Origin of the sequence: Pelomonas sp. Root1237, from assembly GCF_001425055.1 — a bacterium.
In the GTDB taxonomy this organism is placed as follows: Bacteria; Pseudomonadota; Gammaproteobacteria; order Burkholderiales; family Burkholderiaceae_C; genus Pelomonas.
Genome location: NZ_LMDK01000018.1, coordinates 399,409 through 487,759, shown reverse-complemented (window position 1 = coordinate 487,759; position 88,351 = coordinate 399,409). Strand labels below are relative to the sequence as shown.

At 67.4% G+C, this 88,351-nt stretch carries 91 protein-coding genes and 1 riboswitch (1 of these 92 cut by a window edge); of the genes, 57 read left to right on the top strand and 34 right to left on the bottom strand.

Annotation, left to right across the window (positions count from 1 at the left end):
• Both ASC91_RS22915 and ASC91_RS22910 read right to left on the bottom strand, forming a co-directional pair.
• Nucleotides 1–1,325: TIM-barrel domain-containing protein (locus tag ASC91_RS22915; protein ID WP_235532066.1), on the bottom strand; the 1,325-nt coding region annotated here is incomplete at its 3' end.
• Between the two features lie 26 nt (nt 1,326–1,351).
• Nucleotides 1,352–1,603 (bottom strand): hypothetical protein (locus ASC91_RS22910; RefSeq protein WP_235532065.1); only part of this gene is annotated, 252 nt, incomplete at its 3' end.
• 578 nt (nt 1,604–2,181) lie between these two features.
• Between ASC91_RS22910 and dgoD the strand changes: the two genes are divergently transcribed.
• The 12 genes from dgoD (at nt 2,182) to xth (ending at nt 15,900) form a co-directional block, all read left to right on the top strand.
• Complete coding sequence (dgoD, locus tag ASC91_RS22905) at nt 2,182–3,330, top strand: galactonate dehydratase (protein WP_056202424.1); 1,149 nt, start codon at nt 2,182–2,184, stop codon at nt 3,328–3,330.
• On the top strand, nt 3,324–4,223 hold the full coding sequence (locus tag ASC91_RS22900; protein WP_056202421.1) for a 2-dehydro-3-deoxygalactonokinase: 900 nt from the start codon (nt 3,324–3,326) through the stop codon (nt 4,221–4,223). Before dgoD ends, ASC91_RS22900 begins: the two co-directional genes overlap by 7 nt.
• A 1-nt stretch (nt 4,224) precedes the next feature.
• Nucleotides 4,225–4,842, top strand: a complete 618-nt coding sequence (locus ASC91_RS22895) for a 2-dehydro-3-deoxy-6-phosphogalactonate aldolase (protein ID WP_056202418.1) — start codon at nt 4,225–4,227, stop codon at nt 4,840–4,842.
• Between the two features lie 36 nt (nt 4,843–4,878).
• Nucleotides 4,879–7,272, top strand: coding sequence for a beta-galactosidase (locus ASC91_RS22890; RefSeq protein WP_056202416.1), 2,394 nt, complete (start codon nt 4,879–4,881; stop codon nt 7,270–7,272).
• Nucleotides 7,273–7,355: 83 nt separating this feature from the next.
• The gene (locus tag ASC91_RS22885) at nt 7,356–8,261 is read left to right on the top strand and encodes an SMP-30/gluconolactonase/LRE family protein (RefSeq protein WP_082532932.1); all 906 of its coding nucleotides are present in this window, start codon (nt 7,356–7,358) and stop codon (nt 8,259–8,261) included.
• Between the two features lie 26 nt (nt 8,262–8,287).
• Entirely contained in the window at nt 8,288–9,262 is a 975-nt protein-coding gene (locus ASC91_RS22880) for an arabinose ABC transporter substrate-binding protein (protein ID WP_056202562.1), read from the top strand.
• A gap of 1 nt (nt 9,263) precedes the next feature.
• Complete coding sequence (gene araG, locus ASC91_RS22875) at nt 9,264–10,775, top strand: L-arabinose ABC transporter ATP-binding protein AraG (RefSeq protein ID WP_056202410.1); 1,512 nt, start codon at nt 9,264–9,266, stop codon at nt 10,773–10,775.
• Between the two features lie 2 nt (nt 10,776–10,777).
• Complete coding sequence (gene araH / locus ASC91_RS22870; RefSeq protein ID WP_056202407.1) at nt 10,778–11,758, top strand: L-arabinose ABC transporter permease AraH; 981 nt, start codon at nt 10,778–10,780, stop codon at nt 11,756–11,758.
• A 170-nt stretch (nt 11,759–11,928) separates the two neighbouring features.
• Entirely contained in the window at nt 11,929–12,696 is a 768-nt protein-coding gene (locus ASC91_RS22865) for an SDR family oxidoreductase (RefSeq protein ID WP_056202404.1), read from the top strand.
• A complete protein-coding gene (locus ASC91_RS22860) occupies nt 12,693–13,643 on the top strand; it encodes a LysR family transcriptional regulator (RefSeq protein ID WP_056202403.1) in 951 nt (316 codons plus the stop codon). The genes ASC91_RS22865 and ASC91_RS22860 overlap by 4 nt, the downstream gene beginning before the upstream one ends.
• A 49-nt stretch (nt 13,644–13,692) precedes the next feature.
• A complete protein-coding gene (locus tag ASC91_RS22855; protein ID WP_235532064.1) occupies nt 13,693–15,111 on the top strand; it encodes a dihydrolipoyl dehydrogenase in 1,419 nt (472 codons plus the stop codon).
• Nucleotides 15,112–15,129: 18 nt separating this feature from the next.
• On the top strand, nt 15,130–15,900 hold the full coding sequence (gene xth, locus ASC91_RS22850; RefSeq protein WP_056202400.1) for an exodeoxyribonuclease III: 771 nt from the start codon (nt 15,130–15,132) through the stop codon (nt 15,898–15,900).
• A 27-nt stretch (nt 15,901–15,927) separates the two neighbouring features.
• Here xth and ASC91_RS22845 read toward each other — a convergent pair whose 3' ends face one another.
• Nucleotides 15,928–16,140, bottom strand: coding sequence for a DUF4287 domain-containing protein (locus ASC91_RS22845; RefSeq protein ID WP_056202397.1), 213 nt, complete (start codon nt 16,138–16,140; stop codon nt 15,928–15,930).
• Between the two features lie 122 nt (nt 16,141–16,262).
• Between ASC91_RS22845 and ASC91_RS22840 the strand changes: the two genes are divergently transcribed.
• Nucleotides 16,263–17,171: an SDR family oxidoreductase gene (locus tag ASC91_RS22840; protein WP_056202394.1), complete on the top strand. Its 909-nt coding sequence runs from the start codon at nt 16,263–16,265 to the stop codon at nt 17,169–17,171.
• Here ASC91_RS22840 and ASC91_RS22835 read toward each other — a convergent pair.
• From ASC91_RS22835 to ASC91_RS30800, 3 genes are all read right to left on the bottom strand, one after another.
• Nucleotides 17,168–17,815, bottom strand: coding sequence for a CatA-like O-acetyltransferase (locus ASC91_RS22835; RefSeq protein WP_056202393.1), 648 nt, complete (start codon nt 17,813–17,815; stop codon nt 17,168–17,170). The genes ASC91_RS22840 and ASC91_RS22835 overlap by 4 nt on opposite strands.
• A 104-nt stretch (nt 17,816–17,919) precedes the next feature.
• Nucleotides 17,920–18,171 (bottom strand): hypothetical protein, encoded by a 252-nt coding sequence (locus tag ASC91_RS22830; RefSeq protein WP_157281978.1) that lies wholly within the window; start codon nt 18,169–18,171, stop codon nt 17,920–17,922.
• A gap of 300 nt (nt 18,172–18,471) precedes the next feature.
• Entirely contained in the window at nt 18,472–19,200 is a 729-nt protein-coding gene (locus ASC91_RS30800; protein ID WP_082532931.1) for a helix-turn-helix transcriptional regulator, read from the bottom strand.
• Nucleotides 19,201–19,287: 87 nt separating this feature from the next.
• On the opposite strand from ASC91_RS30800, the gene ASC91_RS22820 reads away from it, so the two are divergent.
• Nucleotides 19,288–19,704 (top strand): DUF4902 domain-containing protein, encoded by a 417-nt coding sequence (locus ASC91_RS22820; protein WP_056202384.1) that lies wholly within the window; start codon nt 19,288–19,290, stop codon nt 19,702–19,704.
• A gap of 68 nt (nt 19,705–19,772) precedes the next feature.
• Nucleotides 19,773–20,315, top strand: a complete 543-nt coding sequence (locus ASC91_RS22815) for a PaaI family thioesterase (RefSeq protein ID WP_056202381.1) — start codon at nt 19,773–19,775, stop codon at nt 20,313–20,315.
• Here ASC91_RS22815 and ASC91_RS22810 read toward each other — a convergent pair.
• From ASC91_RS22810 to edd, 3 genes are all read right to left on the bottom strand, one after another.
• Nucleotides 20,312–20,866, bottom strand: a complete 555-nt coding sequence (locus tag ASC91_RS22810) for an MOSC domain-containing protein (protein ID WP_056202377.1) — start codon at nt 20,864–20,866, stop codon at nt 20,312–20,314. The genes ASC91_RS22815 and ASC91_RS22810 overlap by 4 nt on opposite strands.
• Entirely contained in the window at nt 20,863–21,486 is a 624-nt protein-coding gene (gene eda, locus ASC91_RS22805; RefSeq protein WP_200955318.1) for a bifunctional 4-hydroxy-2-oxoglutarate aldolase/2-dehydro-3-deoxy-phosphogluconate aldolase, read from the bottom strand. The genes ASC91_RS22810 and eda overlap by 4 nt, the downstream gene beginning before the upstream one ends.
• 170 nt (nt 21,487–21,656) lie before the next feature.
• A complete protein-coding gene (gene edd / locus ASC91_RS22800; RefSeq protein WP_056202374.1) occupies nt 21,657–23,486 on the bottom strand; it encodes a phosphogluconate dehydratase in 1,830 nt (609 codons plus the stop codon).
• A 136-nt stretch (nt 23,487–23,622) separates the two neighbouring features.
• Here edd and ASC91_RS22795 point away from each other — a divergent pair, with 136 nt between their 5' ends.
• Nucleotides 23,623–24,246 (top strand): gamma-glutamylcyclotransferase, encoded by a 624-nt coding sequence (locus tag ASC91_RS22795; protein ID WP_157281976.1) that lies wholly within the window; start codon nt 23,623–23,625, stop codon nt 24,244–24,246.
• Here the strand turns inward: ASC91_RS22795 and ASC91_RS22790 are convergent, their stop codons facing one another.
• The gene (locus ASC91_RS22790) at nt 24,247–24,855 is read right to left on the bottom strand and encodes an NTP transferase domain-containing protein (protein ID WP_056202371.1); all 609 of its coding nucleotides are present in this window, start codon (nt 24,853–24,855) and stop codon (nt 24,247–24,249) included.
• Nucleotides 24,856–25,254: 399 nt separating this feature from the next.
• Between ASC91_RS22790 and pdxH the strand changes: the two genes are divergently transcribed.
• Complete coding sequence (pdxH, locus tag ASC91_RS22785; RefSeq protein WP_056202368.1) at nt 25,255–25,890, top strand: pyridoxamine 5'-phosphate oxidase; 636 nt, start codon at nt 25,255–25,257, stop codon at nt 25,888–25,890.
• Here the strand turns inward: pdxH and ASC91_RS22780 are convergent.
• Genes ASC91_RS22780 through ASC91_RS22760 form a run of 5 tightly spaced genes read right to left on the bottom strand, consistent with a single transcriptional unit; the run spans nt 25,887 to nt 32,217 of the window.
• Entirely contained in the window at nt 25,887–26,372 is a 486-nt protein-coding gene (locus tag ASC91_RS22780; RefSeq protein WP_056202365.1) for a DUF3299 domain-containing protein, read from the bottom strand. The two genes, pdxH and ASC91_RS22780, sit on opposite strands and share 4 nt — an antisense overlap.
• A gap of 20 nt (nt 26,373–26,392) precedes the next feature.
• Nucleotides 26,393–27,580 (bottom strand): FtsX-like permease family protein, encoded by a 1,188-nt coding sequence (locus tag ASC91_RS22775; protein ID WP_056202362.1) that lies wholly within the window; start codon nt 27,578–27,580, stop codon nt 26,393–26,395.
• Nucleotides 27,577–28,218, bottom strand: coding sequence for an ABC transporter ATP-binding protein (locus ASC91_RS22770; protein ID WP_056202358.1), 642 nt, complete (start codon nt 28,216–28,218; stop codon nt 27,577–27,579). Before ASC91_RS22770 ends, ASC91_RS22775 begins: the two co-directional genes overlap by 4 nt.
• On the bottom strand, nt 28,218–28,754 hold the full coding sequence (msrA, locus tag ASC91_RS22765; protein WP_056202354.1) for a peptide-methionine (S)-S-oxide reductase MsrA: 537 nt from the start codon (nt 28,752–28,754) through the stop codon (nt 28,218–28,220). The genes ASC91_RS22770 and msrA overlap by 1 nt, the downstream gene beginning before the upstream one ends.
• A gap of 10 nt (nt 28,755–28,764) precedes the next feature.
• Complete coding sequence (locus ASC91_RS22760) at nt 28,765–32,217, bottom strand: DUF748 domain-containing protein (protein ID WP_082532930.1); 3,453 nt, start codon at nt 32,215–32,217, stop codon at nt 28,765–28,767.
• Nucleotides 32,218–32,254: 37 nt separating this feature from the next.
• On the opposite strand from ASC91_RS22760, the gene ASC91_RS22755 reads away from it, so the two are divergent.
• Nucleotides 32,255–33,043: a YdcF family protein gene (locus tag ASC91_RS22755; RefSeq protein WP_162247846.1), complete on the top strand. Its 789-nt coding sequence runs from the start codon at nt 32,255–32,257 to the stop codon at nt 33,041–33,043.
• 160 nt (nt 33,044–33,203) lie between these two features.
• On the opposite strand, the gene ubiD is transcribed toward ASC91_RS22755, so the two are convergent.
• Complete coding sequence (ubiD, locus tag ASC91_RS22750; RefSeq protein ID WP_056202345.1) at nt 33,204–34,742, bottom strand: 4-hydroxy-3-polyprenylbenzoate decarboxylase; 1,539 nt, start codon at nt 34,740–34,742, stop codon at nt 33,204–33,206.
• 219 nt (nt 34,743–34,961) lie between these two features.
• Between ubiD and ASC91_RS22745 the strand changes: the two genes are divergently transcribed.
• The 18 genes from ASC91_RS22745 (at nt 34,962) to tolA (ending at nt 49,754) form a co-directional block, all read left to right on the top strand.
• A complete protein-coding gene (locus ASC91_RS22745) occupies nt 34,962–35,813 on the top strand; it encodes a lytic transglycosylase domain-containing protein (protein ID WP_056202343.1) in 852 nt (283 codons plus the stop codon).
• Nucleotides 35,814–35,832: 19 nt separating this feature from the next.
• A riboswitch (ZMP/ZTP riboswitch) is annotated at nt 35,833–35,958 on the top strand.
• A 59-nt stretch (nt 35,959–36,017) separates the two neighbouring features.
• The gene (glyA, locus tag ASC91_RS22740; RefSeq protein ID WP_056202341.1) at nt 36,018–37,271 is read left to right on the top strand and encodes a serine hydroxymethyltransferase; all 1,254 of its coding nucleotides are present in this window, start codon (nt 36,018–36,020) and stop codon (nt 37,269–37,271) included.
• Between the two features lie 11 nt (nt 37,272–37,282).
• On the top strand, nt 37,283–37,726 hold the full coding sequence (nrdR, locus tag ASC91_RS22735) for a transcriptional regulator NrdR (protein ID WP_056202338.1): 444 nt from the start codon (nt 37,283–37,285) through the stop codon (nt 37,724–37,726).
• A 157-nt stretch (nt 37,727–37,883) separates the two neighbouring features.
• On the top strand, nt 37,884–38,435 hold the full coding sequence (locus ASC91_RS22730) for a GspH/FimT family pseudopilin (RefSeq protein ID WP_056202335.1): 552 nt from the start codon (nt 37,884–37,886) through the stop codon (nt 38,433–38,435).
• 33 nt (nt 38,436–38,468) lie between these two features.
• Nucleotides 38,469–39,023: a type IV pilin protein gene (locus ASC91_RS22725; RefSeq protein WP_082532928.1), complete on the top strand. Its 555-nt coding sequence runs from the start codon at nt 38,469–38,471 to the stop codon at nt 39,021–39,023.
• 2 nt (nt 39,024–39,025) lie between these two features.
• Nucleotides 39,026–39,634 (top strand): Tfp pilus assembly protein FimT/FimU, encoded by a 609-nt coding sequence (locus ASC91_RS22720; RefSeq protein ID WP_162247845.1) that lies wholly within the window; start codon nt 39,026–39,028, stop codon nt 39,632–39,634.
• Nucleotides 39,628–40,365 (top strand): PilW family protein, encoded by a 738-nt coding sequence (locus tag ASC91_RS22715; RefSeq protein WP_157281970.1) that lies wholly within the window; start codon nt 39,628–39,630, stop codon nt 40,363–40,365. Before ASC91_RS22720 ends, ASC91_RS22715 begins: the two co-directional genes overlap by 7 nt.
• Nucleotides 40,362–41,693, top strand: coding sequence for a PilX N-terminal domain-containing pilus assembly protein (locus ASC91_RS22710; protein WP_162247844.1), 1,332 nt, complete (start codon nt 40,362–40,364; stop codon nt 41,691–41,693). Before ASC91_RS22715 ends, ASC91_RS22710 begins: the two co-directional genes overlap by 4 nt.
• A gap of 2 nt (nt 41,694–41,695) precedes the next feature.
• Nucleotides 41,696–43,006 carry a prepilin-type N-terminal cleavage/methylation domain-containing protein gene (locus ASC91_RS22705; protein ID WP_056202324.1) on the top strand — a complete coding sequence of 437 codons (1,311 nt, stop codon included), beginning with the start codon at nt 41,696–41,698 and terminating at the stop codon, nt 43,004–43,006.
• Nucleotides 43,007–43,037: 31 nt separating this feature from the next.
• Complete coding sequence (gene ribD / locus ASC91_RS22700; RefSeq protein WP_056202320.1) at nt 43,038–44,069, top strand: bifunctional diaminohydroxyphosphoribosylaminopyrimidine deaminase/5-amino-6-(5-phosphoribosylamino)uracil reductase RibD; 1,032 nt, start codon at nt 43,038–43,040, stop codon at nt 44,067–44,069.
• Between the two features lie 49 nt (nt 44,070–44,118).
• Entirely contained in the window at nt 44,119–45,216 is a 1,098-nt protein-coding gene (gene ribBA / locus ASC91_RS22695; RefSeq protein WP_056202317.1) for a bifunctional 3,4-dihydroxy-2-butanone-4-phosphate synthase/GTP cyclohydrolase II, read from the top strand.
• 16 nt (nt 45,217–45,232) lie between these two features.
• Entirely contained in the window at nt 45,233–45,706 is a 474-nt protein-coding gene (ribH, locus tag ASC91_RS22690; protein WP_056202314.1) for a 6,7-dimethyl-8-ribityllumazine synthase, read from the top strand.
• Nucleotides 45,703–46,197 (top strand): transcription antitermination factor NusB, encoded by a 495-nt coding sequence (nusB, locus tag ASC91_RS22685; RefSeq protein WP_056202311.1) that lies wholly within the window; start codon nt 45,703–45,705, stop codon nt 46,195–46,197. Before ribH ends, nusB begins: the two co-directional genes overlap by 4 nt.
• A gap of 10 nt (nt 46,198–46,207) precedes the next feature.
• Nucleotides 46,208–47,386, top strand: coding sequence for a pyridoxal phosphate-dependent aminotransferase (locus ASC91_RS22680; RefSeq protein WP_056202307.1), 1,179 nt, complete (start codon nt 46,208–46,210; stop codon nt 47,384–47,386).
• Nucleotides 47,383–47,778, top strand: coding sequence for a tol-pal system-associated acyl-CoA thioesterase (gene ybgC, locus ASC91_RS22675; protein WP_056202301.1), 396 nt, complete (start codon nt 47,383–47,385; stop codon nt 47,776–47,778). Before ASC91_RS22680 ends, ybgC begins: the two co-directional genes overlap by 4 nt.
• Entirely contained in the window at nt 47,775–48,452 is a 678-nt protein-coding gene (tolQ, locus tag ASC91_RS22670) for a protein TolQ (RefSeq protein WP_056202298.1), read from the top strand. Before ybgC ends, tolQ begins: the two co-directional genes overlap by 4 nt.
• A complete protein-coding gene (tolR, locus tag ASC91_RS22665) occupies nt 48,452–48,889 on the top strand; it encodes a protein TolR (protein WP_056202295.1) in 438 nt (145 codons plus the stop codon). The genes tolQ and tolR overlap by 1 nt, the downstream gene beginning before the upstream one ends.
• 1 nt (nt 48,890) lies before the next feature.
• Nucleotides 48,891–49,754, top strand: coding sequence for a cell envelope integrity protein TolA (gene tolA / locus ASC91_RS22660; protein WP_056202292.1), 864 nt, complete (start codon nt 48,891–48,893; stop codon nt 49,752–49,754).
• A 16-nt stretch (nt 49,755–49,770) separates the two neighbouring features.
• Here tolA and ASC91_RS22655 read toward each other — a convergent pair whose 3' ends face one another.
• The 5 genes from ASC91_RS22655 to ASC91_RS22635 form a co-directional block, all read right to left on the bottom strand.
• Entirely contained in the window at nt 49,771–51,051 is a 1,281-nt protein-coding gene (locus ASC91_RS22655; RefSeq protein ID WP_056202291.1) for a response regulator, read from the bottom strand.
• Between the two features lie 95 nt (nt 51,052–51,146).
• The gene (locus ASC91_RS22650; protein ID WP_082532927.1) at nt 51,147–51,647 is read right to left on the bottom strand and encodes a DoxX family protein; all 501 of its coding nucleotides are present in this window, start codon (nt 51,645–51,647) and stop codon (nt 51,147–51,149) included.
• Nucleotides 51,644–52,342, bottom strand: coding sequence for a DNA-binding domain-containing protein (locus ASC91_RS22645; protein ID WP_056202287.1), 699 nt, complete (start codon nt 52,340–52,342; stop codon nt 51,644–51,646). The genes ASC91_RS22650 and ASC91_RS22645 overlap by 4 nt, the downstream gene beginning before the upstream one ends.
• Nucleotides 52,339–53,181, bottom strand: coding sequence for a DUF692 family multinuclear iron-containing protein (locus tag ASC91_RS22640; RefSeq protein WP_056202284.1), 843 nt, complete (start codon nt 53,179–53,181; stop codon nt 52,339–52,341). Before ASC91_RS22640 ends, ASC91_RS22645 begins: the two co-directional genes overlap by 4 nt.
• Before the next feature lie 13 nt (nt 53,182–53,194).
• Nucleotides 53,195–53,458 carry a DUF2282 domain-containing protein gene (locus ASC91_RS22635; protein ID WP_056202282.1) on the bottom strand — a complete coding sequence of 88 codons (264 nt, stop codon included), beginning with the start codon at nt 53,456–53,458 and terminating at the stop codon, nt 53,195–53,197.
• A 100-nt stretch (nt 53,459–53,558) separates the two neighbouring features.
• Between ASC91_RS22635 and ASC91_RS22630 the strand changes: the two genes are divergently transcribed.
• Nucleotides 53,559–54,149 (top strand): sigma-70 family RNA polymerase sigma factor, encoded by a 591-nt coding sequence (locus ASC91_RS22630; RefSeq protein WP_056202280.1) that lies wholly within the window; start codon nt 53,559–53,561, stop codon nt 54,147–54,149.
• Complete coding sequence (locus ASC91_RS22625) at nt 54,146–54,340, top strand: hypothetical protein (protein WP_082532926.1); 195 nt, start codon at nt 54,146–54,148, stop codon at nt 54,338–54,340. Before ASC91_RS22630 ends, ASC91_RS22625 begins: the two co-directional genes overlap by 4 nt.
• On the opposite strand, the gene pcp is transcribed toward ASC91_RS22625, so the two are convergent.
• Nucleotides 54,341–54,994 carry a pyroglutamyl-peptidase I gene (gene pcp / locus ASC91_RS22620; protein WP_056202277.1) on the bottom strand — a complete coding sequence of 218 codons (654 nt, stop codon included), beginning with the start codon at nt 54,992–54,994 and terminating at the stop codon, nt 54,341–54,343.
• Between the two features lie 137 nt (nt 54,995–55,131).
• Between pcp and ASC91_RS22615 the strand changes: the two genes are divergently transcribed.
• The 15 genes from ASC91_RS22615 to ASC91_RS22545 all read left to right on the top strand — a co-directional run bounded on the left by ASC91_RS22615 (nt 55,132) and on the right by ASC91_RS22545 (nt 72,948).
• Nucleotides 55,132–57,663 (top strand): GspE/PulE family protein, encoded by a 2,532-nt coding sequence (locus tag ASC91_RS22615; protein WP_082532925.1) that lies wholly within the window; start codon nt 55,132–55,134, stop codon nt 57,661–57,663.
• Between the two features lie 106 nt (nt 57,664–57,769).
• Entirely contained in the window at nt 57,770–59,512 is a 1,743-nt protein-coding gene (locus ASC91_RS22610; protein WP_056202273.1) for a GspE/PulE family protein, read from the top strand.
• 163 nt (nt 59,513–59,675) lie between these two features.
• A complete protein-coding gene (locus tag ASC91_RS22605; RefSeq protein ID WP_056202270.1) occupies nt 59,676–60,905 on the top strand; it encodes a type II secretion system F family protein in 1,230 nt (409 codons plus the stop codon).
• 153 nt (nt 60,906–61,058) lie between these two features.
• The gene (locus tag ASC91_RS22600) at nt 61,059–61,436 is read left to right on the top strand and encodes a type II secretion system protein (protein WP_082532924.1); all 378 of its coding nucleotides are present in this window, start codon (nt 61,059–61,061) and stop codon (nt 61,434–61,436) included.
• Between the two features lie 4 nt (nt 61,437–61,440).
• Nucleotides 61,441–61,896: a type II secretion system protein gene (locus ASC91_RS22595; RefSeq protein ID WP_056202265.1), complete on the top strand. Its 456-nt coding sequence runs from the start codon at nt 61,441–61,443 to the stop codon at nt 61,894–61,896.
• Nucleotides 61,897–61,906: 10 nt separating this feature from the next.
• Entirely contained in the window at nt 61,907–62,503 is a 597-nt protein-coding gene (locus ASC91_RS22590) for a prepilin-type N-terminal cleavage/methylation domain-containing protein (protein WP_200955317.1), read from the top strand.
• Nucleotides 62,493–63,296 (top strand): type II secretion system protein, encoded by an 804-nt coding sequence (locus tag ASC91_RS22585; protein WP_056202260.1) that lies wholly within the window; start codon nt 62,493–62,495, stop codon nt 63,294–63,296. Before ASC91_RS22590 ends, ASC91_RS22585 begins: the two co-directional genes overlap by 11 nt.
• 50 nt (nt 63,297–63,346) lie before the next feature.
• Complete coding sequence (locus ASC91_RS22580) at nt 63,347–63,784, top strand: agglutinin biogenesis protein MshP (RefSeq protein ID WP_157281967.1); 438 nt, start codon at nt 63,347–63,349, stop codon at nt 63,782–63,784.
• On the top strand, nt 63,757–67,332 hold the full coding sequence (locus tag ASC91_RS22575; RefSeq protein WP_056202254.1) for a DUF6701 domain-containing protein: 3,576 nt from the start codon (nt 63,757–63,759) through the stop codon (nt 67,330–67,332). The genes ASC91_RS22580 and ASC91_RS22575 overlap by 28 nt, the downstream gene beginning before the upstream one ends.
• The gene (locus ASC91_RS22570; RefSeq protein ID WP_056202252.1) at nt 67,332–68,324 is read left to right on the top strand and encodes a hypothetical protein; all 993 of its coding nucleotides are present in this window, start codon (nt 67,332–67,334) and stop codon (nt 68,322–68,324) included. Before ASC91_RS22575 ends, ASC91_RS22570 begins: the two co-directional genes overlap by 1 nt.
• Before the next feature lie 76 nt (nt 68,325–68,400).
• Nucleotides 68,401–69,078 (top strand): hypothetical protein, encoded by a 678-nt coding sequence (locus ASC91_RS22565; protein ID WP_056202249.1) that lies wholly within the window; start codon nt 68,401–68,403, stop codon nt 69,076–69,078.
• On the top strand, nt 69,075–69,788 hold the full coding sequence (locus ASC91_RS22560; protein ID WP_056202246.1) for a hypothetical protein: 714 nt from the start codon (nt 69,075–69,077) through the stop codon (nt 69,786–69,788). The genes ASC91_RS22565 and ASC91_RS22560 overlap by 4 nt, the downstream gene beginning before the upstream one ends.
• Nucleotides 69,785–70,180 carry a hypothetical protein gene (locus tag ASC91_RS22555; protein WP_056202243.1) on the top strand — a complete coding sequence of 132 codons (396 nt, stop codon included), beginning with the start codon at nt 69,785–69,787 and terminating at the stop codon, nt 70,178–70,180. Before ASC91_RS22560 ends, ASC91_RS22555 begins: the two co-directional genes overlap by 4 nt.
• Complete coding sequence (locus ASC91_RS22550; RefSeq protein WP_056202240.1) at nt 70,177–71,970, top strand: pilus (MSHA type) biogenesis protein MshL; 1,794 nt, start codon at nt 70,177–70,179, stop codon at nt 71,968–71,970. The genes ASC91_RS22555 and ASC91_RS22550 overlap by 4 nt, the downstream gene beginning before the upstream one ends.
• A gap of 33 nt (nt 71,971–72,003) precedes the next feature.
• On the top strand, nt 72,004–72,948 hold the full coding sequence (locus ASC91_RS22545) for a hypothetical protein (protein WP_157281964.1): 945 nt from the start codon (nt 72,004–72,006) through the stop codon (nt 72,946–72,948).
• A 21-nt stretch (nt 72,949–72,969) separates the two neighbouring features.
• Here the strand turns inward: ASC91_RS22545 and ASC91_RS22540 are convergent, their stop codons facing one another.
• From ASC91_RS22540 to ASC91_RS22535, 5 genes are all read right to left on the bottom strand, one after another.
• Complete coding sequence (locus ASC91_RS22540) at nt 72,970–73,395, bottom strand: hypothetical protein (RefSeq protein WP_056202235.1); 426 nt, start codon at nt 73,393–73,395, stop codon at nt 72,970–72,972.
• 104 nt (nt 73,396–73,499) lie between these two features.
• Nucleotides 73,500–73,835, bottom strand: a complete 336-nt coding sequence (locus tag ASC91_RS29675; protein ID WP_157281961.1) for a hypothetical protein — start codon at nt 73,833–73,835, stop codon at nt 73,500–73,502.
• A 219-nt stretch (nt 73,836–74,054) separates the two neighbouring features.
• Complete coding sequence (locus ASC91_RS29670) at nt 74,055–74,363, bottom strand: hypothetical protein (RefSeq protein WP_157281958.1); 309 nt, start codon at nt 74,361–74,363, stop codon at nt 74,055–74,057.
• 333 nt (nt 74,364–74,696) lie between these two features.
• Nucleotides 74,697–75,119: a hypothetical protein gene (locus ASC91_RS29665; protein WP_157281955.1), complete on the bottom strand. Its 423-nt coding sequence runs from the start codon at nt 75,117–75,119 to the stop codon at nt 74,697–74,699.
• Nucleotides 75,120–75,146: 27 nt separating this feature from the next.
• On the bottom strand, nt 75,147–77,936 hold the full coding sequence (locus tag ASC91_RS22535) for an RHS repeat protein (RefSeq protein ID WP_162247843.1): 2,790 nt from the start codon (nt 77,934–77,936) through the stop codon (nt 75,147–75,149).
• Between ASC91_RS22535 and ASC91_RS30795 the strand changes: the two genes are divergently transcribed.
• Entirely contained in the window at nt 77,923–78,375 is a 453-nt protein-coding gene (locus ASC91_RS30795; RefSeq protein ID WP_162247842.1) for a hypothetical protein, read from the top strand. The two genes, ASC91_RS22535 and ASC91_RS30795, sit on opposite strands and share 14 nt — an antisense overlap.
• A gap of 221 nt (nt 78,376–78,596) precedes the next feature.
• Here the strand turns inward: ASC91_RS30795 and ASC91_RS22525 are convergent, their stop codons facing one another.
• The 7 genes from ASC91_RS22525 to ASC91_RS22495 all read right to left on the bottom strand — a co-directional run bounded on the left by ASC91_RS22525 (nt 78,597) and on the right by ASC91_RS22495 (nt 86,146).
• Entirely contained in the window at nt 78,597–80,432 is a 1,836-nt protein-coding gene (locus ASC91_RS22525; RefSeq protein ID WP_082532921.1) for a right-handed parallel beta-helix repeat-containing protein, read from the bottom strand.
• Between the two features lie 104 nt (nt 80,433–80,536).
• Nucleotides 80,537–81,418 carry a DMT family transporter gene (locus tag ASC91_RS22520; protein ID WP_056202226.1) on the bottom strand — a complete coding sequence of 294 codons (882 nt, stop codon included), beginning with the start codon at nt 81,416–81,418 and terminating at the stop codon, nt 80,537–80,539.
• The gene (locus ASC91_RS22515) at nt 81,415–81,903 is read right to left on the bottom strand and encodes a methylated-DNA--[protein]-cysteine S-methyltransferase (protein ID WP_056202224.1); all 489 of its coding nucleotides are present in this window, start codon (nt 81,901–81,903) and stop codon (nt 81,415–81,417) included. Before ASC91_RS22515 ends, ASC91_RS22520 begins: the two co-directional genes overlap by 4 nt.
• A gap of 109 nt (nt 81,904–82,012) precedes the next feature.
• Nucleotides 82,013–83,455, bottom strand: a complete 1,443-nt coding sequence (locus ASC91_RS22510) for a DNA-3-methyladenine glycosylase 2 family protein (RefSeq protein ID WP_056202219.1) — start codon at nt 83,453–83,455, stop codon at nt 82,013–82,015.
• 61 nt (nt 83,456–83,516) lie between these two features.
• Nucleotides 83,517–84,239 carry an ABC transporter substrate-binding protein gene (locus ASC91_RS22505; protein ID WP_056202217.1) on the bottom strand — a complete coding sequence of 241 codons (723 nt, stop codon included), beginning with the start codon at nt 84,237–84,239 and terminating at the stop codon, nt 83,517–83,519.
• Nucleotides 84,240–84,269: 30 nt separating this feature from the next.
• Complete coding sequence (locus tag ASC91_RS22500; RefSeq protein ID WP_056202214.1) at nt 84,270–85,016, bottom strand: LytTR family DNA-binding domain-containing protein; 747 nt, start codon at nt 85,014–85,016, stop codon at nt 84,270–84,272.
• A 5-nt stretch (nt 85,017–85,021) separates the two neighbouring features.
• Complete coding sequence (locus ASC91_RS22495) at nt 85,022–86,146, bottom strand: sensor histidine kinase (protein ID WP_056202212.1); 1,125 nt, start codon at nt 86,144–86,146, stop codon at nt 85,022–85,024.
• A 137-nt stretch (nt 86,147–86,283) separates the two neighbouring features.
• Here ASC91_RS22495 and ASC91_RS22490 point away from each other — a divergent pair, with 137 nt between their 5' ends.
• The 3 genes in view from ASC91_RS22490 to ASC91_RS22480 are tightly spaced (at most 5 nt apart) and all read left to right on the top strand, a layout consistent with a single transcriptional unit that may run on beyond the window.
• Nucleotides 86,284–87,681 (top strand): phosphomannomutase/phosphoglucomutase, encoded by a 1,398-nt coding sequence (locus ASC91_RS22490; RefSeq protein ID WP_056202209.1) that lies wholly within the window; start codon nt 86,284–86,286, stop codon nt 87,679–87,681.
• 5 nt (nt 87,682–87,686) lie between these two features.
• Nucleotides 87,687–87,878 carry a hypothetical protein gene (locus ASC91_RS22485; RefSeq protein ID WP_056202207.1) on the top strand — a complete coding sequence of 64 codons (192 nt, stop codon included), beginning with the start codon at nt 87,687–87,689 and terminating at the stop codon, nt 87,876–87,878.
• Nucleotides 87,875–88,351 carry the 5' portion of a 3-deoxy-D-manno-octulosonic acid transferase gene (locus ASC91_RS22480; RefSeq protein WP_056202204.1) on the top strand. The gene runs 795 nt beyond the window's last position, so only the first 477 of its 1,272 coding nucleotides appear in the window; it begins with the start codon at nt 87,875–87,877; its stop codon lies off the right edge, out of view. Before ASC91_RS22485 ends, ASC91_RS22480 begins: the two co-directional genes overlap by 4 nt.

Here is an 88,351-nt window from a genome sequence, read left to right as displayed (position 1 = left end):
TTGAAGCAGTCCGCACCTTGCGCGATCAGGCGCTTCAGGTGGCCCTGGTACCAGGCCTTGGCGGCCGGGTTCGTGAAGTCCACGATGGCCATGCCGGGTTGCCACTGGTCGGTCTGGAAGGTCAGCCCGTTGGTTCTCTTGATGAAGTAGCCGTGCTTCACGCCTTCAGCGAACAGCGGCGACTTCTGCGCCACATACGGGTTGATCCAGAGGCTGATCTTGAGGCCCTTGGCGTGCAGGCGCTTGAGCATCGCCTCGGGCTCGGGAAAGCCACGCGGGTCCCAGGCGAAGTCGCACCACTGGAACTCGCGCATCCAGAAGCAGTCGAAGTGRAACACCGMCAGCGGCAGCTCGCGGCGCGCCATCTCGTCGATGAAGTGGGTGGCGGTGGCCTCGTCRTATTGCGTGGTGAACGAGGTCGTCATCCACAGGCCGAAGCTCCAGGCCGGGGGCAGCGGKGCGCGGCCTGTCAGCGCTGTCAGTCGGCCSACGACGTCCTTGGGCGTGGGGCCGGCAATGACGCAGTAGTCCAGGCTCTCGCCYTCGCGGCTGAACTGCACGCGGGCGACCTTCTCCGAGCCGACCTCGAAGGACACCGGGCCGGCCTCGTTGACGAGCACGCCGTAGCCGCGGTTGGTCAGCTCGCGGCTGAACTGCACGCGGGCGACCTTCTCCGAGCCGACCTCGAAGGACACCGGGCCGGCCTCGTTGACGAGCACGCCGTAGCCGCGGTTGGTCAGGTAAAAGGGCACGCTCTTGTAGGCCTGCTCGCAGGCGGTGCCGCCGTCCTTGTTGGTGTTCTCGACGATCTGGCCGTTCTTGACCCAGGGCGTGAAGCGYTCGCCCAGGCCGTAGACGTTCTCGCCCACGCCCAGCGACAGCTGGTCGTGGACGTGGTGGCGCACCAGGCCGTCCTTGCCGGCCCACTGGATGAAGCCCAGGCCGCGCCAGTCGCTCTTGGTCAGSAYGCGGTCGCCTTCGCGGAAGGTCAGGCTCCAGCCKTCGCCCTTCTTGACGTCGACAGAAATCGCGCCCGAGGTCAGCGTGGCCTGGGTGTCGCCGTTGTCGATCTGCACTGGATGCTTGCCAGCGCCGGGCATGGGGATGTGCAGGCGCGGCGCGCTCGACGCGGCGTAGTGCTCGACGCTGACGCGGACGACGCCGGGCARCGGCGAGCTCAGCGTCACGGTCAGCGTGGGGCCCTGCAGCGTGTCGCCGCGGTGCTTGATGGGGCGGGTCGTGGCGAGCACGACCAGGCGGTCTTCGTGGACTTCGATCGCATAGGCCTCGGCCGCGTAATGTGCGGCCACGCCCGGCTGATGCATCCACTGTCCGTCAGTGAACTTCATGNCATGGGGATGTGCAGGCGCGGCGCGCTCGACGCGGCGTAGTGCTCGACGCTGACGCGGACGACGCCGGGTAACGGCGAGCTCAGCGTCACGGTCAGCGTGGGGCCTTGCAGCGTGTCGCCGCGGTGCTTGATGGGGCGGGTCGTGGCGAGCACGACCAGGCGGTCTTCGTGGACTTCGATCGCATAGGCCTCGGCCGCGTAATGTGCGGCCACGCCCGGCTGATGCATCCACTGTCCGTCAGTGAACTTCATGCTTCTTGATTCCTTGTTGTCTCCGGTCGGCCGGCATTGCATTTGGTCAGACCGAAGTCAAGCATACAACATGCCCGGTCTTACCAAACAAACGGACAAACAAGTCGCAAGGCGAAACAACCGACAGGCCGTTCGCCGCCCCGCCCTCAGTGCAGATCGCACGAAAGCCACGCGTTGACGCCCTCTCGGCGCAGGTACCGCATCGTTCCATGCCCGCAATGCATAGGGTTAACCCTTGTTGATATGGTGAAAACCCTAAGATGCGATCCGTCAACAACGAAGAAAGGGAAACAAATGGAACTGCTGATCGTGACTTTGGTGCTGGCGACGCTGGCGATCGTGGGTCAACTGGGCGACGCCGTGAGTGGCCAGTACAACAGCAAGCGCGACTGAAGTCGCACTGAAACGGGCATGTGAACCGCGTGCCGCAACCGCTCAAGGGCTGCTTCTGCAGCCCTTTTGCTTTTCGGCGCCTATCCACCAATATGAAATCCATATAGCCGCTGGCAAAGATTCGATATTTCAGAACTAGCAGCCCCTCCTAAGCTTTCGGCCGTTCCTGCACCAGTCATGGCCCCATGAGAATCACCAAGCTGACGACCTACCGCCTCGCCCCGCGGTGGATGTTCCTGAAAATCGACACCGATGCCGGCATCAGCGGCTGGGGCGAGCCCGTCATCGAAGGCAAGGCGCGCAGCGTCGAAGCTGCCGTGCATGAGTTCGAGCCCTATCTGATCGGGCAAGACGCCTCCCGCATCAACGACCTCTGGCAGGTCATGTATCGCGGTGGTTTCTACCGCGGTGGCGCCATCCTGATGAGCGCCATCGCCGGCATCGACCAGGCGCTGTGGGACATCAAAGGCAAGGCCCTGGGCGCACCGGTGCACCAGCTGCTCGGCGGCTTGGTACGCGACAAGATGAAGGTGTATTCCTGGGTCGGCGGTGACCGGCCGGCCGATGTCATCCGCGACATCAAGCGGCTGCGCGAAGGGGGCTTCGACACCTTCAAGATGAACGGCTCCGAGGAGATGGGCCTCATCGACAGCGCCCGCAAGGTCGACGAAGCCGTGGCCCGCATCGCCGAGATCCGCGAAGCCTTTGGCCACGACATCGAGTTTGGCATCGACTTCCACGGCCGCATCGGCGCACCGATGGCCAAGGTCATGCTGAAAGCGCTGGAACCCTACCGGCCGCTGTTCGTCGAAGAGCCCGTGCTGGCCGAGCAGGACGAAACCTATGCCCGTCTGGCTGAGCACACCGCCATCCCGTTGGCGGCCGGCGAGCGCATGTATTCGCGTTTCGAGTTCAAGCGCGTCTTCCAGGCCGGTGGCCTGTCGATCGTGCAGCCGGATCTTTCTCACGCCGGCGGTATCACCGAGTGCCACAAGATCGCTGCGATGGCCGAAGCCTACGACGTGGCCTTCGCGCCGCATTGCCCGCTGGGGCCCATTGCGCTGGCCGCCTGCCTGCACGTCGACTTCGTGTCGCACAACGCGGTGCTGCAGGAACAGAGCATGGGCATCCACTACAACCAGGGTGGCGAGTTGCTCGACTACGTGCTGAACAAGGAAGACTTCCACATCGAGAACGGCTACATGAAGCCGTTGACCAAGCCCGGCCTGGGTGTGGTGGTCGACGAGGAAAAGGTCATCGAGGCCAGCAAGACGGCGCCGGACTGGCGCAACCCGCTGTGGCGCCACGCTGACGGGAGCGTCGCCGAATGGTGATCGACGGCGGCCGCCTCATCGCGCTCGACTGGGGCAGCACGCGGCTGCGCGCCTTCCTGCTGGGCGCCGACGGTGCCGTGCTGGCGACGCGCCAATCCGAGCAGGGCGCCTCGACGCTGGCCGGCGCAGACGCCTTCGCCCAGGCGCTGGCCGCCGTGACCAACGGCTGGCCCGAGCTGCCGATGCTCGCCTGCGGCATGGTCGGCAGCCAGCATGGCTGGCGCGAAGCGCCCTATGCGCCCTGCCCGGCCGACGCCGCCGCGCTGGCTCGCCAGGCATTGCAGGTCGATGCCAGGTTCTGGATCGTGCCCGGCCTGATGCATGACGGCGCCCAACCGGATGTCATGCGCGGCGAAGAGACCCAGATTGTTGGCGCCTTCGCCTTGCATCCCGAGCTGGCCGAACAGGCCTGCCTGGTGCTGCCTGGCACGCATTCGAAGTGGGCGCGCGTCGAGGCTGGCAGGGTGACGGGTTTTGCAACCCACATGACCGGCGAACTCTACGCACTGCTGCGCCAGCATTCCGTGCTCGCCCGCTTGATGCCAGCGGACGGCAGTTCAGCGCCCTCCTCCCAGGCGTTCCTGGCTGGCGTGGACGCAGCGCGCGAGGACGGGGCCCTGAGCCACCAGCTTTTTGCCGTGCGCACGCTGGGCCTCTTCAAGCGGTTGCCCGCAGAGCAGTTGCCCGACTACCTCTCGGGCCTGCTGATCGGCCACGAGATCGCCAACGAACTGAAGGCCGCCACGCCCGAGCGTCTGGCCCTCATCGGCGACACGGCGTTGTGCGCACGATATGCGCTCGCCCTCGGCCGTTTCGGCATGGACAAGCCGCTGCAACTCGACAACACCGCGCCCGCCGGCCTCTGGCGGCTGGCGCAAACCATGGGGCTTTGACATGCTCGACCAGGCACTGCAACAACTCCCCCTCGTCGCCATCCTGCGCGGCGTCAAGCCTGACGAAGTCGAGGCCATCGCCGACACCCTCTACGCCGAAGGCTTCCGCGTCATCGAGGTGCCCCTGAACTCGCCCCAGGCGCTGGACTCGATCGCCCGCCTCGCACGCCGCATGCCCAACGACGCGCTGATCGGCGCCGGCACTGTGCTCAGCGCCGACGCGGTGCGTGACGTGCAGATCGCCGGTGGCCGCCTCATCGTCATGCCGCATGCCGACGTCGCCGTCATCCGCGTGGCCAAGGCGCGTGGCCTGGCCTGCATTCCCGGCGCGGCCACGCCGACTGAAGCCTTTGCGGCCCTGCAGGCCGGCGCCGACGCGCTCAAGCTCTTCCCGGCCGAGCTGGTCACGCCGCCGGTGCTCAAGGCCATGCGTGCCGTGCTGCCGCGCGAGCTGAGCCTGCTGCCGGTGGGCGGCATCACACCCGAGACGATGGCCCCGTACAGGCAAGCGGGCGCCGCCGGCTTCGGGCTGGGCTCGGCGCTCTACAGCCCAGGCCTGACGGCGTCCGACGTGGCACCGCGGGCAAGAGCTTTCGTGCAGGCCTGGCGCGCGCTCTGACACGCGACAAAAAAAGATAACGACACCGGAGACCCCATGAACCGCACGCTCACGCTGTGCGCAGGCTTGGTGCTGCTCGCTCTTGGCCAGGCCAGCGCCGACACGCTGCTCAAGCTCGATGCCCGCGCCGCCGCTCCGGCGCCGACAACCGGCCACCTGCAGCTCGGCACGGCACGCTCGCCTCAGGGCCAGACGCTGGACGTCAACAGCCAGTACCTGCTGCGCGACGGCAAGCCTTGGCTGCCGGTCATGGGCGAGTACCACTACAGCCGCGCACCCGCCTCGCAATGGGATACCCAGCTGCGGCTGATGAAGGCCGCCGGCATCGACATCGTTGCGAGCTATGTGTTCTGGAACCACCACCAGGAGCAGCCCGGCGCCTTCAACTGGAAGGGCACCCACGACCTGCGCCGCTTCGTGCAACTGGCCCAGGCCGCCGGCTTGCAGGTCGTCGTCCGGCTGGGCCCCTGGGCGCACGGCGAGGCCCGCTACGGCGGCATTCCCGACTGGGTCGTCGACAAGATGCCCACGCGCGGCAACGACCCCGAGTACATGGGCCATGTCGAGCGCCTGTACGCCGAGATCGGCGTGCAGCTCAAGGGCCTGCTGTGGAAGGACGGCGGTCCGGTCGTCGGCGTGCAGCTGGAGAACGAATACAACGTCCGCGGCCCTGGCAAGGGCGAGGACCACATCAGCGCACTAAAGAAGCTCGCGCTGAAGGCCGGCATGGATGTGCCGCTCTACACCGTCACAGGCTGGGACGGCACCGTCTACCCGTCCGGCGAGGTCACCCCCGTCTTCGGTGGCTACCCGGATGAGCCCTGGGCCACCAGCACTCGGGAGCTGCCGCCCAAGGAGACGCACGCCTTCCGCTTCAACACCCGCGTCAGCGGCGATCTCGGCGCGCAGACCCAGTCGCACGCCCCTGGCACCGCCGAGACCGACAAGGACAAGGTGCCCTTCCTCGGCGCCGAATACGGCCCCGGCCTGCCAGCGATGTACCGCCGCCGCACGCTGGTGTCGCCTGACGACATCGCGGCCATGCTGCCCGTGCAGCTGGGCTCGGGCGTCAACCTGTTCGGCTACTACATGTTCCACGGCGGCCGCAACCCGGTCGGCGTGGGCGGCACCGGCCTGGAGGAAAGCACGCTCAGCGGCGGCTACAACGACACGCCACGCATCAGCTACGACTTCCAGGCGCCGCTGGGGCCTGACGGTCAGCAGCGCCCGGTACTGACCAAGCTGCGTCCCTTCCACTATTTCCTGCGCGAACACGGCGCCGCGCTGGCGACGATGACGGTACGCCAGCCCGAGCGCTCGCCGACCAACCCGGCCGACCTGCAGACGCCGCGCTGGTCCGTGCGAAGCAAGGGCGACGCCGGCTTCCTGTTCTTCAACAACCATGTGCGCCAGTACGCCATGCCGGCGCAGGTCGGCGTGCGCTTCGAGCTGCAGCTGCCGGGTGGCACGGTGACGCTGCCGAGCACGCCGATCGACATTCCCAATGGCGCCTATTTCATCTGGCCCATCAACCTCGAGCTCGACGGCGTGATGCTGCGCCACGCGACGGCCCAGCCGGTCACGCGCCTCGACGCGGGCGCCCAGGGCATCGTCCATGTGTTCGCAACGACTGCCGGCGTCCCCGCAGAGTTCGCGCTGCCCGACGGCATCAGGACGCTGAAGCCGGACGCGAACCAGCTGCAGCGCATCGGCAGCCGCGACGGCCGCGCCGTCAGCGTGCTGCTGCTGGCGCCGGAACAGGTGGAGCAGTTGAACGTGCTGGAGATTGCCGGGCAGCGCCGGCTCGTTTTCAGCGAGCAGCAGGCCTGGGTGGCGGACGGCAAGCTGCAACTGCGCGGCATCGGGCCGCAGCCGCTTCGCGCCGCCGTCTTCCCTGCCCTGCCCGGGCCGCGTGCGGTCGGCCTGAAGGTCGGCCAGGACGGCCTGCTGCAACGCCTGGAGCTGGCGGGCGACAACGCCCAGCCGACGCTGCAGATCAGCCCCACCCGCCCGGCCCGGGCCGTGCCACCCGTGCTGAAGGGTGGCCTGGCCAAGGCGGCCGTGCAGCCTATTCCTGAGGCATTTGCAGCGGCGGCGACCTGGTCGCTGAAGCTGCCCCAGCCGCTGGCGCCGAACGCGGAGGACGTGCTGCTGGAACTGGACTTCGTCGGCGACATCGGCCGCGTCTTCGCCGGCAGCCGGATGCTGGACGACTGGTACTACAACGGCCAGCGCTGGCAGATCGGCCTGCGCCAGTTCGCGCTGCAGCCTGGTGCCGAATTGCAGCTCAGCGTGCTGCCGCTGCGCGGCGACGCGCCGGTCTACATCGACGCGGCCCATCGGCCCGCCTTCGCCGCCGGCCAGACGCAGGTCGCCGAATTGCGCGGCGCCCGGCTGCTGACGGTCAGGCGTGCAGCGATCGCGCCCTGAGTGACCGGTATTCCGAATCTGGATAGTTAAGCCCGGACATTCGATTTGTGCCGAATGGAACCGCTCCGTAACCTGGACTTCTGATGACATTGAACGGCGACCTTGAACTGACCTTGCCACAGGGCGCCCTTCTTGGTGAGGGCCTGCTCTGGCATGGCGGCCGCTGGTGGTGGACGGACATCGAGGCGGCGACCCTGTTTGCCTGGCAGCCGGGCGCGGCGGGACCGCTGTCATGTCGCCTGCCGGATCGCCTGGGCAGCTTCGCCCACTGCCGCTCGGGCCGCGTGTTGCTGGGCCTGGCCAAGCGCCTGGCTCTCGCGACGTTGGGCGACAACCTGGATCTTGGCCAGCTGCAGACCGCTGCCCCGGTCGACGCCGCCGAGCCGCGCACGCGCATCAACGACGGGCGCACCGACCGGCGCGGCAACTTCGTCTTCGGCACGATGAACGAGGCCCAGGAGCGCCGGCCCAAGTCCACGATCGCCAGCTTCTACCAATACTCCATGGCCCACGGCCTGCGCCGCCTGGCCTTGCCGGCGGTGGCGATTGCCAACAGCATCTGCTTCAGCCTGGACGGCCGCACGATGTACTTCTGCGACACGCTCTCCCAGCGCATCCAGCAGTGCGATTACGACGCCGACACCGCCCAGGTCGACAACGTCCGCCTGTTCACGGCGATGGACCGCGACGACGCCTGGCCCGATGGCTCGGTCGTCGATGCCGAAGGCTGCCTGTGGAACGCCCAATGGGGCGCCGGCCGCGTGGCACGTTACGACCCCGAGGGCCGGCTGATGGGCGTGTTGCGCGCCCCGGCCACTCACACCAGTTGCCCCGCCATCGGCGGTGAAGGCATGGACCAGCTGATGCTCACCACCGCCCGCACGGAGCTGAGCCGCGACGCTCTCGCCGCCCAGCCGCTGTCCGGCAGCCTGTTCGGCTTGCGTCTGCCCACGGCGCTGGGTGTGCCTGACGCCCTGTTTGAAGACTGATGAAAAACTAGGAGACAACGATGAAGATGCAACGACGCGCCGCACTGGCCCTGGCCCTGCTGGCCACCCCCTTCGCGCTGCAGGCGGCCGAACCGGTCAAGATCGGCTTCCTCGTCAAGCAGGCCGAAGAGCCCTGGTTCCAGGACGAATGGCGCTATGCCGAGCAGGCCGCCAAGGACAAGGGCTTCACCCTCGTGAAGATCGGCATCCCCAACGGCGAAAAGATGATGGCTGCCATCGACAACCTGGCGGCGCAGAAGGCCGTCGGCTTCGTCATCTGCGCACCCGACGTGAAGCTCGGCGTGGCCGTCAACCGCGCCGCCAAGCGCCACAACCTCAAGGTCATGTCAGTGGACGACCAACTCGTCGACGGCGCCGGCAAGCCCATCGCCGACATTCCCCACATGGGCATTTCGGGCTACGAGATCGGCAAGCAGGTCGGCCAGGGGCTGCTGGCTGAGATGAAGGCACGCGGCTGGAAGCTGGACGAGGTGGGCGTGCTGCGCGTGGCCTTCGACCAGTTGCCCACGGCGCGCGATCGCACCATGGGCGCGGTGGATGCGTTGAAGGCTGCCGGCGTGCCGGCCGCCAACGTGGTCGACGCGCCCCAGGCCAAGACCGACACGGAGAGCGCCTTCAACGCCGCCAACATCGCCTTCACGAAGAACGCCAAGTTCAAGCGCTGGGTTGCCTTCGGCCTGAACGACGAAGCGGCCCTGGGCGCCGTACGCGCTGCGGAAGGCCGTGGCATCAAGCAGGACGCGATGCTGGCCATCGGCATCGGCGGCAGCCAGACGGCGCTCAACGAGTTCACCAAGCCCACGCCCACGGCCTTCTACGGCACGGTGCTGATCAGCCCCAAGCGCCATGGTTACGAGACCGCGACGGCTGTCTTCGAATGGGCCACGGCCGGCAAGACGCCGCCCCCGGTCACGCTGACCAGCGGCATCCTGATGACCCGTCAAAACCAAGCTGAACTCCGAAAGCAGATGGGCCTCTGACATGGCTTCCCTGCAGTTCGACAACATCAGCAAGGTCTTCCCCGGCGTCAAGGCGCTGAACGGGGTGAGCTTCGAGGCGCGGCCGGGCCAGGTCATGGGCCTGCTCGGCGAGAACGGCGCCGGCAAGAGCACGCTGCTGAAGATCCTCGGCGGGCAGTACAAGCCCGATGGTGGCCGGCTGCTGATCGATGATCAGGAGCGCCACTTCACTTCGGCTGGCGACGCCATCGCCGCCGGCGTGGCCATCATCCACCAGGAGCTGCAGTACGTGGCCGAGTTGACGGTGGCCGAGAACGTGCTGCTCGGCCGCCTGCCGACACGCCTGGGCCTCGTCGACCACAAGGCCGCGCGCCGGCTGGTGGCCGAACAACTGGCAGCCATCGGCGTGGATCTGGACCCGGCCTCGCGCCTGTCGGAGCTGTCCATCGCCCAGCGCCAGATGGTGGAGATCTGCAAGGCCGTCATGCAGGACGCCAAGGTCATCGCCTTCGACGAGCCCACCAGCAGCCTGTCGCACCGCGAGACCGAAATCCTGTTCCGGCTGGTGAAACGGCTGCGCGCCGAAGGGCGCACGCTGATCTACATCTCGCACCGCCTCGAAGAGCTGTACGAGCTGTGCGACGCCTGCACCATCTTCCGTGATGGCCGCAAGATCGTCACGCACGAGGTCATGGCCGAGGTGCCGCGTGAGCGCCTGATCGCCGACATGGTCGGCCGCGAGCTGCAGGATATCTACGACTACCGCAGCCGCCAGCAGGGCCCGATGCGGCTTGAAGCGCGCGGCCTGCAAAGCGACCGCCTGCCCACGCCACTGAGCTTTGCCGTGAGAGCCGGCGAGGTGTTGGGCTTCTTCGGCCTGGTCGGCGCCGGCCGCAGCGAGCTGATGCGCCTGCTCTATGGCGCCGACGCACGCCGCGGCGGTGAGGTGCTGCTCGACGGCCAGCCGGTGCAGGCCCACAGCCCGGCGGACGCCATCGCCGCGGGCATCGTCCTCTGCCCCGAGGACCGTAAGGAACAGGGCATCCTGTCGCACAGCTCAGTCGCCGAGAACATCAATATCAGCTGCCGCCGCCATGGCCTGGCGGGGGGCATCTTCCTGCGCCACGGCCAGGAGGCGCAGCGCGCTGACGACTTCATCAAGAAGCTGCGCATCAAGACGCCGAGCCGCGAGCAGGAGATCCGCCTGCTGTCCGGCGGCAACCAACAGAAGGTCATCCTCGCGCGCTGGCTGGCCGAACCAGGGCTGAAGGTGCTCATCCTCGACGAGCCGACCCGCGGCATCGATGTGGGTGCCAAGAACGAGATCTACAAGATCATCCACGACGTGGCGGCCTCGGGCTGCTGCGTCATCGTCATCTCCAGCGAGCTGCCCGAAGTGCTGGGCATCACCGACCGCCTCATCGTCATGCGCGACGGCCGCATCAGCGGCGAACTGGACCGCGCCAACGCCAGCGAGACCGCCGCACTTGCCCTGGCCTTGCCTGACGGAGCGCCCGCCGCACCACTGCATTGATCATGAACACGACCACTCTCACGCCCCGCCCCGCCATGTCCTCGACGTCCCGCGCCCTGCTCAAGGAACACAGCATGACGCTGGGCTACGGCCTGCTCTTCGTCGTGCTGGCCTTCACCGTCGAGAACTTCTTCTCCAGCGCCAACATCGTCGGCCTGCTGCTGTCGGTCGCCCAGATCGGCATGGTGGCCTGCACCATGATGCTGTGCCTGGCCTCGCGGGACTTCGACCTCTCGGTGGGCTCAACCATCGCCTTCGCCGGCGTGCTCGGCGCCATGGTGCTGGAGCGCACCGGCAGCGTCGGCCTGGCCATCGGCGGCGGGCTGCTGGCCGGCGCGCTGATCGGCGCGGGCAATGGCGTGCTGATCGCCTATCTGCGCGTCAACGCGTTGATCGCCACGCTGGCCACCATGCTGATGGTGCGGGGCCTGGCCTTCATCGCGTCCAAGGGCCAGGCCGTGGGCATCGCCGACGAAGGCTTCATCAGCTTCGGCGACACGAGCTTCCTGAGCCTGCCGCTGCCGATCTGGATGACGGGCTTCAGCTTCCTCATCTTCGGCGTGCTGCTCAATCACACCGTCTTCGGCCGCAACACGCTGGCCATCGGCGGCAACCCCGAGGCGGCACGCCTGGCGGGTGTGCGCGTGGAACGGCTGCGCGTGTGGATCTTCCTGCTGCAGGGCGTCGTCACGGCGCTGGCAGGCCTGATCCTGTCGGCACGCATCACCAGCGGCCAGCCCAACGCGGCCACGGGCTTCGAACTGGACGTCATCTCGGCCTGCGTGCTGGGCGGCGTGTCACTGCAGGGCGGCAAGGCGCGCATCTTCGGCGTCGTCATCGGCGTGCTCATCATGGGCACAGTCGAGAATGTCATGAACCTGCTCAACGTCGACGCGTTCTATCAATACCTCGTGCGTGGCCTCATCCTGCTGGCCGCCGTCCTTCTCGACCAACTGAAGACCCGAGGCGAACGCCGTGGCTGATATGGAGCCCCTCGCCCAAGGATTACCTTGGTCGGTCCCCCGCGGGGACGGCGATGCTTGCGGCATTGAGCCGCAAGCACATCGCCAGCGCGGGCCGGCTAGGGAGCGGCCCGTCGCTCGGCCCGCAAATACGACGAACCGTGGGGCGTTTGCCACGATGGAAAGCTGAGATGAGTTCACGTCTGCAAGGCAAGGTCGCGCTGGTGACCGGTTCCACCCAGGGCATCGGCAAGGCCATCGCCCGGCTCTTTGTCGCCGAGGGCGCCAGAGTCATCCTCAACGGGCTGGCAGCCGACGAGGCGCTGGGCGCGGCGTTGGTGCAGGAGCTGGGCGATGACAACGCCATGTTCATCGCCACCGACATCGCCGATGAAGCCGCCGTGCGCGCGATGGCTGCGCGCGGCGTCGAGCGCTTCGGCACGATCAACGTGCTCATCAACAACGCCGGCATGGACGTCTTCGCCGAGCCGCTGGCGATGACGACGGCGCAGTGGCAACGCTGCTTCGCCGTCGACCTCGACGGCGCGATGCACTGCAGCCGTGCCGTGCTGCCCGGCATGCTGGAGAGCGGCGGCGGCAGCATCGTCAACGTCGCCTCGGTGCACGGCCACCGCATCATCCCCAACGCCTTCCCCTATCCCGTCGCCAAACATGCACTGATCGGCATGACCAAGGCGCTAGGCATCCAATACGCCGCGCACAACATCCGCGTCAACTCCATTTCGCCGGGGCTGATCCTGTCCGAGCGTGTCGTCGAGTGGCTGGCCAACTCACCCGAGGACGCCAAACGGCAGGTCGAGCTGCTGCCGCCCAAGCGCGTCGGCGAGCCCATCGAGGTTGCCTACACTGCGCTCTTCCTCGCCAGCGACGAAGCCCGCTTCATCAACGCAACCGACATCCTCATCGATGGGGGCCGGTCGCAGCTCTATCACGAATGACTGACCCGCGCTCGGATCGCTTTGTCCGCTCCCACCTGAAGACCCGCCAGCTCGTGCTGCTGGTGGAACTCGGTCGGCACGGCTCGATCCTGCATGCCGCCCAGGCCGCCAACCTGACGCAGCCGGCGGCATCCAAGCTGCTGGCCGATCTCGAGCACGCTCTGGGCGTCAAGCTCTTCGAGCGCCTGCCGCGCGGTGTGGCGCCAACCTGGTACGGTGAGGTCATGATCCGGCGCGCCGGCGCGGCCCTGGCCGAGCTGGACGCCGGCCATCAGGAGCTCATGGAACTGCTGTCGGGCCTGTCGGGCCGCGTGGCGGTCGGTTCCGTGCTGACGCCCTCGACGACGCTGCTGCCGGCCGCCATCACGCAGCTCAAGGCGCGCCAGCCGCGGGTGCATGTCGCCATCTCGGTGGACACCAGCAAGCTGCTCATCCAGCACCTGCAGAACGGTGAGCTCGACCTCGTCATCGGCCGGGTGCTGGACAGCGAGTCGGCCGCCCAGCTCAGCTTCGAACCGCTCACCGACGAGCCGCATTGCCTGGTCGTGCGCGCCGGCCACCCGCTGTCCGACCGTCGCGACCTCAGCCTGCCCGAGCTGGCCCGCCAGAGCTGGATCCTGCCGCCCGGCGGCAGCATCCTGCGCGACCGCCTGACCGCCCTGTTCCTGTCCGCCGGCCTGGACCAGCCCCAGCAGACCGTCGAGACCCTGTCCCTGCCCGTCATCACCAGCCTGCTCGGCCAGTCCGACATGTTGTCGGCCCTGCCCGAAGAGCTGGTCAAGCCCTATCTGGAGGCGGGTTTGTTGGCTGTGCTCAACTTCGACCTCGGCCTGCGCATGGACGCGTATGGCATCGTCACCCGCCGCGGCCATCAGCTGTCGCCGGGGGCGGAGCTGATGCTGAACTGCCTGCGCGAGGAAGCCGCGCGGCGCGGCCTGCACACCTGACGCGGCAGCGGCTATCCTGCCCAGTCGGACACTCAGGAAGCCCAGCACCGTGACCTTCTCCTGCGACGTCGCCATCATCGGCGCCGGCACTGCCGGCATGGCTGCCTACCGCGCCGCGCGCGCCCACACCGACCGGGTGCTGCTGATCGAGGCCGCCCACTACGGCACCACCTGCGCGCGTGTCGGCTGCATGCCCAGCAAGCTGCTGATCGCTGCGGCCGAAGCAGCCCAGGCCGTGCGCGAGGCGCATCGCTTCGGCGTGCAGGCCGAGGCGCCGCGCATTGACGGCCGGGCCGTCATGCAGCGGGTGCGGGACGAGCGCGATCGTTTCGTCGGTTTCGTGCTCGAGACGGTGCATGGCTGGCCGGAATCCACGCGGCTTTTCGGCCGGGCGCGCTTCCTCGCCCAAGGCGTGCTGGACGTCGATGGCCAGCGCGTCGAGGCCCGAACCATCGTCATCGCAACCGGCTCCCGGCCCTTCGTGCCGGCGGGCTGGCGCGAACGCCTGGGAGCCAGGCTGATCGTCAATGACGATGTCTTCGACTGGGTCGACCTGCCGAAGTCGATCGCTGTCGTCGGCGCCGGCGTCATCGGCCTGGAACTGGCCCTGGCCCTGCACAAGCTCGGTGTGCGCGTGCGCCTGTTCGCTCGCGGCGATCGCGTCGGGCCGTTGACCGATCCCGAATTGCAGCCGCTGGCCCAGAAGCTGTTTGCCGAAGACCTGCCACTGACGTTGAGCGCCGCGCTGGACCCGACGCCGGACGGCGACCAGGTGCTCGTCGGTGGCGAGCGCTTCGATGCCCTGCTCTGCACTGCAGGCCGCCAGGCCAATCTCGACGGCCTGGGGCTGGAGACCCTGAACCTGCCACGCGATGCCCAAGGCCACCCGCTGATCGACCGCCACACCAGCCAGTGGGGCGGCATGCCGGTCTTCATCGCCGGCGACGTCACCAACGATCGGCCGTTATTGCATGAAGCGTCGGACGCCGGCCGCATCGCCGGCGACAACGCAGCACGCTGGCCCGATGTGCACAGTCGCCCGCGCCGAGCACCGCTGGCGATCGTCTTCAGCGAGCCTCAGATTGCCATCGCGGGGGCGAGTCACTCGGAGCTGGTCGCCACGGGCCGCGACTTTGACGTCGGCCGCGTCAGCTTTGCCGACCAGGGCCGCAGCCGCGTCATGCTCGTCAACCGCGGCGGCCTGCATGTCTATGCGGAGCGCGGCACGGGCCGGTTGCTGGGCGCCGAGATGATCGGCCCTGCCGCGGAGCACCTTGGCCACCTGCTGGCCTGGAGCGTGCAGCGCGGCGACACGGTGCAGCAGATGCTGGACTGCCCCTTCTATCACCCGGTCGTGGAGGAAGGCCTGCGCACGGCGCTGCGCCAGCTGCACAGCGATCTCCACCTGCCTGCGCCGCCCATCGAGAACTGCATGGACTGCGATACCGAGGCCGAGGTCGGCGGCTGACGACGCTAGGATCACAGGATGAAGAAGTTCGCTACCTGGAACGTCAATTCCCTCGCCGTCCGCCTGCCGCAGGTGCTGGACTGGCTGGCTGCCCACCCCGTCGATGCGCTGGTGCTGCAAGAGACCAAGCTCACCGATGACAAATTCCCGACCATGGAGATCGGCGAGGCCGGCTACCAAGTGCAGTGGTTCGGCCAGAAAACCTACAACGGCGTCGCGCTGATCAGCCGTGAACGCGCGGATGACGTCGTCAAGAACATCACCGGCTTTGCCGACGAGCAGGCCCGGGTCATCGCCGGCACCGTGGGCGGTGTGCGCGTCATCGGCGGCTACTTCCCGAACGGCCAGGCGCCCGACAGCGACAAGTTCACCTACAAGATGAACTGGCTGACCGGCCTGCGCGGCTGGTTGATCGAAGAAATGAAGCAGCACCCCGAGCTGGTGCTGATGGGCGACTTCAACATCGCGCCCGAGGACCGCGACGTCTACGACCCCGTCGCATGGGCTGGCCAGATCCACTGCACGCCGCAGGAGCGCGAGCACTTCCAGCAGCTCATAGCCCTGGGGCTGACCGACGCCTTCCGGCTTTTCGAGCAGCCTCCCAAGAGCTGGAGCTGGTGGGACTACCGCAACATGGCCTTCCGCAAGAACCAGGGCCTGCGCATCGACCACATTCTCGTCAGCGAGGCTTTGAAGCCCCGCGTGACGGCCTGCGAGATCGACAAGCTGCCGCGCAAGAACGAGCGGCCGAGCGACCATGCGCCGGTCATCGTCACCCTCGACGACTGACCTCGGATAGCGCGCCGGCGACGCGGGCTACCTCTTCGCGAGGACCCAGGCCACCAGCGCATTGGCGTGTCCGTGGCCCATCTCGTGCTCGGCCTTCAACAGGTTGACCAGCTCCATGTGCTTCAACGGCCCGGCCCGGGTGATGACCTGTTCCCAGTGCGCGATGGGCTGGCCGTATTTCTTCTCGATGGAGGGGAAATAGGAGGCGGGGCCCTTGACCTTGTTGTCTTGCGTTGCCATATCGATACCCTTCAAGTTTGACTGACGCCCGGCGATCGGCCGGCATCTGCTGCATGACGAATCGGAGCAGCGAGTTTCGACAAACCGCGAATCGCAAACCGGTCATTTCAAAGGCGAGTGACATGCACAACAGGCATCTGGCAGGCAAGGTGGCCCTGGTGGCCGGCGCCACGCGCGGCGCAGGCCGTGGCATCGCGGTGGCCCTGGGCGAGGCCGGTGCGACGGTCTATTGCACCGGGCGCAGCACGCAGGCGGCCCGCTCGGAGATGGATCGACCCGAAACCATCGAGGAGACGGCAGCTCTCGTCGATGCTGCGGGCGGCCGTGGCATCGCGGTAAAGGTCGATCATCTGGTGGCCGACGAAGTGCGCGATCTGGTCGCTCGCATCGAACGTGAACAGGGGGCACTGCACGTTCTGGTCAACGACATCTTCGGCGCGAGCAAGATCGAATGGGGCAAGACCGTCTGGGAGTCGGATCTCGAATTCGGCCTGCACAGCCTGCGCCTGGCCATCGACACTCATGCCATCACCAGCCACTTCGCGATCCCGCTGCTGCTGAAGGCGCCGGGCGGCCTGGCGGTGGAGATCAATGACGGCACCGAGGAATACAACGGCACGCGCTACCGCAATTCCTTCTTCTACGACCTTGCCAAGGCGGCCGTGCTGCGCATGGGCTTTGCACTGGGCCATGAGCTGAAGTCGCACGGTGCCACGGGTTTGTCGCTGACGCCGGGCTGGCTGCGCTCCGAGGCCATGCTGGAGGCCTTTGGCGTGCGCGAGGACAACTGGCGCGACGCCATCGACCGCGTGCCGGGCTTCGCGATTGCCGAAAGCCCGGCCTTCGTCGGGCGGGCCGTCGTGGCGCTCGCGACCGACCCCGACGTCGCGCGCTGGAACGGCCAGTCGCTGTCCAGCGGCCAGCTGGCCCGCATCTACGGCTTCACCGACCTGGACGGCAGCCAGCCTGACGCCTGGCGCCACATGCTCGACAGCGAGGCGGGCGACGTCGACGTGGCGGCCTATCGTTAGATCGCGTCCAGATTTGCCTGGAAGCGTTCGAAGAAGCGCCCGATGTGCACGCCGTCGCACAGTGCATGGTGCACATCGACGGCGACCGGCATCAGCAGCCGGCCGTTCGTCTCGGTGAAGCGGCCGAAGGCCACCTTGGGCCGGTCGTCGCCTTGACCGCGCGCGTGGGTGAACGCAGTGAACCCCAGCCAGGGCAGCGCGGTCATGTGGACCAGCGTTTCCTCGCGCACGTCGCCGGGCTCATCGGCGGCGAAAAGGTCGCCACTGGCACGGCGCACGCGCTCGATGCCGGGTTTGGCGCGGGCGGCAAAGCCGGCGAGCGAAGGTTCGCGTGGCAGCGTCAGGAAGCCAAAACTTCCGTCGTCGCGCAGCACCGTCGTGCTGGCATGGATGACGCCGAACTCGCGCACGCCCCGGCCGCCGTCGGTCAGGGTCTGGCGCATCGCATCGATGCCATTGGCGGCCTCCAGCGCAGCGTGGTGGTAGGCCAGCCAGGGCGTGGCGCCGTGAGCAGCGGCGCGCTCGCGCAGGCCGGTCACGTCGACCGGCGCGGTGATGCTGAAGGCCGGCTGGGCCATGGTGCGGAAGTGCGCCAGCGCGGCGCGGCGCGGCCAGGCGTCGAGAGGGATGTCGCGGTCTTGCATACGGACCGCATGCTCGCACGAAGGCACATGCGTGAACGTGGACAAAAAAGGAGCCCGGTCTGCCGAAGCAGGCGGGCTCGAAGGAGTTGAAGGGTGGTTGCGCGTCAGCCGCTCAGCTCGCCGCCTTGCATCGGCCGCACGCCGAAGTCATAGAGGGCCCGCTGGAGTTCCTCGGCGCGATCTTCGCCAAGGTCGGCAAAGAGGCGGCTGTTGGGCGTGCTGCGGATCTGGCCGATCTGGTTGTAGCCCAGCGTCTTGGCGCATGCCAGGGTGCGCGACGTCAGTGGCAGGCAATCGAGCGGCGCCTGATCGGCGAGGCTCAAAAGCCGGGCATAGGTTTCGGGGGAAATGGACACGGTGCCTGTGCTGCGGCAAGGGTGGGGGGCCGGGGCCGTATGCAGCGGCATCAGGAATGCGAGAGATGCGGAGCTCGTTGGCTGGAGCTGGTCATCTGCGCAATCTATCGCCGCATGCATTGGGCAAGAACCCGTCGATCAGGTCAGCCTCCAAGCTTGGGCAGACCGAGAAGTTCGCAGATCAGGTCGATGACTTTCATGGGGGGGCTCCTGCAGGGTGGGGGCTAGATGTCGCCTGCCCGCACTTTCCCTGTTTTAACCCCCCTAGAAACCTAGCAAGTCTGCTAGGTTGAAACCGCATTACAGAATGCCGGCCGCCACGCACTTGAGCACGGCCTGGTGCTTGGACGTCACGCCCAGCTTGCGCATCACATTGCCAAGATGGAAGTTCACCGTCTTCTCGCTCATGCCCAGGATGACGCTGACCTCCCAGGCCGTCTTGCCCTGGGCCGTCCAGCTCAGCACGTCCAGCTCGCGCCGGGTCAGCTTGGGCAGATCACCCTTGTTGAGCTTCGCGCCCAGCAGCCGGTCCGCCGCCGTCAGCGCATGCGCAGCCAGCAGCTGCAGGCCCGCAACCATCTGCATCAGCTGCATGCCCGGCTCGGGCAGCGCCTCGTCGCGATCCACGCCGAGCAGGAAGTGCTTGTCACCCGGCAGGTGCAGCTTGACGGCGATTCCCGTCTTGTAGCCGTAGGGTGCCTGCGCTTCCCAGATGTCCCCGGCGTCCGCCGCTACATACGTTTTCTGATCGTAGACGACCGGCACGGCATGGCTCATGAGCTTGGCCATGACGGGATCCCGACGGGCCTCGCCCAGGTCCTTCGCCACCGCGAGATACCCCTCGGGCGTGTTCCCCAGCGACGTGATCTGCACATCGGCGTCCTGCAGGCGCCCACGCATCAGCACGCCGGAGATGATCGGGAAGCCCAGCGCATCCGCCGTCGCGACAAGACGGCGCTCGAAGCTTTCGAAGTCGTCACTCAGGCCGACGTCGATCAGCTGCTGGTAGTTCATTTCGGGCTTACCCATACCTGCCAAGTCTGCCAGCTTGTTCCCCACTGGCCCTGACCAGAGACTGCCCTCCCGTTCGAATCACACGACACAGAGGAGCCGTCCATGCCAACCCTGATCCAGTTGCCCGAAGGCAGCGTCTGCTGGCCGGTGGCCGCGCTGTCCAGCGCCGCCCAGGATGTCCGCCACGCCCGGACCCAGGTGCACCGCGTGCGCCGCGACGAGCACCGCGTCAGCGGCTCGACGCGTTGGGAGCGCTGCTATGCCGACGCCTGCGCCTGGGTGGAATGGGACTGGGTCGAGATCAACGAGGGCACCGTCGCGCAGGCCGATCCGCTCAATGTGCGCTCCAACGTGCTGCTGCTGGACGCCCGCGGCCGCCCGCTGCTGTCGTCGCGTCGACGCGCGACGTTGGCGACGCTGGTGTATCTGCTGCCCTGGCAGGGTCCGGTGCTGGACAAGCTGAGGATGGACGAACCTTCGCGCCGCAAGGCCGTTGCGGAGCAGCGCCTGGCCGCTTGAACACTGGTGACAGCGCGGGGCACCGGCTTTGCGCAGAATCGAGGGCTTCATCGCTTGAAGCCGCCGCCATGAGTTCTCCCTCTCCCGAAGCCGTCCTTTCCCAATGGCAAGCTGACGAGGCCGCGCTGCGCACGCGGCAGCAGGGTGAAACCGGCCTGGCTTCGCGGGCCATGCTGGCTGGCAAGACCGGCCTGCAACAGATGCAGGCCATGCTGGATGGCCTGGCACCCCGGCCACCGATCAGCGAGACGCTGGACTTCCTGCTGATCTCGGTGGAGGACGGAATCGCCGTCTTCCAGGGGCGACCACAGTTCAAGCACTACAACCCGCTCGGCAGCGTGCACGGCGGCTGGTTCGCGACGCTGCTCGATTCCGCCCTGGGCTGCGCGGTGCACACGACCTTGCCGGTGGGCCGCGGCTACACGACGCTGGAGTTCAAGATCAACCTCGTGCGCGCGCTGAGCGACAAGGTGCCCTTCGTACGCGCCATCGGCAAGGTGGTGCACCGCGGCCGCCAGGTGACGACGTCGGAGGCGACGCTGGTCGGCCACGACGGCAAGCTCTACGCCCACGCCAGCACCACCTGCCTGTTGTTCGACCTGCCGAGCTAGACGCGCTCGAGCTTGTGGTGCGGCAGCGGCGGCAGCCGTACCGTGATCGCATCGCCCGGCTTCACGGCACCGCCGGCCAGCACGATGCTCATGATGCCAGCCTTGCGCACGACCTCGCCGTCGGCATCGCGGTCGACGACGGCCTTCAAGAGGCCAGCCTCGAAGTTCTCGATCTGCAGGCAGGGGTTGCGCAGGCCGGTCACCCGCAGCACGACCTCGGTGCCGATGCGCAGCTCGGTGCCGCGCGGCAGCGCGAGCAGGTCGATGCCGCGGGTCGTGAGGTTCTCGCCCATCTGGCCGGGCTGAACGCCGAACCCGCGGGCGGCGAGTTCGTCGAAGAGCTCGCCCTGGATCAGATGGACCTGGCGCAGATTGGGCTGGGTCGGGTCCACGGCCACGCGCGAGCGGTGCTTGACCGTCACGCCGCAATGGGCGTCGCCTTCGACGCCCTGCCCTGCGATGAGGCGCAGCTCGCCTCTCGCGAACTTGGAGAAGCTGTGCGTTGCGCTGGACCAGACGGCCGCAACGGTCGCAACGACCGCCAGCGTCATGCGCGCAGTGCCGCGGCCTCGGAGGCCAACTTGGTGATGCGCGCCCAGTCCTTGGCGTCGACCGCGTCCTGCGGCGTCAGCCAGGAACCGCCGCAGACCTTGACGTTGGGCAGCTTCAGGAACTGCGGCGCCGTCTCCAGCGAGATGCCTCCGGTCGGGCAGAAAGCCACGTCCGGGAAGGGGCCGGCCAGCGACTTCAGCAGGTTGACGCCGCCGACGGCAACGGCCGGGAAAAGCTTCAGGAAGCCAAAGCCGGCGGCATTGGCCTGCATGACCTCGGAGGCCGTCGACACGCCGGGCAGCAGCGGCAGGCCCTGGGCCTGGCAGGCGGCGGCCAGTGCGTCGGTGTAGCCGGGGCTGACGCCGAACTGGCAGCCGGCATTCTTGGCGTTCGTCACGTCGGCCGGGCTGCGCAGCGTGCCGGCGCCGACGATGGCGCCCGGCACCCTGGCCATGGCTTCCATGGCCTGCAGGGCGACGGGGGTGCGCAGCGTCACTTCGAGCACGCGCACGCCGCCAGCAACCAGCGCTTCGGCCAGCGGCACGGCGTCTTCCAGGCGCTGGATGACGATGACGGGGATGACGGGGCCGTGGCTGGCCAGGCTCAGGGTGTCGATCATTTCAATTCTCCATAAGACCGGGGTATTCGGGCCGAGCGCTGGGCCGCTCCCGAGCCGGCCCGCTTGGCGAAGCTTGCGGCTCAATGCCGGAAGCTTTGGCGTCCCCTCGGGGGACCGGCCAGGCTGGCGCGCGTTCAGCGCCGCCAGACTGGACGAGGGGCTGTCTCACTTCACAACCAGGTGCAGGCGCCTTCTTCGGCGCTCAGGACATTGCGGCGCAGGCCGGCAAAGAGTTCGCGGCCTAGGCCGTGGGCATTGACGTCGGCTTCGTCCGGATCGAGCGTCGCCACCTCGCGGGCCGCCCAATCGGCCTCGTCGACCAGGGCGGCCAGCGTGCCGGTCTGCGCGCAAACGCGCACGACGTCGCCATCACGCAGCTTGGCCAGCGGCCCACCGGCCAGGGCCTCGGGGCTGACGTGGATGGCCGCGGGCACCTTGCCCGAGGCACCGCTCATGCGGCCGTCGGTGACCAGCGCCACCTTGAATCCCTTGCCCTGCAGCACGGCCAGCGGCGGCGTCAGCTTGTGCAGCTCGGGCATGCCATTGGCGTGCGGGCCCTGGAAGCGCACGACGACGATGACGTCGCGCTCCAGCTCGCCGTTCTTGAACGCGTTCAGCATGGCTTCCTGCGTCGTGAAGATGCGGCAAGGCGCCTCCACGGTGTGGCGATCTTCGGGCACGGCCGAGACCTTGATGACGGCGCGGCCGAGGTTGCCGGCCAGCAGCTTGAGGCCACCGGTGGCGCTGAAAGGCGCGGCGGCCGTGCGCACGACACCGTCGTCGCCACTGACGGCCGGCAGCGGCTCGCGCACCACCTCGCCGCTCTGGCCCACCGCCCGCGGCACGAAGGCATAGGGGCGCAGGCTGTCGCCGGCGACTGAGATGACGTCCTCGTGCATCAGGCCGGCGTCCATCAGCTCACGGATGACGAAGCCCGGGCCGCCGGCGGCCTGGAACTGGTTCACGTCGGCGCTGCCATTGGGGTAGACGCGCGACAGCAAGGGCACGACGGCGGACAGGTCGGAGAAGTCCGTCCAGTCGATCAGGATGCCGGCCGAACGGGCGACGGCGACCCAGTGGATCAGGTGGTTGGTCGAGCCGCCGGTGGCGAGCAGCGCCGCCATCGCGTTGACGATGCAGCGCTCGTCGACGAGGTGGCCTATAGGCTTGGCGGCCCGGCCCGCCACGCGGCCACTGATGTTGATCGCCGTGGCGACCGCCTCGCGCGTCAGCGCCGTGCGCAGGTCGTCGTGCGGATGCACGAAGGCGCTGCCCGGCGTGTGCAGGCCCATCGCCTCCAGCAGCATCTGGTTGCTGTTGGCGGTGCCGTAGAAGGTGCAGGTGCCGGCGCCGTGATAGGCCGCCTGCTCGCTCTTCAGCAACTCGTCGCGGCCGACCTTGCCCTGGGCGTAGAGCTCGCGCACCTTGGCCTTGTCGCTGTTGGAGATGCCCGAGCTCATCGGCCCGGCGGGCACGAAGACGCAGGGCAGATGGCCGAAGTGCAGTGCGCCGATCAACAGGCCCGGCACGATCTTGTCGCAGATGCCCAGCAGCAGGGCCGCATCGAAGACGTCATGCGTCAGCGCTATTGCCGTGCCCATCGCGATGGTGTCGCGCGAGAACAGGCTCAGCTCCATGCCGGGCAGGCCTTGCGTCACGCCATCGCACATCGCCGGCACGCCGCCCGCGACCTGCACCGTGGCGCCCAGGCGATGGGCCTCGGCTCGGATCTGCTCCGGGTAGCCCTCGTAGGGCTGGTGGGCCGACAGCATGTCGTTGTAGGCCGTGACGACCCCGAGGTGGGGGGCTTTCTCGGCGACGATGCGCAGCTTGTCGTTGGACGGCATAGCCGCCACGGCGTGGGCGACGTTGGCGCAGCCCATGCGCTCGAAACCGCGCTGGCGGCCGCCGAGCTTGGCGATGCGGGCGAGATAGTCGCCACGCAGCTTGGCGCTGCGTTCGCGGATGCGGTCTGTAACTTGAATGAGTGTGTCGTGCATGCGGGTCTCCTGCGGCTCTCGTAACCGGCCCTTGGGAATTTAGGTAACCATATTACTTGCCTCCAGCGCTGCGCGGGTTACGGGCTGGGTACCTGAGAAACGTCGTGCAACTCTCTGGCATGACAAGATGGGGGCGATGGCGTCACAGGCAATCCATATTCCCCATGGCCCGGCGCGCAGCGCCCATCTGTTGCAGCGCACGACCGCCGAATGGCGGGCTAGCGGCGAAGACCTGCTGCTGTTTGCCTATGGCTCGTTGATCTGGCGGCCCGAGTTCGAGTATGCCGACGCGCTGCCGGCGCGGGTGTTGGGCTTTCACCGCGTGCTGCGCATGCGTTCGCGCGTGAACCGCGGCTCGCCCCAGGAGCCGGGCCTGGTGCTGGCGCTGATCTCGGGTGGCAGTTGCCGCGGGCTGGTCTACCGCATCCCGCGCACCGTCGGTGAAGAGGTGTTGCCGCGTTTGTGGGAACGCGAGATGCCCAACGGCGTCTACGAGCCGCGCTGGCTGAACTGCGACACCGGCGCGGGCCGGCTGCGCGCCCTGGCGTTCACGCTGTCGCGCCAGAGCCCGAACTGGACCGGGCCTTTGCATGAGCCGGAGCTGCTGCACATCTTTCAACACGCCAGCGGCCGCTACGGCACGACGCTGGACTATCTGCTGCGCACCGTTCAGGGTTTGCGCGAACATGGGATCCGCGACGCGGAACTGGAGCGCCAGGCCCACCTGGCGGCGCAGCACGGGCTGTGCGCCCCGCTTTGATCAGCCCCTGAGCCGCGCGAGATCTTCCTCGGTGTCGACGTCGACATGCACGCCGGGGTCGTCGACGGGAATGGGTTGCGCCGCGTAGCGAGCCACGATGCGCCGCGCGCCCTCATCGCCCTGCAGGGCCACCAGCTCCGAGTAGAGCTCAGTGCCAAAGCCGACCGGATGGCCCTGGATGCCGCGGTACTGGGCATAGCAGACGGGGTAGCGCTCCAGCCCCTCGGCCACGGCCATGATGGTGGTCGGCTGCACAAGCGGCATGTCGGCCGGCAGGATGAGCCAGCCGTCGGCATCACCCGTGGCGCTGACGCCGGCGACGATGGAATGCCCCATGCCGATGGGCTGAGGCCGGCCGTGGGTATCGCGCTCAGGCAGCGTCACGACGTCGCGCGCCGCGATGAGCTTGTGCACGGCCGGCGCCAGGGCTGCCGTCGTCACAACGACAACCGGAAGCTGCGTCGCGATGGCATGGCGCAAGGTGCGCGCCAGCAAGGTATCTCCACCGGGCGTTCCCGCCAGGTGCTGTTCCAGCTTGTGGCCCGAGCCGCGGAAGCGCGAGCCGCGACCCGCGGCCAGCACAACGACGACGGGGCGTCGCTTTGTCATTTGCTATTCGTCCTTCAAAACCCACTTACCTAGCGCCGGTCTGAGCCGTTTGCTGCAGTGCCACAAGCATGCCGAGTGAGGCTTCGCTTGAAACTGGGGCGTTCACTTAAGGGAAGGTCTGCATACGTAGGGAGGTCGTCAGGCCTGGCGTTGGGCCCGCGCCGGGGCGAGTTGCGGGGTGAGGCAAGGCGCCTGCGAGGCGTGTGGCGGGCCTACACAACGAGCGGGTAACGACGAATCACCCCGCAACTCGCCCCGGCCCTCCGGGTTGGAGCTGCAAAGGGCTCAGTCGTTGTTGCAAGTGCTCGCGACGCCACCGGCATCGCTGCGCCTTGCGCCTAGACTGAGCCCTTTGCAGCACCAACGCGGGCCTAACGCCAGGCCTGATGACCTCCCGCCATGAGCAAGTTGAGCGACTTCCGAAAGAGCTACGAACTAGGGGAGCTGGATGAGGTGCAAGCTGCGGATGGACCGCTGGCGCTCTTCAACCGCTGGATGGATGAGGCCATCGCCCACGATATGTCCGAGCCGACCGCGATGACGGTGGCCACGGTCGGTGCCAACCACCGGCCGTCGACCCGCGTCGTGCTGCTCAAGGGCTGCGATGCACGCGGCATGGTCTGGTTCACCAACTACGAAAGCCGTAAAGGTGAAGAGTTAGCAGGCAACCCTTACGCGGCCTTGCAATTCCACTGGGTGGAGATGGAACGCGTCGTGCGCATCGAGGGGCGCGTCGAGAAGACCTCGGCCCAGGAATCGGACGACTACTTCAAGAGCCGGCCGCTGGATTCGCGCCTTGGGGCCTGGGCTTCACCACAGAGTCGGGTCATCAGTTCACGTGCTGTGCTGGTGGCCAACGCCGCCAAGGCGGCCGTTCAGCAGGGCCTGAACCCGGACCGGCCGCCGCATTGGGGCGGCTACCGCCTCGTGCCGGACCGTTTTGAGTTCTGGCAGGGGCGCCGTTCCCGGCTGCACGACCGGCTGGTCTTCAGCCTGGATGCCGACCGCTGGGTGCGCGAACGGCTGGCGCCCTAATTGACGGCGTTGCCGTCCTCGACGCGGTAGTACAGGCCGTAAGGGTCGTCGTTGAGCACGGCCAGCACACCCTCAACGACGACGGGTTCCAGCGTGTAACGCACCGGCTTCTTGGTGCGCACCTCGACCAGTCCCTCGGGCCCGGCCGGTACGCAAAAGGAGCAGGTCGTGGGCACCGACGACAGCAGGAAGTGCTGCTGCTTGTCGCCCGCCTCCAGCGGCATCATGAAGCCCTGCACCTTGATGGTCTTGCGGTCCAGCGCCTGCACGGCCGCGGGGAAGGTCGGCACGATCTTCTTTTTCTCGGCCTTGGCGGTGACTTGGGACAGCAAATGCCAGGACACGATGTCGGCGCGCTCCTCCAGCGGCTTGAAGGGGCTGCGTGGGTCGTGATAGCCAGGCCCCTGCCCCATGCCCGGCGGCGTTTGGGCGAACGCAGCAGCAGCGGCAAGACAGACGGCGAGAAGGGGCTTGAACTTCATGATGGCGGGATTGTCGGGGTTCAGCGCGGAGCTTGCAGCAGGGTTGTGACATCCAGCCGATAGGCCCGCCATGCGGGCCAGGCAGCGGCCAGCAGCGCCAGGGCGCCGGCAAGCAGCGGCACCAGCCATTCGGCTTCGCTCATGCCGAGCTGGCCCAGGCGAAGCGACTGTCGCTCGGCGAGCAGACGCTCCAGCAGCGCAACAAGGCCGTGCCCAGCCACCAGCCCCAGCACGGCGGCGAGGCCGGCGAGCAGCAAGGCCTCCAGCGCGATCAGCGCGGCGACACGCGAGGCCGGCGCGCCCAGCATGCGCAGCATCGCAAGATCGCCCTGGCGTGCCCGCACCGCATGCAGCAACGCGACCCAGACCGACAGCCCCGCCGCCGCGAGCAGCACGATGCCAAAGCCCCGCAGCACTTCGGTGCCGGCACCCACCAGGCGCATCAGTCGGGCTGTTTCCAGCGCCGGCGCGGCGGATTGCAGGCCGTCCTGCGCATTGACCCAGCGCGGCAGCATGACGGCGGCCAGCGGGCTGCGGTAGCGCACGAGGGCGAGCGTGATCTCCTTCCTTTCGCTCTCCTCGTCGTGTGAGACGGCGTGGTCTTCGTGCACCTCCCACACCGATGCCAGATCGGTCAGCACGAGGCGGTCCAGCACGCTGCCGGATTCGGCCAGCACGCCGACGACCTCGAACTGATGTTCGCCATGCGCGCCGCCACCCTCGGCCAAGCCGTGGCTGCCGGCGAAACGGTCACCGGGCTTCAGCCCGCTCGTGCGCGCGACTTCGGCGCCGAGAACGGCCTGCATCGGTTTCGTCCAGAGCGCGCCCTGCCCCATTTGGCCGCCATAGAGATCGATGTACGCCGGCGTCGTGCCAGCGATGCGGTAGCCGCGGAAGGAGTCGCCCAGCGACAGCGGCACAGCCTGGGCGACGAGGGGCTGCTGCTTCAACAGCTCCAGCGTCGCCAACGGGATATTGCCGGTCGGCGCGTCGAGGTGGAAGACACCGGCCAGCATGATCTGCATGGGGCTGCCCTTGGCGCCGACGACGAGGTCTATGCTGGCGAGGTCGCGCTTCAGCCCCGCCTCGACCTGGGCACTGGCGCGCAGCACGAAGGTCACGGCGGCGAGGCCGAGCGTCAGCAGCAGCAGGTTCAGCGCTGTCGTCAACGGGCTGGACCACAGGTATCGCCACGCGAGGCGGATCACAAGACCACCTCGCTGACGTCATCCCGCTCTGCCAGCGCTTCGACGACACGCGCGTCATGGCTGGCGATGACCAGCGTGCAGCCCTCGCGCTCGGCCGCATCGAGCAGCAGGGCCAGCATGTGCAGGGTGTGCTCATCGTCCAGGTTGGCGCTGGGTTCATCGGCCAGCAGCAGGCGCGGACGGCGCATCAGTGCGCGCGCGAGCGCCACGCGCTGGGCCTGGCCAACGCTGAGCTGGTGCGGCCGGCGATTCGCCAGCTCAGCAATGTCCAGCGCCTCCATCAGCTCGGCCGCGCGCTCCGGGTCGGCGCCCTGCCCTGCGGCCAGCGCCGGCAACGCCAGGTTCTCGGCCACAGTCAGCGCCTCGCTCAAATGCAGGCGCTGGGGCACGACGCCCAACGTGGCTCCACGCCAGGCGTCCAGCGCGCGCGGGCTCAGCGTCTGCAGCTCGGTTTGCGCAACGTTCAGTTCGCCCTGTTGCACGCGCAGCAGGCCCGCCAACAGGGCCAGCAAGGTCGACTTGCCCGAGCCCGAGGCGCCACGCAGCAGCAGATGCCGGCCCGCGGCGAGCGCGAAGTCGGCATAAGCGAGCTCGGCGCCGCCGGCGTAGCGATGGCGCAGGCCGCCCCAGGCCAGCATCACTTGACCAGGCGCTTGAAGCTGGCCAGGAACTTGTCCACCTTGCCGGCAACGACAAAGGCGCAATAGCCCTGCTCGGGGTTGCGGGCGTAGTAGTGCTGGTGATAGGCCTCGGCCGAGTGGTAATTGGTCTCAGGTAACAGTTCGGTGACGGCGCGGCCGGCGTGATGGTCGTTGACCTCCTTCAGCACCTCGGCCGCGAGCTGGCGCTGCGCCTCGGTATGCCAGTAGATGCCCGAGCGGTATTGCGTGCCGACGTCGGCACCCTGGCGGTTCAGCGTCGTCGGGTCGTGGATGGTGAAGAACACCTCCAGCAGTTCGCGCAGCGAGACCTCGGCGGGATCGAAGTCGATGCGCACGACCTCGGCATAGCCGGTGTTGCCGCCGCAGACGGCCTCGTAGGTCGGCTTGGGTCCCTGGCCATTGCTATAGCCGTTCTCGACGCGGTGCACGCCGCGCACGCGCTCGTAGACGGCCTCCAGGCACCAGAAGCAGCCGCCGGCCAGGGTGATGCGTTCGAGATTCGTAGCAGACATGGAATGACCTTCAATGAGCGCCAAGGGAGAGCTCGACATGGGGGCGCCAGGTCTCATCGCAACCCTGGTCGCAGAGCTTGGGCGCGGCGAGAAAGACGCGCGCATTGGGCGCGCCGCGGGCCAGCAGCGCATCGCGCACCGCCGTGGCGCGGGCCACCGCCAGCTGGCGCAGTGTTTCGTCTTCGATGGCGTAGCTGCCCAGCAGCAGGCCGCGCATCTGCTCGGGCGGCAGATCCTTGGCCAGGCCGAGCAGGTTCTTGGGCTTGTTGGGCAGCTTGCTGGCCTGGTAGAGGCGCTTGAGCGCGGCATCGGGTGTTGCGTTTTCGGCTTTGAGTGCACTGGCCAGGCGCTGTTCACGCAAGGCCTGGCCTTCGGCGGCGATGCCGGCCCAGCCCGTCAGCGTCAGCTGCACGCCGGGCTTGTCGACCAGCAGCTTGGCTACGCGGTCGAGCTTGGTCGAGTCGGCCAGTTCGACGCCACCCGGCACGAAGGCGATCTGGGCCTCCTCGGGTGCGTCGCTGCCGCTGAACAGGGCGAAGGGCGAGGTCAGCGCCTTGCCGATGAGATTGAGCACGAGCTTCCAGACCAGGCCGCCGACGCTGAACTCCGGATCGTTCAGGGAGCCGCTGACGGGCAGGTTGACGTCGATGACGCCGTTGCCGTCCTTCAGCAGCGCCACGGCGAAGCGCACCGGCAGCGAGGTCGCGTCAGGGCTCTCCACGCGCTCGCCAAAGGTCAGCTGGTTCAGGATGATCTGGTTGCTGGCCACCAGCTGGCCGCCGGGCTCGACCTTGTAGCGCAGCTTGGTCGACAGCTTGCCGCGCTCGATGGCGTAGCCGGCGTATTTGGCGGCGTAGGGCGACAACGGCGCCAGCTCGATGTCGGTCGCGTTGGCGGCAATGTCCATGGCCAGTGGTGCGCCCGGTTTGAGCTGACCGTCGATCTCCAGCAGGCCGGTGCCGGCGACCTTGCCCTTCAGCGTCAGCGGCGCCATCGCGCTGCTGGTGGACGAGAAGGCGCCCAGCGAGCCTTGCAGCTCGGTCAGGCGGGCGCTGTAGTTGGGGCGCACGAAGCGGTCGTTGAAATCGACGACGCCGCGGTTGACGCGGATGCGTTCGGCGGCGAATTCCGGCTGCGCTGCCGATGCGGCTGGCGCGGGCGCTGCAGCCGCTTCCGCCGGGCCGATGTCGCGCAGATTGAAGCGACCCTGGTCGTTGACGATCAGGCGGGCATAGGCGTCTTCGAGCAGCGCGTCCTTCACGGCCAGGCGTGGCGGCGCGCCCGGCGCCAGGGCGAGCTTGAGGCCGTCGAGCTGCAGTGCCTGCCAGCTCAGCAGGTCTTCGCCGACGACGCGCAGGCCCTCGACGACGCGGGTCTGCAGCAGCGCCAGCGGCCCGACGCGCACGTCGCCGCCCACGTTGGCCGTCCAGGCGCCGCCGGCCTGCTGGGCGGTGACTTCGGCCTTCAGCCCCAGCTCAGCGCGCTGCAGATGCAGTCCCCAGGCCGGGTCGAGGTAGGCGTTGAGCAGATGCAGCGGCAGGGCCTTGGCCTGAAGGCTGCCGCTGGCCGAGAGCGGCGCAATACCGACGCGGCCGCTCCACTGCAGGCTGCCGGCGCTGGCGGCGATGGGCTGATCATTCGCGCCGAGGGCCGCGAGTTGGGTGGTGATCTGCACCTGCACGGGCGTTGTGGCGGGCCAGCTCAGAGCGCCGAGCTGCAGGCGCAGCGGCTCGGCGGTCAGTGCCACGGGCGTGACGCCTGCGGGCACGGCGGCGTCCTGCCAGCGCAGTGCGCCGCGCTCGACCGTCAGGCCAGCAAGCTGCACCTTCCAGGCCGGGCCGGCAGCGGACGCGGCGCTGTCAGGCGGCAGCAGGCCGGCGATGTTCAAGCGGCCACCCTGCTCGCGGGCGAGCAGAGCGCGCGGCGCGTCCAGCGCCAGCGTGCCGAGGGTGATGGCGTGCGTGGCAGGTTCGACGCTGGCCTTGTCGAGCTGGGCCGAGGCCAGCGTCACCAGCCGCGGCGCGCCGGGCAGGCCAAGGCGAGCGTCGCTGATGCGCAGCTCGGCCAGGGTCAGCTGGGCACGGTCGGCGGCGCCTTCGGCCAGCGGGTTCGTGACGGTGAGGCCAGCCTTGGTGGAGAGGCCGGCGGCCAGCCGTACGCCGCTGGGCAACGGCAGCCAGGCGGCCAGGCGCTCGACGGCGAGGCCATCCAGCTCAGCATCAGCCTGCAGCAGCTCGGGCGACAGCTTGGCCTGGGCCGTCAGCGTGGCCCGGTCCAGGCGCAGGCTGGCGTCGAGCTGGGCAGGCGACTTCAACGGCCAGGCGGCTGCGCCGAGCTTGATCTGGATGGCCTCTAGCGCCAGGCCCTTGTTGAGAGTGAAACGACCCTCCTTGACTTCCAACCCGGCAAGGCTGAACTGCCAGGGGGCCGCAGTTGGCGAGGACACGCCGCCAGACCCTGACCCTGCCGGCAGCGGGCGCAGCCAGGCATCGGGCGACTCCAGCAGGATGGCGCCGAAGCCCAGCTGTCGACGCAGCGGTTGCACATCGGCGAGCGGCAGGCTCAGCCGCTTGAAGCCGAGCAGGGCCTGGCCGTCGGGCTGGGTCAGGGCCAGCTCGTGCAGCTGGATGAGGCCACTGAGCTTGACACCCGGCGTCTGCTTGGGGCGCTCGGCAAAGTCCACCGCCACGTCGACATCGAGCCTGCCGCCGGCCAGTCGGACGGGCGCGCTGGCAGGCACATAGGCGGCCAGCGGTGCGAGATCCAGCCCGGCAAATTTGAAGGACAAACGAGCACTGACGTCGTCGTCAAAGGGCAGCGCCTCGGCGCGGCTGTCGAAGGCGACGCCGTCGAGCTTGCCGTTCAGCTGGGGCTGCACCTTGACCTTGACGTCGGCCGGCAGCGTCGACATGAAAGGCAGGGCCAGGTGCAGGCCGGCCAGCTCGTGCTTGCGCTGCACCGGGCGGTCGTCGAAGAGGATGCGACCGTCGGCCAGCTCGATGTTGTAGACGGCGAACTCGGCGTCCGGCTCCTCGGGCGCCCCGGGCTTGGCGGCAAAGCGCTGGATCAGGTCGTCGATGTCATAGCGGCCCTCGGCCACGCGGGCGAGGCGCAGTTCGGGCTTGGTCAAGGCCACGGATTCGATGACGGCACGGCCGCGCAGCAGAGAGCGCAGCGACAGGGCAGCGTCCAATTTCTGCAGCTTGAACAGCGGTGGCTGCCCGGCGTCGGCGCCGGCAATACTCAGCCCTTCGATGACCAGGGCCAGACGCCAGGGCTGGAAACTGGCCTCCTCGACGGTCACCGGCCGGCCCAGGGCCTCGCTCGCCAGTGCAGCGCCACGGCCGGTAACCCAGCCGGGTAGCGCCAATGTCACGACCAGCAGCAGCAAGGTGACCAGGGCCGACAGCGCGGCGATGGTCCAGAGGGCGAGGCGGGCGGGGGAACGGGAGGTCACTGTCACGGCAAAAGCATTATTGATGTCGGCGAAGATGCCACAGGTGATCTCCCTCGACTATTCAGGCTTCAAGACGTTGCTGCTTGCCGCCGCCCTGCCCCCAGCGCCCCTGTTGCTGCTCGCGGCCTGGGGCGGTTGGCGACTCCAACGAGGCCGGCGCCTGGGCGGGGTGTTGCTGGGCCTGGCGCTGATCGGCGTCTGGCTGTCGGCCACCGAGGCGGTGGGCGAACTGCTGAGCCGGGCCGTGGGGCTGCCCACGGCTCTTGAGCCAGCCCGGATTGACGCGTTGCGCGCTCGCTCAGACGGCGCGGTGCTCGTGCTGGGCGGCGGCGTGAAGCGCCATGCGCCTGAGTTCGCCGCTGGTGCTCCGGCCCGCATCACCGCCGAACGCCTGGCCTATGGCGTCTGGGTTGCCCGGCGCAGCGGCTGGCCGCTGGCCTTTTCCGGCGGTATCGGCTGGACAGCGACTGAACTGCGCGAACCCGAGGCCGACATCATTGCCCGCGTGGCGGCTCAGGACTATGGCCTCCCACTGCGCTGGGCCGAAGCCAGTTCACGGGACACGCGGGAGAACGCCGCCCACACGCTGCCGCTGCTGGCGAAGGCGGGCGTGAAACAGGTCGTGCTGGTCACGCATGAGGCGCACATGCGCCGCGCGCTGCGCGCCTTCGAGGCCGAGGCCGCACCGTTGGGTCTGACGATGCTGGCGGCCCCCATGGGTCTGCGCGATGACGCGTTGAGCAGCTTTGACGACTGGTGCCCCTCCGTCGAGGGCTTTGCACGTGTGCGCTATGTGGTCTACGAGACCTTGGCGTGGTGGGCGGGCCGATGAGGCGCCACAAATAGAAACCCCGCCGGGCTTTAAGGCCGGGCGGGGTGGGTGGCTATGCCACCTTGGGGCTCCACGGCGATTTGCCGAAGGGCTCCTGGCGCGCAAGGGATTGCGCCAGAGGTTGTGCCTCAAAAGGCATCTCAACAGTAGGCGAGCACGCTCAGGGCTTCAAGAAGAGTTGCCCGAATAGCGCCTCGGCCCGCGCCGTGATCTCGGGCGGCAGGCTGATACCGCGACCCCATTCGCGGCTGGTCTCGCCGGGCCACTTGTTGGTCGCGTCCAGCCCCATCTTGCCGCCCAGGCCGCTGACCGGTGAGGCGAAGTCAAGGTAGTCGATGGGCGTGTTGTCCACCAGGGTGGTGTCGCGCACCGGGTCCATGCGCGTCGTGATGGCCCAGATCACTTCCTGCCAGTTGCGCGTGTCGATGTCGTCGTCGACCACGACGATGAACTTGGTGTACATGAATTGGCGCAGGAAGCTCCAGATGCCGAACATCAACCGCTTGGCGTGGCCGGGGTAGGCCTTCTTGATGGATACCACGGCCATGCGATAGCTGCAGCCTTCAGGCGGCAGATAGAAGTCAACGATCTCGGGAAACTGCTTTTGCAGGATGGGCACGAAGACCTCGTTGAGCGCAACGCCAAGGATGGCGGGCTCGTCCGGCGGCTTGCCGGTGTAGGTCGAGTGGTAGATCGGGTTCTTGCGCTGGGTCAGGCGAGAGATCTCGAAGACGGGGAACCAGTCCTGCTCGTTGTAATAGCCGGTGTGGTCGCCGAATGGGCCTTCCAGCGCGTGCAGATAGCCGCCCTTTTCCTTCAGCGGCACGCCGCGCTCGCTGACGCCGGTGTAGCCGGGTGCGGCAGGCGGGATGTGGCCTTCCAGCACGATCTCGGCCGAGGCCGGTGCCTGAAGCGGTTGGTTCTTGCCCACGCCGGTATTGACCAGTTCAGTACGCGAGCCGCGCAGCAGGCCGGCGAACTGATATTCGGACAGGCTGTCTGGCACCGGCGTGACGGCGCCCAGGATGGTGGCCGGATCGGCACCGAGGGCCACGGCGATCGGAAACGGCTCGCCCGGATGGGCCAGCGCGTGGTCGCGGAAATCCAGCGCACCACCGCGGTGCGCCAGCCAGCGCATGATGACCTGGCGGGGGGAAATAAGCTGTTGGCGGTAGATGCCCAGGTTCTGGCGGGTGCGGGTCGGCCCCCGGGTGATGACCAGACCCCACGTGATCAGGGGGGCTGCGTCGTCCGGCCAGCAAGTCTGTATGGGCAGGCGGCCGAGGTCGATGTCGCTGCCCTCCATGACCTCTTCCTGGCAGGCCGCGCGGCGCTGCACGGCGGGCTTCATGTCCCACAGGGCCTTGGCCATCTGCAACAGTTTGCCGGCGTCTTTCAGGCCCTTAGGTGGGTCGGGCTCCTTGAGGCTGGCGAGCACCCGGCCGACATCCCGCAAATCGGCCAGAGACTCAGCGCCCATGCCGAGTGCGACGCGACGCGTTGTCCCGAAAAGATTGGTCAAGGCGGGGGTGGAAAACCCGGCCGGCGCCTCGAACAGCAGGGCCGGTCCGCCGGCCCGCAGCACGCGGTCGCTGAGGGCAGTCATCTCCAGCACCGGCGAGACTTTTTCACGCACGCGCTTGAGCTCTCCGAGGCCTTCGAGGCCGGCGATGAAGTCCCTCAGATCGCTGTATTTCATAACCAAAAGTAGTTTTGAAGAGGCAAAACAACCTTGACTGGTTATCTACGCCTCGTAAAATTCGTCGCTTCGGGTTTTTACTGAAGCCCAACCGGCCAGGTCCTCCGGGCACAGAGATGCCACAGACCAGAGCAATCGGCCGGGAAATTATCACCGTCGCCCCACCCAGACCGCTTCGCATCGAGGCAGCCTGAGGCGGGTTGCGGCACAAGGAGTCGAATGACGACACGTCAAGACCTGTTCAGCCTGGCTCGCCACACGCGGGATTCGGCGTCGCTGTTCGTCAAGGACATCGGCAACGGCCTGCTCGTGGTCAGCCACAACACACTGGCCCTGCTGGGGCTGGCCGTGGTGTCGGTGCTGCTGGTGTTCACGAGCCAGGCCGGCCTGCGTGAGAAAGTGGAATCCGCCACCCTCGGCTGGCTGAATGCGCGCCATGAAGCGCGTGCCGAGGCCGAGGGCAACACCCTGATGGCGTCGGCCGAGCCCGATGCCATTGCCCGCGCCACCGCCACCGACCCCCGCGAGCTGAGCCGCCAGCAGGCCGCCGTCGCCCATTGGCTGGCGCGCCGGTACAGCGTGGCGCCGGAACCCATCAGCCGCCTCGTGCAGGAAGCCTGGGCCGTGGGCCAGCGCGCCAAGGTCGAGCCAACGTTGATCCTGGCCATCATGGCCATCGAGTCGCGCTTCAACCCTTTTGCGCAGAGTGCCGTTGGCGCCCAGGGCCTGATGCAGGTCATGACCCGCGTGCACGACGACAAGTACGAAGCCTTCGGCGGCACGTTGGCGGCCTTCGATCCGGTCACCAATCTGCGCGTGGGCGTGCAGGTTTTGAAGGAATGCATCCAGCGCGCCGGCGGCCTGGAAGAGGGCCTGCGCTATTACGTCGGCGCGGCCAATCTGGCCGAGGACACAGGCTATGCGGGCCGCGTGCTGGCCGAGCACGACCTGCTGAAGGCGGTCGCGGCCGGCCGCACGGTGCCGACCATGACGACCGTCCGGCCGCTGGTGCGCGAAGCGGCGTCTGCCCCCTCGACCGGCGACTCCGCCCAGGTGGCCCTGCTGCGCTGAGGCGCGGCTGACATACACTGAGCATTCACGCGACTGGCGATCAGGGTCACTAGCTGACCTGAGGTGGGCCACCACCGGGGAGCGTGAGGCGGCTGTCCTCTGTCGACATGACAACCGCTATCAGCCGTTCGCCTGGGCAGCCTTGGGACATCACGCCTGCCGTGACCGCCGGGGATTCACCGCCTGACCTTCGGAAACACCAGCATGTTTGACCGCAACACCTCCACCCTCGCCTTGGTCGACCCCGAACTCTGGACCGCCGTCCAGAACGAGAACCGCCGCCAGGAAGACCACATCGAGCTGATCGCCAGCGAGAACTACACCTCGCCGGCCGTCATGCAGGCCCAGGGCAGCCAGCTGACCAACAAGTATGCCGAGGGCTACCCCGGCAAGCGCTACTACGGTGGCTGCGAGTACGTCGACGTCGTCGAGCAACTCGCCATCGATCGCCTGAAGCAGCTCTTCGGCGCCGAATTCGCCAACGTGCAGCCCAACTCCGGCTCGCAGGCCAACCAAGGCGCCTTCTTCGCGCTGCTGCAGCCGGGCGACACCATCATGGGCATGAGCCTGGCCGAAGGCGGCCACCTGACCCACGGCATGGCGCTGAACATGAGCGGCAAGTGGTTCAACGTCATCAGCTACGGCCTGGACGCCAATGAAGCGATCGACTACGACGCCATGGAAGCCCTGGCCCGCGAGAAGAAGCCCAAGCTGATCATCGCTGGCGCCTCGGCCTACTCGCTGCGCATCGACTTCGAGCGCTTCGGCAAGATCGCCAAGGAGATCGGCGCCTACTTCATGGTCGACATGGCGCACTACGCCGGCCTGATCGCCGCGGGCGTCTATCCCAACCCTCTGCCCCACGCCGACGTCGTCACGTCCACCACGCACAAGAGCCTGCGCGGCCCGCGCGGCGGCATCATCCTGACGAACGACGAGGCGATCGCCAAGAAGATCAACTCGGCCATCTTCCCCGGCATCCAGGGCGGCCCGCTGATGCACGTCATCGCCGGCAAGGCCGTGGCCTTCAAGGAAGCCCTGACGCCCGAGTTCAAGGTCTACCAGGAGCAGGTCGTCAAGAACGCCAAGGTGCTGGCCGACACGCTGATCGAGCGCGGCCTGCGCATCGTCTCCGGCGGCACGGAGAGCCACGTCATGCTGGTGGACCTGCGTCCCAAGAACCTGACGGGCAAGGAAGCCGAGGCCATCCTGGGCGCCGCCCACATGACCTGCAACAAGAACGGCATCCCCAACGACCCGCAAAAGCCCATGGTCACCAGCGGCATTCGCCTGGGCACGCCGGCCATGACGACGCGCGGCTTCAAGGAGGAGCAGGTGCGCCAGACGGCCCACCTGATCGCCGATGTGCTGGACAAGCCGCATGACGAGGCCAACCTGGCCGCCGTGCGCGAGAAGGTTGCGGCGCTGACGGCCGCCTTCCCGGTCTACCGCGGCTAAGTCGAGCCTCAATGCGCTGCCCGTTCTGCTCTCACACCGAAACCCAGGTCGCCGAGACCCGGGAGTCGGATGAGGGTGACGTCGTCCGGCGCCGGCGCCGCTGCCTGTCCTGCGACAAGCGCTTCACGACCTATGAGCGGGCCGACATCGCCATGCCATCGGTCGTCAAGAAAGATGGGCGGCGCGCCGATTTCGACGCGTCCAAGCTGCGTGCCTCCATGCAGCTGGCCCTGCGCAAGCGGCCGGTCAGCGTCGAGCAGATCGATGCGGCCATCAACCGCATCGAGGAGAAGCTGCTCGCCAGCGGCGCCCGCGAGCTCGCGTCCACGCGACTGGGCGAGCTGGTCATGCGCGAGCTCAAGCGCATCGACAAGGTCGCCTACGTGCGATTTGCGTCGGTATACCGCAGCTTCGAGGACGTCGACGAGTTCCGGCAGCTGATCCGCGAGATCTGATACCGGGTTGACCCTATCCCCCGGCGGGGGGAGATGAGGGGGAGACCAGGGGGATGGGGCACCCGCCATCCCTCTTCGTTCCGCCTTTGGGGTGAAAGACGCGGTGAGCCCCGCTTCCTAGAGTTCGTTCCATCAACAACGAACCCAGGGAAGCACCATGAACCGCACCGCCAACACCCGTCGCAGCAACCGTGGTTTCACGCTCGTGGAGCTCTGCGCCAGCGTCGGCATCTGCGCCGCCCTGCTCGGCCAGGCCGTGCCGGCCATGGGCACGATGCGCCAGCAGCAGCAACTGCGCGTCAGCGCGGACACCCTGGCCAGCGACCTGCGCCTGGCGCGCAGCGAAGCGGCCCGCCTGGGCGACTCGGTCTTCTTCCGCATCAGCGGCAAGGGCGCCAACGCCTGCTACGTGATGTACATCGGCGCCAAGGACGACTGCGATTGTGCTGGCGGCAAGGCCGCCTGCAAGAAGCCGAGCAGCCAGGTCATCAAGGCCGAGTGGCTGCCGACGACCCAGCCCGTGCGCCTCAGCAGCAACGCCGAGACGCTGCAATTCCAGTACCTCCAAGGCCTGGTCACCCAGGCCGGCAGCATTGATCTCAGCCTGAGCGGCGGCCAATCCATCCGCCAGGTCGTGGCCCTCACCGGCCGCGTGCGCAGTTGCTACGTGGGCACGAACAAAGTCAGCGGCATGCCCAAGTGCGCCTGAGGGCCGTTTCATTCGCCCCTTCATTCATGGTGGATGCCGACCAGCGGCGCAACTCGGCGGATGAGCGGCCAAGACGTTACCGATCGTTGTGACGTACTGCCAAAAAATCGGACCATGTGCACCTGTTCCCGTTCGCGACGCCGTGGCTTCACCTTGATCGAGCTGATGGTCGCGCTGGCCATCGCCGGCATCCTCGCCGCAGTTGCCTATCCCGCCTACACCTCGCACATGCAGCGTGCCCGCCGCGCAGACGCCATCTCCGCGCTGACCGCCGTCATGCAGGCGCAGGAGCGTTTCCGCAGCAATTCAGCCACCTACGCGTCGACCCTCAGCGCACTGAACTTGAACATTGCCAGCATCACGCCCCTTTACAGCGTCAGCCTCTCAGGCGTCGGCGCAACCCCGGGGTTTGACGTCGGCTACATCGCCACGGCAACCCCTATAGCTGGCGGCAAACAGGCGACGGATCTGACCTGCAAGACCCTGACGGTGACCCTGGTGGGTGCTACACCCCAGTACTCGGCGACAGGCGACCCCAGCAACAGCGGCACGAATCGCGACACCGGCTCTGAATGCTGGCCTCGATAGTCATGAGAAGCCCTGTCCGCATCTTGAAGGCCCGGATATCCGGCCTGACGCTGATCGAGATCATGGTCGCCGTGGCGGTTCTCGGCGTCATATTGGCGATGGCCATTCCTTCGATGGCCGATTTGCTGGAAAGGCGCCGGGTGACGGCCGCTGCCGAAGAGGTTTCCGGCATATTGACTTACGCCAAGGCGGAAACGAATGCGGCCAATTCTCTGCTTTTCGTTCGATTCGACCCGCACGCGACGATGAGCTGCGCGATGGTCGTGACATCGGCGGGGGGCAACAATTGCAGATGCCACTATCCGGCGAACAATCTTTGCCCCACCGGAGGCGGCAGGTCATTGCGCCTGTTCCAGTTGCCCAAAACCCATGTGCAGTTCGATGCTGAGGGTGTCTGGGCCGCTGGCAACAACTACATCCGATTCGCGCGCGATCAGATGACGATGGAGACTGGGAATTTCCAAGTCGACGTGGTGGGCCTGGGAAAAGGCTACACGCTGCGCATTGAGGTGAATGGCATCGGGCGTGTCAGGGTTTGCGCGCCGTCTGCGCCGGCCGAAAGAAACGAGGCCAAGCCGTTTCAAAGGATGAGTGGGTACGCGTCATGCTGAATACCGCACGCACCAAGTCGTACCGAGCCCAACGCGGGTTGGGTCTGGTTGAATTGATGGTGGGCATCACGGTCGGCCTGATCGTCACCGCCGGCGCGGCCGTCGTGGCCACGCGGCAGATCAACGAACATCGGCGCCTGATGCTGGAAGTGCAGATGCAACAGGACCTGCGGATCGCCGCCGACCTGCTGCAGCAGGACATGCGCCGGGCGGGTTACCGCGGCCTGCCTTCAAAGGGGGTCTGGGAGCCCGAGCGCAACGCGGGCGCAACGCCGGCCAAGGAAGCCGCCTCCAGCCCTTACACCGCATTGACCCAGACCACCGCTGGCGGCAGCGATCTCTTTTACCGCTATGCGAAGAAGGCCAACGGCATTCTGAACGTGAGCAACATCGTCTCAGGCAACGAGCAATTCGGCGTCAAGTTGGAAGACGAGACACTCTCCATTGCGCTGGGCCTGCTAGCCAACGGCGCTCACAACTGGCAGCCCATCACCGATCCGAACGTCGTCAGGATCACGAATTTCGCAGCCAACATCGTGACGCAGCAGATTCCTCTTGACGATCTCTGCGACCCGTCCTGCACGTCGGCGGGAACCTGCCCGACCCAGTCCTTGAGAACCGTCAATTTCACGATCCGGGCGGTCGCCAGGGCCGATCCCAGCGTCGTCCGTACGCTGACGGTCAGCGAAAAGATTCGCGCCGACGACATCAGTGGGGAATGCCCAGCATGAAGCAAGAACCTTTCATGCATTTCGCACGGCCCCAGCGCGGTGCCGCCACGCTGGTCGTGGTCATGGTGCTTTTCCTGGTCATGGCCCTGCTGGCCGCCTATGCCAACCGCAACCTGATGTTCGAGCAGCGCATCTCCGGCAGCTATTACCGCGCCAGCATGGCTCAGGAAATGGCCGAAGCAGGCGTGGAGTGGTCCGTGGCCATGCTCAATGGCACGGGCATCGACGACAACTGCGCCACGGTCGCCACGGGCGGTACGCGCTTTGTCGACAAATACCTCAATGTCTCGGCCGCCGATCGTGCCGTCACGAGCAAGCTCCCGACCCCTTCCAACCTCAACCTTGTCGTCGATTGCTCCTCGACCGACACGGGTCTGGTCTGCCGCTGCCCGGCACCCGCTAGCCGCACGGCCCAACCCAGCACGGCCCTCGCAGGCGCCCTGATCCCAAGCTTCGGCATCGCCTTGGGCACGGACGCCGCCACCCATTACGGCAGCTTCCTGTTGTCAGCCTATGGGTGCACCGACAGCAGCGTCGACAACTGCGTCAGTGCCAACACCGAGGCCCGCAGCCAGCGGGCGGCGGCCACGGTGCTGCAGAACACCGCCATCGCCTTCATTGCAGCGGTGCCTTCCTCGCCGGCCGCACCGTTGACGGTCAAGGGCAACCTGACGACCGCAGGCAGCGGCGGCCTGGGCCTGCACAACACCGACCCGCGCTCGGGCGGCCTGCTCGTCGTCTCCGGTGGCTTGGCGCCGACGCTGAATGACGATCGCATGGACAGCGTACCGGGTACGCCGCCGGATCAGGCGCGGGTCTTCGGCGACACCTCTCTACAGAACCTGGGTAACACCACCGAAGGCAACATCAAGTTCTTCCGCAACTTCATGGGCATGGCGCCGAGCCGATATCTCAACCACCCTGCCGCACGCGCCGTGACCTGCGCGGTCGATTGCGGCACGGCGCTCGTCGACGCCGTCAACGCCGGCAAGCGCATCCTGACTGTCAGCGGCGACATGGCCATCAGCTCCGATGTCACCATCGGCACGGCGGCTGCACCGGTCGTGCTCGTCGTGTACGGCGACGTGGCCCTCACTGGCCCCATGCAACTGAACGGCATGCTGGTCGTCCTCGGGGACCTGACCTGGACGAACAACACCGCAGGGGCCTCGCAGGTCACGGGCATGGTGGTGGTCCAGGGTCAAATGACCACAACGGGCCAGATGGACATCATCTACCAGCAGTCCATTGCGAACGAGTTGCGCAACCGCCTGGGCAGCTACGCCCGCGTTTCAGGTGGCTGGATCGACGGGACCTACGGAATTTGACGATGCTCAAGTCCTTGCACTCCCAAACTTCCCGCCGCGCCTCGCGCCGCCAGCGCGGCGTCACGCTGATCGAGGCCCTGGTGGCCTTGCTGGTGATGTCCTTCGGCATGCTCGCCCTCGTCGGACTGATGAGCAATCTGCGCCGGGGCGCCGACCTGGCCAAGCAACGCAGCGAGGCCATGCGCATCGCCCGCGCCGAGATGGCCACGTTGAAAACCTTCACGACGGTGACGCGGACCGCGGCGACGCCAGCCGCGACACCGGCCTATAGCGATATCAGCGCCCAGGCGGCAACGCCGCTCACGCCGGCGGACTCGAACACCACCTACAGCATTGAGCGCCTGGTCACGCAGTTGGCTGGCGCCAGGCATGTCCGCGTCAGCGTGGCCTGGACCGACCGCGCTGGCGACCCGCAGTTCGTCAACCTGGACACGGTCGTCGCCGCTGTGGATCCGCTCTTCAGTGCGGCCGTGGGCTTCACACCGCCGGCAGGCCCCGTGACCCAGCCCTCGGGCCGCAGCCCCCTCATCCCGCCGGGAGCCAAGCAACTGGACGGCAAGATCAGCGCATTCTCTCCAAATAACACGCCGACCAATATCTGGATCTTCAACAACGTGACCGGCGTCATCACCGGGACGTGCAACCTTCCCATCAACACGGTGCTGTCCGCACTGACGGCCGCCGCTGTCGAAGGCTGCAAAAACGGCGCGAGGGTCGGCTATTTGCTCAGCGGCGTGATCCGTTTCTCCAATAGCAACCCGCCCAACCCGAGCGCCCCCGGTGGCACGGCCATCGACCTGGGACTGGCTATCACTGGCGGCAGCTATTCATTGCCACAACTCGTCAACGGCGCGCCGGTAATGAGCGGTGGCAGCATGGTGCTGGACACGTTCACCGCCTCGGCGCCGACACCGGCGCCAGACTGCTTCGACGATGCCCCCACCACGTCGCCAAGCGCCCAGCCCTTCGTCACCTACAACTGCATCGTCTACCCCGATACCACCACCAAACTCTGGGCTGGCAAGCTTGAACTGACGGGCATCACCATCGGCACCACCGCATCCGAATACCGCGTCTGCCGCTACAGCGCCGACTACAACGGCAACGGCAGCAGGTTCACGACCGACTTGAAGGCGTTGGAGAACGAAGAGCATCCCGAGGTCTATGGCAAGGTGACGGGATCCCTGGCACGCCAGAACTTCCTGGTCATCCGCGGCGACCTTGACTGCCCGACTGCGCCAGCGGTGAATCCAAGTGCCGGCGTCTTCGCCGACTACTCGACCATCCAGCTGCAGCCTGCCCCTGGACCTTAGCCGCCGCGTTGGCGGGCCCTAGACTGCTCGCATGAATTCGCCCGCAATCACGGCGGCGCTGCTGCGAGCGCTTTCCCTGGCCGAGCAGGCCATCGGCCTGACCGACCCCAACCCCCGCGTCGGCTGCGTCATCCTGGCTCCCGACGGCCGGGAACTCGGCGCGGGCCACACCCAGCCGGCTGGCCAGGCCCATGCCGAAGTGATGGCGTTGCGCGATGCAGCCGCGCGCGGCCACGATGTGCGCGGCGCGACCGCCGTTGTCACCCTCGAGCCCTGCTCCCACCATGGCCGAACGCCGCCCTGCTGCGATGCGCTGATTGCCGCCGGCATCGCGCGCGTCGTGGCTGCGGTCAAGGACCCCAACCCACAAGTCGCCGGCCAGGGCCTCGCGCGCCTGAAGGCTGCCGGCCTGCAGGTTGAACTGGCGGACCCGGCCATCGCCGAGGCGGCCAGCGAACTCAACATCGGCTTCTTCTCGCGCATGCAGCGCGGCAGGCCCTTCGTGCGCCTGAAGTCGGCCATCTCGCTCGACGGCCGCACCGCCCTGCCCGATGGCCGCAGCCAATGGATCACCGGCGAGGCCGCCCGCACCGACGGCCATGCCTGGCGCAAGCGCGCAGGCGCCGTGCTGACCGGCATCGGCACCGTGCTGGCCGACGACCCGCGCCTCGATGTGCGCCTGGTGCCGACTGCTCGTCAGCCGCTGCGCATCGTGCTGGACCCGCAAGGCCGCATGCCAGGCGGCGCCCGCATCCTGCAGCCCCCCGGTGAGGCCCGCGTCATCGGTCCCGGGCGGGCCAATCTGGCCGCGCTGCTGACCGAACTCGGCGCCCAAGGCATCAATGAACTGCATGTCGAAGCCGGTCCGACGCTTTCCGGGGCTTTCCTCGATGCCGGCCTGGTCGACGAGCTGCTGATCTACCAGGCGCCCATGCTGATCGGCGAAGGCCGCCCGCTCGCGGCGCTGAGCCCGCTGGCCGAACTCGGCGACGCGCGTCGCTGGCGCCTCATCGAAGCCACACCCATCGGCCCGGATCTGCGCCTGCGGCTGCGTCCGAAGTAACGCCCCACGCGGCACCAGCCGCTAGGGTCGCCACCTACAATCGCCGGCTATGCCCATCTCCCCCATTCCCGAGCTGGTGGCCGAGCTGGCTGCCGGCCGCATGGTCATCCTCGTCGACGAGGAAGACCGTGAGAACGAAGGCGATCTCGTGCTGGCGGCCGACCTCGTCACGCCCGAGGCCATCAACTTCATGGCCCGCTACGGCCGCGGCCTGATCTGCCTGACACTGCCCCGCGAGCATTGCGAGCGCCTGCAGCTGCCGCCGATGACGCGGCGCAACGGCACCCAGCATGGCACCGCCTTCACGGTGTCCATCGAGGCCGCCACCGGCGTCACGACCGGCATCTCCGCCGCCGACCGTGCCCGCACCGTGCAGGCGGCCGTCGCGGCGGACGCCAAGGCCAGCGACCTCGTACAACCCGGCCACATCTTCCCGTTGCAGGCCCACGACGGCGGCGTGCTGATGCGCGCCGGCCATACAGAGGCCGGCTGCGACCTGGCGCGCATGGCCGGCCTGTCGTCCACCTCGGTGATCTGCGAGATCATGAAGGACGATGGCACCATGGCTCGCCTGCCCGACCTTGAGATTTTTGCTGCCGAGCATGGCCTGAAGATCGGCACCATCGCCGACCTCATCGAACACCGCAGCCGCCACGAGAGCCTGATCCAGCGCGTTGCCGAGCGCCGCCTGAACACGGCCCAGGGCGAGTTCGACTGCCAGGTCTTCACCGACCGCACCGGCGGCACCCACCTGGCGCTCAGCCAAGGCCAGTGGACGCCCGACACCGAAGTCCTCGTGCGCGTGCACGAACCGCTGTCGGTCATGGACCTGCTGGAAGCCGGCCCCTGCGGCCACTCCTGGGGCCTGCCCGCCGCGCTGGCCGCCGTCAAGGCCAGCCCGGGCGGCGTGGTCGTGCTGCTGAATTGCGGCGAGGACGCCGCCGGCGTGCTGGCCCGCGTGCAGGCCTGCGAGCCGGCCCCCGCCACCAAGGGCGCGATGGACCTGCGCACCTATGGCGTCGGCGCCCAGATCCTGAAGGCCCTGGGCGTACACCGCATGCGCCTGCTGGGCAGCCCGCGCCGCATGCCCAGCATGACCGGCTATGGCCTCGAAGTGACCGGCTTTACTGCGCCTCCCAACTGCTGAACCCGAAAGGCCCGCGATGCAAGATTCCGAACCAGGCCTGCCCAGCTTCGAGGGCGCTCTCGATGGCAGCGAGCTGACCATCGCCATCGTCCAGGCGCGCTTCAATGACGCCATCACCTCGACCCTGGCCAGCGCCTGCCTGGCCGAGCTGTCGGTGCTCGGCGTGCCGACCGAAGCCATCCGCCACGTCACCGTGCCGGGTGCGCTGGAAGTGCCACTGGCCCTGCAGGCCCTGGCCGAGAGCAATGACTTCGACGCGCTGATCGCCCTGGGCTGCATCATCCGCGGCGAGACCTACCACTTCGAGCTGGTGGCCAACGAGAGCGGCGCGGCCGTCACCCGCGTCGGCCTGGACCATGGCATCCCGATCGCCAACGCCATCCTGACCGTCGAGAACGAAGCCCAGGCCTGGGCCCGCGCCGAACCCAAGGGCCGCGACGCTGCCCGCGTCGCCGTCGAAATGGCCAATCTGCTGAAAGAGATCGAGTGAACGCCTCCACCCCCAAGACCGCCACGAAGACGGCCAACAAACCTGGCGTCAAGCGCGCTCCCGCCAAGTCCGCCCGCCGCCGCTCACGCGAGGCCGCCGTGCAAGGCCTCTACCAATGGCTGCTGACCGGCGAGGACATCGGCGCCATCACCGCCCTGGGCCGTGAGCAGGAAGGCTATGCCAAGCTCGACGTGAAGCACTACGACGCGCTGCTGGCTGGCTGCGTCAACGAAGCGGCTGATCTCGACGCCATCCTGTCGCGCCACGTCGACCGCAAGACCACCGAGCTCTCGCCCATTGAGCACGCCATCCTGATGATCGGCGCCTACGAGCTCAAGCACTGCGTCGACATCCCCTACCGCGTTGCCATCAACGAGGCGGTCGAGCTGGCCAAGTCCTTCGGCGGCACCGATGGGCACAAATATGTGAACGGCGTGCTGGACCGCGCGGCGGGCGACTTGCGCCCCGTCGAGGTCGCAGCCAAGCGTTGACGAAGCGCTGATGAAACTGGCCGCGCGGCTCGACCGCATCGAGCCCTTCTATGTGATGGAGCTGGCCAAGGCCGCGGCCCGGGTCGCGGCCGGGCCATTGTGCGATCCGGCGCTGGGCGGCCGGCACATGATCCGCCTCAATGTCGGCGAGCCCGATTTCGGCGCTGCGCCTGCCGTCCGTGAGGCGGTCACCCGCGTGGCCCAGGGCCCGACGCCCTACACCGATGCCCTCGGTCTGCCCGCATTGCGCGAAGCCATCTCGCGCTGGTACGGCCAGCGCTTCGGCCTCGCCATCGCGCCCGAACGCATTGCCATCACAGCCGGCGCGTCGGCCGGCCTGCAACTCGCCTGCCTGGCCCTCTTCGAGCGCGGCGACGAGGTGTTGATGCCCGACCCCTGCTACCCCTGCAATCGCCACTTCGTGACGGCTGCGGACGCCACGCCGCGGCTGCTGCCGACCGGCGCCGCGGAGCGCTTCCAGCTCGGAGCGCAGCAGGTCCGCGACGCGTGGACACCGGCGACCCGTGGCGTGCTGCTGGCCTCGCCGAGCAACCCGACCGGCACGTCCATTGCGCCCGAGGTGCTGGCCGACATCGCCGGCTTCGTGCGTGAGCGCGGTGGCGTCACGGTGGTTGACGAGATCTACCTGCCGCTCAGCTACGAGGAGCATTTCGGCCACAGCGCGCTTGCACTGGGCGAGGACATCATCTCGGTCAACAGCTTTTCCAAGTACTTCGGCATGACGGGCTGGCGCCTGGGCTGGCTGGTGTTGCCCCCTGATCTCGTGCCCGCCATCGAGCGGCTGGCGCAGAACCTCTATATCTGCCCGTCCACGCTGTCGCAGATGGCGGCGCTGGCGGCCTTCGAGCCCGCCTCCATCGCCGAGTTCGAACGCCGCCGTGCGGTACTGCGCGAGCGCCGCGACTACATCGTGCCCGCGCTCAACGCCCTGGACTTGAATGTGCCAGTGCCCCCGGACGGCGCCTTCTACGCCTGGATGGATGTCAGCCGCCATCACGCCGACAGCTGGGCCTTCGCCCACGAACTGCTGCAAAGCGCCCAGGTCGCGCTGACGCCGGGCCGCGACTTCGGCCTGACCGATCCGCAGCGCTGGATGCGCCTTTCCTTCGCGTCGTCGATGGAAGACCTGCAGGAAGCCGTGCATCGTCTGCGCGAGGTGATTGGATGAACTTCGAATTTCCAGTTCGCGTGTACTGGGAAGACACCGACGCCGGCGGCATCGTCTTCTACGCCAACTACCTGAAGTTCTTCGAGCGCGCTCGCACCGAGTGGCTGCGTGCGGCGGGCGTCGAGCAGCACCAGCTGCGCGAGGACACCGGCCTCATCTTCGTCGTCGCCGCTACCAGCCTGCGCTACGCCGCGCCGGCCAAGCTGGATGATCTGCTGACCATCACTGTCGAACCTGAGCCCGCGGGCCGCGCCAGCCTCGTGGTTCGCCAGCGCGCGCTGCGCGCTAACACGCTGCTGTGCGAAGGCGAGATCCGCATCGGCTGCGTGCGCGCCAGCGACCTGAAACCCCAACGCCTGCCCGACACCGTCGTGGCAGCGATCACCGCATGAACCAAGACCTGTCCATCGTCTCCCTGATCCTGCACGCCAGCTTCGCGGTGCAGCTCGTCATCGCGGGCCTGCTGCTCGTGTCGCTGGCGAGCTGGAGCGTCATCTTCGGCAAGCTGATCGGCCTGGGCCAGATCAAGCGCCGCAACGACGCCTTCGAGGCCGAGTTCTGGAGCGGCAAGAACCTCAACGACCTCTACCAGTCGGTAGGCAACCGTGCGGATGCCGCACCTCTGGAGCGCATCTTCGCCTCAGGCATGCGCGAGTTCCTGAAGCTGCGTGAGAAGCGCGTGACCGATGCCGGCGCCCTGCTCGACGCAGCCCGCCGCGCGATGCGCGCGAGCTTCCATCGCGAGCTGGACGCGATGGAGCACAACCTGTCCTTCCTCGCGTCGGTGGGCTCGGTCTCCCCGTATGTCGGCCTGTTCGGCACCATCTGGGGAATCATGCACGCCTTCGTCGGCTTGTCGAATCTGACGCAGGTGACGCTGGCCACGGTCGCGCCGGGCATTGCCGAAGCGCTGGTCGCCACGGCCATCGGCTTGTTCGCCGCCATTCCCGCCGTGCTGGCCTACAACCGCTTCGCGCGCCAGATCGACCGCAGCGCAATCACGCTGGAGACCTTCATCGAGGAGTTCTCCAACATCCTGCAGCGCAATTCCACCGCCCACAGCTGATGGCCTCCATCTCCTCCCGTGGCGGCCGTCGGCGGCGCACGATGAACGAGATCAACATGGTCCCGTTCATCGACGTGATGCTGGTGCTGCTCATCATCTTCATGGTCAGCGCGCCGCTGATCACGACTGGCCTCGTGGACCTGCCCAGCGTGGGCAAGAGCCGCCAGCAGCCCGAGCATGTCATCCAGATCATCGTCGGCACCGACGAGAAGCTGAAGATCAAGGTCGACCAGCTCGAGCCCGAATCGATTCCCGCGAACCGCCTGGCCGAGCGCGTCAAGAAGGCGCAGGGCAAGGATGCGACCAGCCCCGTCGTCATCTCGGCCGACAAGAACGTCAAGTACGAGGCCGTCGTGCAGGTCATGGACACGCTGCAGCGCGCCGGCATCCAGCGCGTCGGCCTGGCTGTGAAGAGCGGCGCCTCCTCCTCCAAGTGAGATGACGAGCGCGACCTTACGCCCCCCCGAGGCTGCGGGCCTCGGCCGCGGCATGACCCTGGCGCTGATCGCCCATGGCCTGCTGATCCTCGCGCTCAGCTATGGCCTGAACTGGCACAGCGATTCATCGCCCGCCTTCGAGGCCGAGCTGTGGTCGGCGGTGCCCCAGGTGGCCGCGCCGCGCGAGGAAGCGCCGCCCGAGCCCGAACCCGAAGCGCCCAAGCCCGACACCCGCGCCCAGCAGCGAGCAGCCGAAGAGGCCGCCGCCGAGCAGCGCGAGGCCGAGATCGCCATCGCCAAGGAGAAGAAGCGCAAGGAGGAAAAGGCCCGCGACGAGGCTGCCAAGGTCGAGCGCGAAAAAGCCGCCCAGGAGAAGCTGGCCAAGGACAAGCTCGCCAAAGAGAAAGCGGACAAGGAAGAGCAGGACCGCAAGAAGGCCAAGGACGCCAAGGCGGCCAAGGATGCAAAGGAGGCGAAAGACACCAAGGAGGCCGATGCCCGGCGCGAAGCGCTACGTCAGGAAAACCTGCGCCGCATCCAGGGCATGGCCGGTGGCACGCCGGGCTCCACCGGCGCCGCGGCCCAGAACTCGGCGCCGTCCGCGGGATATGCCGGCCGCATCAAGGGCAAGATCCGCCCCCTCATCATCTACCCAGACGATGGCGTCGCGAACCCGACCGCCGAGGTGCAGGTGACGCTAGGCCCCGACGGCCGCATTCTTGGCAGCAAGGTGCTCAAGGCCAGTCCCGACCCCGACTGGGATCGTGCCGTGCTGCGCGCCATCGAGAAGGCCGAGACCCTGCCGCGCGACGTCGACGGCCGCGTGCCACCAGTGCTGATCCTCACCTTCCGCCCGCGCGAATAGCCCTGAGCCCCAGGCTTCAAAGCTCCAAGGAGATCGGCCGCCCCGGCAGCACTCGGTGCAACTCGTCGGCCAATGCCTGAAGGTCCATGGGTTTGCTGAGGTAGCCGTCCATACCGGCTTTCAGGCATGCGTTGCGCCGCAGATCCGTGTCGCCGGCAGTGGCGGCAATGATGGGGAATGGCGGCAGGTTGCCGACGCGCTGCAAGGACCTCAGATGCTCGCTGGCTTCCAGTCCGTCCATGACCGGCATGTCCACGTCCATCAGCACCATGTCTGGCGGCTCGTCGCAGCAGGAGTCGAGTGCCTCGATGCCGTCGCCGGCCACCACCACTTCGTAGCCCAAGGCCTCGAGCTGGCCCCGCGCGACGATCTGGTTCACGACGTTGTCGTCCACGACGAGCACACGGCGGCTCTCCTGCACGTACAGCGGCGTGGGCGACGTCAGCCGCGACAGGGCCGTCGAAGTCCGGGTATCGACATGCGCGGTGAAGCGCTCCAGTTCCAGCGGGCTGAGCGGAAGCACCCGGATGTCGACCGAGCACTGGCGCCGAAAGCGCAGCGTGTCGGAGCCAGAGACCACGGCGAGCACCGTCCACAGGCTGGGCAAGGCCTGGGCGATCTGTTCGAGCTGGGCCAGTTCCTGGCCGCTGTTCTCCGCGACGATCATCAACATCGGTGCCGCAGCAGCGGATATCGCCGCCGCGGCCTCCTCGATCCGCTCGAACGACACCACGTGCCAGCCCAGGTGCCGCAGCCTCGTCTCGACCGAGTCCAGCGCGCCGGGCGGAGGGCTGACCAGCCATGCCACCGAGCCGGTGGCGTTGGGTGAGTGCTCGAACACCACCTCTTCCGCGACAACTTCGCCGCTCAGTGAGATGACCAGGCCGTCAAGCCCCGCGTCGACGAACTGGACCGAGCCGGCGGTGGCCGGACAAGGCGCTTGCGCTCGCGCAATCAGCCCTTGGGCCACATCGGTATCCTCGGCAACCAACTGCAGGCGCTGCAGTACGCCCACGACATCGGATGGGCAACTCGCGCCAGTGCCAGCGGCGTGGATGACGATGCTGCTTCGGCCGAAGACCGGCGGCTCGACCACCGCGGTGAACATAACGAAACCCGACTCAAAGCAGTCGACGATGCCCAGCAATATCCGGTGGATGCCGGCACGCAGGTAGGGCCCAGGATCGTGAAGCTCGAGGCGGGGCCCGTGATAGTCGAAGTAGGTGACAAGCCCCTTCTTTCTGGCGTGGGGCAGCACGTCGCGCGCGCTCTGGGTGAACAGCTCTGAAAACTCCATCGGCGGACTCTTGCTAACTGTCCGCGAGACTAGGGCAAACCCAGCTGCCAGATGGTTTCCAATTGTGGCCGCTGCTTACACACGGATGCCTTGTGTCAATGCGCGCGGCCAGCCGCCGGGTTCAGCACCATGCGATCGACGGACCAGCGCCCCGCACCCCACAGCGCGATGGCCAGGGCCAGCACGCCCCACAGGATGTGCTGCGCCTCACCGGCGGCCGACAGGTCCTCCGCCGGCAGTGAAAGCGCCGCCATCAGGTTGACGACAAAGAGGCTCACACCGGCGAAGCGGCCCGCCAGGCCGAGCACCAGCAGCACCGGGATCACCAGCTCGCCCGCGGTGCCCATATAGGCCGCAAGCGCTGGCGGCAGCAGCGGCACCTGGTAGTAGTCGTTGAACAAGGCCAGCGTGGACGACCAGTCGCGCAGCTTGACCAGGCCCGACATGAAGAAGACCTTGGCCACGTAGAGCCGCGCCGCCAGCAGCGCCAGCGACTGCAGATGGCTGACCAGCGTGTCCAGCGGCGCGGGCAGCCGGGTGGGTTGCAGGCCCGGGTCGGTGACGGCGCGCAGCGCGTTGGAAATCAGAGCTTTCATGGTGTGGTGGTCCGGTTCGGTGTTGTGGCCCTGACTCCCTGCAGCCAGGCGTTGTGCAACGCGGCTTGCAGCCAGGCGGCGAAGTCGAAGTCGGTTTCACCGCCAGAACCTTTCACTGTGGCCGCCTCCAATGCCTCGGCAAGATTCACGGCGTCGATCAGGGCCCGCATGAAGACCGCATCGGCGGCCGACACGGGTTGCCATTTCCCGCGCCAACCGGCTCGCCAGACCACCACCGGCCCGTCGGACTGCGCCAGCACCGCCAGGCCTGGCCGCAATTGCAGCCAGAGCTTGTCGGGCGATGTGGTGCCGAGCAGGGCCAGCGAGTCGGCGTCCAACGAAGCGTCCTGCGCGCGTTCGGCCCGGTGCAGCGCCCAGTCCAGGCGAGCGAGATCGGGCAAGCCCGAAGCCTCGCCGGCGCGCTCCAGCAGAAAGCCTTCGAGCACCCCACCCCACTGCCCCAGGTCACCGCTCTCGGGCGGGTGGGCGCGCCAGAAGGTCCAGGCCAGCGACGCGAATTCGTCCTCGCCGAGTTCCTCGCGCAAGCGCACAAAGGGCACGGCCAGGGCTTGGGCCGACAGCGCCCGCAGGTTGTTGCGATAGGCCGCCAGGCCGCGCTCGCCGCCAGTCAGGCCGGGCGGCGCCTCGCCGCGCCCCAGCAGCGCATCGACAAAGGCCTGCTGAGCGGCCTTCACGGGTGCAGCGCCCTCGCCCGCTGGCCTTCAGCCAGCAGCACCGCCAGATCGGGCACAGCGGTGTCCCATTCGATCAGCGTCGGCAGCGGGCCCAGCCGCTGCAGCGTGTGTTCGTAGACACGCCAGACCTCGTCACGCACGCGGCTGCCATGGTCATCGATGACGAGACCGTCGTCCTGCTCACAGTGGCCGGCCAGATGGATCTCGCCGACGCTGCCGGGGCGGATCGCGTCAACCCAGCGCATGGCTTCACCCGCCGCGTCGCCCGGCGCCAGGCCGGCGTTGCGCGCATTGACGAAGAGGTTGTTGACGTCCAGCAGCAGGCCGCAGCCGCTGCGCCGTGTCAGCTCGTTGAAGAACTCCGGCTCCGCCAGGGTGTCGCCGGCCCAGCCAACATAGGCGCTGATGTTCTCCACCAGCATGGGCCGGCCCAGGCGTTCCTGGACCTGCTGGACATGGGTCGCCATCAGCGCGAGGGATTCGTCGGTGAAGGGGATGGGCAGCAGGTCTGCCGCATGCAGGCCCGTGCCCACGCGGGCAAAGCAGGCGTGGTCGGACACCCACCGCGGCTGCACGCGCCGTGCAAGGCGAGCGAGCCGCTCCAGGTGAGCATCGTCCAGCCCCGCCGCCGAGCCCAGTGCCAGGCCCACGCCGTGCAGGCTGACGTCATAGGCCGCGCGGCCCGCCTCCAGCACGGCCAGCGTGATGCCGCCGTCGGCAAAGAAGTTCTCTGAATGGACTTCGATGAAGCCGAGTGCGGGGCGCTCGGCCAGCAAGGTCTCGTAATGCGGCTGGCGCCAGCCAATGCCTACACAGGGCGAGGCTGGCGCCGCGGTCATGGCGGTCAAGCCCTCACTTCTTGGCGGGCGCCTTGGTCGAGCCGCCTTCCTTCTCGCACGTGCCCTTGGCGACGTACTTCCATTCGTTGGCGTCCTTGTCGGCCTTGGACTGGCCGGCGCAGGAGTGGCTGCCATTGGCGGTGGCGCAGTCGTTCTGGCCGGCCTTGGCGATGCCGTAGCACTTTTCCTTGGCGGCATCGGCGGCCTGGGCCTGGGCAACCATGCCCAGGGACAGGGCGGCGGCGAGAGCGGAGGACACGAGGGCTTGGTTCTTCATGAGACAGGTCTCCAAAAGGTTGGGGGGTAAAAGGCGGCCGATCATCCGGCGGCAAGAACGAAGTCGCAAGACGCTGCCAAGTCCTTACACTGCCGCCGCCATGACCGCTCCAACCGCCTCAGCGGACTACTGCCGCCAGATCGAAGCCCTGCGCCCGCCGCTGCTGAAGTACGCGCGCCTGCAGCTGCGCAACCCCGCCTGGGCCGAGGATGCCGTCTCTGAAACCCTGCTCGCGGCGCTGGAGAAGCCCCAGGCCTTCGCGGGCAACAGCCAGCTCAAGACCTGGCTGGTCGGCATCCTCAAGCACAAGCTCGTCGACCAGATCCGCAAGAACAGCCGCGAGTTGTCGACCACCTGCAGCAGCGAAGACGGCGAGGACCTTGACGATCTGCTGTTCGCCAGCGACGGCCACTGGCGCGAGACCCAGCACGACTGGGGCAACCCCGAGGATTCGCTGCGCCAGGTCGACTTCATGAGGGTGCTGGAGGCCTGCGTCGAGAAGCTGCCCGGCCAGCAGGGCCGCCTCTTCATGATGCGGGAGTGGCTGGAGCTGGAATCGGACGAGATCTGTAAGGAACTGGCGATCACACCGACCAACTTGTGGGTCATGCTGCACCGGGCCCGGCTGAGACTGCGGGACTGCCTGCAGTCCGGCTGGTTCGGCGGCGCGACCGCTGGAGGGGCGACTTGATCAAGCTGAAGATCACCTGCCGGGAGGCCACGCAGATCACGCTCAAGGCGGAAGATCGCAGCATGCCGCTGACCGAGCGGCTGTCGCTGCGCCTGCACCACCGCATCTGCACCAATTGCCGGCGCTTTTACCGCCAGGTCGAGCTGATGCGCCAGGCCAGCGCGCGCTGGCGGCACTACACCGAGGACTGATCAGGCCACCGGTGCGCCCTCGTCGGGCAGGGCCGATGCCAGGGCTTCGTCGCCCTCCAGTGCAATCGCAATCGCCAGCTTGATGGCATCGATCTGAGCCGCCAGGCCCATGCTGGGTACCGTCGGTTGGGTGCGAGCCGCCTGCTCGGGCAGGGCCGGCACATGGATGAAGCCGCTCTTCACGCCAAGGCCAACGAGCCGGTGCTGGAGTTCGAAAAACACCTGGTTGCAGACAAACGCCCCCGCGGTCAACGACAGCCCCACCGGATGGCCGGCCGCGCGCAGCCCGTTGCGAATGGCCTTGACGGGCAGCGTCGAGAAATAGGCCGGCGGCGCGTCCGCCCGCACCGGCACATCCTGCGGGCGCTCGCCGGCGTTGTCGGCGATGCGCGCGTCGATGAGATTGACGGCCAAGCGTTCGATGGAAATCTCTGCCCGGCCGCTCGCAAGGCCCAGTGCGATGACGAGCCCGGGCTTGTGCACGGACAGCGCTTCAGCCAAGACTCTGGGAGCGCCGCCAAAGGTCGTCGGCAGGCAACGCGCCTGCACCGTCGCTCCGGCAATGATCTGGCCATGCAGCGATCGGGCCACTTCCCAGGACGGATTGATGGCCTCGCCGCCAAAGGGCTCGAAACCGGTGAGCAGGATGTTCATGGCCCCAATTGTGTCGTTTCATGTCGAAGCCGGGCGAGCCCGCGGCCCGTCGGTCTGCGGCGTCAGCATGGCGTTTTTCGGGGCCAGCGCGAGCGCCGCAGCCCTCCATAATCATCGGCACACCTGCTGCCCAGCCCATGACCGACCCGTCCCAGCCCCTGCCCTGGCCCCATGGCGATGCCGACTCACCCACTGCGGCAGGCCCGGCCTCCGGTTTTCTCTGGCCCAGCCCGCCCTATGCCGCCTACCCCCAGCCGCAGGTGCAGCGTGGGTCCGAGGCCTGCGAGATCCTGGGGCTGAACAACAGCCGCAGCATGGGCCAGCTGTTGCAACTCGATGCCAGCGACCGCATCGTGCAGATCAATGTGCCGCCAGCGCGCAACAGCATGCCGCTGAAGTTCAGCCAGTTCCGTGCCGTCAAGCTGCTGCGCACGCTGGAGGTGCCGCCGCGCGATGCCGGCGACCTGAATTCCCCGCTCAGCGTCGACCAGCGCCCGCGCACCGAGTTCCGCGTCGTCTTCACTGGCGGCGATGAGCTCAAGGGCGTGACCATCGGCCATCATCACGACAGCCTGGGCCTGTTCCTTTTCCCGCCGCTGGCCGATGACGACGACTCCGTGCGCCGCGTCTTCGTGCCCCGCGAGGTGCTGGCGAATTTCGAGATCGGTGAGCGCCTGGGCGACCTGCTGCTGAAGGACAAACTCGTCACGCCCGAGCAGCTCAACGCCGCCGCTGTCGAGCAGAACGACCTGCGCCAGCGCCGCGTCGGCGACATCCTCGTCAACCAGCAGATCGTCACCGCCGAGCAACTGCTGCAGGCCATCGAGCAGCAGGCCAAGATGCCGATGGTGCGCATCGGCGAGGCGCTGCTGGCGCTGGAGCTGGTCACGCCCGAGCAGCTCGAGGTGGCGCTGGTTCAGCAGCGTGATGACCGCTCCGTGCCGCTGGGCGAGCTGCTGGTGCGCAAGGGCGTCATCAGCCGCGCGCAGCTGCAGTCGGCGCTGGCGCGCAAGATGGGCTACCCGGTGGTCGATGTCGAGAACTTCGCCATCGAGCCTGACGCCGTGCGCAAGCTGCCGCACGCGGTGGCCAAGCGTCTGGAGGTGCTGCCCCTGCTGCTGCGCGACGGCCGCCTTGTCGTGGCCATGGAAGACCCGACGCGGCGCGACGCCCTCGACGAGGTCGAGTTCATCACCCAGCTCAAGGTCGTGCCGACGCTGACCAAGCTCGGCACCCTGCAGTTCGCCATTCCGCTGGCTTTCGACCGCTATGGCGGCGAGCCCCTGCCGCGCGGCAGCGCCGTCGACCCCCTGCCCGACTTCCAGCCCGACTTCACGCTGGACAACTCCAACAAGCTCATCGAGAGCCTGGAGCGCGACAGCAGCGAGCGCAGCGCCAGGGAAGAGGAGTCGCCCATCGAGCAGAGCGACAACTCGCTCGTGCGCCTGATCAACTCGATGATCATCGAGGCGCACAACCAGGGCGTGTCCGACATCCACATCGAGACCTACCCGGGCAAGGAAAAACTCAAGATCCGTTTCCGCCGCGACGGCGTGCTGCAGCCCTATCTGGAGCTGCCCCCCACCTACCGCAACGCGATGATCGCGCGCATCAAGATCATGTGCGACCTCGACATCTCCGAGCGCCGCAAGCCCCAGGACGGCAAGATCAACTTCGCCAAGTACTCGCCCCAGCACCGGCTGGAGCTGCGCGTGGCAACCATCCCGACCAACAACGGCCTGGAAGACGTCGTCATGCGCCTGCTGGCCAGCAGCAGGCCCATGCCGCTGGACCGCATCGGCCTGTCGCCCGCCAACCTCGCCGCTCTGCAGACCGCCGTCGCCCGCCCATATGGCTTGGTGCTCTGCGTCGGCCCGACCGGCTCCGGCAAGACGACGACGCTGCATTCGGCGCTCAGCCACATCAACACGGCCGAGCGCAAGATCTGGACGGCCGAGGACCCCATCGAAATCACCCAGGCCGGCCTGCGCCAGGTCCAGGTGAACCCCAAGATCGACTGGACCTTCGCCAAGGCCCTGCGCGCCTTCCTGCGTGCCGACCCCGACGTCATCATGGTCGGTGAGATCCGTGACCAGGAAACCGCCGAGATCGCCGTCGAGGCCTCGCTGACCGGCCACTTGGTGCTCTCCACGCTGCACACCAACAGCGCGCCCGAGACCATCACGCGGCTGCTGGACATGGGCATGGACCCCTTCAACTTCGCCGACTCGCTCTTGGCCGTGCTGGCTCAGCGGCTGGTGCGGCGCAGCTGCACCGCCTGCCGCACCAGCGAGCCCATGCTTGAGGCCGAGCTGCAGGAACTGCTGGACGACTATCTGCACGTCTTCCCGGCCGAGGGACGGCCCAGCAAGCTCGCGCTGATGTCGGAATGGATCAAGTCCTACGGCCAGGGCGGCCGGCTGATGAAGCACCACAGCCCCGGCTGCACGGCCTGCGGCGGCAGTGGTTACAAGGGGCGCGCCGGCCTGCATGAGCTGCTGACTGTGTCCAAAGACATACGGCGCATGATCCAGACCGGGGCCCGCGCCGAGGAACTACATCACGGCGGCCTCGCCGAAGGCATGCGCTCGCTGCGCCAGGACGGCATCATCAAGGTCTTGCAGGGCATCACGACCCTCGCCGAGGTTCACGCGACCAGCAACGCATGAGCTTTATCAACACAGCCACAGAGGCACGGAGACACAGAGCAATGAAGGCTTGGGCTGCTTCTCCGTGCCTCCGTGCCTCTGTGGCTGTGCTCCATTCCTGACCCCCATGGCCGAAACAACCGATACCGCAGCAGCAGCACCCCGCCCCAAACTGCGTCTCGGCGACGTCCTCGTCGAGCAGCAGCTGATCTCGGCCGAGCAGCTCGGCCAGGCGCTGGAGCTGCAGCGCGCCACCGGCAAGAAGCTGGGCCGCATCCTCATCGAGGCCAACCTCATCACCGAGGAGGCCCTGGCCCATGTGCTGGCCCGCCAGCTGCGCGCGCCCTTCGTCAACCTCAAGACCTTCCCGCTCAAGACCGACCTCGTGCGCCTGCTGCCCGAGACGCCAGCGCGGCGCTTCCGCGCGCTGGTGCTGGAGGAGCGCGGCGACACCCTGCTGGTCGCCATGGCCGACCCGCTGGACCTGTTCGGCTTCGACGAGCTGGCCAAGATCCTGAAGCGCCGCCTGGCCATGGCCGTGGTGGCCGAAAGCCAGCTGCCGGCCGTCTTCGACAAGCATTACCGCCGCAGCGACGAGATCTCCGGCCTGGCCAAGGCGCTGGAGAAGGACATCGGCGACGCCGTCGATTTCGGCGCCCTGCAGGCCAGCGTCGGCCAGGAAGGCGCACCGGTCGTGCGCCTGCTGCAGTCGGTGTTCGAGGACGCGACGCGCGCCGGCGCCTCCGACGTGCACATCGAGCCCCAGGAAGGCGAGCTGCTGATCCGCAACCGCGTCGACGGCCTGATGCAGACGCTCACGCAAGCCGACAAACGCATCGCGCCCGCGCTGGCGCAGCGCCTGAAGCTGATGGCGGGCCTGGACATCTCCGAGAAGCGCCTGCCGCAGGACGGCCGCTTCACGCTGCGCCTCTCCGACCGCACGCTGGACGTGCGCCTGTCCACCATGCCCAGCCAGTACGGCGAATCCGTCGTCATGCGCCTGCTGGGCCAGGGCTCGGCCCTGCGCCGCCTCGGCGACATCGGCATGCCCGACGACATGCTCAAGCGCTTTCGCGAGCTGCTCGGGCGCGACTCCGGCATGCTGCTGGTCACCGGCCCGACCGGTTCCGGCAAGACCTCGACGCTGTATGCCGCGCTCGCCGAACTGGACTCGGAGAAGCTCAAGATCATCACGGCCGAAGACCCCATCGAATACCGTCTGCCGGGGCTGACCCAGGTGCAGGTCAACGACAAGATCGAGCTCGATTTCGCCAAGGTGCTGCGCGCCGCGCTGCGCCAGGACCCCGACGTCATCCTGGTGGGCGAAATGCGCGATGCCGAGACGGCCGAGATCGGCCTTCGGGCCGCCATCACCGGCCACCTGCTGCTGTCCACGCTGCACACCAAGGACACCGTCTCCACGCCCTTCCGACTGCTCGACATGGGCGCGCCGCCCTTCATGGTGGCCACCTCCCTGCAGGCCGTGCTGGCCCAGCGCCTGCTGCGCGGCGTCTGCAAGCATTGCGCCGAGCCGCATCTGGCCTCGCCGCAGGAGCAGGCCTGGATCAACGAGGTGATGGCCATGAACGGCGAGGCGCCCGGCCCGGTGAAGAGCGTCGCCGGCCGCGGCTGCGCCGAGTGCAACGGCACCGGCTACCAGGGCCGGCGCGGCATCTACGAAATGCTGGAGATGGACCCCGACATGGCCCTGGCCATCCAGAACAGCGATGCCGGCGCCTTCCTTGCGGCCGCTCGCAAATCGCTCAAGGGCAAGACCTTGGCCGACCGCAGCATGGACCTGGTGCGCGAGGGCAAGACCTCGCTGGCCGAGGCGGTGCGCATCAGCGTAGATGCTGAATGTCAGAGTTGAAGCCCCTCGCCCAGCCTCGCGCCGCTGAACGCGGGCGAGTCCAGTCGGTCCCCCGCGGGGACGGCGATGCTTGCGGCGTTGAGCCGCAAGCACATCGCCCGCGATCCGGCTCGGGGCGGCCCAGCGCTCGGCTCGCGGCTCGAACGCACAGAAGGCAACCCGCATGAACTTCGCGTTCAAGGGCCGCAACGGCCGCGGCGAGCTGGTTGAAGGCATCGTCGATGCCATCAACAGCGACGCGGTGGCGGCCCAGCTGATGGCCGGCGGCGTCGTGCCCGTCAGCATCGAAGCGACCACCGAGGCCATCAGCGTGGCGGGCGGCGGCAACTGGCTCGAGGCCCTGCTCGCCAAGCCCATCACGCAGGAAGACGCCCTGGTGCTGACGCGTCAGATGTACACCCTGCAAAAGGCCGGCGTGCCCATCCTGCGCGCGCTGGCCGGGCTGGAGGCCTCCACCAGCCACCCCGGCATCATCGCCCTGCTGCAGGACGTGCGCGCCAGCCTGGACCAGGGTCGCGAGCTGGGCACCGCCTTCGCGCGCCACCCGGCCGTGTTCAGCAGCTTCTACGTCGCCATGACCCGCGTCGGCGAGCTGACGGGCAAGCTGACCGAGGTCTTCCAGCGCCTGGCCGAGCACCTGGAGTTCGAGCTGGACATCCGCGCCCGCATCAAGCAGGCGCTGCGCTACCCCATCATGGTGATCGTCGCGATGGCCATCGCACTGATCGTCATCAACGTCTTCGTTTTACCGAAGTTCGCCGACGTCTTCTCCCACTTCAAGACAGAGCTGCCGCTGATGACACGCATCCTGCTCGGCTTCTCGGGCTGGACGGTGAAGTGGTGGCCCCTGGTCGTGGCTGCTGGCATCGGCGCGGCCTTGGCCTGGCGAAACTGGATCGCCACACCCGGCGGCCGCTACACCTGGGACCGCTTCAAGCTGCGCCTGCCCATCGCCGGCAACATCGTGCTCAAGGCCACGCTGGCCCGCTTCGCGCGCAGCTTTGCGCTGGCCAGCAGCTCGGGCGTGCCCATCAGCCAGGCGCTGACCGTGGTCGCGCAGACCGTGGACAACGCCTACATCGGCGCCCGTATCGAGCAGATGCGCGACGGCGTCGAGCGCGGCGAAAGCATCTCGCGCTGCGCAACAGGCACCGGCGTCTTCACGCCCATCGTGCTGCAAATGATTGCGGTGGGCGAGGAGACGGGCGAGCTGGATACCCTGATGACCGAGATCGCGCAGATGTACGAGCGCGAGACCGATTTCGCCATCAAGGGCCTGTCCGCCGCCATCGAGCCCATCCTGCTGAGCATCATCGGCGGCATGGTGCTGGTGCTGGCCCTGGGTGTCTTCCTGCCACTGTGGAACCTGGGCCAGGCGGCCATGGGGCGTTGAAGCGACGGCCAGGGCGTGAAGCCTGCAACGGTTTGCAGGCCGGTGTGGACCCGTCATAAAACTCGTGCGCAATTCACTTCTCATCGCTGAGCCGCTGCCCGATAGTCCTGTCACCCCCCGGACCACAGCGCCCAGAGCGCAGGAAGGCACCCCATGAACAAGTCTGTGCAAGCTGGTTTCACCCTGATCGAACTGGTGATGGTCATCGTCATCCTCGGCGTGCTGTCGGCCGTCGCCCTGCCCAAGTTCGTCGCCGTTGATGACGACGCCAAGCAGGCGGCCGTCAACGGTTTTGCCGGCGCGCTGAGCTCCGCTTCGGCCATCAACTACGCCGGTCGCAAGGCCAACGGCAACAACGGCGTGGCCGTGACCAAGTGCTCCGACGTCATCGCAATGCTGCAAAGCCCGCTGCCCACCGGTTTCTCGGTCACGACGGACAGCACCGCTGCCGCCAACATTACCGTGAGCACTTGCGAGCTGACCGGTCACATCGACAAGAAGGCCACCTTCACCGTCACCGGCATCCTTTGATCCCATGACCCACGCCCCGCGCGCCGACGCGGGCTTCACGCTGATCGAGCTCATCCTCGTCATCGTGATCACAGCCGCCCTGGCGGTGTTCGCCCTCCCCAAGGTGGTGGACACGACGCTGTGGCGGCTGCGTTCTTTTGGCGATGACCTTCAGGGCCGCCACCAGGCCATGCTCAGGCTGGCCCTGCAGCAGCGCCGCCCCATCATCGAGACCATCAGCAGCACCGGCGTGAGCTGGGCCTACGGCAATGGCAGTGGCACCGCCATCGCGACGCTACCCTGCCCTGCGACCGAAAGCCCTTGCTTGTCCTCCAGCGGCACAGTGACCTTCAACAGCGGCAACAGCGGCGCGACGACGACCCACACGGGTGGCGCGCTGACCGTCACGGTCGCCTCCAGCAATTACAGCCAGGCCTACCGCATCGAGGCGGATACGGGCCTGATCTACGCGACTCCTTGAGGCTTGACCCATGAGGCGCTCGGCTAGCATCCCCCGCATGCCGGCCATGCCCCGTCGGCCGCGCCAGTGCGGCCTGAGCCTGATCGAACTCCTGCTCTTCATCGTCGTTGTCAGCATCGCGCTGGCCGCGCTGCTGAAGGTTTTCGTCACGGCCACGACGGCGAGCGCGGAACCCATGATCCGCCGCCAGCAGCTGGCCATCGCCGAGTCGCTGCTGCGCGAGGTGGAGCTGATGAACTTCACCTGGTGCGATCCCGACGATGCCAACGTCGCCACGGCCACGTCGGCCACGGTGTCGCCAACCGGGTGCGCAGCACTCGTCGAAGGCAGCGGCACCGAGCCCGGCGAGACCCGCTACGGCACCACCTCCTTCGACAACGTCAACGACTACGCCGGCTTCTCGATGAGCGGCATCCGCGACGTGGCCAACACGGCCATCGCCGGCCTCGGCGGCTACAGCGCCTCGGTCGCCGTGACCTCGGCCGCCCTGGACAACGTCGTGGCCGGCGAGGCGCTGAAGATCACCGTCACCGTCACTGCGCCCGACAGCAGCACGCTGACCTTGCAAGGCTGGCGCACCCGCTATGCCCCCAACGATGCGAACTGAAGGCGTTCGCTCACGCCAGCAAGGCTTCACGCTGATCGAGGCGGTGATGACCATCGTCCTCACCGGCATCGTCATCACCATAGTCTCGGTCTTCATCGTGCCGGCGACGGATGCCTACTTCGCCAGCAACGACCGCGCCCAGCTCGGCGAACAGGCCGACACCGCGCTGCGCCGCATCGCCCGCGACCTGGCCGGCGCTCTGCCCAACAGCGTGCGCGTGAAGGGCAACAGCCTGGAGCTCATCCCCGTCAGCGGAGCGGCGCGTTACGCCACCGCCGGTGCCGGTGCCTTGCAGTTCGGCGTCGCGCCCGTCCCCAACTTTGCCATCGTTGGGCCGCCGCTCGCGATCAGCCATGCCAGCCAGAAGCTGGCCTGGTACAACCTCGGCGCCGACACGCCGGACGCCGACGCCTACGCCGGTGACAACGTGCGCATCTCCGGCAACGCCGCGGGCAATGCCGTCAACGTCGGCGTCGCGGGCGCAGCGCTGCCCAATGCGCTGCAGTCGCCGCCATATCGCGTCTATGCCATCGAGTCACCCGTCAGCTACACCTGCAATATCGCCGCCGGCACGCTCACCCGCTACAGCGGCTATGCCGCGACAGCCAGCCAGGCCGACCCGCCGGCAGGCACCGCCGCCGTGCTGGCCCGCAACGTCACCGCCTGCAGCTTCAGCTACAGCACGGGCGCGGCGACGGCCCGCTACGCCCTCGCCTCGCTGCAGATTTCGCTAGCCCGCAACGGCGAGACCGTGTCCCTCTATCACGCCGTCCACGTGGACAACCTGCCATGAGAACGCTGCGCGGCTTATCGAACCGGAGTACCGGTTTCACGATGATGTCCATGCTCTTCATCCTCGTGGTGCTGGCCGCGCTGGGCGTGGCGCTGGCCTCGCTGAGCCAGCGCCAGCAGCTCGGCTCGGCCGGCGAACTGGCCGCGGCCAAGGCTTACCAGGCCGCCCTGGCTGGTCTGGATTGGGGCAGCTACCAGGTCCTGCGCGGTGCCGCCCAGCCCATCTGCTTCGCCACCAAGAGCATCGCCCTGCCCGACCAACTGTCCGACTTCACCGTCACCATCACCTGCGCGCGCAATCCGGCTGCCGGCACGGTGACCGACGGCGAGCAGCAACTGGCCTTCTACGTCGTGCAGGCCACCGCCTGCAACATCGCGAGCGGCGGCGCCTGCCCCAACGGCAGCACCACCGAGCCCACCTACGCCGAGCGCCAGCTCAGCCGTACCTTGTCGTACAAGACATGCACGCCGCCCGCTGTCTCCTGCTGATCGCCCTGGCCCTGCTGTGCGGCCTCGCGCAGGCCGCGTCCAGCTACACCTTCCGCAGCGACAGCTATGCCTGGGAGACGGCCGCCAATGCCCTCGCGTGGGACCGCAGTTGCACCAGTTACCCGGGCGACGACGACAAGGCCACCATCACCTTCACCGGCGGCTTCAAGTTCACCTTCGCAGGCACGGCCTACACGTCGGTGCGCGTGCTGACCAATGGTGGACTGCAGTTCGGGACCGACACCGGGTTCTTTCGCACCTACACCAACACCGCCCTGCCGGCCGGCGCGGCCGACACGCAGAGTGGCTGCGTTGCCTCGGCCACGACCAACGTCATCCTGGCCTACTGGACCGACCTCGACCCCAGCCGCGCCGGCAGCGGCGGCGTGACCTGGGAACAGAAGGGCACGGCGCCCAACCGCTACGTCGTCGTGTCCTGGAACGGTGTCTATCAGTACAACACCAGCACCCCCTACACCTTCCAGATCATCCTGTTCGAGAACGGTGAGTTCAAGTACCAGTACGGCAACGCCAATGCGAGCGGCTCCAACGCCACCATTGGCGTGCAGGTCAGCAGCAGCGACACCACCCAGTACTCCTACAACAGCGGCTACAACGCCAACGGCAGCGCCATCCGCTGGTTCGTGCCCAACGGCACGCCGACGCGCCGCGCCGAGTACCGCTTCGACGAATGGAACTACAGCGGTCGCGTCGGCGAGGTGGCGGACAGCAGCGGCAACAGCAACAACGGCGTGCGCATCGGCAACGCAGTCACCTCGGCCACGGCCAAGGTCTGCCGCTCGCTCAGCATCCCGGCCGACACGACGAGCGCCAGCCACGCAGTGGACACGCTGCTCGACGTCAACTCCGGCGTCGGCGACAAGGGCGCCGTGACCTTCTGGTACGACGCCAGCACGGCCTGGAACAACTCGGCGGCGATGCTGCTGGACGCGACGACGTCCACGAGCAAGCCCTTCTTCCTGGTGCGCCAGAGCGACGGCTCCCTGCGCCTGACCGTCACCGACAGCAACGGGCTCGTGGTATCGACCGCCACGCCGGCGCAGTCCGTCGCCGCGAGCACGTGGAAGCACATCGGCATCACCTGGAACCTGGCTACCGGCACCAACCAGAGCACGCTGCGCATCTATCTCAACGGCGTTCAGGTCGGCGCCACGACGGCGACGACGAGCGGCACTCTGGACAACAGCATCGGCACCCTCTTTGTCGGCGACAACCGCAGCAGCACCGCGCCCACCAATGGCACGCTGAGGTCGGCCAACGGCCTCATCGACGAAATGCGGGTCTACAACTACGAGATCAGCGCGCTGGAGCTGACGGCCGACATGGCGCCGGCCTCGCGCACTTGTCCGCTGCCGCTGGACCACTACGAGGTGTGGCTGCCATCCACCAGCCTGACCTGCCTGCCGACGACGGTGACCGTCAAGGCCTGCGCCACCAACGCCGCCAGTTGCAGCGTCGAGACGACGGTCAACGGCACGGCCACGCTGACGACCAGCGCCGGCACGCTGGGCAGCAGCGCCCTCAACTTCAGCAACGGCGTCGCGACGACGACGCTCAGCCTCCCCGGCGGCGCCGACAACACGAACGTGACGCTGACGCTGAGCTCCGAGAGCACCGCCGCCGCCAATGCCCGTGAATGCTGCCCCGATGGCGCCAGCTGCTATGTGTCCAACAGCTGCTCGACGACCTTCAAGCGCTCCGGCTTCCTGGTCTCCACCACCACCACCGGTGCTGCGATCACCCTGCCCATGCAGACGGCTGGCACGGCATCGGCCTCCTATTGGCTGCGTGCCGTCAAGTCCGGCACCAACAACCAAGCCTGCGAGGCTGCCTTGACTGGTTCCCGCAACGTCAACTGGGGCTATCAATGCCTCAATCCGGCGAGCTGCGGTGGCAGCAACCTGATGAGCGTCAATGGCACCGCCGTTGCCGGCAACGCCAGCGGCGTGTCCACCGCCACGGCCGCTGTGCCGATGACTTTCGACACCAACGGCAACGCTCCCTTCACGCTGACCTTCAACGATGTCGGCCAGACGTCGCTGTTCTTCAACTACGCGGTCAACCCCGCAGCCGGTGTTGACATCAACGGCACAGGCAACGCCTTCGTCACCAAGCCGGCGCGCTTTCTGATCTCCAACGTCGCCAGCGGCGCCAAGCCCAATCCCGCCGCGGCCAATGATGCCGGCGGCTCTTTCGTGGCTGCAGGCGCCAGCTTCGGCGCCCGTATCACCGCCGTCACCTCAGGGGGAGTTGCCACGCCCAATTTCGGCAAGGAGTCGACGCCCGAAGGCGTGTTGCTGACACCGACCCTGGTGCTGCCTTCGCCGGGCGCCTCCGGCACGCTGACCAACGGCACCGTGGCCGGCAGCCTGTTCATCAACGGCGTCGCCAACGTCGGCAATCTCAGCTACGCCGAGGTCGGCATCATCACGCTGACGCCTGCCCTGGCCAGTAGCGGCTACCTCGGTGTGGCCGCACCGACCGGCGCCGTGACCGGCACGCCCACCGGCAATATCGGCCGCTTCATCCCGGCCGGCCTCACCGTTACGCAGGGCCTGCCTACGCATCGCAGCGATCTGGCATGCGCGCCGGCTTCGACTTTCACTTACCTGGACGAGAACTTCAGCCTCGCGTTCACGCTGACGGCCGTCAATGCCGCCGGCAACAAGACCAGCAACTACACCAGCAATGCCAGCGGCAACTTCACCAAGCTCCCCCTCGGCACGCATGGCAGGTTCAATCTTGCCGGCATCGCCGGTGCAACGAAGTTTGCCGGCCGCGTCGGCGCCTCTGCCAGCGCTGGAACCTGGACGAACGGCACGGCCTCGGTGACCCTCACCGCCAAAGTCGCGCGTGGCGCGACAGTCGATGGTCCCTTCAACAGCGCCCAGTTCGGAATCGCGCCGGTCGATGATGACGGCGTGGCCATGGCCGCCTTCGACCTCGACACCGACGCGGTAGCCGGCAACGATCGAACGCAGGTCAATTCCTCCGGCCCTTCCGGGCAAATCCCCCTGCTCTACGGCCGCCTGCGCCTACAAAATGCGCTCAGCGCCGCCAACCGCACGCTGAAACTGCCGCTGACCGCCCAATCCTGGAACGGCACGGCCTTCGTGACCAACGCCTTGGATTCCTGCACCCGCATCACCGCCGCCAACCTGAGCTTCGGCAACTTCCGCAAGACCCTCACCGCTCAGGATGCGGTCATGTACCCCAACGTCCCCAACACCGCTGTCGTCGTCAACCCGCTGCAACCAACTTACATCACGCTGGCCGCCCCGGGCGGTGGCCGCCTGGGCAGCATGGACGTGGCCGTGGCCCTGAGCTCCACGCCCACCGACGCGTCCTGCCTGAAGACGGCCGGCGGCTGGGCCAGCGCCGCGGTGCCCGCCACCGCCGGCGCCAACCTCGCGTCGCTGCGCGGGGCCTGGTGCGGCGCGGCCGCCACCAGCGACCCCAGCGCCCGCGCCACCTGGGGCCTGTACCGCGGCAGCGACGGCGTCGTCTACCAGCGGGAGAACTATTGATGCGCTGGCCCTGGTCCACCCGCCGCAACGGCCAGCGCCTGCTGCTGCGCCGCGTTGGCGAACAGCATGCCTTCGTGCTGACCGACGGCCCACCCGGTCATGACCAGGACCAGCCGGCCCGGCTGCTGCGCTGGGGCCTGATGAGCGAGGCAAAACCCGTCACCTCGGGCGACGCCATCGCGCTGCTGGACCCGGCCGACTACCAGATCCTCAAGGTCGACACCCCCAATGTGCCGCCGGAGGAGCTGAAGGCCGCGGCGCGCTGGCAGATCAAGGAGATGGTCGACGTCGACGTTGCCGAACTGACGCTGGATGTCATGCACGTCGGTGGCGACGTCGAGCGCGCGCAGCGCCAGCTCTTCGTCGTCGCGGCCCGCAACAGCGCCATCAAGGCGCTGACCAACGGCGCTGCGGGCATCAGCAGCGACATCACCATCGTCGATGTCTGGGAGACGGCCCTGCGCAATCTGCTCGCCGCCCAGGCCCGTGCCGACGACCTGGCCGCGCGCGCCTGCGCCGCCGTCCATATCGACGAACGCCACTGCCTGCTGGTCGTCAGCGCTGGCGATGAGCTTTTCTACACGCGGCGCCTCGAAGGCGACGCCGGCCTGCTGGCGCGTGCGCGCGGCGAGCAGGCCGACGCCAGCGCCGCCGAACTGCCGCTGGGTTTCGAATACCAGCCCGGCGGCACCTTCGACGCCAGCACCACGCAGGAGTCGCCCCTGGTCGTCGAGCTGCAACGCTCCATCGACGTCTGGGAGCGCAGCTGGCCCGAGCTGCCACTGGCGCGGCTGTACGTCATCACGGCCGAGCACGGCGCGGAGGTCGCGACGCTGATCCAGCGCGAGCTCGGCCAGCGCACCGTGGCTCTGAATCCGCTAGCCGCCTTCGCGCCCGACGCGCCGGCCCCCGAGGGCGACGCAGCCCAGGCCCTGGGCGCCTGCCTGCCACTGCTGGGCGCCGCCTTGCGCACCGAGACTCGAAAGTTGTGATGCCCCCTCGTTCACTTCGTTCACTGCCCCCCAAGGGGGCGCCAGTGCCCTTCGGGCGGCCGGGCGGGCACTGCTGATGGCCCAGCAAATCAACCTGCTCACGCCGATCCTGCTAGCACCCAAGCGCTATTTCTCGGCGCTGACGCTGGTGCAGGCCACGGGCCTGCTGTGCCTCGCGGGCCTGGCTGCGGCGCTGTGGCTGCAGCAGCGTGACCGCAGCGCCGAAGCCCAGCATCAGGTCGTTCTCGCGCAATACGCGACGGAGCGCCAGCAGTTGACCGTGGCCCGCGCCAACCTGCCCGCACCACTGGATGCCGCCACGGTGCAGCAGCAACTGCTGCCACTGGCGGCCGGCAACGCTGATCGCCGTGCGCTGCTGCAGGTGCTGGGCGCCGACGCAGCCGGGCAGCGCCATTCCGACCTGCTCGCACTGATCGCGCGCACCCTGCCCGAACCGGCCTGGCTCAGCGAGTTGCGCTACACGCCGGGCCGGGTCGAACTCGTCGGCGGCACGCTGGACACCGCCATGCTGAGGCCCTGGCTGGCCAGGCTCGCGGTCCATCCGCTGTTGGCCGGTCAACAGCTGTCGGCCCTGCGCGTCGAGCGCCTGGGAGCACCTGGCACCGAGACGGGCGGCAACCCGCTGCTGTCGCGTGACAGCCCGCTCGTCAGCACCGGCCTGCCGGTCTGGGCCTTTCGCGTGGTCAGCGCGCCGGCCCATGCGGCCAGCGCCGCAACCGGAGGCGCACGATGAAGGCGCAGACGACCATCGATCTCGCGCTGCTGCGGCGCCGCCTCGCGCCCTTGCTGCAGCGCTGGGAACGCCAGGCCAAGCGCATCGACGCGCTCAGCCTGCGTGAGCGCGCCATCCTGTTCCTCAGCATCGTGGCGGTACTGGCCCTGCTGTTCGACTCCTTCGTGCTCGCGCCGCAGTCCGCCCGCGCCAAGCTGCGCAGCAACGCTCAGGCGCAGCAGGCCGCCGAGATCAGCAAGCTGCGCGAGCAGTTCATCAGCGCCAGCGGCAGCGGCGGCACGCCGGCCGAACAATTGCAAATCCAGCTCGAAAGCGCCCGCAACGAGCGCCAGCGCCTGGACAGCGAATTGCGCCAGGCCAGCACCGTCAACCCCGCCGAAGGGCTGTCGGCCCTGCTGCAGCGTGTGCTGGCCCAGCAGCCGGGCCTGGTACTGGAACGACTGACGCTGCTGGACGACACGCCCGTCAGCCTGCCGTCCGCATCGGCATCGGCAGCAGGCAACGCGCTGCCACCGAGCATGCCAGGCATGAGCTGGCAGGGTGTCGAGCTGCAGCTGCAAGGCAGCTACCGCGACACCCAGCACTATGTGCAGGCCCTGGAACGCGAACTGCCGGCGTTGCGTTGGGGCGAGATGCGCCTGAGCAGCGGCGGCCCCAACGAGGTGCCGCGCCTGCTGGCCCGGATCTATCTGCTGAAGGTGCAGCCATGAGAGCGGCATTCATCGCCCTGCTGTTCGCTGCGCCGCTGGCCCAGGCCGCCGACGAACCCACCCGCGACCCCACGGCCTGGCCACCCGCGCTGCGCAGCGCCATGGCGGCCTCGGCCGCACCGGCTGCCTCTGGCGTTGCGCCGGCCGACAACGCCATCCGCCAGGTCGTCTTCGCGGGAGGCCGCGCGTATGTCGTACAGCGCGGCCGCCGCTATGGCGTGGGCGAACAAATCGAAGGCGCACGCATCGAGCGCATCACCGAACAGGCCGTTTGGCTGCGCGAGGCCGGCCAGGTCCGGCGCGAGCCGCTGTATGGCGGCGTCGAGAAGCGCCCGCCTCCGGAGGCGGCCCGGGCTGCATCCGGCGTGAAGAAATCCAAGGAGAAGCCATGAAGGCCCCCGTCCATCGACTCCTGCTGGCCAGCTCAGCCGCTGCGCTGCTGGCAGCAGGACTGTCAGGTTGTGCCGACAAGCCGCTGCGCGTGGCCCAGCCCAGCCAGGCCCTGCGCGAGGAGCTGCAGGCCCAGCGAGCCGCCCCCGCCGCCTCTGGCGTGCCCGCACCGGTCGTGGTGGCGACGCCCGTACCGCCGCCCGCCCCCGCGCTGCCGCCCGAGCCACGCTTCGACCTCATCGTCAATGGCGCGCCGGCCCGTGACGTCTTCCTGTCCCTGGTCAGCGACACGCGCTACAGCATGCTCGTGCATCCCAGCGTGTCGGGCCAGCTGTCGGTCACCCTCAAGGGCGTCACGGTGCGCGAATCGCTGGACGCCATCCGCGATGTCTACGGCTTCGACTATTCCATCGACGGCCGCCGCATCACCGTCTTTCCGCCCACGCTGCAGACCCGCGTGTTCACGATCAACGCGCTGGCCCATCAGCGCAGCGGCCGCAGCGAGGTTCGCGTCAGCTCGGGCGCCGCGCCGGCCAGCAGCCAGAACGGCGCCGCCGGTGCAAGCGGCAACACTGGCAGCGCCACCGGCGGCAGCACGACCACGGTCCAGCAGCAGGAGAGCAGCCAGCTCAGCACCAAGGTGTCGAGCGATTTCTGGGGCGAGACCAACAACGCGCTGAAGGCCCTGGTCGGCAGCGGCGAGGGCCGCGCCGTCATCACCAGCCCGCAGACCGGCACGGTCGCCGTGCGCGCCATGCCAGAGGAGCTGCGTCACGTCGAGGCCTGGCTGAAGGCGACGCGCATCGCCGTCGAGCGCCAGGTCATGCTGGAGGCCAAGATCGTCGAGGTCGAGCTGCGCGAGGGCTACCAGAGCGGCATCGACTGGTCGCGCATCGGCGAACGCAGCGCCATCGGCCAGACCAGCGTCAACCCCTCCATCCCCAGCGGCGTCAGCAGCATCATCAACCCGCTGGTCAGCAACACGCGCGGGCTGCCCACCCTGTCCAGCGGCACGCAAAGCCCAGCCTGGCCCGACCTCATCCCCCTGCCCTCATCCGGCGGCGGCACGCTAGGGCTGGCGCTGGCGCGCGGCGGCTTCCAGGCGCTGCTGGCCTTCGTCGAAAGCCATGGCGACACGCAGATCCTGTCCAGCCCGCGCATCGCGACGCTGAACAACCAGAAGGCCGTGCTCAAGGTCGGCACCGACGACTACTTCATCACCGGCATCAGTGGCAGCAACAGCGGCACCAATACCGGCACCAACGGCACGAACGGCACCACCAACCAGATCCCGACGCTGACGCTGACGCCTTTCTTCAGCGGCATCGCGCTGGACGTGACGCCGCAGATCGACGCGGCCGACATGATCACCCTGCACATCCACCCCTCGGTCTCCAACGTGACCGAGAAGATCAAGCAGGTCGATCTCGGCTCGGTCGGCAACTTCCGCCTGCCGCTGGCCAGCGCCAGCGTCAACGAGAGCGACACCGTCGTGCGCATCCCCGACGGCCACATCGTCGCCATCGGCGGCCTGATGCAGATGGAAGCCACGCGCCGCGGCTCGGGCGTGCCCGGCGCCGACAGCAACCCGCTGACGTCCATGCTGTTCGGCAATCGCGCCAACAACGGCCGCAAGCGCGAGCTCGTCGTCCTCATCAAGCCCAGCATCATCCGCAGCGCGGAGGACTGGGAGCAGCACAACCGCCTGGTCAGCGAGTCACTGGACGACACCGAAGGCCGCTCGCGGCGCGTGATCCGGGTGGATGGCGCGGCGGCGGCGCCGCAAAAGTAAGCGGTGGCGGGAAAAGTGGCCGGGTCCGCATCCGTGCCCATTCGCACAGCGTGGACGGTCGCGGCCGTCGCGGCCGTCGCACTAGCGCTGGCCGCAGGCGGCTGGCTACTGAACCGATCGGCCGAGGCGCCCACCTCACTGCCGCCCACCCAGCCAGCCCCGCCCTCGGCAACGCTTCTAGGAACGTTGCTACAGCCGATCGTTGACGCGAAGGCCGATGCCGCTACCCAGCCGGCGAGCGCGGCCACGCCGGCTGCGCTTCCCCCGTCTCTGCGCACGCCGGCCTCATCGACACCGGAGGAACTGCGCACGGTGCAGCTTGCGTTGGAAGAGGGCGCGACGCCAGCGCAGGCGCGCAAAGCAGCCGACGTGCTCGAGCGATGCGAGCATGCGACCCAGACAATCGAATTCGCGTACAGCGTACGCGACCAGGGCGGCCCGCTGCGGCAAGTGTTCGAGAAGACTCCTGGCTTCAACATGGACCAATGGATCAAGGAGAAGCAGGACTTGCAGCGACGCTGCCAGTTCTTCGACACGGCCACCCTGGCGCGCAGGGGCGAGTTTCTGAAGCGAGCCTACGAGGGAGAGCTCCCTGGCATGGCGCTGGCGTACCTGCTGTGGCTCAACGCCCATGCCAACCAGGCCGTCGCCGCACCGGAACTGCTCGGCAAGCTGCAGCGCGAGGTGCGGCAGACCGCCGAGGACGGCGACCTGGAGGCGTTGTCGACCTACGTCCATTCATTCGGCGCGCTGGGCGAGACGGCGATGCAGCGGCAGGCCTACAAGGAAGCGTGGCTGCGCATCCTGACTGAAATGTCCGGCCCGGCGGCGACCAAGGAAAGCCGCGATTCGATGGAGAACGTCGAGAAGATGATGCGCCAAGGGCGCTGGGCGCCGCCGGCGCTGAGCGCCGACGAACAGCGCGAGACCGATGTGCTGACGGAGCGTGTGGTTGATGCCTGGCGCAAGCGCCACTAGGAGGCTCGGGCCGGAGCGCCCTCAGCGCGAGCTGGCCGGCAGCGCGCCCGGCAAATGCGTTGCCTCCCAACCGAGCAGCTTGCGTATCTCCCCTGGCACCGGCAGCGGCTGAACGCCCTCCGGCACACGAGCGAGTTCAAAGCGGCGCAGCTCCGGGCTGCGGAAGACCGCCCCTTCGTAGGCCAGCAGCGCCTTGCCGGTGGCTTCCACACCTGGCGCTGACTGGCGAAGGGCGTCGAGGCTGGCGAAGTGGGCCTGGCAAGCCGCTTCCGGCAGCGGCGCCCAGCTGATCAGCGGTTGGCTACTGCCCGCGCGCAGATAGACGTTGCCGTCGACGCGGCTCATCATGGTCTGCGTGACCTTGCCGCAGGTGACCGCCGCCTGTTCGACGCGCAGCAGCGGACCCTTCACCGCGGCATCCACCACCAGCAGATTGCCTTCGAACACATGGCCGACACGCTCGCTGACGTCCGGCCCCGTCTGCGGATGCCAGCCGAAGTGGTCGCCTCATTGATGACGAAAATCATTACTGAGTGCCCCTCGCCTCGTTCTCAAGGAAGTACAGCAGGTGATTTCAATTCAAATGCGCGCCTTATCTGTGCAAAGGTTTTTGCTTGTTGCAAGCGGCGCTCGATGTCGGATGCGCTGGCCCCCGTGTAGTGATTGGGATTCTTCCGCACGGCCTCGGCAAGCAATCTGGCCAACTCGCTCGCCCCAACCGGCCGCGGTTCTGCAAACACCAGCCGCAGGCGCACGGGAATGGACAGTGTGAAGAGGCCAACAGCAATCAGTATTAGATACATGGACCACGGCATATTGAGTGATCGAGGCCCCGCCAGTCCCGTAAGGTAGATGTCTGTGACCGTTGCATAGGTCATGTTCGACATGCAGAGCGTTCCCTGCTTCAGATCCTTTGTAAGAATAGAACGAAAGACATCGACAACGGTCCCATCGTCCCGCAAGTCCGTCAACAGGACTTTAGAAGCCTGCCTGCGGTGGCCAGAAGTACTGGCTTAGTCGCACCCATTGCCACCACCTCCTGCAACTGCCACACCAACGCCGATAGCTGCGTCACCTCGCGCAACTGGACAGGTTGTACGGCAGAGTCACTTTAGAAGCGCCCAGAGGATGATTGCTTGCGTCGCAAAGATTGCGAGAGCAAAAGGGTCGATTGCTCTACTCTTAAAAATAGTCAGTCCGATCAAACGTCCAAATAGAAGTATTTGCACAAGTAAAGATAGGGTCAGCGATAGCAATTGGTACGAAAATTTAAGCCCGGTTTTTGCCACCAGCCAGAAATTGCCAATCGGCTCATTTCCATCGGCGCCTGCCATCAGAAATCCCAGGGTAACAAATACTCCAGCAATGCAAATAGCAGTCACATGAAATAACAGAAGGTCTCTGAATCTAATCATGGGTCTCTGTTACCTCATTTTGATAGAAATTTCAGGTGGGCAGTTTCCGTCAAAATAACCTTTTGCCACGCCCGCTGCGGCGATAGCTGTCCCTAGGAGAATCCCGCCCAATACGCCACCGCCTCCACCCCGCACACCCAGAAGACCAGTGGTTCCAATTGATTTCCACTGCTTCAGAACCAATGGGGCGAAATAGGCCTGACGGTCAGTTCGAGAAATCGGATCGCCACCCACGCATAGTTGTTCACCTGCCCCAACGCCCAGCCAATCGGGTTCTCAGAGATGAACCTCATGAACCCGCCCTTCAATACCTAGCGCGGTAGCAGTTGCAAGCTATGGTGTGGAACCATGCTCCTCTTGATCAATCTGCGCGGCATAACCACTGTCAGCAACGCTGGTTTGGCGCAGGACCATATTGACTGTCTTACCCCGAAAGCAACGTGGGGATTTTGAGTATTCAACGGACGATAAAAGGCCTCGATGTAGAAATACAACGGCGCTTAATCGATTGATTCCATCCGAGAGGGTCACTCTTGCCATCGGGAATTCAGGCGATTTGTTATCCAATTTCAACGGCAAGTGGTCAGGTGGAAAAAAAATCAAAACCATTCGATCTTCGCTCGATCTCTGAACCAATTCAACGCTCTCAACTTGCTGCCAAAACAGAGGCTGATCCTCAGCGGAAAGTGAAGATTTAGCGACCTGGAGCAAATCTCTCTCCTGCTTACGCAAACCAAATGATCCGCCGTATTTCATCCATCGGATAATTCTTCCAAGCATAATTCATTCCCTGATTCTTGCGCTAATCGCACTCTCCGGAGCCGCTGGCGACCCCAACAGTAGTTCCCAGAGCGCCCCCACCCGCTCCACCTTTAAGCCAGCCGGGAGTGCGATCCAGCTGTCTCGCAAAGGGGTTCCATCTGGCGCCCCAATCACGCCAGCCTCTAGGAAAAGCTTTGGGATCATGCAAGAAATGCCGCAGCGGCGAAACAAAATTGCCATTCCACAAACCATCCCACGATTTTGGAAGAAAGCCCTTTCCCCTGTCTTAGTAACGTGCTTAAAGAATCTGGCCGGTACCCAATGCGACCATACTTGCCCCGGCCCACGGACTGCAGCAGTGGCCAAGCGTCCGCCAATCGCACCTATCGCCCCCATCCCTGCTGAAAGAGCTACGGAGCCCCAACTGACGCAACCAAAATTACCTCCGTTCAAAATCAGTTGAGTCGCCAGATCAATACCAGCTCCAACAACGGCACCGGCAACACCGAACTCACCCTCCGGGTCCGTCATCGAAACCGGATCTCCACCCACATACGCGTAGTCATTCACCTGCCCACTGGCCCACCCAATCGGGTCTTCGCTGATGAACCTCATGCAATCCGGCCTGTAATACCTCGCCCGGTAGTAATACAACCCCGTGCCGTCATCCTCTCGCCCCGTGTACCGCTGGCTGTCCGTGCTGGTGCCGGTGGTGGCGATGGGTGTGCCATAGGGCGTGTACTGAAAGCTCTTCTGCACATTGCCCGCGCCGTCGGCCTGCACCACGGTGCTGTTGTTGGCCTCGGCCATGATCCAGCTCATGCTGGGCTGGCCATTGACGGTGGTCTGGCGCATGAAGTGCTGGTCGATGCCGCCGGTGATGAGGTTGGCTCGGATGTTGCCGCTTCTGCCCAGCGCATCCAACTCCTGGATGAAGTTGTCGCCATCGTAGTTAAAAGCCGTTGTCGCTGAACCGAGCGTGCGCGAGACGCGCCGGCCCTGGCTGTCGTACTTGAAGCCGGCATTGGTCATCGTGTCGTTGACGGCAACGAGCTGGTCCCGGGCATCCCAGGTGTAGGTCGTGACTCCGTCACCCGTCATGTTGCCGTTCAGGTCATGGCTGAAGGTCTTGCCGCCCCAGGTGAGCAATCGGTTGGCGGCGTTGTAGCTGGCGTCGGTGATGTCGGGCTGCTGCGTGCCGATGAAGTTGGCCAGGTCGCCGCTGACGCCGGTGCGGCGGCCCGCCAGGTCATACGTGTAGCCACCCTGCGCGATGACGCTGCCATCGGCCTTGAGGTACTTCAGCGTCTTGACCTCGCCCGCATCCGTGTACGTGGTGTTCACGCTCATGCCGCCGGTATAGGTGGTCTTGGTGGGCCGGTTGGCGTCGTCGTACTGGAAGGCCACCGTCTGTGCCTGGTTGCCGTTGCTGGCCCCGGCTGCCTGGGTGATCAGCGTGAGCCGGTCGGCGTTGTCCCAGGTGTAAGTCAGCGTGGGCTGGGCCACCTGGCTGCCTGCCGGACCGTTCTTGAGAGTCATGGTCGCGCGCCGGCTGGCCTTGTCGTAGGTGTAGTTGACCTCGCCTTGGTCGGTGCTCTCCTGGGTCAGGCGGTCCAGCGTGTCGTAGGCGCGGGTGATGGTCTTGCTCACGCCGCCCTGGGTGTCGACGATCTGCGTCAAGCGGTTGGCGTTGTCCCAGGTGAGGGTCACCGTGCTGGTGTAGGCGGTGGGGTTGGCCGCCGTGGCGCCGAAGCCGATGGTCTTGACGCGACCCAGGTTGTCATAGGTGACGCCGCTGAGCTGGCCTTTGCGGTCGGTGCGCTGCTTGAGCCGGCCGCCGGGCTCGTACAGGTAGCTCTCCACCTTGCCCAGCGGGTCGGTCTTGTCCTTGACCTGGCCGGTGGGCCAGTAGGAGTAGCCGGTCGTCTGATTCTTGGCGTCGGTGTGGCTGAGCAGTTGGCTGTTGTTGTCGTAGCTGAATGTGGTGAGGCCGCCCAGCGCGTCCGTGACCTGCGTGAGGCGGTTCATGGCGTCCCAGGTATTGATGGTGGTGTTGCCCAGGGGGTCAGTGGTGGTGGTAACGCGCCCGACCGCATCGGTGAGTTGCTTGGCTGTGCGGCCCAGTGGGTCGGTCGCGCTGAGCGGGTCGGCGCTGGCATAGCTGAACAGGCTGGTCTTGCCCAGGGCGTCGCTCGTGCTGATGAGCAGGCCTTGGTCGTCGTAGGCGAAGGTGGTGACGTGGCCCAGCGGGTCGGTGACGCTACGCAGGTTGCCGCGGGCGTCGTAGCGCAAGGTGTGCGTGTGGCCCAGCGGGTCGGTCACGGTCAGGGGTTGGTTGAAGACCGTGTCGTAGGTGGCGCTGGTGACGACGGCATCCGCGGTGCCGGCCAGGCGCGTGAGCGTCTTGAGGTTGCCGACTGTGTCGTAGCCGAAGGTGGTCTGCCGGTTCAGCGGATCAGTGAGGCTGGTCAGCAGGTTGTCGGTGTATGTGAAGGTGGTGGTTTGCTGCTCGGGCTGCCCGATCGCCGCAATGTTCTTGATGACGTTGCCGCGAGCGTCGAACTGCACGCGCCGCCCGATGGTGCGGCGGTCGATGAGGTCGGTCTGCAAGGAGGCGGGCAGCGTCACTGCGCCGCCAGCGCAAGGCGGCTGGGTCGCCGTGGTGGAGTACCAATAACTGAAGGTCGAGCCGTCGGCCAGGGTTTGGGATTTAACGCGGCCGGTCTCGTAGTTGTTCAGCGCGGGGCTGCTGGTGCCAGAGCTGCAGCTGCCCGCAGGGATGTTGACGACTTCGTACGTGTTGGAGATCACCAATTTGCTGTTGGGGTCGGTCACCTCCTTCAAGCGATTGGTGGCCGTCCACGCATTCCACGACGTCTTCGTCCCGAGCAAGAACGGCGCGAAATCTTCAGACGAGCTGGTGCGGATCTTCTTGAGCCTGGCTGACAAAGAGCCGGACACCGGGCTGGTCATTGCAAGGGAACCTGAACTTGCCGAGCTTGGCCGTTTCGTGGTGACCCGAGAACCCAAAGACATCGGTCGGTTCAAGACGCCCAGTCTGCGTAACGTCGGCCTGACGGCTCCGTACATGCACGACGGTAGCGTGCCAACGCTGGCCGAGGCGGTCGACCTAGAGGTGTATTACCGAAGTCGTACCAGCGGACGGCCTTTGATTCTGCTTGACGCAGAGAAGGCGGACATCGTGGCTTTCCTGCAGACCTTGACGGCGGATGATCTGCAACGACGTTAGGTGAGGACGGCGCCCACAACGGCTCCCTCGGTGAAGTTCGGCGAGCGTTGCCGGCGAAGACTCCGACACGCTGGCCGACGATCGCGCCGCTTTGCCGTCCCATGGCTGGCTAGCAATGGCCTGTATGTCGACCGGCTTCCCATGCCCAGCCTGGCCTTCTCCCATGCCACGTTGGGACCGACCTGGTGATCGCGGAGCTGCTGAGCTTCTGCGTGATCAGCTCAGCGGGCCGCGGGGAGCGCGCCCGGCTGGTGGCTGGCCTCCCAGCCCAGCAGTTTGCGCACCTCGGCCGGTATCGGTAGCGGCTGGACCCCGTCCGGCACGCGCGCCAGCTCAAACCGCCGCAGCTCCGGGCTACGAAACACCGCCCCTGCGTAGGCCGGCAGCGCCCGGCCCCTTGCCTCCGCACCCGGCACCGCCTGGCGGAGGGCGTCGAGGCTGGCGAAGTGGGCCTGGCAAGCCGCTTCCGGCAGCGGCGCCCAGCTGATCAGCGGTTGGCCGCTGCCCGCACGCAGATATACATTGCCGTCGACGCGGCTCATCATGGTCTGCGTGACCTTGCCGCAGGTGACCGCCGCCTGTTCGACGCGCAGCAGCGGACCCTTCACCGCGGCATCGGCCACCAGCAGATTGCCTTCGAACACATGGCCGACACGCTCGCTGACGTCCGGCCCCGTCTGCGGATGCCAGCCGAAGTGGTCGCCCTGCGCGCTGCGCTCGTTGCGGTCGATCAGGGCCGGCGAATTGACGAAGGTGTTGTGGAGGATGCGGGCGTCCGAGCTGTTCAGGATGCGGATGCCCTGCACGTTGTTCACGAACACATTGCCAGCCACGACGATGCCCTTCGAGATCTCGAAGAACAGGCCCGCCATCGTGCCTTCGACGTGGTTGTTGACGAACGCGCCGCCGACATTGCCCACGTCGTACCAGACACCATTGGAGTTCGGCTGCTCGACGATGAGGTTGTCGCGCACGGTGACGCGGTAGGACTGGTTGAAGATCTTCACCGCTGCCGGGAAATAGCCGGTCAACTTCTCCACGTTGTTGCGCCGGATGAGGTTGCGCTCCAGCAGCACGTCCGACGAGCCGATGACATAGATGCCCTCGGTGCCGGTGTCGCTGATGAGGGAGTTGCGGATGACGAGCCCGTCGCCGCGGAAGTAGCCGGCCACGCGCGAGCAATGGCTGATGGTGACGTTCTCCAGCAGCGTGCCCATGACCTCCTTGCCGTGCTCGCTTTCAGGTGACGGGCCGACGGGATCGTCGGTCGGTTCTTCCGACACCAGCGTCGACGGCTTCTTGCCCTCGATGTCGATGGCCCGGTAGGCGTATTGCGTGAAGGTGATGCCGCGCAGAGTCGGGCCCTTGCGGTCCGACGGCTTGCCGTGGACTTCGCGCGAGGGGCGGTGCAGGGCGATGTCGTGCGCCGTGATCTCGACGAGGCGACCGGTCGGGTCGGCGCCGATGTAGACATGACCCTTGGCGTAGTCGACGTAGTAGGCCTTGGCACTGACCTCGCCTTCCCAGCCCGCGGACTGCAGCGGCTCGCCGTCGATGAAGACCATGTCGTTGTTGAAGCGGTGCAGCGGCGTCTTCATGCCCTCACGCTCCCGTTGCCACCAGCCCAGCGGCTGGGCCGGGAACAGCGTGGCCCATTTCGTGCGCCAGACGTTGTTGCCCAGGCTCTGCCACTCGATCGCCACGCGCGTGCCCTTGAGCACAGGCACTTCATCCAGATAAGGCTGGATGGTGATGCCTTGGTTGAGCTGAAGACCGCCGGTGCGGTAGGTGCCGCCGCGCATGACGATGGCGTCGCCGGTGACGACGCGCGTCACCGCTTCCTCGATGGACGTTGCCTCGTTGATCGACGCACCGGAAGCCTCGGCCTTGCCGTCAGGCGCCACGAAATAGACGTGCGGCGCCTTGGGCACCGCGTAGCGTTGCGGCACCGGACCATAAGGGCCGCCCGAGGGCTGGGCCATGGCGGTGGTGGCCAGGATCTGTGCGGCCAGCAAGCCGAGAGCGCCGATCCAGCGGCGGGATGGGAGCAAGGACATCGTGCGGTCTCCATGCGCCTTAAGGTAGCGCTACCAAATGCAATGGCGCGCACGCTATCACTGTTTGCGCCGCGCCGAGGCGCCTGGAGATCCGCCGCGTGACTTCAGCGCGGCTTGGGGCCCACCAGGCCCAGCGCCAGCGCAATGCCGACCAGCACGATGGCGCCGCCGGCCACCATCTGGGACGTGATGGCTTCCTGCAGGAAGAGCGCCCCCCACAGGATGGCAAAGAGCGGGATCAGAAAGGTCACCGATACCGCGTTCGTCGGCCCGACTCGGCTCATCAGCCGGAAATAGAGGATGTAGGCCAGCGCCGTGCACAGGCCGGCAAGCGCCAGCGCCGAGCCCCAGGCGACGTTGCTCGGCATGGCGGCCGGCCACAGCCAGGCGGCTGGCAGCGCCAGCAGCACGGCGGCGGCGAACTGGCTGCCAGTGGCCACGGCGAGAGGAGAAACGCCGGCCAGATAGCGTTTGGTTGCGTTCGCCGCGATGCCGTAGCAGAGGGTGGCCGTCGCGCAGGCCAGCACGGCCCAGAAGCCCGAATGGTCCTCGCCGGGCTTGAAGCCGGCCTTGTCCCAGGCCAGGAAGGCCACGCCCGCAAAGCCGATGACGAGGCCGAGCACGCGCCATGGTGTCAGCCCCTGGCGCAACCAGACGAAGGCGACGACGGCCGTCCACAACGGCGTCGTCGCGTTGACGATGCTGGACAGGCCGGCCGTGATGGACAGGGCCGCGAAGGAGAACAACGCAAACGGGATGGCGCTGTTGAGCGCGCCGACGAGCAGCAAGCCCTTCCAGTGCTTGCGCAGGTCAGCCAGATTGCCGCGCGCTGCCAGCAGCGGGATCAGCATGGCGCTGGCCAGGCCGACGCGCACGGCCGCCAGCGCGATTGGCCCGAACTCATGGGCCCCGAGGCGCATGAACAGGAAGGAGGCGCCCCAGAGCGCGGCGAGCAGTACCAGCTCGCCGATGTCGAAAGCCTTCATGCGGTAACACCCTCCAGGCTCAACAGGGCCTGCTTGCGCTCCAACCCGCCGGCATAGCCGGTCAATGAGCCATCGGCGCCGACGACGCGATGGCAGGGCACGAGAACGGAGATCGGGTTGCGGCCTACTGCGGCGCCCAGTGCCCGCGCCGCACTGGCGCGCCCCAGCCGCTCGGCCAGTGCGCCATAGGTCGAGGGCTGCCCCGGCGCGATGGCCAGCAGCGCCTGCCAGACCTCGCGCTGAAAGGCCGTGCCGGCCGGGTCCAGCGGCGGGAGGTCGAAAGACTTGCCGCTGAAATAGGCCGTCAGCGCGGCTTCGGTGGCCGACAGGACGGCGTCGCTGCCGTCGTCCTCAGGCACGTCAAGCGCGCCGGGATGGTGCTTCTGCCCGTCAAACCACAGGCCCGACAGGCCCGTGGCGCTGCGCGCGGCCGTCAGTGGGCCGAGTGGGGTTTCGATCCTGCGTTGCAAAACGTGATGGTTCATCGAGTAACTCCGATCTTTCTGATTGGCCGCGCGACTGCCGCGCAACTGGCTTTGCCAGGCCACTGGCAGTGCCCCCTTGAGGGGGCGCGCGAAGCGCGTACGGGGTGGGTCAAGCCCTTCTCCAGAGATGAAGGACGGCGTAGCTGCGGTAGGGGCGATAGTGCTCCGCGGCTTCGAGATAGGCCTTGGGCGACAGCAACGGGCCTTCGCGGCTCAGGGCCTTGCGCAGGACGACGTCGCCGGGCGGGAAAGCGTCGGGCCAGCTCCAGCCCCGCATCAACATGTAGCCGGCTGTCCAGGGGCCGATGCCGGGGATGGCCGTCAGCTCGGCGGCAGCGGCTTCTGGTGAACCCTCGTGGCGGGCAAAGGCCAGCGTCGGCCAGGCCTGGGCCAGGGCGATGAGGCTGTCGGCACGCCGGCCAATGATGCCGAGTGACGCGATGTCGTCGCGCGTCGCCTCGGCAATGCACTCGGGTGTGGGGAACAAGCGTTGGCAGCCTTCCGGCGCGTCGGACAAGGCTTCACCGAAACGCTCGACGAAACGGCCGGCGAGTGTGCGAGCGGCCGCCACGGTGACCTGCTGGCCCAGTACGGCGCGTACCGCCAGCTCGAAGCGGTCCAGGCAGCCCGGCAGCCGCTGGCCTGCGACGGCCGCCTCGCCCAACGCAGCGGCGATGGCCTCGGGTTCGGCGTCCAGGTCCAGCCAGCGGCGCAACAGCGGCAATAGCGAGCCGACGGCAGGCCAGAGCGTGGGGGACAGTTCGACGCCGACCTCTCCCGCCTTGGCGAAGCTCACGCGCAGCCAGCCGGCATGGCGCCGGCCGGCGTGAGTCAGCGCCAGGGAGCGTGTGACACCGCCCTCCTCCACCCGCTCAACCCCTGTGATCGCACGCGGCGCAAGAAACGCCAGCACGCCGGCCACGTCATAGGGCTGGCGGTAGCTCAGCCGCAGCCGCGACACGGGGGCCGCACCGCCACCCTCGCGCCGCAGGGCTGTGGGCTGCAGGCGGTAGTGCTCGACGAAGGCGGCGTTGAAGCGCCGCAGGCTCGCATAGCCGGCCGCGAAGGCGATCTCGCTGACGGGCAGCGTGCTGTCGGTCAGCAGGGCCTTGGCGAGCAGCAGGCGGCGCGTCTGCAGGTATTGCAAGGGCGACACGCCGTGCTCGGCCTGAAAGATGCGGCGCAGATGCCGGCTCGTGATGCCGAGATGGGCTGCCAGGTCTTCGACGCTGGCCTCGGCGTCATCGCAGGCATCCAGCCAGGCAGCGGCCTGCTGGGCGAGCGTTCGCGAGGCGTCCATCGTCGTCCACGGCAGGGCGCGCGGTGCCAGCTCGGGCCGGCATTTCATGCAGGGGCGAAAGGCGGCGGCTTCGGCCTGGGCTGCCGTCGAGAAGAAGCGGCAGTTCTCGCGCCGCGGCAGGCGCACGCGGCAGACGGGGCGGCAGTAGATGCCGGTGGATGTGACGCCGACATAGAGCCGCCCGTCGAAGCGCGCGTCGTGCGACTGCAGGACGGCGTAGGCGGCGTCGGGTGGGAGGGTCTCGGACAACATGCAGCCAGTCTAGGACGGGCCCCTGCCAGATCCTGGCAGCTTTCGGACATGCCCCCAGAACTTACTGCAGGTAGCGGCGGCGGATGCGGGCGACGGTGCCGTCTTCTTCAAGCTGGCGGTAGGCCGCAACCCAGCGCCGTGCCTCGGCGGCATCGAGCCCGAGCGACGCGGCCATGTAGAGCGTGGCTTCGCCGAGCGTCGTCTGCAACACGAAGAGCATGCGGGCCTGGCCATACTCGTCCATTGCAGCCTCCAGCATGGGCGTGCCGGCGTAGACGGCATCCAGCGCCTGCTCGCGCAGGAGGCGCAACAGGTCGCGGTAGTCTTTCGCTTCGACGATGGTCTTGAAGCGCTCGGCCCGCAGATTGGCCGCAATGGGCGAGCCGCGCAGCACGCCGACGCGCAGCGCACGCAACTGGTCGAGCTCCAGGCGCGTCTCGGTCGCGAGAGTGTAGAGGCCGTAGCGCACCGTCATCAGCGGCACCAGCCACTGGAAGCGGGCCTCCCGGTCCGGCGTCCGCGCCAGCGGAAAGATGCCGTAGTGCCGCCCCTGCTCGACCGTGCGCACCGCGCGCGCCCAGGGGACGTAGCTGACGAGGGCCGGCCTGCCCAGGCGCTGGGCCATGGCAACGGCCAACTCGTGGGCAAAGCCGCGTGGGCCACCGCTCGCCTCCCACGCAAAGGGTGGCAGATTCCCGGCCACCCACTCCAATGGCGGCGCGGCCTGGGCCGTGCCCAGCAGTACAGCCGGGGCGAACAGCAGGCAGCGGCGGGACAACAGCATGCCCCGACTCTAAGCCGGGTGAAGGCCGTTCTACATCGCCTTGAACAGATGAACGTAGGCGCGGCTGACAGGCAGCTCGCGAGCCTGGCCGCGAATGCGCACGAAGAGCCGGCTCTGCTCGTCGCGGCGCGTGCCGGCGAGGTGGTCGAGGTTGATGATGGTGGAGCGGTGCACCTGCCAGAAGCGGTCGGGGTCCAACTGGCCACCGAGCTCGAAGATGGGCGTGCGGATCAGGTGTTCGGCAGTGGCCGTCTGCACGACGGTGTACTTGTCGTCTGCGTGGAAGAACAGCACTTCATCGACGGGAATCTGGTGCATCAGCTCCCCCTGGGCGGCGCGGATATAGCGCAGCCGTGCCGATGCCGCAGTGGGCAGCAGCCGCTTGAGCGTCTCGGCCAGCGCATCGTCGCCAGCCGGCGGTGGCGCCTCCTGGCGCAGGCGCGTCACACACGCGGCCAGGCGCTCGGCTTTCAGCGGCTTGAGCAGGTAGTCGACGGCACGGGCCTCGAAGGCTTCGACAGCGTACTGGTCATAGGCCGTCACGAAGACAACGCGCGTTGCACCCTCGATGCCCTGGGCCACCTCCAGGCCGGTCAGGCCGGGCATCTGGATGTCCAGAAAGGCCAGGTCGGGCTCGAGGTCGGCGATGGCTTCGGCGGCCTCGACGCCGTTGGCGGCGATCCTGACGATCTGCAGCTCGGGCCAGGCCTGGGCGAGCTGGGCTTTCAGGTACTGGGCCAGGTGGGGTTCGTCATCGGCGATGAGGGCTGTCGTCATGGTGTTCAGGCAGAAAAGGGAATGCAGATGCGGGCGCGGGTGCCGCCGCCTTCGCGGGGTTGAAGTTCGAGCGTGGCGCGCAGGCCCCAGCGGGCTTTGAGCCGCTCGCGGATGTTGTCGAGGGCGACGCCGTTGCCACCTCGCCGTTTCGGGGCGTCCAGCCCCTGACCATCGTCGTCGACATCGATGACCAGCGTGTCGGCCTCACGCCGCGCGCTGACGACGATCTCGCCGCCGGCGATCTTGGGCTCCAGGCCGTGGTGGATGGCGTTCTCCACCAGCGGCTGCACGAGCAGCGGCGGCAGTTCGATGCCGTTCAACTCAGCGGGCAGCTCCAGCCGCACGCGCAGCCGCTCGCCCATGCGCAACTGCATCAGCGCGAGGTAGGCGTCGAGCATCGCGAACTCCTGGGCCAGTGTCGTCGTGTCGCCGCGCAACTGGCCCAGGCTGGCGCGCAGGTAATCGGTGAAGCGCTCCAGCATCTGCTTGGCCCGCGCCGGGTCGAAGTCGATCAGGCTTTGCACATTGGCCAGCGTGTTGAACAGGAAATGCGGCTCGATCTGGCCTTGCAGCAGCTTGAGCTGGGCCTCGGTCACCCGGGCCTGCAGCATCTCCTGGCGCCACCGCGCGCGGTAGCGAAAGCTCGCCACGACGGAAATGAACACCGAGATCAGCAGGAACTGGCGCCAGAAACCGAAGCTACCCAGCAGCTGCAACGTGTTGCCGTTGCCCATCCAGATGCGGTCGACCAGCCACATGCCAACGACCACGCCAAGCAGCGCGCAGCTGATGGACAACACAGAGAAGAACAGTCCCGAGCGCCAGTCGCGCCAACCCATGATGGTGTCCAGCCAGCGCTGCGGCGCCAGCCGCTCGAAGACGCGAAAGATGCTGAAGAAGCCGATCGACACACACAGGCTGACGAGCATGTTGCCTGGCATCAGGGCCTGCCACCAGAAGAGCGAACCGAGATTGCCCTGTTGCAGGCCGGCCATGACAGAAAAAACGGTGCCGAAACCAAGCGTCCAGATCAGGTAGATCAGCAGCCGAAAGCGCATCCGGTCCGGGCGATGCTTCATCAGCACGCGCTGGTGGCGCAGGGCCTGGGCGAATTCCTCGGTGAATGTCATGGGGCGCGAGTGTAGGAAGGGCGGGCGGCATGCCCCTTGCATGAGTGACGAATCGACAGCCGATGCGACGGATGGTCGGCCACGGGCCGTGCCTACAATCCGGCGCGTTTTCAAAACCCAGTATTCGAGGGCATTTCATGCAGGTTCACGCATCCATCTTCAAGGCCTATGACATCCGTGGCGTCGTCGGCCAGACCTTGAACGAGGAGCTCGCAGAGCACCTGGGTCGTGCCTTCGGCACCGAGGCCAAGGCCCTGGGCGAAAAGGCCGTCGCTGTCGGCCGTGACGGCCGCCTGTCGGGCCCCGGCCTGGTCGCAGCACTCGTGCGTGGCCTGCGCTCTACGGGCCTGGACGTCGTCGACATCGGCGCCGTGACCACGCCCATGCTCTATTACGTCGCTGCCACGCGCGGTGCGCACGGCTGCAGCTCCGGCATCATGGTCACGGGCAGCCACAACCCCAAGGACTACAACGGCTTCAAGATGGTGCTCAAGGGCGCCGCCGTCTATGGCGAGCAGATCCAGGGCCTGCGCCAGCGCATCGAAGCCGAGGACTACGCCAAGGGCAAGGGCCGCGGCGCCAAGATGGACATCGTCCCCGAGTACACCCACCGGGTCGTCAATGACTGCAAGCTGGCCCGCCCGATGAAGATCGTCGTCGATAGCGGCAACGGCATCCCCGGCGCCTCGGCCCCGGCCATCCTTCGTGCGCTGGGCTGCGAGGTCATCGACATCTTCTCCAAGGTCGACGGCGACTTCCCCAACCACCATCCGGACCCGAGCCGTCCCGAGAACCTGGAAGACCTGAAGCGCGTCGTCCACGCCACCGGCGCCGAGCTGGGCCTGGCCTTCGACGGCGACGGCGACCGCCTCGGCATCGTCACCAAGGACGGCGAGATGATCATGCCGGACCGCCAGATCATGCTGATCGCGGCCGACATCCTGAAGCGCCAGAAGGGCGCCGAGATCATCTTCGACGTCAAGTGCACGCAGCGCCTGGCACCGTGGATCAAGAAGCACGGTGGCAAGCCGCTGATGTGGATGACCGGCCACTCGCTGGCCAAGGCCAAGCTGAAGGAGACCGGCGCGCCGCTGGCCGGCGAGCTGTCGGGCCACATCTTCTTCGCCGAGCGCTGGTACGGCTTCGACGACGCGATGTACACGGCCGGCCGCATGCTGGAGATCCTGTCGCGGGCCAAGGACCCGAGCGCCGTGCTGCAGGCCCTGCCCAACAGCTTCAACACGCCCGAGATCAACGTGCCCTGCGCCGAAGGCGAGCATCACGAGGTCGTCAAGACGCTGAAGGCCCAGACGACGCTGGCCGACTTCCCCGGTGCGAACGAGCTGATCACCATCGACGGCCTGCGCATCGAGTACGCGGATGGTTTCGGTCTCATCCGCCCGTCCAACACGACGCCCGTGCTGGTGCTGCGCTTCGAAGGCCATACGCCCGAGGCGCTGGAACGCATCCAGCACGACGTGCTGGAGCAACTCAAGCGCGTGAAGCCGGACGCGACCTTCGCCGCGGGCCACTGAGCGCCATGGAAGGCGGAGGCATTGGGGCCCTGCTTGCCCTGCTCGTGCTCTTTCTGCCGACCTTGTTGAGCGGCGTGCATGTCATCAAGCGCGAGCAGCCACGCATCTGGCTGCTGGTGTTCTGCGGCATGCCCGTCTTCGGCCCGTTGCTCTACTGGCTCTGGCCGGTCGGCGGCGCGTCGCGGCCGCGGAGATGAGTGAGGCACTTGCGCGGCTGGCCTACCAGGCTGCGCTGTGGCTACTGACCCCCTTCTACCTGCTGCGGCTGTGGCGGCGCGGCGCCAAGGAGGCGCTGTACCGGCATGCGGTGGGTGAGCGGCTGGGCTTCTACAAATCAGCCGCCGAGCCAGGCCGACTCTGGATTCACGCCGTCTCGCTGGGTGAGACACGCGCGGCCAGCGCCCTGGTCGACGCCCTGCGTGCCCGTGACCCCGCGCTCAAGTTCCTGCTGACGCACTCCACCGCCACCGGCCGCGAGGCCGGTCAAGCCCTGCTACGCGAGGGCGACGCCCAGGCCTGGCTGCCCTATGACACGCCTGGCGCCGTGCGCCGCTTCCTACGCCATTGGCGCCCGCGCCAGGGTGTGCTGATGGAGACCGAGGTCTGGCCGACGCTGCAGCGTGAGGCCGAGAAGGCCGGGCTGCCCATGGTGCTGGCCAACGCGCGCCTG

Bases quoted from the DNA above. Each gene is read 5' to 3' on its own strand.
- dgoD (WP_056202424.1), top strand. From the start codon at position 2,182: ATGAGAATCACCAAGCTGACGACCTACCGCCTCGCCCCGCGGTGGATG.
- ASC91_RS22900 (WP_056202421.1), top strand. From the start codon at position 3,324: ATGGTGATCGACGGCGGCCGCCTCATCGCGCTCGACTGGGGCAGCACG.
- ASC91_RS22895 (WP_056202418.1), top strand. From the start codon at position 4,225: ATGCTCGACCAGGCACTGCAACAACTCCCCCTCGTCGCCATCCTGCGC.
- ASC91_RS22890 (WP_056202416.1), top strand. From the start codon at position 4,879: ATGAACCGCACGCTCACGCTGTGCGCAGGCTTGGTGCTGCTCGCTCTT.
- ASC91_RS22885 (WP_082532932.1), top strand. From the start codon at position 7,356: ATGACATTGAACGGCGACCTTGAACTGACCTTGCCACAGGGCGCCCTT.
- ASC91_RS22880 (WP_056202562.1), top strand. From the start codon at position 8,288: ATGCAACGACGCGCCGCACTGGCCCTGGCCCTGCTGGCCACCCCCTTC.
- araG (WP_056202410.1), top strand. From the start codon at position 9,264: ATGGCTTCCCTGCAGTTCGACAACATCAGCAAGGTCTTCCCCGGCGTC.
- araH (WP_056202407.1), top strand. From the start codon at position 10,778: ATGAACACGACCACTCTCACGCCCCGCCCCGCCATGTCCTCGACGTCC.
- ASC91_RS22865 (WP_056202404.1), top strand. From the start codon at position 11,929: ATGAGTTCACGTCTGCAAGGCAAGGTCGCGCTGGTGACCGGTTCCACC.
- ASC91_RS22860 (WP_056202403.1), top strand. From the start codon at position 12,693: ATGACTGACCCGCGCTCGGATCGCTTTGTCCGCTCCCACCTGAAGACC.
- xth (WP_056202400.1), top strand. From the start codon at position 15,130: ATGAAGAAGTTCGCTACCTGGAACGTCAATTCCCTCGCCGTCCGCCTG.
- ASC91_RS22845 (WP_056202397.1), bottom strand. From the start codon at position 16,140: ATGGCAACGCAAGACAACAAGGTCAAGGGCCCCGCCTCCTATTTCCCC.
- ASC91_RS22840 (WP_056202394.1), top strand. From the start codon at position 16,263: ATGCACAACAGGCATCTGGCAGGCAAGGTGGCCCTGGTGGCCGGCGCC.
- ASC91_RS22835 (WP_056202393.1), bottom strand. From the start codon at position 17,815: ATGCAAGACCGCGACATCCCTCTCGACGCCTGGCCGCGCCGCGCCGCG.
- ASC91_RS30800 (WP_082532931.1), bottom strand. From the start codon at position 19,200: ATGGGTAAGCCCGAAATGAACTACCAGCAGCTGATCGACGTCGGCCTG.
- ASC91_RS22820 (WP_056202384.1), top strand. From the start codon at position 19,288: ATGCCAACCCTGATCCAGTTGCCCGAAGGCAGCGTCTGCTGGCCGGTG.
- ASC91_RS22815 (WP_056202381.1), top strand. From the start codon at position 19,773: ATGAGTTCTCCCTCTCCCGAAGCCGTCCTTTCCCAATGGCAAGCTGAC.
- ASC91_RS22810 (WP_056202377.1), bottom strand. From the start codon at position 20,866: ATGACGCTGGCGGTCGTTGCGACCGTTGCGGCCGTCTGGTCCAGCGCA.
- eda (WP_200955318.1), bottom strand. From the start codon at position 21,486: ATGATCGACACCCTGAGCCTGGCCAGCCACGGCCCCGTCATCCCCGTC.
- edd (WP_056202374.1), bottom strand. From the start codon at position 23,486: ATGCACGACACACTCATTCAAGTTACAGACCGCATCCGCGAACGCAGC.
- ASC91_RS22795 (WP_157281976.1), top strand. From the start codon at position 23,623: ATGGCGTCACAGGCAATCCATATTCCCCATGGCCCGGCGCGCAGCGCC.
- ASC91_RS22790 (WP_056202371.1), bottom strand. From the start codon at position 24,855: ATGACAAAGCGACGCCCCGTCGTCGTTGTGCTGGCCGCGGGTCGCGGC.
- pdxH (WP_056202368.1), top strand. From the start codon at position 25,255: ATGAGCAAGTTGAGCGACTTCCGAAAGAGCTACGAACTAGGGGAGCTG.
- ASC91_RS22780 (WP_056202365.1), bottom strand. From the start codon at position 26,372: ATGAAGTTCAAGCCCCTTCTCGCCGTCTGTCTTGCCGCTGCTGCTGCG.
- ASC91_RS22770 (WP_056202358.1), bottom strand. From the start codon at position 28,218: ATGCTGGCCTGGGGCGGCCTGCGCCATCGCTACGCCGGCGGCGCCGAG.
- msrA (WP_056202354.1), bottom strand. From the start codon at position 28,754: ATGTCTGCTACGAATCTCGAACGCATCACCCTGGCCGGCGGCTGCTTC.
- ubiD (WP_056202345.1), bottom strand. From the start codon at position 34,742: ATGAAATACAGCGATCTGAGGGACTTCATCGCCGGCCTCGAAGGCCTC.
- ASC91_RS22745 (WP_056202343.1), top strand. From the start codon at position 34,962: ATGACGACACGTCAAGACCTGTTCAGCCTGGCTCGCCACACGCGGGAT.
- glyA (WP_056202341.1), top strand. From the start codon at position 36,018: ATGTTTGACCGCAACACCTCCACCCTCGCCTTGGTCGACCCCGAACTC.
- nrdR (WP_056202338.1), top strand. From the start codon at position 37,283: ATGCGCTGCCCGTTCTGCTCTCACACCGAAACCCAGGTCGCCGAGACC.
- ASC91_RS22730 (WP_056202335.1), top strand. From the start codon at position 37,884: ATGAACCGCACCGCCAACACCCGTCGCAGCAACCGTGGTTTCACGCTC.
- ASC91_RS22725 (WP_082532928.1), top strand. From the start codon at position 38,469: ATGCCGACCAGCGGCGCAACTCGGCGGATGAGCGGCCAAGACGTTACC.
- ASC91_RS22720 (WP_162247845.1), top strand. From the start codon at position 39,026: ATGAGAAGCCCTGTCCGCATCTTGAAGGCCCGGATATCCGGCCTGACG.
- ASC91_RS22715 (WP_157281970.1), top strand. From the start codon at position 39,628: ATGCTGAATACCGCACGCACCAAGTCGTACCGAGCCCAACGCGGGTTG.
- ASC91_RS22710 (WP_162247844.1), top strand. From the start codon at position 40,362: ATGAAGCAAGAACCTTTCATGCATTTCGCACGGCCCCAGCGCGGTGCC.
- ASC91_RS22705 (WP_056202324.1), top strand. From the start codon at position 41,696: ATGCTCAAGTCCTTGCACTCCCAAACTTCCCGCCGCGCCTCGCGCCGC.
- ribD (WP_056202320.1), top strand. From the start codon at position 43,038: ATGAATTCGCCCGCAATCACGGCGGCGCTGCTGCGAGCGCTTTCCCTG.
- ribBA (WP_056202317.1), top strand. From the start codon at position 44,119: ATGCCCATCTCCCCCATTCCCGAGCTGGTGGCCGAGCTGGCTGCCGGC.
- ribH (WP_056202314.1), top strand. From the start codon at position 45,233: ATGCAAGATTCCGAACCAGGCCTGCCCAGCTTCGAGGGCGCTCTCGAT.
- ASC91_RS22680 (WP_056202307.1), top strand. From the start codon at position 46,208: ATGAAACTGGCCGCGCGGCTCGACCGCATCGAGCCCTTCTATGTGATG.
- ybgC (WP_056202301.1), top strand. From the start codon at position 47,383: ATGAACTTCGAATTTCCAGTTCGCGTGTACTGGGAAGACACCGACGCC.
- tolQ (WP_056202298.1), top strand. From the start codon at position 47,775: ATGAACCAAGACCTGTCCATCGTCTCCCTGATCCTGCACGCCAGCTTC.
- tolR (WP_056202295.1), top strand. From the start codon at position 48,452: ATGGCCTCCATCTCCTCCCGTGGCGGCCGTCGGCGGCGCACGATGAAC.
- tolA (WP_056202292.1), top strand. From the start codon at position 48,891: ATGACGAGCGCGACCTTACGCCCCCCCGAGGCTGCGGGCCTCGGCCGC.
- ASC91_RS22655 (WP_056202291.1), bottom strand. From the start codon at position 51,051: ATGGAGTTTTCAGAGCTGTTCACCCAGAGCGCGCGCGACGTGCTGCCC.
- ASC91_RS22650 (WP_082532927.1), bottom strand. From the start codon at position 51,647: ATGAAAGCTCTGATTTCCAACGCGCTGCGCGCCGTCACCGACCCGGGC.
- ASC91_RS22640 (WP_056202284.1), bottom strand. From the start codon at position 53,181: ATGACCGCGGCGCCAGCCTCGCCCTGTGTAGGCATTGGCTGGCGCCAG.
- ASC91_RS22635 (WP_056202282.1), bottom strand. From the start codon at position 53,458: ATGAAGAACCAAGCCCTCGTGTCCTCCGCTCTCGCCGCCGCCCTGTCC.
- ASC91_RS22630 (WP_056202280.1), top strand. From the start codon at position 53,559: ATGACCGCTCCAACCGCCTCAGCGGACTACTGCCGCCAGATCGAAGCC.
- pcp (WP_056202277.1), bottom strand. From the start codon at position 54,994: ATGAACATCCTGCTCACCGGTTTCGAGCCCTTTGGCGGCGAGGCCATC.
- ASC91_RS22615 (WP_082532925.1), top strand. From the start codon at position 55,132: ATGACCGACCCGTCCCAGCCCCTGCCCTGGCCCCATGGCGATGCCGAC.
- ASC91_RS22610 (WP_056202273.1), top strand. From the start codon at position 57,770: ATGGCCGAAACAACCGATACCGCAGCAGCAGCACCCCGCCCCAAACTG.
- ASC91_RS22605 (WP_056202270.1), top strand. From the start codon at position 59,676: ATGAACTTCGCGTTCAAGGGCCGCAACGGCCGCGGCGAGCTGGTTGAA.
- ASC91_RS22600 (WP_082532924.1), top strand. From the start codon at position 61,059: ATGAACAAGTCTGTGCAAGCTGGTTTCACCCTGATCGAACTGGTGATG.
- ASC91_RS22595 (WP_056202265.1), top strand. From the start codon at position 61,441: ATGACCCACGCCCCGCGCGCCGACGCGGGCTTCACGCTGATCGAGCTC.
- ASC91_RS22590 (WP_200955317.1), top strand. From the start codon at position 61,907: ATGAGGCGCTCGGCTAGCATCCCCCGCATGCCGGCCATGCCCCGTCGG.
- ASC91_RS22585 (WP_056202260.1), top strand. From the start codon at position 62,493: ATGCGAACTGAAGGCGTTCGCTCACGCCAGCAAGGCTTCACGCTGATC.
- ASC91_RS22580 (WP_157281967.1), top strand. From the start codon at position 63,347: ATGCTCTTCATCCTCGTGGTGCTGGCCGCGCTGGGCGTGGCGCTGGCC.
- ASC91_RS22575 (WP_056202254.1), top strand. From the start codon at position 63,757: ATGCACGCCGCCCGCTGTCTCCTGCTGATCGCCCTGGCCCTGCTGTGC.
- ASC91_RS22570 (WP_056202252.1), top strand. From the start codon at position 67,332: ATGCGCTGGCCCTGGTCCACCCGCCGCAACGGCCAGCGCCTGCTGCTG.
- ASC91_RS22565 (WP_056202249.1), top strand. From the start codon at position 68,401: ATGGCCCAGCAAATCAACCTGCTCACGCCGATCCTGCTAGCACCCAAG.
- ASC91_RS22560 (WP_056202246.1), top strand. From the start codon at position 69,075: ATGAAGGCGCAGACGACCATCGATCTCGCGCTGCTGCGGCGCCGCCTC.
- ASC91_RS22555 (WP_056202243.1), top strand. From the start codon at position 69,785: ATGAGAGCGGCATTCATCGCCCTGCTGTTCGCTGCGCCGCTGGCCCAG.
- ASC91_RS22550 (WP_056202240.1), top strand. From the start codon at position 70,177: ATGAAGGCCCCCGTCCATCGACTCCTGCTGGCCAGCTCAGCCGCTGCG.
- ASC91_RS29675 (WP_157281961.1), bottom strand. From the start codon at position 73,835: ATGTCGAACATGACCTATGCAACGGTCACAGACATCTACCTTACGGGA.
- ASC91_RS29670 (WP_157281958.1), bottom strand. From the start codon at position 74,363: ATGATTAGATTCAGAGACCTTCTGTTATTTCATGTGACTGCTATTTGC.
- ASC91_RS29665 (WP_157281955.1), bottom strand. From the start codon at position 75,119: ATGAAATACGGCGGATCATTTGGTTTGCGTAAGCAGGAGAGAGATTTG.
- ASC91_RS22525 (WP_082532921.1), bottom strand. From the start codon at position 80,432: ATGTCCTTGCTCCCATCCCGCCGCTGGATCGGCGCTCTCGGCTTGCTG.
- ASC91_RS22520 (WP_056202226.1), bottom strand. From the start codon at position 81,418: ATGAAGGCTTTCGACATCGGCGAGCTGGTACTGCTCGCCGCGCTCTGG.
- ASC91_RS22515 (WP_056202224.1), bottom strand. From the start codon at position 81,903: ATGAACCATCACGTTTTGCAACGCAGGATCGAAACCCCACTCGGCCCA.
- ASC91_RS22510 (WP_056202219.1), bottom strand. From the start codon at position 83,455: ATGTTGTCCGAGACCCTCCCACCCGACGCCGCCTACGCCGTCCTGCAG.
- ASC91_RS22505 (WP_056202217.1), bottom strand. From the start codon at position 84,239: ATGCTGTTGTCCCGCCGCTGCCTGCTGTTCGCCCCGGCTGTACTGCTG.
- ASC91_RS22500 (WP_056202214.1), bottom strand. From the start codon at position 85,016: ATGACGACAGCCCTCATCGCCGATGACGAACCCCACCTGGCCCAGTAC.
- ASC91_RS22495 (WP_056202212.1), bottom strand. From the start codon at position 86,146: ATGACATTCACCGAGGAATTCGCCCAGGCCCTGCGCCACCAGCGCGTG.
- ASC91_RS22490 (WP_056202209.1), top strand. From the start codon at position 86,284: ATGCAGGTTCACGCATCCATCTTCAAGGCCTATGACATCCGTGGCGTC.
- ASC91_RS22485 (WP_056202207.1), top strand. From the start codon at position 87,687: ATGGAAGGCGGAGGCATTGGGGCCCTGCTTGCCCTGCTCGTGCTCTTT.